Source organism: Mesorhizobium sp. M0571 (assembly GCF_040320985.1).
Classification (GTDB): Bacteria; Pseudomonadota; Alphaproteobacteria; order Rhizobiales; family Rhizobiaceae; genus Mesorhizobium.
Genome location: NZ_JAMYQT010000019.1, coordinates 1 through 113,946 on the forward strand (window position 1 = coordinate 1; position 113,946 = coordinate 113,946).

Here is a 113,946-nt window from a genome sequence, read left to right on the forward strand (position 1 = left end):
GTCTCCTATGCATGAGGCTCTGCGCCGGCCAGCCGGCTTAACCCTCGTACCGTTGCATATCGGATGACGGGCCGCCCTCAGGCCCAGCAATCATAGGGACTAGGTGGGAGATCTCTGTCACCGCTGCTTTGGGATTCTATTGTGGCTCATGCCTGGCTGGTGGGCTTGGCGTATTTTCCGAAAACAGCCGCTACATCGCGGTCACTGGCAAAGTCGCCGCGCTGGGCTTCCGCCAACCCGGCCTCTATCTCGGCGAGTTGCCATTCCTCACGGGCCACAAAGTCTTCGATGGCTCGCACAGCCACGTCGGAGCGCGAGCGGTGGAGCTTTTCGGCAAGCAGGGCGAGCCTGTCTGCGGTTTCTTCCGGAACCCGCACGGTAAAAGCGATCATGGTCATGCTTTAGTGTGGCTCAGCTGTGATTGTTGGTGAGCCAGGGTGGTTCGTCAAGTTACCCCCCGGGGAGCATCCATCGTCCTCTACGGATAAAGCCTCACCTTGTCCCAACCGCCCTCGGCGTTGCGCGAAAACACCACACGGTCGTGCAGCCGGAACGGACGGTCGTGCCAGAACTCGATGGTCTGCGGCACGATGCGGAAGCCCGACCAGTGTTTTGGCCGCGGGATGCCGCCGATCGCATGACGCGCCGTATATTCGGCGACCGCCTTTTCCAGCGCGAAGCGGCTCTCCAGCGGCCGTGACTGTTTGGAGGCCCAGGCGCCGATGCGGCTGCCGCGCGGACGCGTCGCGTAATAGGCGTCCGCTTCGGCGTCGGTGACGATCTCCACCGGGCCGCGCGCCCGCACCTGCCGGCGCAGCGATTTCCAGTGGAAGCACATCGCCGCTTTCATGCTGCCCAGAATCTCGCGGCCCTTGGCGCTCTCGAAATTCGTGTAGAAGACAAAGCCGCCCTCATCGAACCCCTTGAGCAGCACCATACGCACATTCGGCATGCCCTCGGCGTCGACCGTCGCCAGCGCCACGCTGTTGGGGTCGTTGATCTCGCTCTTCGTCGCGTCGTCGAGCCACGCCGCAAAAAGCCGGAACGGCTCCGCGGCCTCGGTAAAGTCACCGCTTATTAACCCAGTTTCGCTCATAGTTTTCCCAATTTGTCGCCGGCTGGGGAGATTGCCGATTGTCGCGTATCGCGCAAGCTTTTGACAGTGGGCAATGGAGCGTTATCGCTTCGGCCAGCGCCAAAGCAATGATCGTGATAGTCGTCCTGCCGCTTGCCGCCTGTGGCGGCGGCTTCAGCCTGGAGCAGGCGGAGGTCGACCGCTCGGTGCTGACCTCGAGCACGCCGGCCTCAGTCACGCCGCTCGATCAGGACCGCGCCTCCGACCAGGCCACGATCCGCAACGCCGTGTCCTCCGCCGACGTCGAGCAACTGGCCGGGCAGGCCGTTCCCTGGGCGAATGCCGACACCGGCTCACGCGGCTCCATTACCGAGCTCGCGGAATTCAGGGCTAACGGCGAGACATGCCGCCGCTTCACCGCGTCACGCGAAAGCTTCGACGGCGTCGCGCTGTTCAAGGGCGAAATATGCCTGGCCGGCGGCAGCATCTGGCGCTTGCAGGACTTCAAGGCGCTCTGATTTTCCGCCGGCAACATGGTGGTAAGCCACTGGAATTCCTTCCTATGCGAGCGCATATAGGAGGCGACTATGGACTCACTCCGTCTCCAGGGCAGGAAGCATGCGCGACCCCTATGAGGTGCTGGGCGTTGCCAAGAACGCATCGGCCAAGGACATAAAATCGGCGTACCGGAAGCTCGCCAAGAAGCATCATCCAGACCAGAATCCGGATGATCCCAAGGCGAAGGACCGTTTTGCCGCCGCCAACCAGGCGTACGAGATCGTCGGCGACGAGAAGAACCGGGCGGCTTTCGATCGCGGCGAGATCGACGCCGACGGCAAACCGCGTTTCCAGGGTTTCGAAGGCGCGGCCGGCGGTGCCGATCCTTTCGCCGGTTTCCGCCAGCAGCAAGGGCCGGCCGGCGCTCATTTCGAATTCCGCACGGGCCGTCCCGGCGGTGATCCGTTCGACGGCAACAGCGACATCTTCAGCCAGATCTTCGGCGATGCCTTCACCCAGCAGCGCGGCGCCGGCACGGGCGGCCGCCGTCAGGCCCCGACGGCCGCAGATCTCAACGTGACGCTGGACGTCACCATCGAGGAAGCCGCCACCGCCGAGAAGGTGACGGCGATGTTCCCTGACGGCCGCAAGATGGCGGTCAAGTTGCCGGCCTATATCGAGGACGGCCAGACCATCCGCCTGAAAGGCCAGGGTGAGCAAGGGCCGGGGCAGCCGGGCGATGCGCTGGTCAAGATCCGCTTTCGCCGGCACCCCCGCTACCGCGTCGAGGGCCGCGACCTGCATGTCGACCTGCCGGTGGAACTGGCCGATGCGGTGCATGGCGCCAAGGTGGCGGTCGAAACTCCGACCGGCAGGATTGCGGTCAATGTTCCCCCTTGGTCGAGTTCGGACAAGGTTCTGCGGCTGAAGGGCAGGGGCCTGCCGGAAAAAGCCGGCGGGCACGGCGACCTCTACGCACATGTGCGGCTGATGCTGCCGGAAGGCGGCGACGCCGAACTCGAGGCGCTGATGCGCCGTCGAAAGGGCTGACGGTCGAAAACGCTGGCGCTTGATACCGTGTGTGAAAAGCGGGCGTGAGTGGTTTCGTGCCGTCGATTATCGACAGGAAACGAGCAACCAGCGCCACTTACGGACGCTTCTGCGATGCACGGAACGTCTTGATTGGGCCAGGAGCGTTATCGCCGAACCACTACTCGGACGTCGCGTTTGGGCCGAAGCGGACTTGCGGCTTCGAGGCTCGGAATGTCAGAAGCGGACCTTGAGGCGCCCTGCGCACGTCGACGTGAACTGGACCCGTTGCGGACGTTCCTGAGCCGACTTCTTTTCCCGATAGACATTGGCCTAGAACAGCGTTCATGACCCATTGCTGACTGGCCTAGGCTTCCGGCGGGACGGCATACCTGCCTGCCTGGTCTCCGGAGCGATTAGGCAATCTTGTGAACCAAGTCTCGGTGGCGGCTCCGGGTTAGATGAGCTCTTATCACAATGGAAAGGGAACCTCGTGGATGGCCTGGGGAACTGATGGCTTCAAACCTAGGCGCACAGGAACATCATAGAGCCTGCCGCCGCCCAACCGGGGCTTGGTAGGACGAAGTCCAGGTACAAACACCCGTGCAACAGGCGATTCGGCGTTGTGCGTCAGGTTGACCGCAAAGATCTCAAGTTCCTGCTCGCGGCAGATGTCGAGGCAATAGTTCCAATCCAGTCGCAACTCGGCTGACGAGGCCTGAACTGCTGAATTGCCTGACAGGTGAGGACGGCGGTGAATGTTCTCGTCCATGTGCCACCGATAGAGGTGCAGCGCGCCGGGGGTGAAGGCCGCCGTGCCGGACATATCGGCGTTCCGTTTGAGCAGGGTAAGGTTCGCCTCACATTCTGCAAGTTCCCCCACCGCGCGCCGGGCCGCCTCCGACATGGATCGTCCGGCCGCGAATCCGAACGCAATCGCGCCACCCCCGACGTGATGAGAAATTGCAGCGACAATGGGGATGGGCAGGTCAAGCGTCAGGAGGAGAAGCCGCAATTCGCGGTACTGCGTCTGCAGCCAATCGGCGTATTGGGACGCCAGTCCATCCGACAGCGAAGTCAGGTCTATCCGAGGCAGAACCAGCCGATTGTACCACCATATGGCTGTTGCATCGCGCTCCACGACTTCGCAGAAGCCGCGCACGACCGCGTCCTCTATACTCGTTCCCCTCGCAAGACCATTGGAGTCCGCCGGGGGCAGACCTGATGACTCATCGTTGGGATACCCGAGAAAGCACAATCCCGCAGGCACCCAGGCCTCGCTCGTGCTGAAGCGCGGATCGCTCCGGATCCAGTCCAGCGGCTGCGACCTGCGCCAGCGGATCGGGACCGCGCGGCTATCATCGACGTTTTTGTTCCAATGCAGCCGCTCGCAATACTGCGCATCACTGAAAAGTGTGAGTGCAGGCGGCTCGATCACGCGCCCGCGCAATTCGCCGGCGCGGGCGCGTGAGAGTCGCTCATGAGGGATCATCTGGGCGAAATAGGTTTCATCGGCCTCATACCCGCAGGCGGTTGCCGCCTCCTGGGTGGTGTTGCCCCACCCTGACGCAAAACGAGAAGGTCTGGCCCCTCGTACGGGACCGACCGCGACCGTGATCGGGCATCCGAGCGTGGGATCGGTGATCACGATGGGGCCGTAAACCAGGCTTGACCCGCCGGCCCCTGCCTCGGACGCCTGCCGCTCCGGCATTATGGACCCTTCACCCAAGCACGGCCCTCACATGTTCAATCCTCTACACTATCGGCACCAATTGCTCATTCGCACGCTGACACGCACTGGAGTATGATGCAAACTCCTGCGAGACACTTTGATATCGTCAAGCCAACGTCGAACATAATACAACCCGCCGAGGGGAAGAATGAACGCGGGCGACAGCAATCTTCAGCGACGTCTGACGGCTATCTTGGCTGCTGACGTGGTCGGTTACTCGTCGCTGATGGCCCGGGACGAGGAGCGCACCTTTGCGCTCGTCAAGCATCTCATGCAGGACGACATAGAGCCTAGGATCACGCAGCACCGGGGACGGGTTGTGAGAACGACCGGAGACGGGATGCTCGCCGAGTTCCCAAGCGCTTTCGGAGCCGTGCGGTCAGCAGTGGAAGTCCAGGAACTGCTTGTCGGTCAGTCTTCGGGGAAGGCCAGCCAGGAAATTTTTCTCCGAATTGGGATCAACTTCGGTGATATCATTGTCGATACCGATGGCGATGTGTTTGGAGATACCGTCAACATAGCCGCGCGCCTGGAACAGTTCGCCAGCCCGGGCGGCATCTGCCTTTCCGGAAAGGTGCACGACGAAGTTCGCGACAAAATTCATCTTCCGTTTGAATATTGCGGCGAACAGCATCTCAAGAACATTCCGCGCCCGATTCCCGTATACTCGTTGTTCCACAAGCCCAAAGGGCTGCCACCTGCATCGACTGCACAGTTGGCTGGTCCGAGCAAGCCCTTCATCCTCGTTCGCCCGTTCAAGAGCGCGGGCGACGTCCAACCCTATTTCAGCGGCGGCTTCACCGAAGACATCGTCACGGAACTGACGCGCTTTACTCAGCTTACGGTTGCGTCCTATTACACGTCGACGCGGCTCAAGGATGTGGACCTGGTCGCGGATAACGGCGTGGATTTCGTCATCGAAGGCGGCATCCGCCGCATGGGCCAGCGAATGCGCATTACATGCGAGCTGGTCGACGCAACCTCGGGTGAGTGCTTGTGGGCCGAGCGCTACGACGGGGACGAGCAGGACATCTTCGATGTCCAGGACGAACTGATCGGAAAGATCGTCGGGACTGTTATCGGCCGTCTTACGGCCGCAGGCGCCGAGAAGGCGCGGCGTAAACCACCTGCCAATCTTGCGGCCTATGAGTGCGTGCTTCGGGGCAATGCCCTGCCCCTGGGCGACATCGCGGCCGAAATGGAGGCTCGACAGTGGTATCAGCGGGCGATCGAGCTCGATCCATCCTACGGGCGCGCGCACGCCAAGCTCGCCCACTATAAACAGCTTGAATGGTTTCGCGACATGGGGCCGTCGGATGCGGTGCTTGCCGAGGCTTATGACATCGCCAAAAAAGCGGTGGCGCTTTCCCCCAACGATCCAGTCTGCCTGAACATACTGGGCTGGGTGCTCCTCCACCGTCGTGATTTCGACGTCGCATCGCAGCTATACACACGCGCGCTCGAACTCAATCCGCACGATCCCGAGCAGGTCTCCTACCAAGGGACTTATCAAACATTTGCCGGCGAGCCCCAAAGTGCCTTGGACTGGTTCGAACGGGCGCGAGTGCTCGATCCGCTGTACGAGCCTTCATGGTATTGGCCGTTCCGCGGTCTTGCCCATTTCATTGCCCACCGTCCGGATAAGGCAGTCGTCGATCTGGGCCGCTCGTCCACCATGCCGACCTGGGTTAAGGTCTATCTGGCTGCAGCGAACGCCCTGCTTGGCCGAAACGAAGAGGCGAAGAGCTACACGTATCTGGTTCTGCGTGGCGCACCGGAGTTCTCCGGGCTGCGGTTCGCCACCAAGGAACCTTACAAGCTGGACGGAGACCGTAACACGCTGCTCAACGGCATGCGGGAAGCGGGATTGCCCGAGTAGGAACTGGCGACTATCTGCAGCCGAAGAGCACGGCCGTGGCGAGCTCGTCATGGTAGTGCCGGCCCTGGGCATATTTGTGATAGTTGTGGAGATAATCGATCAGATCGCCGCGGGTCAGGACCCCCCTCGGCACCTGGGGCACCACCACATTGATCAAGTTCGGTTCGTCCACGTGAACTTCGACAGACACTCCCGCTTCCACGATGTCTTCCAGCACCATCTTGAGATCACGCTTCAGGTCCGCATAGGCGGCAGCATCCGGGATCGCGTCGCCCCCGTCGAGAGGGTCATCCCCGTAGATTATGGGCTGCCCATTCAGATCTTCTATCGTCAGTGTCTGCGAATGTGGCGCTGTTCCGGCGGCGGTGGCCTGGACCCTGATGTCGCCGATAACACGGCCTGCTTCCGGGCGAAGTCTTATAGTATCACCGACGGCGAAAATCTGCCGATCAATGGTAATTGTTAGAGGATTTGTTGAATCCATGGACAGGATACGTGACGAGGCCGGCAAAAGCTTGAGCCAGGCCCCTACGATCGCTGCGCCGATCTCTTGGACTTGCCGACCTGGCTTCAATTCTGCCCTGGGCATCGCCGAGGCTCCCCTCCGAGGTCAATGCAAATAGCCTAAACGCATTTTGCATCTGTCGCAAGCAGTGCGCAGGCGGCATGCTCGCATCGACTCAATGTTTTCGTGGACAGAAAACCGTATTGGGAGCATTCTGATCCTCGCGGTATCAGTAACGACAGCCGGAGGATGCACGAATGATACTTGCTCAACTTCGTGTGCTGTTGATCGGCTGTCTCCTCGCCGCTGTCGGAACAGTGAGACCGGAAGCGTCAAGCCAGGAGGGCTTCACCGACAGCGGTAACATCGAAAAGACTTTCATCGTCGACATCGCCAGGGCGGAAGAGTTACGCAGGGATATCGGCGCGCTGAACAAGTTCATCGCAGGCAAGGGCAAGCTGGAAGCGGTGGATATGCCGGATATCGGTATCAGCATCGTGACGGGGACCTTTTCCGAGAGCGAGATCAAAGAGCTGCGCTCCAGGGGATATGAGGAGCCGGATCCTTTCGTGGTGAACCTGTTCGATGGGGCCACCTGCGAGGGGCCGGAACTCCTGGGCACCTCGCCGACTGCGGACATTGTCCCTCCCAGCGTCTGCAGGGTCGTCGGGTCACCACAGGCGGTGGCTTCAGGATCGCCCACCGTGTGGATCATCGACAGCGGAGTGGATTGGAGCGTTGTCACCGCGGGGCTCCTCAAGGTTCAGGAAGCCATCGATTGCACGAGCAGCCCATGCCAGACCGTGTCGAGCCTCGACGACACGGTAGGGCACGGGACGATGGTGGCAGCAGTTATCGGCGGAAAGCGTGTCCAGCAGGGCAACCAGTATGTAGGTCTGGTTGGTGTAAGCCCCGACGCCCCGCTCAAGATCGTAAAGGCCTTCAGTAAGCTGAAGACCGAAATTATCGGCCCGCCTCTTCTCGCCCTTCGCCATGTTCGGGACAACGCGGTCGCTGGGGATATTCTGAACGTGAGTTGGGGTGCATTATATCTGGAGAGCACCAGACGCGGAAGCACGCTGCAAGATCTTAAATTTCTCGACGCCCTTCTTTATCAGATCGCCGACCGCCAGGTGCGCGTTGTCGTAGCGGCGGGCAATCCCCGGGAAGACGAAGAGGGCCCTTGGGTACAGTCTTATTTCCCGGCCAATGCAGCGACTTATTTTTCGCCTGTGACGACAGGAAACAAGGTGGGAGCGATATACAGCGCGTCGGCTTCCAACAGCGAATATATTCAGGTGGCAACTCCTGGGAAATGCCAAGGCATCAGCAACGCCTGGTGCGACACGCTATGGCGCGGGGGGGCGTTCGGCGCGTCCTATTCCGAACCGGGCGTCAATGTCCTGTCACTGTGGAAGAGCCGAAAGAGCGGCAAGCTCCGGAGGAACATCTGTTCGGGCACATCTTTCGCAGCCCCGGCACTTGCCGGCCTTTTGGTTCGCAACGCGCAGCCGACGAACAAGGCTCTGATAACGGGAAGTCTTATCCCGAATACGGATCTGGTAGGGTATATGACCGCGGGTACGCCGGTGAACCCAAGTTCGGACGAGCCTAAATGCAACTGACCCGAAGAGCAGCGCTGCAAGGTTTGGCCTTGGCGTCCGCGTTCGGTAGCGTGCGTCTGGCCGGTGCCTCGCTTGTGGACGAAGATCCTCGCCTTCTGCTCGTCCACGTGCGCGGCGGACTCGATGCATTAGCTGCCGTGCCGCCCTACGGCGATCCGCATTTTGCCTCGGCGCGCGGGCCCCTCGTGCCTTTCCCGAACTCCGGCGTCGCCGAGATGCTCAAGCTCGACGGGTTCTTCGCACTTCATCCGGCGCTCGGGCCACTCCTGCCCTACTACTCGTGCGGCGAGTTGCTCATCGTGCCCGCGACCGCCATTCCGGATGCGGGCCGGTCCCACGCGGCCGCCCAGGCGGCGCTGTTCGACGGCGATATCGACGGCGGCAGCGCCGGATGGCTCGACCGGGCTTCGTCTGTACTGTCGCGCCGGCAGAAGGCGGTGTGGCAGGCCAGACCGGCCGATCGATCGATGGACATGCTGGCCGATCTTGCGCTGGCCAATCCTCGGCTCGACCTCGTCCGCCTCTGCGCCGAGGGCACTTGGCCGTCCGGCGGAAAGGGCAGCGAAAGCCTGCTGGAACAACATGCCGCATGCGACGCGGTTCGCTTCGGCGACGCGGCCAGGAGCGCGGCTCTTGCCCTGTCAGCTACCGGCGGACCGCGGATCGCGATGCTCGAGGTGGCCGGCTTCGACACGCATGTGGCGCAGGGAGCGGACTTCGGAAGGCTGGCGCGGAGTTTGAATGGGCTGGCGCGGGGTCTCATTGCATTTGCCCAAGCGTCCGGGCCTGCCTGGAACAGGACGGCGGTGCTGGTGGTCACGGAGTTCGGCCGTTCCGTAGTGCCCAACACCGACGGCGGCACTGATCACGGGGCCGCGAGTGTCACATTGTTAATGGGTGGCGCCGTTGCCGGCGGGCGAGTAGGCAATCGGTGGCCCGGTCTTGCTCGAGACCTGCTTCATGGCGGAACAGACTTGGCTGCTACGACGGACGTACGATCGATCATAAAGGGCGTGCTGACGGAACACCTGCGTCTTCCTGACCGAGCAGTGGCTAAAATTTTCCCAGGCGCTGCCGGGATACCGGCGGTGCGTGGACTGTTTATCAGGAGCCTGTCCAGGCGGAGGTTAGACCGCTTCGACGTGATCTCCAGCGCGGTTTAGCTTCTTATCCGCGTTTTCGTCGGCTACGGGACGCATCGGACTGCAATAGGCGACGCCTAATCTTAAGTGGCCGCTTCTAAGAAGCTTCCGGAATGACGGCTATTGTGAAGGGTTTCGAATGCCGGCGCCTATAATGTCCGGTTTAAGGCAATGGCCGAGCTAACTTGAATGGCCGAGATTAGGCGCAAAGCGGTCGCCCACGGCCCAAAGTATGGAAGTCGGCTTGGGGTCATGAGAGTGACTTCGGCCACTGGCCAAAGAACTTCCGCCAAAGGGTCATCTTCCCCCGTGCCACACCGATACCAGTGTCGGATTTTTCCACTGGCCACGACCGCAAGGTCAAAGCGCTACAGCGTCCTTTGCACGTCCAAAAGGACGCGCGGCTCTGTTGAGCAACCGCTTTGTCCCCCGAACTGTCCGCTTTGAACGCTTGAAGGGGCACTGTGGCTGTGCGATAGGCACTCCACAAAGCAGACAACCTTGCGGAGAGCGCTGACATGGCGGGTGGACGGGGCCTTATGGCCGGCAAGCGCGGCCTTATCCTTGGCATCGCCAACAATCGCTCGATTGCTTACGGCATCGCCAAGGCCTGTGTCGATCACGGCGCCGAGATCGCGCTGACCTATCAGGGCGAGGCGTTCAAGAAACGCGTCGAGCCGCTCGCGGCGGAACTGGGCGCGCATGTCGCGGGCCATTGCGACGTGACCGATCCGACCAGCCTCGATGCGGTGTTCGCCGACATCGCCAGCCATTGGGGCAAGCTCGATTTCCTGGTCCACGCCATCGCCTTTTCCGACAAGGACGAACTGACCGGCCGCTATGTAGAAACGACGCGCGACAATTTCCTGCGCACCATGGATATTTCGGTCTATTCCTTCACCACCATCGCCAAACGTGCCGAGGCGCTGATGACCGATGGTGGCTCGCTGCTGACGCTTACCTATTACGGCGCGGAAAAGGTGATGCCGCACTACAACGTCATGGGTGTCGCCAAGGCGGCACTCGAGGCCAGCGTGCGCTATCTGGCCGTCGATCTCGGCGCCAAGAAGATCCGCGTCAACGCCATCTCCGCCGGCCCGATCAAGACGCTTGCCGCATCCGGCATCGGCGATTTCCGCTATATCCTGAAGTGGAACGAATACAATTCGCCGTTGAAGCAGACGGTCACGCAGGAGGAGGTCGGCGATTCCGGCGTCTATTTCCTGTCCGACCTTTCGCGCGGCGTCACCGGCGAGATCCATCATGTCGATTCCGGCTATCATGTCGTCGGTATGAAGGCGGTCGACGCGCCGGATATTTCGACCGTCAAAGACTGACGCCACCGCCTGACCTCTTCCGGAAGACCTGATGTACCCGCTCGTCTATATCGTGCGCCACGGCCAGACGGCGTGGAACGCCGAGGCCCGGCTGCAGGGGCAGGCCGATACCGACCTCAACGAGCTTGGCCGCGAGCAGGCTAGCCGCAACGGGCGCAGGCTGGCCGAACTCATCGACAAGCCCGAAGATTTCGACTTTGTCGCCAGCCCGATGCGGCGCACGCGCGAGACGATGGAGCGCCTGCGCGCGGCGATGAAGCTCGATCCGCACGCCTATCGTACCGAGCCGCTGCTCGTGGAATTGAGCTTTGGCGACTGGCAGGGTTTCACCTTTGCCGAACTCGAGGCGAACAATCCCGGTTCGACCAGGCGCCGCCGGCTCGATAAATGGAATTTCCAGCCGCCCGGCGAGGGCGCCGAAAGCTATCAGATGCTGCTCGAACGGGTGAAGCCGTGGTTCGACGCGCTCGATCGCCAGACGGTCTGCGTGACCCATGGTGGCGTCATGCGCGTAATGTTCCGCTTGGTGCTGAGGATGTCCGAACAAGATGCGGTCAGCATGGACGTGCCGCAGGACCGCGTGCTCAGACTGGACGGCCGGCGCCTGGAGTGGCTTTGAGACCGGTGACGTATGTTGAGATCAGGTCAGGCCGGCATCAGCTGAATATCGACGCGCCCTATTCGGTCGATCCGGTGTCCGGCAGTTCCATGTCGGTGACGACGTTCTCGCCATTGGTCACGTCATAGGCGAGGACGATGTCCATGCCTGGCTTCAGCGCATCGAGGTCGGTTTCGGCGTTCAGCTTGTAGGACTTGCCGTCGTCCAGCGTCAGCGTCAGCGCATCCTTGTCGACCTTCTTGATCAGGCCTTCGGTCTGGCCGGCGAAGGCGGCGGTGGAAATCAACAGCGTGGCGGCAACAGCGCCAATCAGGATACGCATCATCGTCCTCTTTAATCATTGCCGGTACAGCGGCTCGGTCCAACGGAACGGAACTGAGCAGAAACCAATCGAATGTGTCAAAACTAAATCCGCCGGATCACAGTTTGACCACTGTGGAAAACGCCAATAGAAGGCAGGTTACAGCGCCGCGCGTCCTCCTGGACGCGCAAAGGACGCTGTAGCACTTTTGATTTTGTGCATGATCCTTTCCGAAAATCGCTCCGATTTTCGGGGTCATGCGCTGGGCCGGCTCCGACGCCGGCAGGGCTGGTTCCATGTCGCACAACACGTACGGCCATCTTTTCCGCGTCACCACCTGGGGGGAAAGCCACGGGCCGGCGCTGGGCTGCGTCGTCGACGGCTGTCCGCCCGGCATCCGCTTCAGCCGCGACGAGATCCAGGCCGAGCTCGACAAGCGCCGCCCCGGCCAGTCACGTTTTGTGACGCAACGTCGCGAACCGGATGAGGTCAAGGTCCTGTCCGGCTTCATCCTCGATGAGGACGGCGAGACGATGATCACCACCGGCACGCCGGTGTCGATGCTGATCGAGAATGTCGACCAGCGCTCGAAAGACTATGGCGACATCGCCCGCCAGTTCCGGCCGGGCCATGCCGACTACACTTACGAGGTCAAATACGGCCTGCGCGATTACCGCGGCGGCGGCCGCTCCTCGGCGCGTGAGACGGCGGCGCGGGTGGCCGCCGGGGCGCTTGCCCGCAAGGTCGTGCCAGGAATGGTGGTGCGCGGCGCGCTGGTCTCGATGGGCGAAAAATCGATCGATCGCGCCAATTGGAACTGGAATTTCGTCGGCGACGCCGAAAACCCGTTCTTCACTCCCGACCCGGCGTCGGTCGCCGTCTTCACCAAATATCTGGACGGCATCCGCAAGGCGGGCTCCTCGGTCGGTGCGGTCATCGAGATCGTCGCCGACGGCGTGCCGGCGGGGCTTGGTGCGCCGATCTATGCCAAGCTCGACCAGGACATCGCCTCGGGCCTGATGTCTATCAACGCCGTCAAGGGCGTCGAGATCGGCAACGGTTTCGAGGCCGCCCGCGTCACCGGCGAGGAGAATGCCGATGAGATGCGCATGGGCAATGACGGCAAGCCGGTCTTCCTGTCCAACAATGCCGGCGGCATCCTCGGCGGCATCTCGACCGGCCAGGCGATCGTCGCGCGTTTCGCGGTCAAGCCGACCTCGTCGATCCTGACGCCGCGAAAGTCGATCGACAAGGACGGCAACGACGTTGAGATCATGACCAAAGGCCGGCACGATCCATGCGTCGGCATCCGCGCCGTGCCGATCGGCGAGGCGATGGTTGCCTGCGCGATTGCCGATCATTATCTGCGTCATCGGGGACAGACAGGGAGGGAGTAGGGGAGTAGGGGAATATGTTACGCAGCTCTCGCGACAGCAATTTCGCTTTTCCCTACTCCCTTACTGCCTTACTGCCCTATTCCCCTACGAGTGAAACGAGCGCCTATGCCTTACGACCAGAAGAAGATCGTTGAAGCCCTGCGCGCCTTCGAGCGCGGCGAGATCGTCGTCGTCATGGACGATGACGGCCGCGAGAACGAGGGCGACCTGATCGTCGCCGCGGTCCATTGCACGCCGGAAAAAATGGCGTTCATCGTTCGCAACACGTCAGGTATCGTCTGCACGCCGATGCCGCGCGAGGAAGCAAAGCGGCTCAACCTGTCGCCGATGGTCGCCGACAATGATTCGGCCCACACCACCGCCTTCACCGTCAGTGTCGACTTCAAGCACGGCACCACGACCGGCATTTCGGCGGACGACCGCACGCTGACGGTGCGCAATCTCGCCAATGGCAATGTTGGCGCTTCCGATTTCGTCCGCCCCGGCCACATCTTTCCGCTGATCGCGCGTGAAGGCGGCGTGCTGATGCGTTCGGGCCATACCGAAGCCGCGGTCGACCTCTGCAAGCTCGCCGGCCTGCCGCCGGTCGGCGTCATTTCCGAGCTGGTCAATGATGACGGCACCGTCATGCGCGGCCCGCAGGTGCAAGCCTTCGCCGAAAGGAACGGCCTGAAGCAGATCTCGGTCGCCGACCTCATCGCCTACCGGCAACGCAAGGAAACGCTGGTCGAGCGCGTCGCCTGTTCCGATATCGAGACGCCCGGCGGCAAGGCACAGGTCTTCACCTACACGCTGCCCTGGGACTCCATGCATCATGTGGCGGTCGTCTTCGGCGATATCCGCGACGGCGTCGAGGTGCCGGTGCGCCTTCATTCCGAGGACGTGGTCAGTGACGTCTTCGGCACCAGCCACGGTCTGGACGCCATCATGAAGGCGATGGGCGAGCGCAAGCGCGGCGTTATCGTCTATCTGCGCGAAGGCTCGGTCGGCGTCGCCCATCAGGAGCGCAAGCGGCCGGCTGCCGGCGACCGCGAGGACCATGAAGAGGCGCGCCGCCGCGAAAACGAATGGCGCGAGATCGGCCTCGGCGCGCAAATCCTCAAGGATCTCGGCATTTCCTCGATCAATCTGATCGCCTCGCGCGAGCGCCATTATGTCGGCCTCGAAGGCTTTGGCATCCACATCGCCAAGACCGAGATTCTCTGAGACGGAGCTCCGGCACGCCGCGGTCTCTTGATGAACTGTGACCAGTCCTCAGCCCGATATCGCAGTCGCTCAACCAGTAAATTGAAGGCCGGCCAGTAAGGCGGCGTCAAAGCGCATGCCGAGACGCGCCTCGAGCCTGGCCGCAGCGCGCGTAACCGTGCTCCCCCGAATGGCCGCCCCGCGGCATTTATGAAATTTGTGCATAGGGGCATGCGGAATCAAACCCCTAATCGCGAGCGCTGCCCCACCTAGGTATTTCCGGGGACATCTTCGTCCCGATCGTGGCGACCAGCAAAAAAATGTTGCCGTCAAATCTCACGAGCAGGCCCTCCCGGGGCCTCTATCGATGTGCTCGCTCTGACAGAGAAGAGGATCGAAAGCGACATGACGACCTTCGGAGACTTCAATATCACCAGACGGAACCTGATGATCGCGGGAGCCGTGGCGGCGGCGAAGCCTGCGTTCGCTCAAGATGGGAAAACGCAATCGGCGGAGCCGTCGCCCGGCAATCTTCCGGTTGTTTCGCGAGTGTCGTTCACAGTGAACGGCGAGGCCCGCGAATTGGATCTCGATACGCGGACAACGCTGCTCGACGCATTGCGTGAACATCTGCACCTCACCGGAACCAAGAAAGGCTGCGATCACGGCCAGTGCGGCGCCTGCACGGTGATGGTCGACGGGCAACGGATCAACTCATGCCTGACGCTTGCCGTGATGCACGAAGGCGACAGCATCACCACCATCGAGGGGCTGGGCGCGCCCGGAAATTTACACGCCATGCAAGCCGCCTTCGTCAAGCATGACGGCTATCAGTGCGGCTATTGCACGCCCGGGCAGATCTGCTCGGCCGTGGCGGTATTGGCCGAGATCGAGGCCGGCATTCCGAGCCATGTGAGCGAGGATCTGACCGCGACACCGCAGACCACAGCCGTCGAGCTGCGCGAGCGGATGAGCGGCAACATCTGCCGTTGCGGTGCCTATTCCAACATCGTCGAGGCGATCACCGAAGTCGCGGGGAGGCCGGCATGAGATCCTTCACCTATGAGCGTGCGAGTTCTCCTGCGCAAGCAGCTGCCGCGGCGCGAGCCCAAGGCGCCAGGCTGATAGCCGGCGGCACCAACCTGCTCGATCTGATGAAGCTCGAAATCGAAACGCCGACGCACCTGATCGATGTCAACGGCCTGGCGCTCGACAACGTCGAGACGACGCCGGACGGCGGGCTGCGGATCGGTGCGCTGGTGCGCAACACCGATCTCGCCGCGAATGAGCGGGTGCGGCGCGACTATGGCCTGCTCTCTCGCGCGCTGCTCGCCGGCGCGTCGGGCCAGCTGCGCAACAAGGCGACAACCGCCGGCAACCTGCTGCAACGCACCCGCTGCCCTTATTTCTACGATACCAACCAGCCGTGCAACAAACGCCAGCCCGGCAGCGGCTGCGCCGCGATCGGCGGCTTCAGCCGCCAGCATGCGGTCGTCGGTACGAGCGACGCATGTATCGCCACTCATCCGAGCGACATGGCGGTGGCGATGCGGGCTCTCGATGCGGTGGTGAAAACAGTACAATCCGACGGCAAGGCGCGCAGCATCCCGATCGCCGAGTTCCACCGGCTGCCCGGTGACACACCGCAAATCGAGACGACGTTGCAGCCCGGCGAACTGATCACGTCGGTGACACTGCCCAAACCGGCCGGCGGCACGCACATCTATCGCAAGGTACGCGACCGCGCCTCCTATGCCTTCGCGCTGGTCTCCGTCGGCGCCATCGTGCAGCCCGACGGCACCGGACGTGTCGCTCTTGGCGGCGTGGCGCACAAGCCGTGGCGCGACGAGGCGGCGGAGGTCGAGATGCCACGCGGCGCCAAGGCCGTGACGGCGCAGCTGCTCGCCGATGCCAAGCCGACGCATGAGAATGCATTCAAGCTGCCGCTGGTCGAGCGCACGCTCGCCGCGGTGCTGGCGGAAGCAAGGAGCTGAGCCATGAGATTCGACACTCCCGCCACGACCAACCCGATCGACCAGCTCAAGGTCGTCGGCAAGTCTACCGACCGGATCGACGGTCCGCTCAAGACCACTGGCGCCGCGCCCTATGCTTATGAATGGCACGATACCGTACCCAACCAGGCCTATGGCTATGTGGTCGGCTCGGCCATCGCCAAGGGCCGTATCGCCTCGATCGATTTGACCAAAGCCAAGGCCGCGCCAGGTGTGCTGGCTATCGTCACGGCTGAAAATGCCGGCAAACTTGGCAAGGGTGACTGGAACACGGCCAAGCTGCTCGGCGGTCCCGATATCCAGCATTACCATCAGGCGATCGCGGTCGTCGTCGCCGAGACGTTCGAACAGGCGCGCGCCGCGGCGCAACTGGTCCGCGTCGACTATGTCCGAGCCCAGGGCGCCTTCGATCTCGCGAGCGCCAAGGGTTCCGCGGTCGTGCCGGATGAGGCCGCTCCTGATACCGCGGTCGGCGACTTCGCCGGCGCGTTCGCTGCGTCGCCAATCCGGCTTGATGCGACCTACACCACGCCTGATCAAGGGCACGCCATGATGGAGCCGCATGCCTCGATCGCCGTCTGGGACGCGGACAGGCTCACGCTGTGGACCTCGAACCAGATGATCGCCTGGAGCACGGGGGACATGGCGAAGACGCTGGGCATCCCCAAGGAGAATATCCGCCTTATCTCGCCGTTCATCGGCGGCGGCTTTGGCGGCAAGCTGTTCGTACGATCCGATGCGGTGCTTGCAGCCCTTGGTGCTCGTGCCGCTCGACGGCCGGTGAAGGTGGCGCTTGCGCGTCCCTTCATGTTCAACAACACCACGCACCGGCCGGCAACGATCCAGCGTATCCGCATCGGCGCGACCCGGGACGGCAAGATCACCGCGATCGGTCATGAAAGCTGGTCCGGCGACCTGCCCGGTGGTGGGCCCGAAAATGCAGTCCAGCAGACTCGCTTGCTCTATGCCGGGGCCAACCGCATGACCGCCACGCGGCTCGCTGTGCTCGATCTGCCCGAAGGCAATGCGATGCGTGCGCCAGGTGAAGCGCCGGGCTTGATGGCGCTGGAGATCGCGATGGACGAGATGGCGGAAAGACTAGACCTGGATCCGGTCGAATTCCGCATCCTCAACGACACCCAGGTCGATCCTGAGAACCCGGATCGCCGGTTCTCGCAGCGCCAGTTGGTCGAGTGCCTGCGTATCGGCGCCGAACGCTTCGGCTGGAAGGTGCGCGACACCCAGACCGGCCCGGTCCGCGAGGGGCGCTGGCTGATTGGTGCGGGTGTCGCCGCGGGTTTCCGCAACAACCTCTTGACGACGTCTGCCGCACGCGTCCGGCTCGATCATCGTGGCGTCGTCACGGTCGAGACCGACATGACCGACATCGGGACCGGCAGCTATACGATTATCGCCCAGACCGCGGCGGAGATGATGGGCGTGCCGCTCAACAAAGTAGTGGTGCGGCTTGGCGACTCGAGCTTCCCGGTCTCGTCCGGCTCGGGTGGGCAATGGGGCGCCAACAACTCAACAGCCGGCGTTTATGCCGCGTGCGTCAAGCTGCGCGAGGCGGTGGCGCAAAAGCTTGGCTTCAACTCCGCCGACGCAGTCTTTGAGGACAGCAATGTCCGCTTGGGCAATCGCAGCGTCTCGCTCGCCGAAGCAGCGGGCGAAGCAGGCCTCGTCGCCGAGGACGCGATAGAATATGGCAACCTCGCCAAACAGTACCAGCAATCGACCTTCGCTGCTCACTTCGTTGAAGTCGGTGTCGACGTCGCCACCGGAGAGATCCGCGTGAGGCGGATGCTCGCGGTCTGCGCGGCCGGCCGTATCCTCAATCCCAAATCGGCGCGCAGCCAAGTCATCGGCGCAATGACCATGGGCGTTGGCGCGGCGTTGATGGAGGAGCTTGCAATCGACAAGCGCCTTGGCTTTTTCGTCAACCACGATCTCGCCGGCTATGAGGTGCCGGTCCATGCCGACATCCCGCACCAGGAGGTGATCTTTCTTGACGAGACCGATTCGATCTCGTCGCCGATGAAGGCCAAGGGCGTCGGCGAACTCGGCCTCTGCGGGGTCGGCGCCGCCGTCGCCAATGCGATCTACAACGCCACCGGCGTGCGTGTGCGCGACTATCCCATCACACTCGACAAGCTGCTTATGGGCCTGCCTGCGATATGAGCGTTGCCGCCGGTTTCGCCCTGGCGATCCGAGCGGTCGCCCAGGAGCGCTCGTCTGCGAAATGACGAATCGGGATCAGGAATGGAGAATTTCCTCATGAAGAAACTCGCGGCTTCCATGGTAATCTCGTCGCTCGCCGCCTCGGCCGGCGATGCGCAGGAGCGTCCGGCGGGCCGGATCGCCCCGCCGGACGTCTATGTCGTGGCGCCCGGCCTCGGAGACTATACCGATGACCTGCTGTTCGGCGATGTCTGGCGGCGCGTCGAGCTCAAGCCTCGCGATCGCAGCATCGTCACCGTCTCGGCCCTGATTGCGTCGGGGCGCATCGCGCAGGTTGGCGGGCATGTCGGCCGCGCGCTCGACAATGGCGTGACCCCAGGCGAGATCGGCGAGATCATCACCCATCTCGCCTTCTACTCCGGCTGGCCGAATGCCATTTCGGCCGTCAGCGCGACAAAGCAGGTCTTTGATGCACGCGGTATCGAGCCGGTCGCGGCGGACACGGGCGGGCCGCTGGAACTGGATCAAGCTTCCGAGGCCGCAAGGGCGGCAAGCGTCGACACGTCGACCGGTCCGGTCGTTCCCGCGCTCGCGGAATATACCAATCGGGTACTGTTCGGAGACCTCTGGCGGCGGCCGCAGCTCTCCGCCCGCGACCGCAGCCTTGTCACCGTTGCCGGGCTGATCGCGACGGGCAAAGCCGAGCAGCTGCCCTTCCACCTAAATCGCGGCATGGACAACGGCCTGGCGCGAACCGAGGTCGCCGAAGTTGCGACGCATCTCGCCTATTACGCCGGCTGGCCCAACGCGATGTCGGCGGTGCCGGTCATGCGTACCGTCTTCGAGGCTCGCGAGGCCGCGGCGACCGGGGGAACCCGCGCCGGCGGGCTTTCTGTGCAGAACCACGAGCCGGGCGCCGCGGCTGCGGGATCGCCCGAAAACTTCACCGGCCTGGTGCGGATAGAGTCGCGGTTTCAGGCCGAGGTGCCGGCACGGATCGGCGGAGCTACTGTGAGCTTCGAGCCGGGTGCCCGCACCGCCTGGCACACGCATCCGCTTGGCCAGACGCTGATCGTCACCTCGGGCTTGGGGTGGGTGCAAAGCGAAGGCGGCCCCATCGAGGCGGTGGGGCCCGGCGACGTAGTGTGGATCCCGCCAAATGTCCGCCACTGGCATGGCGCCTCGAAGGGGGCTCCCATGACCCATGTGGCCGTAGCGGAGTCCGTTAACGGCAGTGCAGTCACCTGGATGGAGCAGGTGACGGACGAACAATATGCAAGCGGCCCCGAAGCGGCCGACTAATGCATGTTGCGCAAAAGTGTGCAGCGGTTTTGCGATAACGACATGCATAAAAACAACAGCCTAAAGCGCGTCGTATGAGGCCGGTCAAACGCGACGCGCTTTAGTGGCGCGGCTGATTTGCGGTTCCGCGTTCGAAAGAGGGACGTCCGGCCCTTCAAACCGGAGCCGGACGACGCAATCGAGGTTATTCCGCAGCCACCGCGGCTGCGTCGCATGCGGCCATGTCGGAGTCCGGCGCGGCAAGGCTGCGCTGGCCGGCGAGCACGATGACCAATGCGATTGTGCCCGACGCCACCGATACCCAGAACCCGTTCTGCGCGCCGAAAGCGTCCACCACCCAGCCGGCGGCGAAGGAGCCGAGCGCCATGCCGATGCCGATGCCGGTCATCACCCAAGTGACGCCCTCGGTCAGCATCGCCTCGGGCACGCGCCGCTCGATCAGGCCGAATGCGGTGATGAAGGTCGGCGAGATCGCCACGCCGCTGACGAAGACGGCCAGTGCCAGCAGCGGCACGGTGTCGGCAACGAGCAGCGGCAGTGTGGTGAGGGCGATGATGGCGATTGCGATGGCAAGCTGATTTTGCAGCGGCACCTTCAGATTCAAGCCGCCTATGATGATGCCGACGACGAACGATCCGAGCGCGTAGACGCCGATGACGAAGCTGGCGGCTCCCGGCTGGCCAAGCTCCTTGGTGATCGCCACCGTGCTCACCTCCGTGGTTGCGAAGGTCGCGCCGATGAAGATCAGGGCGAAGGTGAGGATCTGGACCGGCCGCAGGCGGATTGCCGAGCCGCCCGAACCATGTTCCACCGGTCGGGCTCGCGGCTCGGTCGAGCGCTGCAGGATGAACGCCGTCGAACCGAAGGCGAGGAACAATGTGCTGGCGAGCACTCCCGCTTCCGGGAACAGCGTGACACTCAGGCCGACCGACAGCGATGCTCCGGCGATGTAGACCAGCTCGTCCGCCGCCGACTCGAAGGCGAACGCAGTGTTCAGCTCGGGGCGGTTGCGGAAGATCTCCGTCCAGCGCGCGCGCACCATTGCCGGGATGCTGGGCATAACGGCAGCCAGCAGCGATGACACGAATAGTGTCCATATCGGCCAGTGCTGATTGGCCGCCACAATCAGGATCGCGAAAGCGAGCGTGGAAATCACGGTGGTCGGCACCACAATCCGCGTCTGGCCGAGGCGGTCCACCAGTCGCGATACCTGCGGCGCGACGAAAGCGTTGGCCAGTGCATATGTCGCGGAGACGGCGCCGGCCAGCCAGTACTCGCCATCGGTCTGCGACAGCATCGCGACGATCCCGATCGGAGCCATGGCCATCGGCAGCCGGGCAACGAAGCCGGCTGCGGCGAAGCCTTTGGCGCCGGGCGCGCGAAAGATCTGGGAATAGGGATTTTGCATGGTCTGGCTCCTCGACAACGGGCGGTTCGGCGATTACATACGTAACGTATGAGTCTGAATAGATCATACGCCGCGTATGTCAATGGGCATACGAAGCGTATGTTAATAGGGCCAAAGCATGCACAGACCACGCAAGGAGATGATTGCCGAAACCCGCGCAAAGCTGATCGGCGCGGCGCGCCAGGCCTTCGGCACGCTCGGCTATGCCGAAGCCTCGATGGATGATTTCACGGCATCGGCCGGGCTGACGCGCGGTGCGCTCTATCATCACTTCGGCGACAAGAAGGGCCTTCTCCAGGCGGTCATCGCCGAGATCGACGCGGAAATGTCGGCCCGGCTGAAGGTCGTTTCGGCCAAGGCGGACAACCTCTGGCAGGGCTTTGTCGACGAATGCACCGCCTATATCGAGATGGCGCTGGAGCCGGAGATCCAGCGTATTGTGCTTCGCGACGGGCCGGCGGTGCTCGGCGATCCATCGCAGTGGCCAAGCCAGAGCGCATGCATCCGCTCGATGACAGAGAGCCTGCAAAGACTGAGCGACGAGGGGACCATTCTTGCCGTCGATCCCGAAACCGCGGCAAGGCTGGTCAGCGGCGCCTCGCTGCATGCCGCGCAATGGATCGCAAATTCGGACGATCCCGAAGCGACGTCGAAGAAGGCAGTGAAGGCGTTCAAGGTTCTTCTGGAAGGGTTGCTCAATCGGACCGGCAGGCTGCATCAGCCCGATCAACAGTCGTCGATGCAGCCCGAGATTGACCAATTACCGGCCTGAGCTCATTCTTTTCGCCGATCTCTGGCGGCTCGCGCTAGGCCCAGCCGACCCCGGCTGCCTAAACCCTGTTGAACATCGCGTCACCAATGCGCGAAAACATGGCCAAATCGGCGAGGCGCGCCTATATCGGGGCATGGTCACCAGACTTTACACCCACCCGATTTTCCTCGAGCACATAACTCCGCCCGGTCACCCGGAGCGGCCGGACCGTCTGCGCGCCATAGAGCGTGTGCTTGACGATGAGGCTTTCTCGGCACTCGATCGCGTCCAAGCGCCGGAAGGCGACGAGGCAACCATCCTTTACGCACATCCGCCCGAATTCGTCGAACGTGTCCGCGCAGCGATACCGGACACCGGCATCGCCCGTATCGATGCCGACACCACCGCCAGCCCGAAGAGCTGGCAGGCGGCAGTGACCGCGATCGGCGCCGCCAACGCCGCTGTCGACGACGTCTTCACGGGCCGGGCAGACAATGTCTTCGTCGCCGCGCGACCGCCTGGTCATCATGCCGAAAAGACGACCTCCATGGGTTTTTGCCTGTTCAACACCGCGGCGATCGCGGCACGCTACGCGCAGAAGAACCATGGCGTCGATCGCGTTGCCGTCGTCGACTGGGATGTGCATCACGGCAACGGCACGCAGGACATTTTCTGGGACGATCCGTCGGTGCTCTATTGCTCGACGCACCAGATGCCGCTTTACCCCGGCACCGGAGCCGTGAGCGAAACCGGCGCCGGCAACATCGTCAACGCGCCGCTGGCGCCGCAGACCGGCAGCGACGGTTTCCGCGACGCCTTTCTGTCGCGCATCCTGCCGGCGCTCGATGATTTCGCACCCGACCTCATCATCATCTCCGCCGGTTTCGACGCCCACCACCGCGATCCGCTGGCCGAGATCAACCTGACCGAGGATGATTTCGACTGGGCGACCGGCCAGTTGCTCGAACGCGCCGGGCGCCATAGCGGCAACCGGCTCGTCAGCCTGCTCGAGGGCGGCTACGATCTGCAGGGATTGGCATTTTCAGTCGCCGCCCATGTCGGGCGGCTGATGAAGGGATAAGCTATGGCTGGTGAGACCAACGAAGACGTCAAGGCGATGAGCTTCGAGCAGGCACTCGACGCGCTGGAGAGGATCGTCGATGATCTGGAGCGCGGCGACGTGCCGCTCGACCAGTCGATCCGCATCTACGAGCGCGGCGAGGCGCTGAAGGCGCATTGCGACCGGCTGCTGAAGGCCGCCGAGGACAAGGTCGAAAAGATCAGGCTGTCGCGCGACGGCAAGCCGGTGGGGACAGAGCCGCTGGATGCGGATTGAGGCACGGCCTCGAACGACAATTTTGTTTACCGGCTTTTGGATATGACCATGATTGAGGATAAAACTCATCCCGTTTGAAACGGCTCCAGGACGAGAGGAGATTGCGAACGATGTGCAGAAACATCAAGACCCTGTTCAATTTCGATCCGCCGGCAACCAATGACGAGGTCCGCGATGCCGCACTTCAGTTTGTCCGCAAGCTGAGCGGAACGACGCGACCGTCGAAACAGAACCAGCATGCGTTCGACCATGCCGTCGAGGCCATTGCCGCATCGGCGCGCGAATTGCTCGACAGCCTCGAGACGACGCAGCATCGGCGCAATCGCGAAGAGGTGGCGGCCAAGGCGAAGGCCAAATCTGCACTTCGCTTCGCCTGAGGGGACCGTGTGAGCTTTTTTCCCGGAAACGATCCGCAGATGGGCGATGCCTTCGCCAGCGATCAGATCGAGCTGATGGTCATTCCGAACGCCAAGGACATTGGCGGTTTTCAGGTTCGCCGTGCCTTGCCGACCGCCAGGCGCCGGCTGGTCGGCCCCTTCATCTTCTTCGATCGCATGGGTCCGGCCGTTTTGCGGGCCGGCCAGGCGCTCGATGTCCGTCCGCATCCGCATATCGGCCTGTCGACGGTGACTTACCTGTTCGACGGCAAGATCAGGCACCGCGATTCGCTCGGCACCGAGGTGGTGATCCAGCCCGGCGACGTGAATTTGATGACCGCCGGCAGTGGCATCGTCCATTCGGAGCGGACACCGGAAGAATTGCGCGGCGCGCCAATGTCGGTCTCCGGCCTGCAAACCTGGCTGGCGCTGCCGGACGGCAAGGAGGAGGTCGCGCCGGTCTTCGAGAACACGGCGGCCTTGCGCCTGCCCGAAATCGATGCCGAGGGCGTCAGTGGGCGCGTCGTCATCGGTGCGTTTTCCGGGCTGCGCTCCCCGGTCGCCACCGCTTCGGACACGCTATATGCCGATCTCAGGCTGGCGCCGGGTGCCAGCGTGAAAATCCCGGCCGATGCCGAGGAGCGCGCCATCTACACGCTAGAAGGCGAGGTTTCGATCACCGGTGACCGCTTCCCGGCCGAGCGGCTGCTGGTCTTGCGGCCCGGTGACGAAATCGTTGTTTCATCGGAGGGCGGCGCCCATTTCATGCTGTTTGGCGGCGCCTCGCTCGGCTCGAAACGTTACATCTGGTGGAATTTCGTGTCGTCGTCAAAGGAACGCATCGAGCAGGCGAAAGAAGAATGGAAGACAGGCCGCTTCGATATCGTTCCTGGAGACGAGCAAGAGTTCATCCCGCTGCCCGAAAGCTGATGCGCGTTACCGCCACATTTACATTCGCCGACCAGCGGCATATTTCACGATGAACAGAAAATCTGACCAGGCCCGCAAACAGTGAACGCAAAGCCAGATACGCCGCTTCTCGACAAGGTCCGCGTCCCGGCCGATTTGCGCACGCTTGCCGAAGGCGACCTGCCGCAGCTGGCTTCCGAGCTTCGCGCCGAACTGATCGACGCCGTTTCCCACACCGGCGGGCATCTCGGCGCCGGCCTTGGCGTGGTCGAGTTGACGGTCGCGCTGCACTACGTCTTCAACACGCCGGACGACCGGCTGATCTGGGACGTCGGCCACCAGGCCTATCCGCACAAGATCCTGACCGGCCGCCGCGACCGCATCCGCACGCTGCGGCAGGAGGGCGGGCTGTCCGGCTTCACCCGCAGCGCCGAGAGCGAATACGATCCGTTCGGCGCCGCCCACTCCTCGACCTCGATTTCCGCCGGCCTCGGCATGGCAATGGCGCGTGACCTCACCGGCGGCCGCAACAACGTCATTGCCGTCATCGGCGACGGCGCCATGTCGGCCGGCATGGCTTATGAGGCGATGAACAATGCCGGCGCGCTCGATGCCCGGCTGATCGTCATCTTGAACGACAACGACATGTCGATCGCTCCGCCGACCGGCGCGATGAGCGCTTATCTGGCCCGTCTGGCGTCGGGCAAGACCTATCTGGGCTTGCGCGATTTCGGCAAGAAGCTGACTTCCTATCTCGGCGAGCGCGCCGATCGCGCCATCAAGCGAGCGGTCGAGCACGCGCGCGGCTACGTCACCGGCGGCACGTTGTTCGAGGAAATGGGTTTCTACCACATAGGCCCGATCGACGGTCACAACCTCGAGCACCTGATCCCGGTGCTGAAGAACGTCCGCGACAATGCCGACGGCCCGGTGCTGATCCACGTCGTGACCCAGAAGGGCAAGGGCTACGCCCCGGCCGAAGCGGCCGCCGACAAATATCACGGCGTCAACAAATTCGACGTCATTACCGGCGCCCAGGCCAAGGCGCCCGCCAATGCGCCGAGCTATACCAAGGTGTTTGCCGAAAGCCTGATCCAGGAGGCCCGAGAGGACGACCGCATCGTCGCCATCACCGCCGCCATGCCGAACGGCACCGGGCTGGATCTGTTTGGCGAAGTGTTCCCGACGAGGACCTTCGATGTCGGCATCGCCGAGCAGCATGCGGTGACCTTCGCCGCCGGCCTGGCCACCGAGGGCTTCAAACCTTTCGCCGCGATCTATTCGACCTTCCTGCAACGCGCCTACGACCAGGTCGTCCACGACGTGGCGATCCAGAAATTGCCGGTGCGTTTTCCGATCGACCGCGCCGGCTTCGTCGGCGCCGATGGCGCCACCCATTGCGGCGCCTTCGACACGACCTTCCTGGCGACGCTGCCCGGTTTCGTCGTTATGGCGGCGGCCGACGAGGCCGAACTGCGCCACATGGTGCGCACCGCTGCAAGCTACGATGACGGCCCGATAGCCTTCCGTTATCCGCGCGGCAACGGCGTTGGTGTCGAGATGCCGCAACGCGGCTCGGTACTGGAGATCGGCAGGGGCCGGATCGTCAGGGAAGGCACCAAGGTTGCGCTGCTTTCCTTCGGCACCAGGCTGCAGGATTGCCTGACCGCGGCCGAGGAGCTTGGCGCGGCCGGGCTTTCGACCACGGTCGCCGATGCCCGCTTCGCCAAGCCGCTTGACGAGGATCTGATCCGACGGCTGGCCCGTTCGCATGAGGTGCTGGTGACGGTGGAAGAGGGCGCTGTCGGTGGTTTCGCCAGCCACGTGCTGCAGTTCCTCGCTCATGAAGGGCTGCTGGAGAGCGGCCTCAAGGTGCGCCCGCTCGTGTTGCCCGACGCTTTCGTCGACCATGCCAAGCCGGAAAAGATGTATGCCGATGCCGGGCTCGACAGCGCTGGCATCGTGCGCACGGTGTTCGTGGCGCTGGGGCATATCGCGCAGGCCCAGCGCGCCTAGTTTTTTAGCCGCGTTTCAGCAACGCCAAGAGATTCCGCTTGGCTGCAAAATGGTAGCCTGAATCAAAATCTCAACTGCTTGAATCAAATTGCCGGCGAACAGTCGTAAGATGCTGTTTACGCTGCCGTTTGGCGATTTGCTTACCGTGTCTTTTGGCCGTTTTTCAACGCTGCCCTGCTAGGAAGGCAACCAGGCAGGGGAAACAAGACCAATGAGATCGCTTTTGGGTGGCATTGCGCTTACGGCCATCTTCGCCGCGTCGGCTACGGCCGAAACGCGCTACGACCGCAAACTCGAACAGGCGGTGATGGGCATCGTTGCCGGCAAGATCGGCGAAATCCGCGGCGGCTTCTCCTACAAGCAGGCGCCGCAATTCGTCGTCGTGCCCGACATTGTGCCCACGGCATCCGTTTCCGCCGAGCAACCAGGCACACAAGCGTCCAGCGACGGTAACGACGGTTTGGCGCCGGCCGTCGAGCGGCGGGTTTCGCGGACGATCTTCTAGAGCATGGTCCCGAAAGGCTCTAGAAGCTAGAACCACATATCCCGTACATAGCGGCCATCCCTCGGCAAATCATCGAATGTATCGAGACCGTCGAAATGGTCGATTGGGAGGTCGGCGACAGCCTCGGGCGGCGCAAGCCTCACATTGACGGCGATGCGGTAGCGACCGGCGGCATCGGGATGCAAACCGCGCCAGGCCAGGACGCAAGCGCACGTTGGACAGAAGAGAATCTCAAGCGAAGGATGAGCCCTTCCAACGCGCGTATAGGCGCTTACGGACCCCGCAAGGCGGATGCGTTCGTCAACATAGTCGTACGCCCAGAGCGTGCCATAGCGACGGCAAAGTGTACAATTGCAGGCTGTGATCGAACCGGGATCGCCCTCCAAGGTCCAGTGGGCTTCGCCGCAGTGGCAGGTTCCCGTCAGCATTTTTCCTCCTCGCGTTTCGACGGCAAAACGGCATCTCTTCCTTAGCATTGCGTCGGGCTTGGTGCGAGGTTCGACAAACAGCGGAGCGGCTTGATGCGTTCACCCGCTTTTCCAACTATGCCTTGTCTCATCGCCAATATCCTTGCCATCATCGTTGGCTTTCGCCATGAAGGCCGATGACTTCCCTTCCGCCAGCCAGCATACGCCAGCGGCTCGACGAATTGCTCGTCCAGCGCGGCCTGTTTGCCAGCCGCTCGCGTGCCCGCGACGCGGTCGAGCGCGGCACCGTCACGGTCGATGGCGTCGTCGCCCACAAGCCTGGCCAGACCGTTCTGCCTGAGTGCAACATCGTCGTTGACGATCCGGCACAAGGTTACGTGTCGCGCGCCGCACTGAAGCTGAAGGCTGGTCTCGACCATTTCGGCCTCGACCCCACCGGTAGCGAAGCGCTCGATGTCGGCGCCTCGACCGGCGGCTTCACGCAGATACTGCTCGAACGCGGCGCGGCGCATATCACGGCGATCGATGTGGGGCACGGCCAGATGCACCCCGACATTGCCGGCGATCCGCGCGTGACGGTAATTGAGGGCCTGAATGCGCGCGAACTGACCACTGCCGATCTCGGCGGCCGTGTGCCGGATTTCATCGTCTCGGATGTCAGCTTCATCTCGCTGAAACTGGCGCTGCCGCCGGCGCTTGCCTTGGCCAGGAATGGCGCAAAAGCAGTGTTTCTGGTCAAGCCGCAATTCGAGGCCGGCCGCGAGGCGATCGGCAAGGGCGGCCTGCTGAAGGACCCCTATGATGCGGCGCGCGTTGCCGGCCTGATGCAGGACTGGCTCGACACCATTCCCGGCTGGCGCTCGCTGGGACTTCATCTGTCGCCGATAGAGGGCGGCGATGGCAACCGCGAGTTCCTGCTCGGCGGCATCAAGGACGTCGCGACCAAGTACGCCAAGATAGGGCACGCCGGGATCCAGAAGCGATGAGCACTCGTTTCACGATCGCAAAATTGGGCTCTCAGGGCGACGGCATCGCCGAGACGGAAACCGGCGAGGTTTTCATTCCGTTCGCGCTGCCAGGAGAGACTGTCACCGCCGCGCGGGAAAAGGACCGCGCCACATTGATGTCGGTGCTGGAAGCTTCGCCGCTGCGGGTCGATCCACCCTGCCGCCATTTCGGCGAATGCGGCGGCTGCGCCGTCCAGCATCTCGAGACTGAAGCCTATCACCAATGGAAGCGCGAAAAGGTTGTGCACGCGCTGAAGAGCAAGGGCATCGCTTGCGATGTCGGCGCGCTGGTGGCGTGCGCGCCGCAGACGCGCCGCCGCGTCGTCTTCACCGCCCGGCGGAGCGAGGCGGGAATGCAGTTCGGCTTCGTTCGCGCGCTGTCGTCCGAAATCATCTCCATCGAGGAATGCCCGATCTCGCTGCCGCAGATCGTCGCTGCGCTCGAGCGTTTGAAGGCGCTTGCCGGACTGGTCTGCGCGACGACCAAATCGTTCCGCATGGCGGTCACGGTCACCGGTTCCGGCCTCGATGTGGCGGTTCACGAATCCGGCAAGCTCGGCGAGAACCAGCGCCGCGTCGCCTCGAACTTCGTCATCGCCGAGGGGTTGGCCAGGCTTTCGGTCGATGGCGAGATCATCATCGAGCCGAGAAAACCGGTGATGGTGTTTGGCGGCGTCGCTGTCGCAGTGCCGCCGGGCGCCTTCCTGCAGGCGACCGAGGCTGCCGAACAAACGATGGCCGACATTGTCGGCCAGCATCTCGCGCGCGCCAAAAAGGTTGCCGATCTCTTCGCCGGCTGCGGCAGCTTCGCGCTGCGCCTGGCTGCAAGATCGGAAGTCCAGGCGGTGGAAGGGGACGCGGCAGCACTTTCGGCGCTCGACCGGGCCTTCCGTTTCGCCGGCGGCCTAAAGCGGGTGACCAGCGAACGTCGCGACCTGTTCCGGCGACCACTGACATTCAAGGAGTTGAACGCGTTCGACGGCATTGTCTTCGACCCGCCTCGCGCCGGCGCCGAGGACCAGTCGAAGCAGATCGCTCGTTCCGACGTGCCGCTCGTTGCCGCGGTCTCCTGCAATCCGGTAACACTGGCGCGGGATCTTCGCGTCCTCCTCGATGGCGGCTACGTCGTGAAGAGCGTGACGCCGATCGACCAGTTCCTGTGGTCGCCGCATGTCGAGGCGGTGGCATTGCTGGAGAAGCCGAGGCGAAGACGCTAGATCACTCGCGCGTGTGACGACGCCGTGCTTCGACGAGCACGCCCTTTTCCATTTCCTTCAAGGTCTTCGGCTTGCCTCTGTTGGGCAGAGACCGAACACATCCTCTGGTCGCGTTAAGGGCAAGACTGGAACAGGCAGTGTGACTTGATCGTCGGTCGAACTGGTGACTTCTAGCTTGTCTCCGGCACCCATCACAGTTTCCTCTCCCGACATAACAAAGATGCTGATCGCGCCGAATTCAAGGCTGCATAGCCAGACGGCGCTAGCCTGCGCCTGAAAGGACGCGCTCGACGAAGGTGGGCACCACTTGTGTCGCCGGCCCTTCCATCCGCTCGTCGAAACGGGAGGCCCAGCCGGCGCATTTCAGATTGAGTTCGACTGTTACGGCTCCGGCCGCGCGTGCCTCCTCCACGAAACCTGCTGCCGGGTAGACACTCCCGCTGGTGCCGATGGCCACGAACAGGTCGCAGCGCGTCAGCGCCTCGCCGATCTCCTCCATGCGGTAAGGCATTTCGCCGAACCAGACCACGTCAGGCCTCAATTGACCTTTTGCGCCACACGCTGGACAGGCCGAATGGACAGCGATGTCGTCGGCCCAGGCGCTGCTTTGCCCGCAGCTCAGGCAAAGGGCATGGCCCAATTCTCCATGCATATGGATCAGCTTGCGCGAACCGGCGCGCTCATGCAGGTCGTCGATGTTCTGCGTGACGACGAGGACGTCGCCTGGGAGTTTCTGCTCGAGCTTGGCCAGCGCGGCGTGCGCCGCATTCGGCTCGACGCTGCCCATCTGCCGCCGGCGCATATTGTAGAAATCCTGCACCTTTACGGGGTCGCGCGCAAAACCTCGCGGCGTGGCCACGTCCTGCAGGTCGTATTTCGCCCAGACCCCGTCGGGATCCCGGAACGTGGCGACGCCCGATTCCGCCGAAATGCCGGCGCCTGTTAGGATCACGATTTTGGCTTTGGACATGGTCGAAGACACCGGCATCCGGAAACATCGTTTGGAAGGCGATGTTACCGGAACGCGCCAGCCACATCAAACCCTGGTGCCGCCGACCGTCATCTGGTTCATCCTGAGATGCGGCTGGCCGACGCCGACCGGCACACCCTGTCCGGCCTTGCCGCACATGCCGATGCCGGTGTCGAGCTTCATGTCGTTGCCGATCATCGCAACGCGATGCATGGCGTCCGGCCCGTTGCCGATCAGCATGGCGCCCTTGATCGGTTGCGTCACCTTGCCGTTCTCGATCATGTAGGCCTCGGTGCAGCCGAACACGAACTTGCCCGAAGTGATGTCGACCTGGCCGCCGCCGAACGACACGGCATAGATGCCGTTCTTGACCGAGGCAATGATTTCCTCCGGCTCCATGTCGCCTGCTGTCATGTAGGTGTTGGTCATGCGCGGCATCGGCTCGTGCGCGTAACCTTGGCGTCGCCCGTTGCCGGTGGCTTTCATGCCCATCAACCGCGCGTTCTGGCGATCCTGCATGTAGCCGACGAGCTTGCCATCGTCGATCAGCACGTTATGGGCCGAAGGCGTGCCCTCATCGTCGACGGTAAGCGAACCACGCCGCTCGGGCATGGTGCCGTCATCAACGACGGTGACGCCTTTCGCCGCCACCTGCTGGCCAAGCAGGCCGGCAAAGGCCGACGTCTTCTTGCGGTTGAAATCGCCTTCCAGCCCGTGGCCGACGGCCTCGTGCAGCATGACGCCCGGCCAGCCGCTCGACAGCACGATGTCGAAAGTGCCGGCAGGTGCGGGAACCGCTTCGAGATTGACCAGCGCTTGCCGCAGTGCCTCCTTGGCCGCGTGCTTCCAACTGTCCTCGACCAGGAATTCGCCAAAATCCTTGCGGCCGCCCATGCCGTAGGAGCCGCTCTCCTGGCGGTCACCGTTGCCGACCACCACCGACACGTTGATCCTGACCAGCGGGCGGATGTCGCGCACCATCTGGCCGTCGGCGCGCACGATCTCGACATGCTGCCACGAGGCGGCGAGCGATGCCGTCACCTGCCTGACGCGCGGATCCTCGGACCGCAGCCACGCGTCGATTTCCTGGAGCAGCTTGGCCTTGGTCTCGAAGGAAGGCGAGGGGATCGGATTTTCCTCGCCGTAGAGGTGTCGGTTGGTGCGGGCGGGCGCCGCGGCAAGCATGCCGGAATAGCCGCTCTTCACCGTCGAAACGGCATCGGCGGCGCGCAGCAGCGAGGCCTCGGAGAGATCGCTGGAATGGGCGTAGCCGCTGGCTTCGCCGGCGACGGCGCGCAGGCCGAAACCCTGGTCGGTGTTGAAATTCGCGGTCTTCAGCTTGCCATTGTCGAACATCAGCGCTTCGCTTTCGCTGTATTCGAGGAACAGTTCGCCGTCGTCGGCACCATTGATGGTCTCGGCGACGATCTGCTTGATGCGATCGTCGGAAATGTCGAATTGGCCGATCAGGCTGTTCATGGCGCAGGCCCTTCAATAATTGATTTTACGGCATGTAGGCGCCGGGGCGCCGTTCGGCAACTTCACGGTGGAACACTACGATCCTAAATCAAGCGGCGTGCCATCATGATTTCGTCGATCTCCCGGCCTCCATGAAGAAAGCCGGCGGGTATGCAGCCTATTTCGTGAAAACCTTCTCGTTGATAGAATCGTATGGCCGCTGGATTTTCAGCTTACAGCCAACTCGACCTGCCTTATGCCCGATGCTCGGGCGTGATCGAGCAGCAGATTGAGCATCCCGACGGCGTATCCGCCGCCACGCTCGCTGTCGCGCAAATAGACCATGACGACGGTCGCGCGGTGCGCCATCTTGCTGGCCTGCTGGCGCATCAGGCCCATTATGCCGACAGGTCCCCCGCCCCGAAAGCTGACGACGACCGGGTTGTTCATCAGCCGCCGCCATTCTTCGTCGGGAAGATTCTCCCATTCCGCTGCGCTGCTGGCGAAGGCTTCGGGCGCAGCGCGCAAAGCCTCCAGGCGAATTCGCTTGAATATCTCGAAGTCGTCCAGATCGAGCAGTTTCAACGTCAAACGTGCAGTCTCAAGGCAGGGCGGCGAAGCCGTCGGCGAAACCCTTGAGGTCGACGGGAATGCCGATGCCCTCTTCCGGCGTCTGGAAGACGATGAAGGTGGCGGACGTCCCGGTCTTCAGCGTATCGAGCAGCGGCTTTTCCAGGATGACCTCGGCATAGCAGCCGTCCTGGAAACAGCGCACGAAATAGGCGCGGCCGATATCCTTGCCGTCGACATTGAGGCCAAGGCCGTTGGGTAACAGCACGCCGAGCGGCGCCAGCACGCGCAGGATCTCGGCCTTGTTGTCGGCTGTACGCAGCACGACGACGGAAAGACCCATTTCCGGGCGGTCCTCGGCGACGACATTCTGCATCATCACGCATTGTTCGGACGTAGCGCCGGCCGGCGTATCGCAGATGATCGACCACGCTCCATGCGTCGACTTCACCGTGCCGCTTGGCTGCGCGGCATTGGCCAGGCCGACGCCGGACAAGGCTATTGCGGCGGCAACAAGGATGACCTTCGCCAAGGTTCTCGAAAGCCAAACGTTCATGACGGCTCCATTGCGAATCACGGCACTTTAAGCCGCGCTAAACCCAAGTAAAGGACGAGACCCCGGCGATCTGCCCCGACAAAGGCGACAATGCGCTTTTCCGTGCCAATTTCGCCCTAATTGCGACGGCTCCGCGCGCCGCGCGGCTCATTCTGCACGGATGCCGCTTCGGTGATTCGCGACGAGCGGCCACCGCACGAAGCCACCGCCGCGCTTGCGCGCAAAAATGCCGCACGAGTTCCGGCGCTCCTTTCTTGCGGAGGGAAATAGAGTATGGTTTGAACCACCCTTGAATTGTCCGGGATTCCCGTCCCGGCATTGTTCGACATTCTTGCGGTCCGATCGCGAGGAACTGGGAGATGACGAGGGCGATGAGAAAATTCCTGGCAACCGCCAAAATCATAGCTAGTGCCGCCGCCACGTTGTTTGCCGCTGCATCCGCTCATGCAGCCCAGCCCCAACCTTGGGAGATCAGTTTTCAGCCTCCGGCGACCGACATTATGAGGCAGATCGAGTGGTTCGGGAACTATTCGTTCGCGTTCATCATTGTGATCACCGCCTTGGTGCTTTTTCTGATCGCCTACTGCATTTTGAGGTTCCGGGCGAGCGTCAACCCGACCCCGTCGCGCACCAGCCACAACACGCTGATCGAGGTCATCTGGACTGTCGGTCCCGTCGTTATCCTGCTCTGTCTCGCCATTCCCTCGTTTCAGCTGCTGACCGCGCAATACACGCCGCCGGAAGAAGCCAAGCTGACCGTCAAGGCGACGGGCAATCAGTGGAACTGGGATTACGAATACCAGATCGATAACACGCTTTCCTTCAATTCCGCGATTCTTCAGGATGCCGATAGGGCTGCTGCCGGCAAGGAAGATCGCGCCGTCTATCCACGCTTGCTCGCCGTCGACAATGAGATGGTGGTGCCGGTCAACACCATGACCCGCGTGCTGGTGACGGCGACCGACGTCATTCACGCCTTTGCCATGCCGTCCTTCGGCATCAAGACCGACGCGGTTCCGGGCCGCATCAACGAGGTCTGGTTCAAGGCCGACAAGGAAGGCCTCTATTACGGCCAATGCTCGGAACTCTGCGGCAAGGATCATGCCTTCATGCCGATCGCCATTCGCGTCGTCTCCGATGCGCAATACAAGACCTGGCTGGCGGCAGCTAAGACCGACCTTCCTGGCGCCAACAAGGCGCTGATGGCCGCGGTCGATGCCACGAACAAGGTAGCGGCCGCCGGCAACTAATGCCGCGACCAGATAAAGATTCAGGGAACGGAGCCGACCATGGCAGACGCTGCAGCTCACGACGACCACGACCACAAGCCGTATCATGGCTGGGTCCGGTGGGTGTATTCGACCAACCACAAGGACATCGGTACGCTTTATCTGATCTTCGCGATCATGGCGGGCTGCATCGGTGGCGCCTTGTCGGTCGTCATGCGCATGGAATTGCAGGAGCCGGGCATCCAGATCTTCACCGGCCTCGCACAGATGGTCTACGGCATGAACGGTGACGCCGCCATCGACGGCGGCAAGAGCATGTACAATGCCTTCACCACGGCGCATGCCCTGATCATGATCTTCTTCATGGTGATGCCGGCGCTGATCGGCGGCTTTGCCAACTGGATGGTGCCGATCATGATCGGCGCACCGGACATGGCGTTCCCCCGCATGAACAACGTCTCGTTCTGGCTGCTGCCGCCGGCTTTCATCCTGCTGATTATCTCGGCCTTCGTCCCGAGTGCGCCTGGCGCCTATGGCGTCGGCGGCGGCTGGACGCTTTATCCGCCGCTGTCGACATCGGGCCAGCCCGGACCGGCCATGGACCTTGCGATCCTTTCAATCCACATCGCCGGCGCCTCCTCGATTCTTGGCGCCATCAACTTCATCACCACCATCTTCAACATGCGCGCGCCCGGCATGACCATGCACAAGATGCCGCTGTTCGCCTGGTCGGTGTTGATCACCGCCTTCCTGCTGCTGCTGTCGTTGCCGGTGTTGGCCGGCGGCATCACCATGCTTTTGACCGACCGCAATTTCGGCACCACCTTCTTCGCCCCGGACGGCGGCGGCGATCCGATCCTGTTCCAGCACCTGTTCTGGTTCTTCGGCCATCCAGAGGTCTATATCCTGATCCTGCCGGGCTTCGGCATCATCAGCCATATCATCTCGACCTTTTCGAGAAAGCCGGTGTTCGGCTATCTCGGCATGGCCTATGCGATGGTTGCCATCGGCGCGGTGGGCTTCATCGTCTGGGCCCACCACATGTACACAACGGGCCTGTCGCTCGACACCCAGCGCTATTTCGTCTTCGCCACCATGGTCATCGCGGTGCCGACAGGCGTGAAGATCTTCTCGTGGATCGCCACTATGTGGGGCGGGTCGATTTCGCTCAAGACCCCGATGTTGTGGGCAATCGGCTTCATCTTCCTGTTCACCGTTGGCGGCGTCACCGGCGTGCAATTGGCCAATGCCGGCCTCGACCGCCCGCTGCACGACACCTATTTCGTGGTCGCGCACTTCCACTACGTGCTGTCACTGGGCGCGGTCTTCGCCATCTTTGCCGGCTGGTACTACTGGTTCCCGAAGATGACCGGGTACATGTATTCGCCGGTGATCGCCAACACCCACTTCTGGGTCACTTTCGTCGGCGTCAACCTGGTCTTTTTCCCGCAGCACTTCCTCGGTCTCTCCGGTATGCCGCGTCGCTATATCGACTATCCGGATGCCTTCGCCGGCTGGAATATGGTGTCGTCCTACGGCTCGTACATCTCGGCTGTCGGCGTCGTCATCTTCCTCTTCGGCGTCTTTGAGGCGTTCCAGAAGAAGCGGGTCGCCGGCGCCAATCCTTGGGGCGAGGGTGCGACCACGCTGGAATGGCAGCTGCCTTCGCCGCCGCCGTTCCACCAGTGGGAACAGTTGCCGAAGATCAAGTAGGCGGTTGCCTCCTTAATACGGAACCGCCGGCCCGCCCGGTGGTTTTGGCCAACGGAATGATGGACTTTAAGTACGCATGGCCCTTGCCGAAGACAGACTGATTGACGAGCCGGGCTTCCGCATGTCGGAAGCGACGGCGGGCGATTTCTTCGCCCTGCTGAAGCCGCGCGTCATGTCGCTGGTGGTGTTCACTGCGTTTGTCGGCATGGTCGCCGCCCCGGTGACCATCAATCCGCTGCTGGCGGTGATCGCGATCCTGTCGATCGCCATCGGCGCGGGCGCCTCCGGTGCGCTCAACATGTGGTATGACGCAGACATCGATGCGGTGATGACGCGCACCGCCAGCCGTCCCGTGCCGGCCGGCCGCATCCGGCCAGGCGAGGCATTGAGTTTCGGGTTGGTGCTGTCGGTTCTGTCGGTGATGACGCTGGGCGTGCTGGTCAACTGGTTGGCAGCATCGCTTCTGGCCTTCACCATCTTTTTCTATGCCGTCATCTATACGATGTGGCTGAAGCGCTGGACGCCGCAGAACATCGTCATCGGTGGGGCTGCCGGTGCCATTCCGCCGGTCATCGGCTGGGCGGCGGTAACCGGATCGGTCAGTCTCGAAAGCCTTGTGTTGTTCCTGATCATCTTCCTGTGGACGCCACCGCATTTCTGGGCGCTCGCGCTCTTCAAGTCGGAGGACTATGCGAAGGCAGGCATTCCGATGATGCCGAATGTCGCTGGCCAGGCCTCGACCAGACGCCAGATCTTCGCCTATGCGCTGGTCCTCGCACCGGTTGGCGTGCTGCCTTGGGTTCTCGGCTTCACCACGCCGGCCTATGGCATCGTTGCGTTGCTCCTCGGCGCCGGCTTCGTCTGGTATGCGTGGAAGGTGCTGCAAATGGCCGATGACGATCGGGCGATGAAGCCGGCCAAGGCCTTGTTCGGCTATTCGCTGCTCTATCTCTTCGCCATCTTCGCCGCCTACCTTGGCGATTGCGTCGTCGCGCGCGCGCTGACCATCGGTGGAGCATGAGCATGGTCGAAAAGAAGCTTGAACTGGTCACGCTGACCGAACGTCAGCAGAAGGCCCGCCGCAATCGCTCGGCCGCAATCGGTTTCGCGCTGGCGGCGCTGGTCGTCATATTCTATGTCGCGACCATCGTGAAATTTGGTCACAGTCTCACCGGCTCGATGTGAGCTGAATATGACCAGGCAAACAGTCACCGATCCTGCGAAGAAGAATACGAACCGCGTTGTCGCCGGCGTCTGCATCGCCTTCTTCGGCGGCATGATCGGCATGGCCTACGCCGCGGTGCCGCTCTATGCGATGTTCTGCCAGGCGACAGGCTACGGCGGCACGGTCAAACGGGCGACCCAGCAATATGCCGATCGGGTGCTCGACCGCGACATCACCATCCGCTTCGATGCCAACACCGTCGGCGTTCCCTGGCAATTCCAGCCGGTCGCCCGCTCGATCACCATCAAGATCGGCGAAACCGCCGAGGCGCATTACAGCGCGACGAACAAATTCAGCCGGCCCATCACCGGACGCGCCACCTTCAACGTGCAGCCGGAACTGGCCGGGCCTTACTTCAACAAGGTCGAGTGTTTCTGCTTCACCGACACAACGCTGAAGCCGGGCGAGACGCTGGACATGCCGGTCGTGTTCTATGTCGATCCCGACATCGTCAACGCGCCGGAATTGAAGGATTTGAGGACGATTACCCTGTCCTACACGATGTTCCCGGTCGACAAGACCAAGCCGGTCGCATCATCGGTGCCGGCCGACGGCCGCCGCAACAAGATTTCAGATACCGAAGCAAGCCTCGGGGGTTGATATGGCAGACGCACACGCAAAACCACAGCATGACTATCATCTCGTCGACCCGAGCCCGTGGCCTTTTCTGGGCTCCGTCGGAGCGCTGGTGACCGCGATCGGCGGCGTCTGTTATATGCAGTATCTCAAGGGCGGCGATTTCCCGATTTTCGGCTTCAACATCGCCAATCCGTGGCTGTTCTTCATTGGCCTTTTGATCGTCATCTACACAATGTTCGCCTGGTGGTCTGACACCATCAAGGAGGCGCATGAGGGTCGCCACACCCGCGTCGTGTCGCTGCATCTGCGCTACGGCATGATCATGTTCATTGCCTCCGAGGTGATGTTCTTCGTCGCCTGGTTCTGGGCCTTCTTCGACGCCAGCCTGTTTCCGGGCGAGGTCCATCAATACGCCCGCACCGCCTTCACCGGCGGCGTCTGGCCGCCCAAGGGCATCGAAGTTCTCGACCCGTTCCACCTGCCGCTTTACAACACCGTCATCCTGCTTCTGTCGGGCACCACGGTGACCTGGGCGCATCACTCGCTCATCCACGGCGACCGCAAGGGGCTGATCAACGGCCTGGTGCTGACCGTCGGCCTCGGCATGCTGTTCACCATGGTGCAGGCCTACGAATACATGCACGCGCCGTTCGGCTTCAGGGATTCGATCTACGGCGCCACCTTCTTCATGGCGACCGGCTTCCATGGTTTCCACGTCATCATCGGCACTATCTTCTTGGCTGTCTGCCTGATCCGCGCCGTGAAGGGCGACTTCACGCCCAAGCAGCATTTCGGCTTCGAGGCGGCCGCCTGGTACTGGCACTTCGTCGACGTGGTGTGGCTGTTCCTGTTCGCCTCGATCTATGTCTGGGCCTCGAACGGCGCGATGATCGAACCGCACTGACAACTGCTTGAGGGTAATCGACAAGGCGGCTGCGGCGACGTGGCCGCCTTATCTTTTGCGGCTAACCGCAGTAAGATTGCATAAGCGTGATCCCGAACCGAAGGTCAGCGTAGCAAAAAGCGGACCGGTTTTCGGACGAGGTCATGCTTCAAGGAATTGCATGAGCGACGACAAGGCAATCTGGCCACCAATCGATCCGATCTCGGCCGGCCTGCATGGCCGCTGCCCCCGCTGTGGCGAGGGCAAGCTGTTCTCCGGGTTCCTCACGGTCGGCAATCGCTGCACCAATTGCGGCCTCGATTATTCCTTCGCCGATGCCGGTGACGGGCCGGCGGTGTTCGTTATCCTGATCATCGGCTTCATCGTCGTCGGCCTGGCGCTGTGGATGGAGGTGACGCTCAATCCGCCGCTCTGGCTGCACCTGTTGCTATGGATTCCGTTGACGCTGGTGCTTTGCCTGGCGGCGCTCAGGCTGATCAAGGGCGTGCTGCTGACGCTGCAATACCGCAACCAGGCGGCCGAGGGCCGGCTGGACCGCGGCGAATGAGCGAGGCCTTCGATTCGGTGGTCGGCCATTCGCGGCCGAAGCGCGCATTGGCGCTCGGCTTGGGTATCGTCCTGTTTTTGATCCTGCTGGCGCTCGGCACCTGGCAGGTTCAGCGCCTGCACTGGAAAGAGGGTCTTTTGCAGACGATCGACCAGCGCACGCATTCGGCGCCTGTGCCGCTGGCCGAAGTCGAAAAGCGGTTTGGCGCCACCGGCGACGTGGACTACACGCCGGTGACGGTGACCGGCGCTTTCCTGCATCGAGGCGAACGGCATTTCCTCGCTACCTGGGAAGGCCAGTCCGGCTTCGATGTCTTCACGCCGCTGCAGCTCGATGATGGCCGTTTCGTGCTGATCAACCGCGGCTTCGTGCCTTACGATTTTAAAGCCCCCGCCAAGCGGCCGCGGGGACAGGTGACGGGCAAAGTGACGGTGACTGGGCTCGCCCGCAACCCACTGCCGGCCAAGCCCTCGATGATGCTTCCCGACAATGATCCTGGGAAGAACATCTTCTACTGGAAGGATCGTGACGCGATGGCCTCGAGCGCCGGCCTGCCGGCCGGCGCCGGGTTGGTGCCGATCTTCATCGATGCGAACGCCACGTCCAACCCCGGCGGGCTGCCGGTCGGCGGCGTCACCGTCATCGACCTGCCGAACAGCCATCTGCAATATGCGATAACCTGGTACGGCCTTGCCGCGGCGCTTGCTGGCGTCCTCATCTCCTGGTTCCGCCGTCCGGCGAAAGACCAATGATCGCCGCCACTACCCTTGACAGGGCAGGGCAGCACACTTCATTTCGCGCCTTGAGTTCAGTCACGATCCGATCAACCGGCCCGCAATCATGCTTCAGACAAAGCCACCGCTGACCATCCGGCTCTGCCAGCCGCGCGGCTTTTGTGCCGGCGTCGACCGTGCCATTCAGATCGTCGTGCTGGCGCTGAAGAAATACGGCGCGCCGGTTTATGTCCGCCACGAGATCGTGCACAACCGCTACGTCGTCGAAGGGCTGCAAAGCCTCGGTGCGGTGTTCATCGAGGAGCTCTCCGAGATTCCGCCCGAGCATCGCCAGAGCCCAGTCGTCTTTTCGGCGCATGGCGTGCCGAAATCGGTGCCGGCCGACGCCCAGGCCCGCAACCTGTTCTATCTCGACGCGACTTGCCCACTGGTCTCAAAAGTTCACAAGCAGGCGATGCGCCATCAGCGGCTTGGCCGCCACGTGCTTTTGATCGGCCACGCAGGGCATCCGGAGGTGATCGGCACGATGGGCCAGTTGCCGGATGGTGCGGTCACGCTGATCGAGACGGAAGCCGACGCCGCAAGCTTCGTGCCCGCCGACCCGCAAGCGCTCGGCTTCGTTACCCAGACGACGCTGTCGGTCGAGGACACCGCCGGCATCATCCGCGCCCTGCAGCAACGTTTTCCCGAGTTGCATGCAGCGGCGGCGGAATCGATCTGCTACGCCACCACCAACCGCCAGGAGGCGGTCAAGGAGACCGCGGCCGGCGCCGATCTCTTCCTGGTCGTCGGCGCCCCCAACTCGTCCAATTCGCGGCGTCTTGTCGAAGTGGCCGAGCGCGCCGGCGCCTCGATGTCGCTTCTCGTGCAGCGCGCCTCGGAAATCCCGTGGACGGACATTGCCGGCATTTCGACGCTCGGACTGTCGGCCGGTGCGTCAGCTCCGGAGATCATCGTCGACGAGATCGTCGATGCCTTCCGGCAGCGCTTCGACGTAACCATCGAGCTGGCGGTGACGGCGACGGAAACGGAGGATTTTCCAGTGATGCGGGTGCTGCGCGATGTCGAACTGACGGCGGCCGACATGGCCTTCGTCAATGGGGCCGCGTAGGGACCATGGCCGTCTATACCGACGTCAATGAGGGCGAGCTCGGCGCCTTCCTCAAGAACTATCCGGTCGGCGATCTCTTGTCCTACAAGGGCATCGCCGAAGGCACCGAAAACTCGAATTTTTTACTGCACACCAGCAGCGGCTCCTACATCCTGACGCTTTACGAGAAGCGCGTCGACAAGGCTGACCTGCCGTTCTTTCTCGGCCTCATGGCCCACCTCGCAAGAAAGGGCATTTCGTGCCCGCTCCCGGTCACCGCGCATGATGGCGGTGTGATTGGAACGCTTGCCGGCCGGCCGGCGGTCATCATCACCTTTCTCGAAGGCCTGTCGCTGCGGCGGCCGACGGCCGCGCATTGCGCAGAGGTCGGCAAGGCGCTGGCGGCACTACATCTTGCCGGGGCGGACTTCCCGATGACCCGTCCGAACGCCCTTGCCATCGATGGCTGGCGCAAGCTATGGAACGCCGCCCGCGCGCGCGCCGACGAGGTCGAGCCGGGACTGGCCGCCGAGGTCGATGCCGATTTCGCCGACTTCGAGCGGAACTGGCCGAAGGGTCTGCCGCAAGGCATCATCCATGCCGATCTTTTCCCGGACAATGTCTTTTTCCTCGGCGAAAAATTGTCCGGGCTGATCGACTTCTATTTCGCCTGCAACGATCTCTACGCCTATGACGTCGCCACCTGCCTCAACGCCTGGTGTTTCGAGAAGGATTTTTCCTTCAATCTGACCAAGGGCACGGCGCTGCTTGCCGGCTACCAAAGCGTGCGGCCGTTGAGCAGCGACGAGAAGGCTGCGCTGCCGATGCTGGCGCGCGGCTCGGCGCTGCGCTTCATGCTGACCCGGCTCTATGACTGGCTGACGGTTCCGGACGGCGGGCTGGTGATGAAACGCGACCCGACCGAGTATATCCGCAGGATGCGATTCCATCGGGCGATCAGGTCTCCCTCGGAATATGGATTGGCATGAGCAAACACGTTGAGATTTTCACCGACGGTGCCTGTTCGGGCAATCCCGGCCCTGGCGGCTGGGGCGCGATCCTGCGCTTCAACGGCACCACCAAGGAGCTTTCCGGCGGCGAGGCGGAGACGACCAACAACCGCATGGAGCTGCTCGCTGCCATCTCGGCGCTGAATGCGTTGAAGGAACCCTGCACGGTCGACCTTCATACCGACAGCAAATACGTCATGGACGGCATTTCCAAGTGGATCCACGGTTGGAAGAAGAACGGCTGGAAGACCGCCGACAAGAAGCCGGTCAAGAACGGTGAACTCTGGCAGGCGCTGGACGAGGCCAACAAGCGTCACAAGGTGACCTGGAACTGGGTCAAGGGCCATGACGGCCATGTCGAGAACGAGCGCGCCGACCAACTCGCGCGTGAAGGCATGGCGCCGTTCAAGAAAGGTCCGGTCAAGCCTGCCGCGCCGCCAAAGCCAGCCGAGCAGGCAAAACAGCCGGCAGTCGCGAAGGCGCGGCGCTCGACCCAGAGCTATTGAGTTCCAGGATCTGGCTCGCTCTCAGGCAGGGAACCTCGATCGTGCCGGTTCTGTATTATGTCACCCATCCCCAAGTTCAGGTCGATGCCACCATTCCCGTGCCCGAATGGGGGCTGTCCGATATCGGACGAGCGAGAACGGTTGCAATGCTCGATCAGCCCTGGGTTGGGTCGATCCGGCGGATCGTGTCGTCGGCTGAACGCAAGGCGATGGAAACCGCCGAGATCGTCGCAAGGCATCTCCGCCTTGTGGTCGAGGTGAGGGAACGGATGCACGAGAACGACCGATCGGCAACGGGATTTTTACCGCCGCCGGAGTTCGAAGCGGTCGCGGACCAGTTCTTCGCCAATCCACACAAGAGCATTTGCGGATGGGAGCGGGCCATCGATGCCCAGCATCGCATCGTGAGCGAGATCGACGCCGTGCTCGGCACCGCCGACGCGGACGACATTGCTTTCGTGGGCCATGGCGGCGTCGGAACGCTCCTGCTGCTCTGCCTCAGCGGCCGGGAAATCAGCCGCCAGGCGGATCAGCCAGCGGGCGGCGGCAACTACTTCGCGTACGATATCGATGCACGCCGCGTTATCCACGGATGGCAGCCGATCGACGGGCCGGTACAGCCGTAGACGCTTAGCGGATCAGCAGCGCAGTGCCGAACAGTCCGAGCGCGAACACCGTGTGCGACACAAGATTGAGGGCGCGGATCTGCATCGGGTTGGGCCGCTTCGAAGCGGCCCAGCCGGCACCCATGCCGGGCGCCAGCAGAAACCAGCCGGCGCCGACGGTGACGATGCCGAGGACAAAGGCCGGCAGGAAGGTCGGCGCGGCGAGCCAGGCCGTTCCGGCCAGCACGACCAGTATGATGCCGTAGACGATGCCGACAGCATAATGAAAGGCCCAGCCAAGCGCTGATTCATGCGCATAGGGCGAGGCCTCGCCAATGTCGTCATGGAAGACCTTGCCTTCCCTGAGATGCCAGACCCAGCGGCCGACCAGCCCCCAGTTCGGCCGCGGCTGAGCAAACGCCCTGTTCAGGAAAATCGCCCAGACATCCATAAGCGCGGTTGCGCCGATACCGATCGCGACAGCGCGCCAAAAGATGTCAGACATAATCCAGGTCCCCAGAAGCAAGCAGTCCCGAAGGGCCGACGCATGGCCCTGAAAACCGGGTCGGCTTTCGGAAGGATCATGCGCCGATGCAAAGGCAGCATCCTTTCGACGCGCAGCGCTCGAAGGCGACCGCCGCCGTCCCTGGCCTATGCTGTCGCCAAGACGGAAAGCTGTCCGAGAATGTGAGCAGCGCCGGATTCGTCGACGCCGGGCTTTGTCTCGACATTGAGCGAGGTGACCTTGCCGTCATCGACGATCATCGAAAAACGCCTCGAGCGCAGCCCCATGCCGCCGCCGGAGAGGTCGGCGTCGAGACCGACCGATTTGGCGAAATCGCCATTGCCATCGGCAAGATAAAGGATTTTGCCTTCACCGCCGCTGAAGCGGGCCCAGGCCCCCATGACGTGAACATCGTTGACCGAGACGACGGCGATAGTATCGACGCCGCGCGCCAGGATAGCGTCGTAATTATCCAGGTAGCCCGGCAGATGATTGTTGCTGCAGGTCGGCGTGAAGGCGCCTGGAACGCCAAACAGCACGACCTTCTTTCCTAAGAATATCTCGCCCGTCGTGATCGGCTTTGCACCGTCGGCGGTCATTGTCTTGAACGTCGCATTGGGCAGTTTGTCGCCAACGGAGATCGTCATGATGGTCCTCGCTTGAGAATGGAAAGGGAGTGTCCTTGCGATAGCGAACTAAGGCGCGCCCGGCAACCGTCCAGACGTTGGCATCACGGAAAAGGCAGCAGGCCTTCGACCGCGCCAGCGGCACTTGTCAGTGTGTAGTGAAGGCCGCCATCGGTTGGCGTTGTCGACGGCCTGTCGAGGATCGGCACCGTAAAGATCAGCTTGCCATCCTTTTCGCTGCGCGCCGGGGCACCGAACATGTAGTCGCGTTCGCCGGCAACGAAGAAGTCGGCGGCCTCGGGAGTGCCCGGAAAGCTCGCTTCGACAATCAGCGTTTCGTGGTCGCCCGGCAGTACGTTTATGCCGAAATCGGGCGTTGCCGTGGCGGGCAGGGTTGCAAGGCCTGCCTTGACCAGTGCCGCATCCTCGGCGTTGTCGGGATCGGCGCCGGGATCGACGGTCAGCCTTGTCTGCACCGGGATGCAGATGGTTTCGCAAATGCCGAGGAAGATGTCCGCATCGATGACGGCCGGCTGGCCGGGCGCGGCAAGCGTGAACGTCACCGGCAACGAAACCGGGTGGTCGTAGCCGGCCCATTTGCCATAGCCGTCATCATGGCGCTGCGGCGGCGGAAACGAAAGCGTCGCGTCGGCAATGTTGGTGCTGGCCGAGACGTCTATCTGTGGTGGCACGCCCGCATCGCCCGGGTCGCGCCAATAGGTCTTCCAGCCGGGCTTCAGCGCAATGTCGAGGACGCCCTGGAGACGCCCGGCCTCGTCGGCTTTGCCGCTCGTCACCAGCCGCACCCTGCCGCCTTCGCTGTTGTACCAGGCCGACGAGGAGGCTGAGGCGGGGAGGCCGGTCGCCGATCCAATGGCCACGCTAAGCAGCAGGATTTTCAAGCTTTGCATGGCGATGATTTGATCGTCTGTTGATGGCCGCACAATGATTTCATGACGCCGCCGGCATCATATTTGCGTGACCTTCGGCTTATGAGCCTGATCAAATCGGGCGCCGCCCATCTTTTCGGCGCCCTGGAAACGCGTTACGCTGTGGTCATGGATTTGTTACGCCATAAAAAGACGGCCGCAGGACCCGGCTTTCTCGACGACCAGTTCCTGATTGCCATGCCCGGCATGAAGGACGACCGCTTCACGCGCTCCGTCATCTACATTTGCGCGCACAGCGACGAAGGCGCGATGGGGCTGATCATCAACCAGACGCAGCAAATGCTGTTTCCGGACCTGCTCGTGCAACTCGGCATCATGAACGAGCTGGAGGCAATTCGCCTGCCGGCGCCGGCGCGCGACTTCGTCGTGCGCAATGGCGGACCGGTGGATCGCAGCCGCGGCTTCGTCCTGCATTCGGGCGACTACCGGGTGGAATCCTCGCTCGCCGTGTCCGACGACGTCTGCCTGACCGCGACCGTCGACATATTGCGCGCCATCTCCTCCGGCCGCGGACCCCGGCGGGCTCTGATGGCGCTCGGCTATGCCGGCTGGGGTGCGGGCCAGCTTGAAAACGAGATCGTCGAGAATGGTTGGCTGACTTGCCCGGCAAGTGCCGAGCTTCTGTTCGACGCCGACATCGACCGCAAATACGACCGGATACTTGCCTCGATCGGCATCGATCTCGCGCATCTCAGCCTGGCTGCCGGTCACGCCTGAACCTCATCACGTCCCGAAACTTGTCACGCCTGAGTCAGCGGGTACTGTTCCTTCAGCGTCTTCAGCACCTGGTCGCCCGGCATCGGCGCGCCGAACATGAAGCTCTGCACGTATTCGCAGCCCATCTGCCGCAGCTCCAGCGCATCGCTCTCGTCCGAAATGCCTTCGGCGACAACCGAAAGGCCGAGCTCATGCGCCATGTTGACCATGGATTTGAGCAGCACCGCGCGTTTCGGCGTCGCGTCGTCGACGAAGCTCTTGTCGATCTTGATGGTGTCGAAGGGGAAGCGCGTCAGATAGGCCAGCGATGAATAGCCGGTGCCGAAATCGTCCAGCGACAGGCCGATGCCAAGCTGCTTCAGCTTGGTCAGCACATGAGCGGTCTGCTCGGGATTGTCCATCACCAGCGATTCGGTGAGTTCGAGCCGGAAGCAGCGCGGCTTCAGATTGGCCCGCGCGATCACCGAGCGGACGTCGCTGACCAGGTCGCGGCGGATGAGTTGACGGCTGGACAGATTGACCGAAACCGACAGCGGCGCATCGCCGATCTGCTTTTGCCACCCCGCCAGGTCTTCGGCAGCCTGTTGCATGGCAAACAGGCCAAGCTGCACGATCAGCCCGCAGTTTTCGGCGACCGGGATGAAATCCGCTGGCGGGATCATGCCGCGGCGCGGATGGTCCCAGCGCAGCAGCGCTTCGAATCCGGCAACGCTGCCGTCTTCCAGCCGCACGATGGGCTGGTAGGCGAGCGTGAATTCACGCCGTTCGATGGCGCGACGCAGATCGGACTCGAACTGCAGCCGGTCGGTGCCGACGGTGCGGAAGGCGGGCCGGAACGGCTCGATCCTGTCGCCACCGAAACGCTTGGCCTGATGCATGGCGAGCTCGGCGTCCTTGACCATGTCCTCGGCAGAAGTCTGCGCCGAGGTCCAGGTGATCAGCCCGATCGAGGCGGTCAGCACGATCTCGCGCTTGGCGAAGGTGATCGGGTTGTTGATCGCATGTTTGATGGCGTCGGCGACGGCCGCGATGCGGGCCGGGTCCTGGTCGGAAAGCAGCATCAGCGCGAACTGGTCGCCGGCAAAGCGCGACAATGAATCCTTCGGTTTGAGCAGCCGGTGCAGCCGGCGCGCAATGGTGAGCAGGATGGTATCGCCGGCCGAGATGCCGAGCCCGTCATTGACCTGCTTGAAGCGGTCGATGTCGATGACGAAGACGGTCGGACGGACCTTCTCTTCCGTCCGCGCGATCGAGATGATCGCCTCCAGCCGGTTCATGAACAGCTCGCGGTTCGGCAGGCCGGTCAGATTGTCGTGCACGGCGTCGTGCAGCAGCCGTTCCTCAGACTTTTTCTGCTCCGTCACGTCGACCATGGTGCCGACGCAGCGGATCACCTCGCCGTCCGATCCGATCACCGGCCGGGCGCGCAACGAAAACCAGTGATAGTGCCCGTCGGCGCCGCGCAGGCGGAAATTCTGCGACACCCGGCCGCGCCGGTGTTCGAGCACCACGTCGAGCGTCGTGCGAAACGTGTCGCGGTCGTCGGCATGCAGCACCGGCAGCCAGTTGCGGGCAGGGCCGCCGAGGCTGTTGGGCGCCAGCCCGAGCTGGATGCTGACGTCGGGACGAGTGACGACGCGGTCGCGCAGCACGTCCCAGTCCCACACAGTATCGCCCGATCCGGCAACCGCCAGCGCCTGCCGCTCGAGGTCGGAGAACAGGCCCTGATGCAGGGCGCCGCCGGCAAAAGCGTGTTGCATCACGGTGAAGCCGATCAGCAGAATGATGAGAATCAGCCCGCCGCCCAGCGCCGGCTGGGCGATATCGTTGTCGAGCATACCGGTGATCGCCATCCACGATCCACATAGCCACAGCAGCACCATCACCCAACTGGGCACCAGCATGATGGCGCGGTCGTAACCGCGTATACCGAGGAAGATGATCAGGCCGAGCCCGGTCAGCGCGGTGGCGGCGAAGGACAGCCTGGCAATGCCGGCGGCAACCGCCGGATCGACGATGGCGACGCCGGCGATCAGCACCAGCCCGAGAATCCAGACCAGTGCGCCGTAGCTGAAATGGCCGTGCCACCGGTTGAGGTTGAGATAGGCAAACAGGAACACCACGAAGGTCGCCGCAAGCGCTACCTCCGTTCCGGCGCGCCACATCTGCTCATTGCCCGGTGAGATTTCTATGATCTTGTTGAGAAAGCCGAAATCGACGCAGATATAGGCAAGCACCGCCCAGGCAAGGGCCGCCGTTGCCGGGAACATCGAGGTCCCCTTGACGACGAAAAGAATGGTCAGGAACAGCGCCAGCAGGCCGGCGATGCCGATGACGATGCCACGAAACAGCGTGTAGGAATTGACCGAGTCCTTGTAGGATTCAGGGTCCCACAGATAGACCTGCGGCAGCTTGGGCGAGGCCAGCTCGGCGATGAAGGTGATCACCGTTCCAGGGTTCAGCGTTACCCGGAACACGTCGGCGTCGGGGCTGGTCTGGCGGTCGAGCGCAAAGCCCTCGCTGGGCGTGATCGCGGCAATGCGGGTCGAGCCGAGATCCGGCCAGAACAGGCCGGAATTCACCAAGCGGAAATGTGGTGCGACAATCAGCCTGTCGAGCTGCTGGTCGGTGGTGTTGGCGAGCGCGAACACCGCCCAGTCGCCGGTCGAGCGCGCGTCATTGGCTTCGACCTCGATGCGCCGCACGATGCCGTCCGGCCCGGGTGCCGTCGAGACCTGGAAATTCTCGCCCTGATTGCGGTAGATTTCGACCGCGCCCGAAAGGTCGAGCGCCACGTCGTCGCGGGCAATCTTGATCGGTTCGACCGCAAAGGCCGAGGATGCCGCACAGAGCGTGACGATTGCCGCCAGCATAAAGGCAAGCAGCGACCCGTTGCGCAGAAAATTCGTCAAAATCAGCCCTTTGTTCCAACGCCCGGCGAATCGTCCGCGATCCGGGCGTATAGGTAATGGTCCTGCCAGATGCCGTTGATCCTGAGATAGGATCGTAGCAGTCCTTCGCGCCGGAATCCGGCTTTTTCAAGCACGCGGATCGACCGGGCGTTGTCGGGGATACAGGCAGCTTCGATCCGGTGCAACCGCAGCGTTTCGAAGGCGAAACGCGTTACCACCTTGACGGCGTCGGTCATCAGGCCGCGGCCGCTGAAGCGCTCGCCGATCCAGTAGCCGATATGGCCGCTTTGGGCGACGCCATGGCGGATATTGCCGAGGGTGATACCGCCGGCAAGCTTGCCGCTGCTTTTCTCGAAGATGAAGAACGCGATGGCCGTCCCCTGCGCGTAGTCCTCCCGGTAGCGGCCGATACGATGCCGCCACGCGGTGCGGTCGAGCTCGTCCGGCGTCCATCGCGGCTCCCACGGCTCAAGAAAAGCGCGGCTTTCGCCGCGCAGCACCGACCACTCGCGATAGTCGTTGGTCAGCGGCACGCGCAGCGTGACAAGGTCGCCCTTCAGTGCCGGCAGGTCGCGGCGAAAGAAGGGGAGCGCGAACACGAGGCTCGGGTAGGCTTAGACGGCGAGCTTGCGGGCAGTGGTCTGCGTGCCCGAAAGCGAATCGAGGATCGCCTCATAGGGCGCGAGCGTACCCACCGGCCCGACAGCTGTAAGCGTCGGCTTGGTCGAAAACAGCCGCGACGACAGGTCCGTCAGCCGCTCGACCGTCAACGCCGACAGCCGCTCCATCAGCTCTTCCTTGGCGATCGGCCTGCCGAACAGAAGCAACTGCCTGGCGATCTGCGAGGCGCGGCTTGCCGGGCTTTCGGCCGACATGATCAGCCCGGCGCGATATTGGGCACGCGCCCGGTCAAGCTCCTCCTGCAGGATGTTCTCACCGGCCTTCTGCAACTCGTCGATGATCACCGGCACCAGCTCGGCAATATCGCTTTGTCCGGTCGCCGCATGGACGCCGAAGATGCCGGTATCGGAGAACCCCCAGTGGAAGGCATAAACCGAATAGCACAGGCCGCGTTTTTCGCGGATTTCCTGAAAGAGCCGCGACGACATGCCGCCGCCGAGGATCATCGACAGGACCTGCGAGGCGTAGAAGTCGCGGACGTGATAGGCACGACCCTCGAAACCCAGCACGATCTGAGCGTCCATCAAGTCGCGGTCTTCGCGAAAATCGCCGCCGACATACTGCGCATATTGCGGGATGGTGCCGTCGGCCTTGCCGCGGAAGCCGCCGAGACGCTTTTCGACCTCGCGCACGAAATCGTCGTGCTTGATGTCGCCGGCCGCCACCATCACCATGTTCTCGGCGCCGTACTGCCGTTCGATGAAGTCGTGCAGCTGCTTCGAGGTGAAGGATTTGACGGTTTCCGGCGTGCCGAGAATCGAGCGGCCAATAGTCTGGTGGCGGAAGGCGGTCTCGGTAAAGTGATCGAAGACGACATCGTCGGGCGTATCGTGAGCGGCGCCGATTTCCTGCAGAATCACATGTTGCTCGCGCTCCAGCTCCTGCGGATCGAATTCGGATTCCTGCAGGATGTCGGAAAGGATATCGACCGCCAGCGGCACGTTGTCGCTCAGCACCCTCGCGTAATAGGAGGTCGTCTCGACACTGGTAGCGGCGTTGATCTCGCCGCCGACATCCTCGATCTCCGAGGCGATCTCGAAGGCGCTTCGCCGTTTGGTACCCTTGAAAGCCATGTGCTCGAGCAAGTGCGCCATTCCGTGCTCTTCGTCACGCTCGTTGCGTGCGCCCGACTTGACCCAGGCGCCAAGGGCAACGGATTCGAGGCTTGGAAGGGTTTCGGTGGCGACTGTCAGGCCGTTCGACAGACGGCTTACCTCAACACCCATATGGCAATTACTCCCTAACGCGCCGCCCGCGTGTGGCGGCCGACATAACCTTCCACCATTTTCAGGTCGGATGGAAGTACCGTGTATTTTTCCTCGGCCGTCATCAACCCGTCTAGCCATGCGGGCAGGGCAGGCGACACGCCGCTGGCTGCCTCGACGGCCGCCGGAAACTTTGCCGGGTGCGCAGTGCCCAGCACCACCATCGGCACCTCGCCGGCGGCCTTGCCGGCGGCCACATGCACGGCTGCGGCCGTATGCGGGTCGAGCAGATAGCCGCTCGCCGCAAGTGTGGCGCGGATTGTAGCAGCAACCTCGTCCATGGTGGCGCGGCCGGCGTCGAATTCGGAGCGGATCTTGCCGATTTCGCCGGCCTCGATAGTGAAGGCGCCGGACTGCTTGAGCCCGTCCATGTAGCGCCGCACGGTCGAGGCATCGCGGCCGGCCGCCTCGAACAGCAAGCGTTCAAAGTTCGAAGAGATCTGGATGTCCATCGATGGCGAGGTGGTCGAAAAGACCCCCTTCATGCGGTATTCGCCGGTCGCCAAGGTGCGTGCCAGAATGTCGTTGTCGTTGGTGGCTATGATCAGCCGCTCGATCGGCAGCCCCATCTTCTTGGCGGCGTAGCCGGCGAAGATGTCGCCGAAATTGCCGGTCGGCACGGTGAAGGAAACCGGCCTGTCGGGCGCGCCGAGCGACAGCGCGGACGAAAAATAATAGACGATCTGGGCCATGATGCGGGCCCAGTTGATCGAATTGACGCCGGACAGCGACACCCGGTCGCGAAAACCGTGGTCGTTGAACATGTCCTTCACCAGGCCCTGGCAGTCGTCGAAATTGCCTTCGATCGCCAATGCATGGACGTTTGCGGCGGTCGAGGTCGTCATCTGCCGCTGCTGCACCGGCGAGACGCGGCCGTGCGGGAAAAGTACGAAGATGTCGGTACGGTTGCGCCCGGCAAAGGCATCGATGGCGGCCCCACCGGTGTCGCCGGAGGTGGCGCCGACAATGGTGGCGTGCTGGTCGCGCTCGGCCAGCACATGGTCCATCAGCCGCGCGAGAAGCTGCATCGCCACGTCCTTGAAAGCGAGCGTCGGGCCGTGGAAGAGCTCGAGCACGAACCGGTTCGGCCCGGTCTGCACCAGCGGGCAGACGGCCTCATGGCGGAAGGTCGCATAGGCTTCGCGCACCAGCCGTTCGAACACCGGCGCCGCGATCTCGCCGCCGAGGAACGGCGACAGCACACGGATGGCCAGATCGGGATAGGCAAGGCCGCGCATGGCGCGGATCTCGGCTACGGAAAAATGCGGCCAGGCGCTCGGCAGATAAAGCCCGCCGTCGCGCGCCAGTCCGGCCAGAACCGCGCCGGAAAATCCAAGCGCGGGCGCTTCCCCGCGGGTACTCACATATTGCATCGTCACGTTTCCATTGCTGCCGGGAATCTTCGCCCGCCGCAGGGTGGTGGATTTCTGCGCTGGCTAAGTCGCATTTTTGCCGCGCGGTTGATATACGTCACCGGCTTTGCGAGAGGGAAGTGCAGTTCATGGCGTTTCATTCATTCAACGGTCGTTTTGTCGCGGGTCTGGCGCTCACCGGCTTTATGCTTGCCGCCGCGGGCTGCCAATCAGGCGACACTGGCATTCTCGGCTTCGGCAAGAAGGATACGACGCCACCACCGCCACCGGACCCCAAGGTGCTTTCCAGCCAATTGCAGGCCTATTGTCCGAAAGTGACGTTGCGTGACGGCACTGCCTTCTTCAACACCTATGCCAAAAGCGGTCCGAAGCCGAAGAAGAAAACCGACGTCGCCGCCCAGGATGCTCAAGCAACCCAGACGGCCCCGGACGCGGTAGGCGCCGACCAGCCGGACGATTCCGCCAAGATCATTTATCAGGCTTCGATCACCGATGTGACCCGCGACTGCAGCCGCGCCAACGGCTCCTTGTCGATGAAGATAGCCGTCGCCGGCAAGGTCGTGCCTGGCCCGATGTTCACCCCCGGCACCATCACCATGCCGATCCGTATCGCGGTGATGCACGGCACCGAAGTTCTCTATTCGCAGCTTCACTCCCATCAGGTTCAGGTCACCGATCCTTCGAGTGCCACGCAGTTCGTCTTCACCGATTCCAACGTCGTCGTTCCGGAGCCGACGGCGCAGGACTACCAGGCATATGCCGGTTATGACGAGGGCGCTCCGAAAGTAGCGACAAACAAGCCGAAGAAGAAGAAAACCGCCGCGACCAACTGAGCCGCTGCATTCGCGCCACGGCGGTTGGAGACGGCCTCTCAGGCGTCCGCCGACCATTCCGACAGCGCGGCGATCACGCTTTTCAGTTCCGCCCAGCGGCGGATGACCGTTTCGGCGCCGGCCTCGGTCAGCGCGTCGGCATGGCCGGGATAGCTGTGCGCCGCGCCGGTGAAGCCGATGACGCGCATTCCTGCCATTTTGGCGCCGGTGACGCCATGCACCGAATCCTCGATGACGAAGGTGTTGGCAGGATCGGCCTTGAGCTTTTCCGCGGCGAACCGAAACACGTCCGGCGCCGGCTTGGTTTTCCCGGTCGGGGTTTCCAGCGAGGAAAAAATCCGGCCGGCAAAGAACGGCAAAAGATGCACCTTCTCCAGCATGAATTCGATCCGCTCGGAACGCGAATTCGAGCAGACGCAGCGCGGCACTGTTACCGCGGCGACCGCCTCATGCGCCCCGTCGATGGCACGCACGTCGCTGCGCAGCCTGCGATCGACCAGCTGTTCCTCCTTGTCGATCAGCGAAGCCTGGAACGGGATACGGGACTTTTCCTCGACCCGCATCATGATGTCCTTGAAGGTCAGCCCGGCATAGACCTCGGAAATCTCCTCGGCCGATATCTCGTAGCCGGCCGAGGTCAAAAGCTCGGCATCGATGCGCGCGGCGATGATTTCGGAATCGACGAGCACGCCGTCGCAATCGAAGATGACAAGGTCTGGCTGAGGCATGGTGATCCGGGAAGCGGGATGAAGGGAATGCCGAGAGGCCTTTGGTCCAAACGGCTCAGGCGGCGCGGCATACACCAACAGGCCGGGCTTCGCAAATTCGGCGGCCTGCTTCACTGAATATTTACGCTGATCGGTAACCATAACGCGGAGTAAACAGTAACGCGTGCCTTGGGTGTCACAATGTCTGCCGTGCGTCTTCTCGACGAGCTTTCCGATGCTCCCCAGCAATCCGAGTGGCTGGATACGATCCTGAAGGGCGACTGCGTCGCCGCGCTCGAACGGCTGCCGGAAAAGTCGATCGACGTGATCTTTGCTGATCCGCCTTACAATCTGCAGCTCGATGGCGATCTGCATCGGCCCGACCAATCCAAGGTCGATGCCGTCGACGACCATTGGGACCAGTTCGACAGTTTTGAGGCCTACGACGCCTTCACTCGCGCCTGGCTGCTGGCGGCGCGCCGCGTGTTGAAGCCCAACGGCACGATCTGGGTCATCGGCTCCTACCACAATATTTTCAGGGTCGGCGCCAAAATGCAGGACCTGGGCTTCTGGATCCTCAACGACGTCGTCTGGCGCAAGACCAATCCAATGCCCAATTTCCGTGGCCGCCGTTTCCAGAACGCGCATGAGACGATGATCTGGGCATCGCGCGACCAGAAGGGCAAGGGTTACACATTCAACTACGAGGCGCTGAAGGCGTCGAACGACGACATTCAGATGCGCTCCGACTGGCTGTTTCCGATCTGCACCGGCGGCGAGCGCCTGAAGAACGACAATGGCGACAAATTGCATCCGACGCAGAAGCCGGAAGCGTTGCTTGCCCGTGTCATGACGGCCTCGACCAGGCCCGGCGACATTGTGCTCGACCCCTTCTTCGGTTCAGGCACTACCGGCGCGGTGGCCAAGCGGCTTGGCCGCCACTTCGTCGGCATCGAGCGTGAGCAGGCTTATATCGATGCCGCCATGGACAGGATCGATGCGGTCCGGCCGCTCGACGGCGCCAATCTGACGGTGCTGACCGGCAAGCGCGCCGAGCCGCGCGTCGCCTTCGTCACTCTTCTCGACAATGGCCTGGTGGCACCCGGCGCCACGCTCTACGACGCCAAGAAGCGCTGGGCGGCAAAGGTGCGCGCCGACGGCACTCTGGCGATCGGCGACAGTGCCGGGTCGATCCACAAGATCGGTGCGGAAGTCCAGGGGCTCGACGCCTGCAATGGCTGGACCTTCTGGCATTATGAGCGCAGCGGCGGCCTGACACCGATCGACGAGCTTCGCCGCATTGCGCGGCTGGGCATGGAGCGGGCAGGGGCCTGACGGCTTCTGAGTTGCGACAGATTCGTTAATGCGAAGTCTCAGCCAGTTACTGGAAGTGATTAAAATAACACTATGATCCCAAGACGCTCAAGGTCCGCCTTGAGCGTCTGGGCGTCGGTGAACAGCACAGCCTGCCAACCGGCCGCCTTGGCGCCGTCGACATTCTTCTGGCTGTCGTCGATGAACAGCGTGGCTGCCGGATCGAGGCCGAACGCGGCGACGTGGTGATCATAGATGGCGCGATCCGGCTTGATCTGGCGGATGTCGCCGGAAACGGTCACGCCGCGCGGCCGATTGAGGAAATCGAAACGCTCGCGGGCCTCGGCAAGCGTGTCCGCGGCGAAATTGGTCAGCATCGTCACGTCATGGCCGCTCTCGATCAGGCCGATCATGATGGCGACGCTGTCCTCATAGGCATGAGGCACCATCTCGTGCCAGTGCCGGCGGAAATTGCGGACGTTTTCGGCGTGCTCGGGATACTCCGCGATTGCCAGCGCTTCGGCCTCCTCCCAGCTGCGGCCGCGGTCCTGCTCGATATTCCAGTCATGCGTGCAGACATTGTCGAAGAACCATTTCCGTTCGTCGGGATCGGGGATCAAGCGGCTGAAAGGCAGGTTCGGATCGTAGTGGATCAGCACTTTGCCGATGTCGAAAACGATGTGGCGGATTTCAGTCATTCTTCTCTCTTTCAATGCGGCCGCTGCTTCTTCGTCGCGCCCGGTATCGCCGCTTCGATTACCTTTTTCATGACGGTCGGCAGCGCTTCCCCGGAAATTTCATGCGCCAGCGACCAGAAATGCCCTGCCGGGGCGGCGCTGTCGGTCTCCGCCTTGAACACGTCGAGTTCGAGCGCGAAGTGGGTGAAGACATGGCCAATGCGCCCGGCCCGCCGCCAGTCGCCGGGGAATGGGGCTGCCGCATCGGTGGTGGCGCCGTCGATCCGCGCGGTCCAGCTCGTCGTGGGCACTTCGGTCATGCCGCCGAGCAGGCCTTTATCCACGCGCTTGCGCAAAAGGATGGCGCCGTCGCCCCTGAAGGCAACGAAGGCGGCGCCGCGGCGCAAGGGTTTTTCGGCCTTGGGCAGGCGGACCGGAAAGCGTTCGGGGTCGCCTGAGGTGGTCGCGCTGCAATCCTGCCGTACCGGGCAAAGCATGCAGCGGGGCCGGCGCGGCGTGCAGATCGTCGCGCCCAGGTCCATCATCGCCTGGGCGAAGTCACCCGGCCTTGTCCGGGGAACCATGCGCTCGACATGGCCGCGTATCTCGCCCTTGGCCTCGCCCAGCGGCGTGGCGATAGAAAACAGCCGTGAGACGACCCGCTCGACATTGCCGTCGACGACGGCGGCGGGCCGGTCGAAAGCGATCGCCGCGACTGCCGCCGCCGTGTAGGCGCCGATCCCGGGCAGTTCCTTCAAGCCGGTCTCGCTGTCCGGAAAGCGACCGCCTTGCCGCGCGACGAGATCGGCACAGGCTTTAAGGTTGCGGGCGCGAGAATAATAGCCGAGCCCGGCCCAGGCCTTCATGATGTCTTCGGTCGGTGCCGCCGCCAGTGCTTCGACCGTCGGCCATTTCTGCACGAAAGCCCGGAAATAGGATTTTACCGCCTCGACCGTGGTTTGCTGAAGCATCACCTCGGAAAGCCAGACCAGATAGGGATCGGGCCGCGCGCCGCCTGCCAGCGCGCGCGGCGGAACGCGCCAGGGCAGGTCGCGGTGATGCGCGTCGTACCAGCCAAGCAGCCGGAACGCGATCTCGCCATCGCCTGCGGATACGGCCTTGCGGGTCTGGTCGTGCAGTGCCATTGATCGACGGTCGGCCCTAATCCACTGGTGCTGAAGCTGGTGACTGGAGAACGCACATGGCAGGGAAAAGGCCCTTCGGCAATCCCGTTCCGGTGAGCGATCTCGCAACCGAGATACTCGACCCGGTGCTGCGCAAGCGGGCCGGCATGTCGATCGGGCTGGTCCAGTCGTGGGAAGAGATTGCCGGGCCGCGGCTTGCCGGCCGCTCGCGCCCGGAAAAGATCCAGTGGCCGCGCCGCATGCATGAGGACGATCCGTTCGAGCCGGCGGTGCTGGTCATTGCCTGCGAGGGTGTGGCGGCACTGCATCTGCAGCACGAGACCGGCGAGATCATCAACCGGGTCAATGCGTTTCTCGGTTTCAATGCGATCGGCCGGATCAGGATCGTGCAGAAGCCGGTAATGACGGGCAAGGAAAAGCCGAAACCCAGTTTGCGGCCGCTGACCGTGGCCGAGAAGGCGAAGCTGTCAGGCACGGTCGGTTTGATCGAGGACGACGGGCTGCGCGCCTCGCTGGAGCGGCTTGGCGCCACCATTCTCGGCCAAAAGAAGCCGTGATCTCGCGCTATCGTGATGGCATGCTGGAATTTGGCGATTGGAATAGGGACGGCAATGCCTTAATTCGCGCCAACTCTCGCTTTTTGTAGCCTTTGCATTGCAAAATCTAACTATTGCCAGGTGATTCGTATGATCCGTTCCTTGTCCCGCAGAAACCTCTTGTCTTCGCTGGCCGCCATACCAGCGGTGGCTCTGCTTGCCGCATGCAGCGACTCGGGCGAGAAAGCCGAGGCGCAGGATGTGACGCCTGCGGCCCCCGCCGATTCGACGAAACCCGCCGACGCTGCGAAGCCGGCCGCTCCAGCCGCCGCCAAGGCGCCGGAAGCTCAGGGTACGGTGGACATGGCGGCCTTGTTGAAGCCGGGCGCGCTGCCCGACATGCAGCTCGGCAAGGACGATGCAAAGGTCACCATCGTCGAATATGCCTCGATGACCTGCCCGCACTGCGCGCATTTCGCCGAAACCACTTTTCCGGAGCTGAAGACGAAGTATATCGACACCGGCAAGGCCCGCTACATCCTGCGCGAATTTCCGTTCGATCCCAGCGCCGAAGCCGGTTTCATGCTGGCGCGCTGCTCCAAGGACAATTATTTCCCGATGGTCGACGTGCTGTTCAGGCAGCAGGCGAACTGGGTTGGTGTGAACAATACCAAGGACGCACTGCTGCAAATCGCCAAGCTTGCCGGTTTTACACAGGAGTCCTTCGAGGCCTGCTTGACGGACCAGAAACTTCTGGACGATGTGAGATCCGTCCAGAAGCGCGGCGCCGACGAATTCAAGGTCGATTCCACACCGACCTTTTTCATCAACGGAAAGACCTACAAAGGGGCGATGTCGATTGCGGAAATGTCGGCCATCATCGACCCTCTGCTCTGACGTTTCGGCGACGCCGAAGCAGCTGCGCTTCGGCGTGCGCGGCTTTTTGTTGTGCCGCGGGTTCTTGTCGCAAAGCCGCGGAAGACTTTTGCGGAACTTGGCTATGGGCCGGCGCGAATGAAGTTCTCGCGCCTTCGCCTCCTCGGCTTCAAATCCTTCGTCGAACCCGGCGAGTTCGTCATCGAACGCGGCCTGACCGGCATCGTTGGGCCGAACGGCTGCGGCAAGTCGAACCTGGTCGAGGCGCTGCGCTGGGTTATGGGCGAAAGCTCCTACAAGAACATGCGTGCGTCCGGTATGGACGACGTGATCTTTTCCGGTTCGGGAACGCGTGCGGCCCGCAACACCGCCGAAGTCACGCTGTTCCTCGACAATAGCGACCGCACCGCGCCGTCCGCTTTCAATGACGCCGATGAATTGCAGGTCTCGCGCCGCATCGAGCGCGAGGCCGGCTCGCTCTACCGCATCAACGGCAAAGAAGCCCGCGCCAAGGACGTGCAGCTGCTGTTCGCAGATCAGTCGACCGGTGCCCGCTCGCCCTCTATGGTCGGCCAGGGCCGCATCGGCGAGCTGATCCAGGCAAAGCCGCAGGCGCGCCGCGCGCTGCTGGAAGAGGCGGCTGGGATTTCCGGCCTGCATACGCGCCGCCACGAAGCCGAGCTGCGGCTGAAGGCGGCCGAACAGAACCTCGAACGGCTGGACGACGTCGTCGGCGAACTGGAAAGCCAGATCGAAAGCCTGAAACGCCAGGCCCGCCAGGCCTCGCGCTTCAAGAACCTGTCGGCCGATATCCGCAAGGCCGAAGCGACGCTGCTGCATCTGCGCTGGACGCTGGCCAAGACGCAGGAAGGCGAAGCGCGTTCGGCGCTGGCGATTGCCACCGCGCTGGTCGGCGACCGTGCCGCCGCCCAGATGGCTGCCGCCAGGGAACAAGGCATCAACGCCCACCGGCTGCCGGACCTGCGCGATGCGGAAGCCGCCGCCGCCGCCGCCTTCCAGCGTCTGTCGATCGCCAAGGCGCAGATCGAGGAAGAGGCAGGCCGCATCCGCGCCCGCCAGGCTGAGCTCGACCGCCGACTGCAACAGCTCGACGGCGACCTTGCCCGCGAGGAGCGCATGGTCCGCGACAATGCGGATATCCTCGAACGCCTCGCTGCCGAAGAAGCCGCGCTCAACGCCGAAAACGCCGGCGCTGCCGAGCGCGAGGCCAGCACCCGCGCGGCTTTCGAGCAGGCGGCATCGACGCTTGCCGTGAGCGAGGCCAGGCTCGCCGCGCTGACCGCCGAACGGGCGGAGGCTGCCGCCTCGCGCAACCAGATCGAACGGACGCTGCGCGACACCGCTGAGCGCCGCGACCGCTTTGCCCGCCAGCTTGCCGATGTCGACCGCGAACTGTCCGAGATCGTCTCCAGGGTCGCCGGCCTGCCCGATCCCGCCGAGAAGCGGCTTCTGGTCGAACAGGCGCTGGCGCTGCTCGAAGAGGCCGAGGCAGCCGCGATTGCCGCCGAACAGGCTGTCGCCGAGGCACGCGCGGGCGAAAGTGCGGCCCGCCCACCAGTTCAGGACGCAAAGGCCGAGCTGGCTCGGATCGAAACCGAGGCCCGCACGCTTGCCAAGATCCTGAACGCTGCGAGCGGCGACTTGTTTCCCTCGGTGCTGGAGCAGATCAGCGTCGAGCGTGGCTACGAGACGGCGCTGGGTGCCGCGCTTGGCGAAGATCTCGACGTGCCGCTCGACCGCAGCGCGCCGGTGCATTGGGGCCAGAGCGAAATCCAGCCCGGCGACGCCGCTTTGCCCGAAGGCATAAAGAGCCTCGCCAGCGTGGTGCGCGCGCCGGCGCAGCTGGCCCGCCGGCTGGCCCAGATCGGCATTGTCGAAGCCGCCGACGGAAGAAGGCTGCAGACGCTGCTTGCTCCCGGCCAACGATTGGTCAGCCGCGAAGGTGCGCTCTGGCGCTGGGATGGTTTCACCGCCAGCGCCGATGCGCCGACCGCCGCCGCGCAGCGGCTGGCGCAGAAAAACCGGCTGGCCGAACTCGACGCCGAAGCAGTCCATGCCACGCGCATCCTGCGCGAAGCCGAACAGGCTCTTGCCCAGGCCGAGCAGGCGCTTGCCCACGCGAGCGAGGCCGAACGCAACGCCCGACAGGCCGGGCGCGACGCCCAGCACGGGCTGGACGCTGCCCGCAATGTGCTGGCCGAGGCCGAAAAGGCCGGCGGCGAGCTGTCGAGCCGCCGTGCAGCACTTGACGAGGCGCGCGCCCGTATCGTCGACAGCCATGAGGAAACGGCGGCGGCGTTGGTCGACGCGGAAATGCTGCTGCAAGACGCTCCCGATCTCGGCGATCTGCAATTGCAGCTTGAGCAGTCGGCCGCTAACGTTGCCCGCGACCGCGCCGCCCTTGCCGATGCGCGCGCCGTCCATGAAGGCCTGAAGCGAGAGGCCGAGGCACGTGCGCGCCGCCTCGATGCCATCGGAGCGGAACGGCGCAACTGGGTGGAGCGCGCCGAAAACGCGTCGACACAGATCGCAGCGCTCGGCGAACGCAAGGCCGAGGCCGAGGCCGAGCGCGAAAGGCTGGCCGACGCACCCGACGAGATCGACGCCAAGCGGCGCGCCTTGCTGTCGCAGCTCGCCGAGGCCGAAAGCTTGCGCAAGGCGGCGGGCGACCGTTTGCAGGAAGCCGAGAACCGGCAGTCCGTGCTGGACAAGGCTGCGACATCAGCCATCCAGTCGCTGGCCGAGGCGCGGGAATCCCGCGTTCGCGCCGAAGAGCGGCTGACCGCCGCCGACGAGCGGCGGCTGGAGGTCGAGGCGCGCATCCAGGAAACGCTGAACACGCCGCCGCACCTGGTGATCCGCCACACCGGCCTCGAGGCCGACAGCCCGATGCCCGAAATGGCCGAGATCGAGCGTCAGCTCGACCGGCTGAAGATCGAGCGCGAACGGCTCGGCGCCGTCAATCTGCGCGCCGAGGAAGAGCAGAAGGAACTGTCGGATCGGCTGGAGACCATCGTTTCCGAGCGCGACGATATCATCGAGGCGATCCGCAAGCTGCGGCAGGCGATCCACAGCCTGAACCGTGAAGGCCGCGAGCGGCTGCTCGCCGCCTTCGAGGTGGTCAACGGCCATTTTCAACGGCTGTTTTCGCATTTGTTCGGCGGCGGCACCGCCGAGCTGCAACTGATCGAGTCCGACGATCCGCTCGAAGCAGGGCTCGAGATCCTGGCGCGTCCGCCCGGCAAGAAGCCGCAGACGATGACGCTGCTGTCCGGCGGTGAGCAGGCGTTGACGGCGATGTCGCTGATTTTCGCCGTGTTCCTGACCAACCCGGCGCCGATCTGCGTGCTTGACGAAGTCGACGCGCCGCTCGACGACCATAATGTCGAACGTTTCTGCAATTTGATGGACGAAATGGCCGCAACCACCGAAACGCGCTTCGTCATCATCACACACAACCCGATCACCATGGCGCGCATGGACCGGCTGTTCGGGGTGACCATGGCCGAGCAAGGCGTCAGCCAACTGGTCTCGGTCGACTTGCAGGCTGCTGAGGCCATGCGCGAGGCAAGCTGACGCTTCAGCTTAGTGGTGGTCTCCACCTCGGCTTTCGACTATAGCACGACGAAATGGGCTGGATCTGCCTCTCCAGACACCGGCCGGCTATGCGCGTGGAGAAGCCTGTTGCCTATACTTGTCACCGGAGCCGCGGGGTTCATCGGCAGTCACGTTTGCCACCATCTGCTGGACCGGGGAGAAGCGGTCGTCGGCGTCGACAACATGAACGACTATTACGACCTGGCGCTCAAAAAGGGGCGGCTTGCCCGTCTTCTGCCTCACAAGGATTTCTCGTTTCACCAGATCGACATTGCCGAACAGGGCGCGCTTGCGGCCGCTTTGGCCGGGCAAGGCATAGTCAGGATCATCCATCTCGCCGCGCAGGCGGGCGTGCGTCACTCACTCAACAATCCGCGGCTCTATATCCGCTCCAACGTCATGGGCCACCTCGAAGTGCTCGAATTCTGTCGCGCCGAACCGGCATTCGAGCATCTGGTCTATGCCTCGTCGAGTTCCGTCTACGGCGGCAACCGCAGCGTGCCGTTCAGCGAAGCCGATCAGGTCGACAAGCCCGTTTCGCTTTACGCCGCCACCAAGAAAACCGATGAACTGATGAGCCACACCTACGCCCATCTGTTCGGCATACCGCAGACCGGCTTGCGGTTTTTCACGGTCTACGGTCCTTGGGGCCGCCCCGATATGGCCTATTGGATGTTCACCCAGGCGATGCTCGAGGGCAAGCCGATCCGGGTCTTCAACAATGGCGAAATGTGGCGCGATTTCACCTACATAGACGATGTCGTGAAGGCAGTTGTCGCCGTGCTCGACAAGCCGCCGGCGGCTGACGTTCCGCCGAACAGGCTTTACAATGTCGGCAACAACCGGCCGGTGCGGCTGGGCGACTTCATCGACATTCTGGAAAGGCTGCTCGAGGTCAAGGCAATCCGGCAAAACGAGCCGATGCAGGCGAGCGACGTCGAGCAGACCTTTGCCGACATGACCGCGCTGGAGCGGGATTTCGGCTTCAGGCCGAGCGTTTCGATAGAGGACGGGCTGAAGAAGTTTGTCGATTGGTACCGACCGTACTCGAAGCAGTAATTTGCACTGCTTGCGGTGACGTCTCTATCTCGACGTGAACCGATGTCACTGGCTTCGGCCCAATCCGCAACTGATCCGGCGCGAAGCTATAAAGAACGTCGCCCATAGCGATCGTGCGACCGCAGCTCACCATCAAGCGTGACACCTAGAGTGGGGCACAAGTCGGTCCGCAAAAGCATCATATCGTCCTAACTTCCTGTTAACCACATGCTCGCTGAAAAATATCCGATTAACCTTTGAGGCGTTTATGAACGCTATGTTCCGTGGCTTGCTGTTCAGTATGAGCTGTGTGGATGTGTGGATTCGGGGGCTATTTCGGTTCGGTCCGGGATGCGGAAGCTTTGCTTGCGCGCATGACGTCCGCGATCGCCCATCGCGGACCGGATGAGCAAGGGAAATTCGTAGCGCGCGAGGCTGGGCTTGCGCATGCGCGGTTGTCGGTGATTGGGATTGGTGATGGCCAGCAGCCGATGTCCGACGAGACCGGCGATTTGACGATTGCGTTCAACGGCGAGATTTTCAACTACGTCGAACTGCGCCAAGGGCTGCTGGCCAAGGGCCGACGCTTCCGCACGTCGAGCGACACAGAGGTTCTCCTGCACCTGTATGACGAGATGGGCGAAGACTGCCTGTCGCTCCTGAACGGTGATTTCGCCTTCGCGATTTGGGATAATCGGCGTCGGCGGATGGTGCTTGCAAGAGACCGGATGGGTGTTCGGCCGCTGTTCTACACCAGCAAGGACGGGGTGCTCTATTTTGCGTCGGAGATAAAAGCCCTGCTGAAGGTACCCGGCGTCTCGGCCGAAATCGATCCGATCGCACTCGACCAGATCTTTACACTGTGGGCGCCGATCGCTCCACGCACGGCTTTCCGCAATATCCACGAGCTGGAGCCGGCAAGCGTGATGATCGCCACGCAAGGGCAAGTCACGGTCAAACCATACTGGCATCTGGACTATCCGCATCGGGATGCGCCATCGAAGATCACCAATGAGGATGACGCAGCCGAAGAACTGCAGGCCCTTTTGACCGACGCGGTGAGGCTTCGCATGCGCGCCGACGTGCCGGTCGGTTCTTACCTTTCGGGCGGGCTCGATTCATCTCTCGTTTCGGCACTCGCGGCCGGCATGACTCCTCTTAAGCTGCAGACATTTTCCGTGACGTTCGACAGCGCCGAGCATGACGAAAGCGCCTTCCAGACCGAAATGGCGTCGGCACTTGGCACGCAGCATCGAACCATCGCCTGCCGTGCCGGCGATATCGCCGGTGTGTTTCCCGAAGTCATCCGTTTTACCGAGCGGCCGATCATCCGCACCGCCCCGGCCCCCCTCTATCAATTGTCCGGCCTCGTTCGCCAGGCCGGTTTGAAAGTGGTGCTGACAGGCGAAGGCGCCGACGAGGTCTTTGCCGGCTATGATGTCTTCAAGGAAGCGCGGGTTCGCCGTTTCTGCGGGCGACAGCCGGCATCGCGCATCAGGCCACAGCTGTTCCGCAAGCTTTATCCCTATCTGCCGGGTCTGCAACAGCAGTCCGTGGAGTACCTGGCTGCGTTCTTCGGCACCGGTAACGCTGCCCTGGACGATCCGCTGTTCTCGCATCGGCCGCGCTTCAAGACCACCTCAGCGGCGAAGATGTTCTTTTCGGGTGACCTGCGTGCGACGTTGAAGGGCTATGACGCAGCCGAGGAACTGGCCAGCCGGTTGCCTGAGGCATTTTCCCGGTGGCACCCGCTGCATCAGGCACAATATCTCGAGTCCCGCTTTCTCCTGCCGGGCTACATCCTCTCTAGCCAGGGCGATCGGATGGCCATGGCGCACGGTATTGAAGGGCGTTTCCCCTTCCTCGATCATCGTTTGGTGGAGTTCGCCGGAAGACTTCCGCCGGAAATGAAGCTGAAGGGATTGGTGGAAAAACACATACTGCGCAAAGTTGCCAAGCACCTGCTTCCGACGGCCATCCGGGAGCGCACCAAACAGCCTTACCGGGCTCCGGAAGCCCGCTCCTTTGTTGGAGCCGGAGAACTGGACTACGTACGCCACTCGCTCAGCGAAGCGAGCATCGCCGCCGGCGGACTATTCAACGCCAAGGCGGTGGCGAACCTTCACGAGAAATGCCGCTTGCAGCCAGCGTCCGGATTCCGCGACAATGCGGCCTTCGTCGGCATTTTGTCGACGCAACTGTGGCAGAAGATTTTCACCGGCCAAAAGGTCGGTGCAGCACGAGCGGCCTGAGAAATCGAGGGAAGAAAACATCATGGTAACAATCAAGGACAAGGTCAAAACCTTTATCGTCGACAACTTCCTGTTCGGCGACACGTCCTACGAGCTTGCAGACACGGCATCACTGATCGAGAACGACATCATCGACTCGACGGCCGTGCTGGAACTCGTGGCTTTCATAGAGGACAATTTCGGCATAGCGATGGTCGATACCGACATCGTACCGGCCAATCTGGATTCGATTGACCGTATCTCCGCCTTCATCAAGGCGAAAGCAGAAGCGCTGGCAGCGTAGGCGCCATCGGCGAGGAGCGTCCGTGCGGATCGAACATCTTCTGGCTGCGAAGGCCGCTGCCCATCCAGCCAAAACGGCATTGGTCACCGAGCACAAAAGGCTGTGCTACGAAGAGCTAGACGATCTTTCGAGCCGCCTGGCCGCGGCCCTTTTCATGAATGGCGTCAGGCGCGACGACCGGGTCCTGATCTTCATGGACAATTGCTGGGAGGCTGCGGTTTCGATTTTCGCAGTTCTTAAAGCAGGCGCGACTTTCAGTCCGATCAACGCATCCACCAAGGCCGAAAAGCTGGCCTACATCATCGCCGATTGCGACGCAGCTGCGATCCTCACGCAAGCAAAACTGATGCCCGTGGTCGCCGAGGCGTGCGGATCGTCCGGCAAGACCGGCATCTTCGTGGCTTCCACCGTTGGTGCCGATAACCAATGCCCGGCAGGGGCCACATCCCTGGCGGATTGCTTGACGCTCCAAGCCAGGGAGATTGACCACCGCGGCATTGACGTCGATCTTGCGATGTTGATCTACACCTCGGGTTCGACCGGCCGGCCCAAGGGCGTGATGATGACGCACCGCAATTGCGATGCGGCGGCGGGCTCCATCGCCACCTATCTGCGCAACTCGCCAGACGACATCATCTTGAATGTTCTGCCCCTCGCTTTCGACTACGGTCTCTATCAGTTGCTGATGGCTGTCAGGCTCGGCGCCACGCTCGTGCTCGAGAAGTCCTTCGCTTTTCCCCAGGCGGTCTTTGAACGTATCCGCCAGGAAGGCGTCACCGGGCTTCCGCTCGTGCCCACGATGGCAGCGATGATCCTGCAGATGCGTGACCTGGCGCCGGGCTTCCTGCCCAGCCTTCGCTATATTTCCAACACGGCGGCTGCTTTGCCGCCGGCTCACATAGAACGCCTGCAGTTCCTTTTTCCCGGTGTCAGGCTCTATTCGATGTATGGCCTGACGGAATGCAAGCGCTGCACCTATCTGCCGCCCGAGGAGCTCGACCGTCGGCCGGGGTCGGTCGGAATAGCCATTCCAAACACCGAAGCCTTTGTCGTCGACGACCACGGGCAACGAGTGCCGCCGGGCGTAGCAGGTGAGTTGGTCATTCGCGGGCCGCACGTCATGCAGGGTTATTGGCGAAACGAAGCTGCGACGGAACAAGCCCTGCGACCAGGCCCGAACCCTTGGGAGAAGGTTCTCTACACCGGCGATCTGTTCAGGACCGATGAGGACGGCTTTCTTTATTTCGTCGGACGCAAGGACGACATCATAAAGTCGCGGGGAGAGAAGGTGGCGCCCAAGGAAGTGGAAGCCGTGCTTCACGCTCATCCGGGCATCGCGGAAGCAGTGGTTGTCGGTGTGCCGGATCCTGTGCTCGGGCATGCGATCGGCGCACTCATCGTACGGTCCGACCCGGCGCTTAGCGAAAAGGATGTCGTTCGTCACTGTGCACGTCACCTTGAGGACTTCATGATCCCCAAGGTCATCGAGTTCCGCCGCGAACTGCCGAAGACGGATACCGGCAAGGTCAGCCGTCGGCTTGCGGCAGAAACCATGGAGGCCGCGCAATGAATGTTCGCCCAACCGAGGACGCGCGGATCTTTCTGGCGCAGGCTCTGGCGATCGATTTGGCCGCCGAAACGGACCGTATCGTAACGGCCTTGCGCGAGCAGTTGCGCGGGCTTCGCAAGCGGGGCCTTGTGCTCGGTCTTTCGGGCGGGATCGATTCGAGCGTGTCGGTCGCGTTGGCCGCACGAGCCGTCGGCCCCCGGAATGTGCTTTGCCTGTTCATGCCGGAAAGCGATTCCGATCCCGAAAGTCTGCGGCTCGGCCGCCTCGTCGCCGACACTTTCGGTGTCGAGGCTATTACGGAAGATATCGGGGCGGCCTTGCGCGCAATGGGCTGCTACAAGCGTCGGGACGCCTTCATCCGCGAATTGGTCCCGGAATACGGGGAAGGCTGGGCCTCGAAGATCGTGATCGCGAACGCGCTCGAGGGCCAAGGCTATAATATCTCGTCGCTGGTGGTGCAGGATCCTGAAGGCAAGCAGACGAAACTGAGAATGCCGTTGCCTGTCTATCTCGGCGTCGTCGCCGCTACCAATATGAAGCAGCGCACCCGCAAGCAGATCGAATACTACCATGCCGATCGTCTGAACTTCGCCGTTCTTGGAACACCGAACCGGCTGGAATATGATCAGGGTTTCTTCGTGAAGAACGGTGACGGCGCCGCGGACGTCAAGCCGATCGCCCACCTCTATAAAACACAGGTTTATGCGCTGGCGGCCCATCTCGGTGTTCCGGAAGAAATCCGGAACCGGCCGCCGACCACCGATACCTACTCGCTGGCGCAGACGCAGGAGGAGTTCTACTTCTCGCTTCCTTATGACCGCATGGACCTTTGCCTTTGCGGTCTCAACAACGGCGTGGCGGCAGAAGCGGTGGGGCAGGCAGCGGGATTGGCCGCCTCCCAAGTGGAACGCGTCTGGGCCGATATCGTCGCCAAGCGCAAGGCGACGCGTTATCTGCACATGCGTCCGCAACTCGTCGAGGAAGTCGAAGAACTCGGTACCTGACCTGCTTCGAGACCGGCCACGTCCCAAAGCGCCTTAGGTGAAGCGGCTACCGATCAGCCGGCTCCACTGCTCGCCCGCAAGCCCGTTCAGGAAAACTTGCGAGTTCTTCATGGCGTCCAGAACCTCTGGATCACGTGAATGCACCACCGTGGAGGCAACGGTCAGGAAAGCGACGCGTCGTCCAAGCATCGCTTCCAGAAGTGCAGGTTGAATACGTCCGCGCAGGCCGCTGACGCCGCGCGCGGCGGCATGATCGATCAGGCAGTCTATCACGGAGCCCGCCTGGCCGGGGAGGGCGAGGATCTGCAGCACGCGACCGATTTTATACTTCCGTGCGTAATAGGCGAAAGCGCCGACATTGGTGCCGACTGGCGAAGTCACGCAAACGTAGACAAGCTCGCCCAGGTCCGGCTTCTGTGCCGCGTCGGTCAGGATGTGGTCGAGTTGGCCTTCCGTCCAGTCCGGCCGCAGGGCGAATTGAGTGGCAAACGGTTCGATGAGCTTGGCAAATGCGTGGCTGTCGACTTCGGAGGTCCGAAAGGCTCCGTGGCCTGCCCCGTCCACCGCCACGCCCGACCAGCGTCGTTCGCTGGACGTCATTCGCCTGCAATAAAATCGGTCGACGGCACGCGCCAGCGGATTGAGCACTCTGGCAAGCGCCATGCGATTGGCGGAAAGGCTGAGCATGAAGGCCGCCGGGCGCAATACGCGTACCCAGTCAAGGCTGTATTGCGGCAGGACCACGCCGCGCAGCCGGGTCCACAATTTCACGGAAATATCATTGGCGGTCTCGCTGAAGGAGATGTCCTGCGGACCGTCCAGGTAGGCTTTCAGCAAGCGTGCGCCGGCCATCGGGTCGCGCTCACGGTCCTCGACCATCAGCGAGCTACAGACAGCAGCGCGTAATTGTCGGCCGTTGAACGTCATCGGCAATACGTGAACGCCGACGAACCCGGAGACATGACCGGCATCGTTGACATGGACAAGCGACCGGAGATCGCCTCCGCAAGCGGGCGCGTCCAGATAGAACCGTCTCATGTATTCGACGAGAGAGGCCGGCGCTTCGGTCCGTTGTCTCAGCAGCACGCGTTGGAACATGTTCGCGACTGCCGGAAGGTCGGCGCCCTCCAAGGCGCGAATGAGGCTCAAGCCCGGCTCCCGGCACCGAAATCCAGCCCGCCGAGTTTCCGGGCGATGGCGACGCGAGGCGTCCCATCGGCCGTCGCGGCGAACGTCGGGTGTTCGTAGGATTTCGTTCTCGACAAAAGGGCAGCTACCTGGCGATCCTGGCCTTCCCCGAACTCGAACAACAGCCATCCGCCCGTCTTGAGGAAGGCTGCGGCCTCGCGGACCAGCCTTTGAAGGATCGAAATGCCATAAGGGCCTCCATCGAAAGCCTCGCGGGGTTCATTCTCCAGCAGGTGCACGCTTTCGCCCTCGACGCGGGATGACGAAATGTAGGGCGGATTGCACACGATCATGTCGACGGCATCTTCTAGATCGTCGCCCCCGAGCGCGGCAAACAGGTCGCCTTGCCGAATCGTAATCCTGTCTTGCAAGGCGAGACGTGCAACGTTGCGGCGGGCAAGCGCAACCGTGCTGTCGGTCAAGTCCGCTGCCCATGCCCGAACCCGCGGACAAGCGTTCGCGATCCCGATTGCCAGATTGCCACTACCGCAGCACATGTCGATCAGGATCGCTTCGCCTGCTCGTTCGCGAAGCATGGCTTCGGCCTCTCGGCCAAGCAGTTCCGTTTCCTCTCTCGGCACGAGTACATCGGGCGTGAGCTCCAGTTCGACCCCCATGAAGCGGTGCAACCTCGGCCAGTTGCGATCGCTCGGGTGACCGAGCGGAGAGGTGAAATGCTGCTGCAAGGTGGACCCTTTGCTGAACCGACGAAAACGGGCGTCATAGCTGCTAGCAGATTCAGGTAAACCGATATTAAAGTCCTTGCCTTGAATGATAGCGAACCGGGGTTTGTCGGCGCGGCTCAGCGGACATGGATTTGATCACGCATTCCACGCCGTCATTGCGGCTGCCCAAAGTTTCGCGTGGCGGCTCTTGACTAGGGGCGACGGCGTAATACGGTAAGGACAAATACCGGCTCTGGTCGCCGGACGGCAAGAATGCCTCGTATGCCTCGCCCTTTGCGGCGGCGGCTGCGGGGCATTGTCATTTGGGGCTTTGTTTGAAACCGCATATCGAGATCGGCATTCTCTACTCGCGGTCCGGCAACTACCGGCTGCTGTCCGAATCCTGCCGTGCGGGCGCGATAAACGCCATTGCCGACGTCAACACCGATCCCGCGATCCCGTTCGAATTCGTCCCGGTCGAGCGCGACCCGCAGGGCAACATCGATCGGTATGCAACCGGCTGCGCGGACATTCTCGCCAACAGCGGCGCGCGCCACATCATTGGCTGCATCACCTCGTGGAGCCGCAAGGAGGTCATTCCGATCCTGGAAAGGGCAGGCGGCACGCTCTGGTACGCCTGCCCCTACGAGGGCTTTGAAGCCAACGAGCATGTCGTCTACACGCACGCCTGCCCCAATCAGCATCTCGTCCCGCTGCTTGCCTATGTCGTGCCTCGTTTCGGCGCCGACGGCTTCCTGCTCGGTTCAAACTACATCTGGGGCTGGGAGACCAACCGCGTGGCGCGCGACCTGATTGCGGACGCCGGCGGCAAGGTGCTGGGGGAACGCTATCTGCCGCTCGGCGAGGTCGATGTTGCGAGGCTGATCGCAGAGATCCAAGCGACGAGACCTGATTTCGTTCTGAACAATCTCATCGGCTCTTCTTCCTATGCCTTCATCGCCGCTTATGCCGAGCTTGGCCGGCGCGATCCGCATTTCAGGCCGGAGCGTTGCCCGATCCTGTCCTGCAATCTCACGGAATGCGAATTGCCGGCGCTCAACGGGGCCGGCGATGGCCATCTTTCCGTTGGGCCCTATTTTCACGACATCTCGGTAGCGGATCGCGGAGCGGCTTTGGTGTCTTCCGTTATGCCTGCCTCATCCTTCGAGGCGGCTGCCTATGCCTCGGTGCGCACGCTCGCCGAGATACTCACCCGCAACTCCGATGCACAGTGGATGGACCTTCCCAAGGTCTTTGCCGGAACATCATTTCGAACGCCGCTGGGCGACATCGCTATCGATCCGCAAACCCAGCACGCTACCTTGCCGGTGCAGATCGGACGTATCGAAGGGACATCGTTCAAGACGGTCACGCTGACGAAGGGCGTGGCACCCGATCCCTACCTTTCCCGCTATGACCGGACGGAGACGTTCGGGCAGCCGCGCCTGCGGGTGGTGTCGTGAGCAAGATGCCGCGCATCCCGAATCTCGGAGGCGCCAAGGCTTTTGTCCTGCATCGTCCACATCCGATCGTGCAGGCGATCACGCGGCAATTGTCGGCCATCGGCCTTGAGACGATTGGCTTTTGGCCGGAACTGCCGGCCGAAGCTTTGGCGGCAGACTTCGTTTTCTTCGACGTCGATCTCGGCTTTGACGAGCAATTCCCTTGGAAGCCGGGCGAGGCACCGATGCCACTGATAGCGCTGATCGGCTCCGAGGCGCCGGGCCGCGTTGAATGGGCACTGTCGCACAAAGCTGATGCCCAGCTGCTGAAGCCGGTCGGCAATGCCGGCGTCTATAGCGCGCTTTTGATCGCAAGGCAGAGTTTCGAGGCGCGCAAGCTTCTGGCCAGCGAGATCGCCTCGCTTCGTCAGCGGGTCGCCGAGCGCCAGACCATCGTGCGCGCGGTGGAGGTCTTATCGAAGGGCGCCGAGGACGGTCGCGCCTATGCGCAGCTCCGCTCACTGGCGATGAGCTGGCAAATCAGCGTCGAGGAAGCCGCACGCCGGATCGTGGCAAGGACGCAAGAAGAAGGCGACGATGACCAATCCGATCGCGCCTGAGCTTTCCGCCACCCGGCGCATGCCGGCCAAGCCGCACGCTGGCCTCTGGCGACGTCTGCTAAAACGGCCTCTGGCGTTGCTCGGCCTGGTGATCATTGCCCTCGTCGTGGTCGGCGCCGTCCTTGCACCGTGGCTGACAGGCTACGATCCCAACGAGCAGATGTTCGACGGGCTCACCCTTGAAGGCGCGCCAATGCCGCCGGGCGCCCAATTCTGGCTGGGCACCGATCTGCTTGGCCGCGACCTCCTGACCCGTCTTCTCTTCGGCGCGCGCACCTCGCTGATCATCGGCATCGTCGCCAATGGCGTGGCGCTTCTGATTGGCACGCTGATCGGCATCACCGCCGGCTATTTCCGCGGCTGGATCGGCAGTGCGCTTATGCGCTTCACCGATTTGATGATGGCCTTCCCGGCGCTGCTGCTTGCCATCTGCCTGGCGGCAGTGCTCCAGCCGAGCCTGTGGATCGTCGCCATGGTGATCGCACTGGTGAACTGGGTACAGACCGCCCGGGTCATCTACACCGAGACAAGCTCGCTCTCCGAGCGCGAGTTCATCGACGCCGAGCGTACCATCGGGGCAAGCGCCCCACGCATCCTGTTTCGCCATATCCTGCCGCACCTGGTGCCGACGATCATCGTCTGGGGCACGCTCGGCATCTCGACCACGGTGCTTCTGGAAGCGACGCTCAGCTATCTCGGCATCGGCGTGCAGCCGCCGACCGCATCCTGGGGCAACATCATTTTCGAAAACCAGACGTACTTCCAGGCAGCGCCCTGGCTGGTCTTCTTTCCGGGTACGGCGATCCTGGCGCTGGCGCTGGCCTTCAACCTCGTCGGTGATGCGCTGCGCGACATCCTCGATCCGACGCAAAGGGGCCGGGCATGATCGCCTATCTCGGCCGCCGCGTTGTCCAGTCCGTGCTCATCTTGCTCGGCGTCTCTCTGATCACCTTTGCACTGCTCTATCTGCTGCCCGCCGATCCCGTCCGCCAGATCGCCGGCCGCAGCGCCACGCCCGAGACGGTCGAGAACATCCGCCGGCAGCTCGGCCTCGACCAGCCCTTTGTCGTCCAGTACTGGCACTACCTGACCAGGCTGCTCAGCGGTGATCTCGGGCGCTCCTACATCCAGCGTTCCGAGGTGACTGAGCTCATCATTTCACGGCTGCCGGCAAGCCTGCTACTGATGGTCGGTGCTATCGCTTGCGAGGTCGTGATCGGCCTGACGATGGGCCTCATCGCGGCCGTCAAGCGTGGCACCGCCACCGACCAGTCGCTGATGGTCGCCTCCTTCGTCGGCGTTTCGGCGCCGCAATTCGTCGTCGGTTTGCTGCTGCTTTATGTGTTCGCGGTGCGGCTCAGCTGGTTCCCGATCGGCGGCTACGGCACCTGGCGGCATCTGGTGCTGCCGTCACTGACCATGGGAATTCTCGGCGCCGGCTGGTACGCACGCATGATGCGCTCGTCGATGATCGACGTGCTGCGCCAGGATTACGTGCGCACCGCGCGTGCCAAGGGCCTTGCGCGCAGCGCCATCATCTTTCGCCACGCGCTGCCCAACGCCATCCTCCCGGTCATCGCCATGATCGGCATCGACATCGGCATCTTCATGGGCGGCATCGTGGTCGTCGAAAGCGTGTTCGGCTGGCCAGGTATCGGCCAGCTTGCCTGGCAGGCCATCCAGCGCATCGACATTCCGATCATCATGGGGGTCACCCTGGTTTCGGCCTTCGCCATCGTGCTCGGCAATCTCCTGGCCGACACCGTCGCACCGTTCATCGATCCACGCATCAAGCTCAGATGAAAACCAAGAAAACCAGAGAAAGGGAACATGACATGAGAAACTATTTGATATCGACCGTGACGGCATCGGCGCTTGCGCTGGTGCTGCTTGGCATGACAAGCGTGCGCGCCGAAGATGCCGTCGATCCGAATGCCAAGCAGGGCGGCGCGATCACCATCACCTACAAGGACGACGTCGCCACGCTCGATCCAGCCATCGGCTATGACTGGCAGAACTGGTCGATGATCAAGAGCCTGTTCGACGGGCTGATGGACTACGAGCCGGGCACCACCAACCTGCGGCCCGACCTCGCCGAGAGCTACGAGATTGCGCCCGACGGCAAGACCTTCACCTTCAAGCTGCGCCACGGAGTGAAGTTCCACAATGGCCGCGAGATGACGGCCGACGACGTGAAATATTCGCTCGACCGGGTCACCAATCCAAAGACCCAGAGCCCCGGCGCCGGCTTCTTCGGCTCGATCAAGGGCTATGACGATATCGCCGCCGGCAAGGCGGAAAGCCTGGCGGGCATCACCGTCGTCGATCCCTACACGATCAAGTTTGAACTGACCCGGCCCGACGCTACCTTCCTGCATGTCATGGCCATCAACTTCTCGCATGTCGTGCCGAAGGAGGAGGTCGAGAAATACGGCGCGGATTTTGGCAAGCATCCGGTCGGCACCGGCGCCTTCAAGCTCGCCGAATGGACGCTTGGCCAGCGTGTGGTCTTCGAGCGCAACCCGGATTACTGGCACAAGGGCCTGCCGCATCTCGACAAGATCACCTTCGAGATCGGCCAGGAGCCGATCGTGGCGCTGCTGCGCCTGCAAAAGGGCGAGATCGACGTTCCCGGCGACGGCATTCCGCCGGCCAAATTCCAGGAGGTGATGGCCGATCCCGAGCAGAAGGCCCGCGTCGTCGAGGGCGGCCAGCTGCACACCGGCTACATCACCATGAACACCACCATGGCGCCCTTCGACAATGTGAAGGTACGGCAAGCGGTCAACATGGCGATTAACAAGGAGCGCATCGTCCAGCTGATCAACAACCGCGCGGTGCCCGCGAACCAGCCGCTGCCACCGTCGATGCCCGGCTATGACAAGACGTTCAAGGGCTATCCCTATGACGTGGCACAGGCCAAGGCGCTGCTTGCCGAGGCCGGCCACCCCGACGGCTTCGACACGCAGCTGTTTGCCATGAATACCGACCCCAACCCGCGCATTGCCCAGGCGATCCAGCAGGATCTGGCGGCGGTCGGCATCAAGGCCAGCATCCAGGCGCTGGCCCAGGCCAACGTCATCGCCGCCGGCGGCGACAAAGCCGGTGCGCCGATGATCTGGTCCGGCGGCATGGCCTGGATCGCCGACTTCCCCGATCCGTCCAACTTCTACGGACCGATCCTCGGCTGCGCCGGTGCCGTTCCCGGCGGCTGGAATTGGTCGTGGTATTGCAACAAGGATCTCGACAGCAAGGCGGCGGAGGCCGACTCGGTCGTCGACCCGGCCAAGGCCGGCGAACGCGCCAAGATGTGGAGTGCGATCTACGGCAAGATCATGGACGACGCGCCCTGGGCGCCGGTGTTCAACGAGCAGCGTTTCACCATGAAATCCACCCGCATGGGCGGCGCTGACAACCTCTATGTCGACCCGGTCCATATCCCGATCAACTACGACAATGTGTATGTGACCGATGTGCAATAACTGCGACTACACCATCCACGGGCGCCACCATCATTTCGGCTGGGATAATTCCTTTGTCCCGGCCGAACGGGTGGCGCCCGGGTCGACGATCGAGTTCGAGTGCCTCGATTCGTCGGGCGGCCAGCTGACGATGGAGAGCACTGTCGACGACGTTGCTCTGCTCGACTTCGCCAAGGTGAATCCGGTTACTGGGCCGATCTATGTCGACGGGGCGGAGCCGGGCGATGCCCTGAAGATCACCATCGAGGCGTTCAAGCCGTCCGGCTTCGGCTGGACCGCGAACATCCCGGGGTTCGGTCTGTTGACGGATGACTTCACTCAGCCGGCGCTGAACCTCTGGAAGTACGACGCCGTCTCGCTCCAACCGGCGCTGTTCGGCAAGAGCGGCCGGGTGCCGCTCAAGCCCTTCGCCGGCACCATCGGCAACGCCCCGGCTGAGCCGGGCCTGCATTCGGTGATCCCGCCGCGCCGCATGGGCGGCAATCTGGACATTCGCGATCTCGCTGCCGGCACGGTTCTCTACCTTCCCGTGGAGGTTCCGGGAGCGTTGTTCTCGGTCGGCGACACACACGCCGCGCAGGGCGACGGCGAGGTCTGCGGCACGGCGATCGAGAGCCCGATGAACGCCGTGCTGACACTCGATCTGGTCAAGGATGCCCGGCTGCGAACCCCTCGTTTCACGACGCCGGGTCCGGTGTCGCGGCATCTCGACGCCAAGGGCTACGAGGTGACAACCGGCATCGGGCCGGATCTGATGGACGGCGCCAAGAGCGCCGTCTCCCAGATGGTCGACCTGCTCTCCGGCCGCTACGGCATGGATCCGGTAGACGCCTATATGCTCGTGTCGGTTTGCGGCGACCTGCGCATCAGTGAGATCGTCGACATGCCCAATTGGGTGGTTTCCTTCTACTTTCCCCGCTGCGTTTTCGAATGAAGGTGGCGGAGGACACCAAACCACCCGGGCAGACCGCCGCGGAGAGTGGCTCTGTCAGGCCGGTTCTCAGCGTCTCAGGTCTGACCGTCGCCGTGCGTGGCGATGAGGGCGATCGCGACGTCGTTTCCGGCCTGACATTCGGCCTGATGCGCGGCGAGACGCTTTGCATTGCTGGCGAGTCCGGTTCCGGCAAGTCGATGACGGCGCTGGCCATCATGGGCTTGCTGCCGCAGCCGGCGGCACGCATCAGATCAGGCTCCATCCAACTCGGCGATCAGGATCTCGCGGCGCTCAGTGAGAGCCGCATGCGCCGCATCCGAGGCGACCGCATTGCCATGATCTTTCAGGAGCCGATGACGTCGCTCAATCCGGTTCTTTCCGTCGGACGGCAGCTCACAGAAGCGATCGAGGCCCACACCTCGCTGTCGCGCTCCAACTCGCGGCTGAGGGCGCTCGAGGCGCTGAAGGCAGTGCGAATTCCGGATGCGGAACGGCGGCTCGAGCAATATCCGCACGAGCTCTCAGGCGGCATGCGGCAGCGCGTGATGATTGCCATGGCTTTGGCCCTGAACCCGGACGTGCTGATCGCCGATGAACCGACCACCGCTCTCGACGTCACGGTTCAGGGCGAGGTGCTGGAGCTGCTGCGGGACCTGCAGCGCGAGCACGGCACCAGCGTTATCCTAATTACGCACGACATGGGCGTCGTCGCCGAGATGGCGGACCGTGTCATTATCATGCGCGATGGCCGGATGGTCGAGCAGGGCAGAGCGGCCGACATTTTCACCCGCCCGCAAGCTGACTATACGCGCGAGCTTCTGGCGGCGGTGCCGCGCATCGGCGGCGAACGGACGGCCGAAGACCGACAAGATGCCGCTAAAATGCCGGCCGAGCTTGTAGATGTCAGCGATCTTCACGTCCGCTTCGACCTGCGCGGCGGCTTCTTCGGCCGCGTCGACCGCAGAGTGCACGCGGTCGAAGGCGTCAGCTTCTCGATCGCGCCACACGAAACCCTGTCGCTGGTCGGCGAATCCGGCTGCGGCAAGTCGACGACGGCCAAGGCGATCGCCGGGCTGGTACCCTACACCGGCAGCATTTCAATCGGCGGTCAGGACCTGTCGACGCTCAGTCGCAAGGAGCGCAAGGCTGTACGCCGCAATGTGCAGATGATCTTCCAGGATCCCTTCGCGTCCCTAGACCCACGCATGCGAGTGGGCGATCTCGTGGCCGAGCCTCTGCTGATCCACGGTATCGGCGACAAGGAGCAACGGCACGCCCAGATTGCCGCCCTGTTCGAACGTGTCGGCCTCTCCGCTGACCAGATGGAGCGCTATCCTCACGAATTCTCCGGCGGCCAGCGCCAGCGAATCTGCATTGCACGGGCGCTGGCGCTGCGACCAAAGCTGATCATTGCCGACGAAAGCGTCTCTGCTCTCGATGTGTCGGTGCAGGCGCGCGTGTTAAGATTGCTGAAGGAGCTGCAGCGCGAATTCGGCGTCGCATATCTCTTCATCTCACACGATATGGCAGTGGTGGAGAACATCTCCGATCGCGTGGCGGTGATGTATCTGGGGCAGATCGTCGAGATGGGCACCCGCGACCAGATCTTCTCCAATCCGAGGCATCCTTACACAAAGCGGCTGATCGAAGCCGTTCCGGTTCCCGATCGAGGCCAGCGCCGCGCCCGGTTCGCGCGTCTGGACAGCGAAATTCCAAGCGCTATCCGGCGTGTCGGCGAGGAGCCCTCGAAACTCAAGCTTGAAGACGTTGGCAACGGCCACCTCGTCGCCACCTGATCGAGCTTAGGCTGCGTTGTCCAGCCAATCCCGCGGAGGCTCGGGGACAGCAGCATGTGTGATGCTCGGGCGGTAGGATGTGATCGGCGATGGCGCCGCCGCGGCAGCGCCGTTCGGCAGCGATCAGTTCGGAAGATCGCCAGTTTACATCTAACATGTTAGTGTGCTAGCACTACGCGCACATTGATTTAAACGGAGATCGCGTTGGCTTCCCGCTTTGGTCTTTCGGTTGCTCTCACCACACCCTTCGACGCGTCGGGACAGATAGCTCTCCCGCCGATGATCGCGCACGCCCGGGCCTGCCTTGGCGCCGGCTGCAGCAGCGCGACGTTGTTCGGCACCACCGGGGAAGGCGCCTCGGTGGGCACGGACGAGCGGCGGGTCGTCACCGAAGCCATGCTGGCGGCCGGTATTCCGGCACATCAGCTCGTGGCCGGAGTGCTGGTCGATGCGGCCGAAGACGCCGCCGATCAGGCTCGGTACGCTTTGCAGCACGGCGTTCGCAACATTCTGCTCGCTCCGCCGAGCTACTTCAAGAATGTCGGCGAGGAAGGGCTGTTCGGATGGTTTTCCGCCGTCTTCGCCGCACTCGGTCCGCTGGCTCGTGACGTCCTCCTCTATAACATCCCTTCTGTCACCATGGTGCCGCTCCCGCTTGGGCTGATCGGCCGGCTGCGCGCCGCCTTTCCCGCTGCGGTGGCCGGGGTGAAGGATTCCGGCGGGGATTGGAGCTACAGTGAGGCGCTGCTTGAAGCGCACGGCGATCTGGTGATCCTGATCGGCGACGAACGGCATCTGGCGAGAAGCGTGCGCCACGGTGGACAGGGTGCGATTTCCGGCATGGCTAATTTTGTTACCGGCGAAATCCGTGCAATGGTCGAAGACGGCCGCGACGATCCCCGCGTCGAGGACTTCGTGCTTGAATTGCTCAAATATCCGGTCACGCCGGCGGTGAAGGTCATGGTGGCGCGCAAGACCGGCGACGAGCGCTGGCTGGCGGTCCGCCCGCCCCTGGAGGCGATCGGCCCGCAAGGACAGCGACAGCTTGCTGCTGCCTACGACAGGCTGTTTGCGACAGAGCCGGCCTGATCGACAAAGCCAGTTGACTGACAAAGGAAGCGAGCTGAATTGGAAGACGGCAGCGAACCGATCACTCTCCGGGAGAAAGCCTATGCCAGCTTCACGCGGCATTTGCTGGCCCGCGATCTGCGGCCGGGGCAGTTCGTGTCTCAGCGCGAACTGGTCGCTTTCACCGGGCTGCCGCTGGGCGCCATTCGCGAGATCGTCCCGCGTCTCGAGGCCGAGGGACTGCTGACCACCATCCCGCAGCGCGGCATGCAGATCGCGCATATCGACATCAATCTGATCCGCGAGGCTTTTCAGTTTCGGCTATTCATGGAACGCGAGGCAGTGGCGCTATTTACGGTCAGCGCTTCAGATGCCGAACTTGCCCGCATGCGGCGCGAACATGAGGAGATGCTGGCTCAAGCCCTGCTGCAAGCGCCGACATCGGAAATGGAAGCCAAGGCCCAGAACGTCGACTGGGCCATGCACGACACCTTCATCAATGCGCTGGGCAACGAGATTATCGCCAAGGCCTATCTGGTCAACTCGGTGAAAATCCGGCTGATCCACCAGGAGCGTTTCCGCATCGACGGTCGTGTGGTGCCGGTGATGCGCGAACATTTGGCAGTTATCGAAGCCATGGAGAGCCGCAAGCCGCAAAAAGCGGTTGAAGCGATCAGTGTGCATATCGACAATGCACGCCGGCTGGCGCTCCAGATCTGAGGAAGTGAAGGCCGCGCCGCGGTCGCGATGCAACGCACACGACAGCAACCCGGGAGGAAAAAATGTCGTCCAATCCGTTCAACCCAACCAGGAGGCAACTCCTTGCAGGAACCGCGGCGCTTACCGCTGCCGGGCTTGTGGGACTCCGCCCCAGCTTTGCCGCAGGCGTCGACTGGAAACGCTTTGCCGGGACGACGCTTGACGTCAATCTGGTGAAAAGTCCGCGCAGCGACACCATCCTGAAATATCTCGCCGAATTCGAGGAACTGACCGGCATCAAGGTCAATGCCGAGGCCACGCCCGAGCAGCAGCAGCGCCAGAAGACCGTAATCGAGTTGAGCTCGGGCAAGCCGAGCTTCGACGTCGTGCATCTGAGCTACCACGTGCAGAAGCGCCAGTTTGAAAAGGGTGGCTGGCTGGCCGACATCGCCGGCTATCTCGCAGACCCGTCGCTCACCGACCCGGGGCTGGTCGAAAGCGACTTCGCCGAGGCCGGCATGCTGTTTGCCAAGGACGGCCAGGGCGTGCTGCGCTCGCTACCCTTCTCGGTGGATTACTGGATCCTCTATTGGAACAAGGAGTTGTTTGAGGCCAAAGGCCTCAAATACCCCGAGACGTTCGAGCAACTGGTGGCCGCCGCCGAAGCGCTGACCGACCCGTCGACCAACACATACGGCTTCGTCGCCCGCGGGCTCAAGAACGCAAACACGCCGGTGTGGACGTCGTTGATGCTCGGCTACGACGTGACGCCGCTCGACGACAAGGGGAAGCTGCGCACCGAGGCTCCCGAGGCGATCGAGGCTGCTGCCCTCTATCAAAAATTGATGACCAAGTCCGCCCCTCCGGGCGTCACCGGGTTCAATTGGGCCGAAGCACAGTCGGCCTTCCTGCAAGGCAAGATCGGCATGTGGCTCGATGGCGTGGGTTTTGCCCCGCCGATGGAAAACCCGGAAAAATCGAGAGTGGTCGGCAAGGTCGGCTACGGCGTCATGCCCAAGGGTCCCAAGGCGCATGCCTCGGGCACCTTCGGCGACGGGATTGGCGTTACCGCCGCCAGCGAGAAGAAGGAGGCCGCCTATCTGTTCTGTCAGTGGGCCGTATCGCCAGCCATGGGCGCGCGGCTGTTGCAGGCCGGCGCTGGCGTTCCGTTCCGCAAATCCGTGCTGGAGGATCCCAAGGTGCGCGAAGGCGTCACCATGCCGGCAAGCTGGCTTGATGCCGTGATCGGCTCAGGCAATATCAGCCGGCTGGCGCTGCCGGTCATCATCCCCGTCACTGAATTCCGCGACATCTATGGCGTGGCGTTGACCAACATGATTGCCGCCGCCGATCCCGCCGCGGAGCTGAAGAAGGCCACCGAGCAGTTCCAGCCGGTTCTCGACAGGAGCGAGCAGGGCTGATGTCGGCCACCACCCCAGAACAAGCCGGGGTGACGATGCCGGTTATCGACGGGAGCCAGACGATCCGGCTGGCTCCCAATTACTGGCCTTTCGTTGTCCCGGCACTCGTCGTCGTCGGCGCCGTCATCGTCTTCCCCTGGGCTTTCACGCTGTGGATGAGCGTCAACCGCTGGACGCTCGGCCAGTCGCGGAGCTTTGCCGGGATGGAAAACTATCTCCGGTTGGCCAGCGATCCGCGGTTTTGGGAATCTCTGGTTCATACATTGACCTACACCTTCCTCTCGGTTGCAGCGCCGATGTTCCTGGGCACTCTGGCCGCCCTGATCTTCGATGCCAGGTTTCCGTTGCGCGGCCTGCTGCGCGGCGTCTTCGTCATGCCGATGATGGCAACACCCGTTGCCGTGGCATTGGTTTGGACAATGATGTTCCATCCCCAGCTTGGCGTGCTCAACTACCTGTTGTCACTGGTCGGCATCCCGGCTCAGGAATGGATCTTCAATGCCAACACGGTCATCCCGTCGCTGGTTGCGGTCGAGACCTGGCAGTGGACGCCGCTGGTCATGCTGATCGTGCTGGGTGGGCTGGCCTCGGTGCCGCGCGAGCCCTTCGAAAGCGCGGAGATCGACGGCGCCAATGCCTGGCAGCAATTCCGCTATCTCACTCTGCCGATGATCGCGCCGTTCCTGATGATCGCGGTCATCATCCGCACGATCGATGCGCTGAAGAGCTTCGATATCATCTACGCGATGACCCAGGGCGGGCCGGGCACGGCCTCGGAAACCATCAACATCTATCTCTACAACACCGCCTTTTCCTACTACGATATCGGCTACGGCTCGGCCATGGCCGTGGTGTTCTTCATTGTCATCGTGGCCCTGTCTTTTGTCCTCCTAATGCTGCGCCAACGCTCGCAGTGGATCGATACGGAGGGCAAATAGATGAGTTCGCGGCTGCTCAACCAGATCGGTCTGTTTTTCGCTGCCCTGGTTTTCGTCTCGCCGGCGATCCTGTTCTTCCTCTGGATGATCTCGTTGTCGCTGAAATTCGAGATCGACAACGGTGCCTATCCGCCGATCCTGATCCCCGAACGTTTCGCCTGGTCGAACTATGTGAAAGTGTTCGAGGAGAATAACTTCCTGCTCTATCTCTGGAATTCGGTTCTGGTGACCGGCACGGCCACGTTGTTAGCGCTGTTGATCGGCGTGCCGGCGGGCTATGGCATCGCACGGCTCAAGGCTGAACGGTCGGCGGTCGTCATCATGATAGCCCGCATGACGCCCGGGCTATCCTATCTCATCCCGCTGTTTCTGCTGTTCCAGTGGATCGGGATCCTCGGCACGCTGTGGCCGCAGATCATCATCCACCTGGTGGTGACGGTGCCGATCGTGGTCTGGGTGATGATCGGCTATTTCGAGACCACGCCGATGGAACTGGAAGAGGCGGCCAACATCGACGGCGCCAGCTCCTGGCAGGTGTTCCGGCTGGTCGCCCTGCCCATCGCCAAGCCGGGCATCGTCGTCGCCTTCATCCTGTCCGTCATTTTCTCATGGAACAATTTCGTCTTCGGCGTGGTGCTCGCCAGCCGAGAGACGCGCACACTGCCGGTCGCCGTCTACAACATGCTGTCCTACGAGCAGGTGAGCTGGGGGCCGCTCGCCGCGGCAGCGCTGGTGGTGACGCTGCCGGTGCTGATCCTGACCATGTTCGCGCAAAGGCAGATCGTGGCCGGGCTGACAGCCGGCGCCGTCAAGGCCGGCTGAGGGCGCGCCCGGACATTCTTTTCCAGGAAAGATCCAATGGCATCGGTAACGATCAACAACGTGCAGAAGGCCTTCGGGGCAACCAAGATCATTCACGACGTCAGCGTCGATATCGCCGACGGCGAGTTTGTCATCCTGGTCGGCCCGTCGGGATGCGGAAAGTCGACGCTCTTGCGTATGATTGCGGGACTTGAAACGATCTCCGGCGGAAAGATCGCCATCGGCGAGCGTATGGTCAACAATCTGCGGGCGCGAGATCGGAACATCGCCATGGTGTTCCAGAACTATGCGCTCTATCCGCATATGACGGTCGCCGACAACATGGGCTTTGCCCTGAAGATCAAGAAGGCCGATCCGGTCGACACCGCGGGCCGTGTCAGGAAGGCAGCCGGCATTCTCGGCCTGGAAAAGCTGCTTGACCGCTATCCGCGCCAGCTTTCCGGCGGCCAGCGCCAGCGCGTCGCGATGGGCCGCGCGATCGTACGCGACCCGCAGGTCTTCCTGTTCGACGAGCCGCTCTCCAATCTCGACGCCAAATTGCGCGTCCAGATGCGCGGCGAGATCAAGGCCCTGCACCAGCGGCTGGGTACCACGACGATCTATGTCACGCACGATCAGATCGAGGCCATGACCATGGCTGACAAGATCGTCGTGCTGCATGACGGCCTGGTCGAGCAGATCGGCGCGCCGCTGGACCTCTACGATCATCCGGCCAATCTCTTCGTTGCCGGTTTTGTCGGCTCGCCCGCCATGAACTTCATTGCCGGCCGCATCGAGGAGGGCGTTTTCCGCAGTGCCGGCGGGCTGATTCTGCCTCTGCCGGAAGGTGCCCACCCGGCGGATGCTGCAGGACGCGAACTCGTCTACGGCATTCGCCCGGAACATATCCGGGCAACCGGGCAGGGCATGCCGGGTACGGTCACGCTTCTCGAGGCGACCGGCTCGGAAATCTTCGCCAGGGTCGACTGCTCCGGTGAAGAAATCTCCTGCCTCTTCCGGGAGCGGCTTGCCCTCAAGCAAGGCGAAGGGGTGCGGATCGAGATCGACCGCGCATGTGCGCATCTGTTCGACGCAGAAACCGGTCGGCGCATCTGACTCGACGGTCCGGTGGATGTCGTGGTCAGCCTAGGTCGGCAACGCGAATTCACCGGCGAGTTCGATGGCGCGGCCTTCGCGGGCCGATCTCTGGGCGGCGAGGCCCATGACGACGGCCCACCAGCCGTCTTGCAAGGTCACCTCCACTTTGCCCTGTCCGCGTACCGCAGCGGTGAAGCGGGCGTGCTCGAAATAGGTCGAGCCGTTATGGTCGCCTGCCTCGAGCAGCCGGGGGTCGACGGGAATCTCCAGCAGGCGTGGTCCAGGCGGATTGCGAGGGCTAACGATCAACTGGGGCACTGGCGCGGGGCCAAGGTGGGTCGGCCAGAAGCGACCCGGTCCCGGCACCAGACATTCGATCTTTCCGTTGCTGCCGACAGCGCAAAGTTCCTCCTGGTAGCGGCTGCCCTCGGCGAACATGCACAGTTCTAGCATGGCGCGCGCGCCGCTCGCGAAGTCAACCAGCACGTAGCCATGGTCGAGAATATCCGGCCTCTCACCGCCATAGCTTTCGTCGAGATGGTTTACGGCCTGTCCCGCGCTCGCCATCACACGGACAGGGTCGGATTCGAGGATCAGCCGCATCAGATCGAAGAAGTGGCAGCACTTCTCGACGAACGTGCCGCCGGTGTTGCGGTTGAAGCGGTTCCAGTCGCCGATCTTGGCCAGAAAGGGGAAGCGGTGCTCGCGGACCGTCAGCATGCGGATGCCGCCGGTGGCGTGGCGCGCCTGCTCGATGAATTCGGCGACCGGGGGCATATAGCGGTATTCCATGGCCACCCAGACGAGCGGAAGCCGAGCTTTCAGCGCCGCGATCCACCCCTCGTCGGGGGCGTCGGTAAAGAGCGGCTTTTCCACCAGCACCGGCAGTGGTCGGAGTGCGGCGATCTCCTCCATCTGACTGAGGTGACGGTGGTTGGGGCTGGCAATTAAAACGCAGTCCACCTCGTCCATGGCCAGCAGTTCGGCGATCGATGCCGCCGATCGCGCCCCCGACGCCATCGCCAGCGACGCTGCCAACATGACGGGGTCCGGCTCGAAGATCGCGGCCACATGCGCGTCAGGCAACAGGGCAATGTTGCGGATGTGCTCCCGGCCCATCATGCCGCAGCCGATGATGCCGTAGCCGATCGATGATTTGGTCACCCGGCGTCTTCCTCCGGCCTATCTGAAACGCGTGACGTACCGCGCCGCGCCCGGATCGAACCAGCTGCGGGAATACTCTGCGCTGGCACCGTCGCCAGCCCAGGCGATACGTTCTATGAAACCCACAACCATCCCTGGCGGCGGCCTGAACTCGAGAGGAGCCCAGTCCGGCGCAGGCGCGAGGGCAACATGGTCTTCGGCACGAACGATCGAGAAGCCGAGCGCGAGCCGGTAGTGCAGATAGAGCGATTCCGACAGATCCTCGCGCTCGAGCCGCTCGGCGCGGCTGACGTCGAGCCAGATCTCCTCGACCGCGGCCGGCTCGCCGTCGAGCCGCCGCAGCCGGCGTATACGGTGGGCTTCGACTTCGCTGCCGAATTGCGGCAGGTCGGCGGGCTTGGGCAGCCGCTCGACCGACAGCACGTCGGCGCTTGGCAGGCCGCCACCGCCGATGCGCTCCAGGCGAAAGAAGGCATAGATCCCGAGCAAATCGCCGCGCGCCCGCACATAGTTGCCCGACCCCTGGATGCGGTCGAGAAGCCCCTTTTCGGTCAAATCTGCAAGCGCCCGCCTGAGCGTGCCGACGGCGATCCCCAGGCTCGCGGCCATCTCGCGCTCGGGCGGCAGCCGCGCCCCGTCGGCCAGCCGTCCGGCGGCGATTTCGCGGATCAGCATTTCGCTGGTCTGCAAGTGCACGGGCAAGGGGCCGCGCATCTGGCTCGATCGGTGGCCGGGATCGGCCCTTGTCAACTGCATCATGCGTCCCAATAGCATCCGGTTTTCGGGTCGGCGCCCAAAAATTGATACAGTATTGATCTACACCAAAACGAATGCTACGCAAGCGCCATTCGCAGCGCCGAACTTTCGTTGAAGAGTGGCCCGGACTTCTTTTTTGAAGAGTGGCAATGAGCATCGTCCCAATCACCTCGCCGGATCTCGACGCAGCCGAAGTTTCCTGGTTCGCCGCACTCTGCTCGGACGACTATCGTTTTCTCGGCGTGCCGGACGGGGCGTTGCGCTCGAGCTGGGCGCATTGCTCCGAGATCGTGAAGACGTCCGAGGAACTCGGCTTCCGCAACATCTTGTGCCCGTCGTCCTATCAGGTCGGCCAGGACACGCTGAGCTTCGTTGCCGGCTGCGCGCCGATCACGTCGAAGATCAATCTGCTCGCCGCTGTGCGCTGCGGCGAGATGCAGCCGATCATGCTGGCGCGCACGATCGCGACGCTGGACCACATGCTGGAAGGCCGGCTGACGGTGAACATCATTTCGTCGGACTTTCCGGGCGAGACGGCCGACAGCGCCTACCGATATCAGCGTTCCCGCGAGGTGGTGCAGATCCTGCGCCAGGCCTGGACCCGGGACAGCATCGATTTCGAGGGCGAGGTCTTTCGTTTCAAGGGGCTCTCGACGGCGCCGGCGAAGCCCTATCAGCAGAATGGCGGTCCACTGCTCTATTTCGGCGGTTATTCGCCCGATGCGCTCGAGCTTTGCGCCGAACAGTGCGACGTCTACCTGATGTGGCCGGAAACCAAGGAGGAGCTCGCCGGCCGCATGAAAGCCGTCCACGAACGTGCCAAGCGCCATGGGCGGACGCTCGACTACGGCCTGCGCGTCCACATGATCGTGCGCGATACCGAGGCCGAGGCAAAGGACTATGCCCGGGAGCTGGTGTCGAAGCTGGACGATGAGCAGGGCAGGGCGATCCGGGAGCGCGCGCTCGACGCCCGATCGCTCGGCGTATCGCACCAGGCCAAGAACCGCCAGATCGCCGATGCGCAAGGCTATGTCGAGCCGCATTTGTGGACGGGCGTCGGGCGGGCGCGCTCGGGCTGCGGCGCGGCGCTGGTGGGCTCGACCGATCAGGTTCTGTCGGAAATCGAGGCGTATATGAAGATGGGGATCCGCGCCTTCATCTTTTCCGGCTACCCGCATCTCGACGAGGCGCGTCATTTCGGCACCAAGGTGCTGCCCCAGCTCAAGACGTGCTCACTGCCGCACGCCTATGGCAGGGTGCCGGACCGGGTCCCGGCAACACCATTGGGAACGGAGGAGCGCCGCTGATGGAGCATGTCGTGTGCGATCCGCGCCTTTTGCGCAACGCCTTCGGGCGTTTCGCCACCGGTGTCACGGTCGTCACCACACGCACGGCCGACGGGCCGGTCGCGATCACTGCCAACAGCTTCTCATCCGTGTCGCTCGATCCGCCGCTGGTGCTCTGGTCGATCGGCCGCCACTCGCGCCGGTTCGAAGCCTTCGCCAATTCCGCGCACTACGCCATTCACGTGCTGGCGGAAGATCAAATCGATCTGTGCTGGCGCTTTTCGAAGTCGGGGACCGACTTTGCCGATCTTGACCTCTCGTGGAACGAGCACGGCGTGCCGCTGCTGCCACGGGCGTTGGCGCGGTTCGAATGCAGCGTCGCCGACCGCTTCCCGGCAGGCGATCATATGATCCTGCTTGGACATGTCCTTGAACTGGAGACGCAAGAGGGTTTGCCGTTGCTCTTTGCTGGCGGCAAGCCGCCGGCTCAAGAGGCGGGCTGATGACGGCCAGCGCCCCTCCGGGCTGGTGCCGTCGACTGGCGCACCACGAGATTGCAGGCGAGCTCGACGCGGCGCGGCGGCAACCCCGAATGGGCCATGTCATCGAGCAGCAGGCTAAGCGCCGCCGATCCGATCTCGCGCATGGGAATGTGCATCGCCGTCAGCGGCGGGTTGCAGAAGGCCGCCAGCGGCAGGTCGTCCATACCGACGACGGACACATCGCCAGGCACCGAATATCCGGCTTTCTGGACGCCGGCGATGGCACCAAAGGCCAGGCTGTCGCCGGCCGTCAGCACGGCGGTGAAATCAAGGCCGCGGGCCGCGATGCGCTCGGTCACGGCCTCGCTCGCAAGCTCGGGGAGCCAGTCCTGCACCTCGACCACGAGATCGTCGAAGCCGGCAATGCCGCCCGCGATCAGCGCGTCGCGCCAGCCTTCGTAGCGCCGCTCGATCGTGCGCCGGCCACGCCGCATCAGGAACAGGATGCGGCGGTGGCCGAGGCTGATCAGATGCTGCGCGGCAAGCATCGCGGCGGAGCGATTGCAGGGCGTCACGCTCGAATGGCGCATCGAGGGATCGTCGCCGTTGACGAGCACGATCGGCTTGGTAAAGCCGGCTGTCAGCGTCAGCACGTCATCGTCATCCAGCGTCAGAAAGAGGCAGCCGGCGACGCGGTCGTCGCGCTCGGACTCACGCAGAAGCGCGATTTCGTCTTCGGACGTCGCGACCGGCCGGGTCACCAGTTCGACGCCGAGCAACCGGGCGCGTTCGTTGAGCCCGTCGAGAACGTGATAGGTGAACTGATTGCGGGCGCTGTCGACCATTGCCACGCTGCTTGCGGCCAGGATGACCTTGCGGCCCGCAACCGAGGCGGGAATGGCGTAGTTCATCGACTTAGCCGTTTCGATGATCCTGGTGCGAAGCTCATCCCTCACGCCACCGACCCCGCTCAGCGCACGGGAGGCGGTGCTGACCGACACGCCGCAACGCGCCGCGATCTCTTCAAGTCGAATGCGGCGGCTGGGGCGGCCGCGCTTGCCTTGGATCGTCATCCGCTCCCGCATCTCCGACAAAGTCACCTAGGTTAATGCAAAAAATTTTCAGATTGCGCAAGAAAAATGCCTGTGAAACAGTTCTGTTGAAGCGGGAGAAACGGGAGGAGTGATGCCGCTGTCGGCCGAACGCCTGAATTCCGCGCTTGCCAGCCTCGTGGCCGGCATGACCGGCTTGCGCCATGACGGGCGGTTCCACGAGCCGAATCTCGACGGGACGGCGGGCGACTACGTCAGCTTCGACAGTTGGGAATGGCCGCAGGGCGTCGGGCTCTACGGGCTGGTCCGGCTGTGGGCGCTGACCGGTGATGATCGGCTGCTGCAGACGATCGAGGCCTGGTACGACCGACGCATCGCTGCCGGTCTCCCGGCGTTGAACGTCAACACCACCGCACCTCTGCTGGCGCTAAGCGAATTGTGGCGGCGCCGGCGCCAGCCGCGCTTTGAGCCGGTCTTGCGCGAATGGGCCGAGCGGGTGGTCACCGGCTTGCCGCGGACGCCCGAAGGCGGTTTCCAGCACGATGTTTCGGACCGGGTCAACGACGACGAATTGTGGGACGATACGCTGTTCATGGTGGCGCTGTTCCTCGCATCCTACGGCCAGGCTGCCGGCCAGCGTCGCTTCGTCGAGGAAGCGGAACGGCAATTCCTGGTCCACGCCCGTTATCTCGCCGATCCGGCATCCGGGCTGTGGTTTCACGGCTGGACGTTCGCGGGCCGGCACAATTTCGCCCGCGCCCTTTGGGCGAGAGGCAATGCCTGGATCACCGTGGGTATCCTCGATCTGGTGGAGTTCGCCGAAATTGCGCCTTCGGTTCGGGCCTATCTGCTCGGCGTGCTGGAGACGCAGATCAAGGCCCTGCTCGAGGTGCAGGCAGGTTCGGGCGCATGGCATACTCTGCTCGACGACCCGACTTCCTACGAAGAGATTTCTGCCACGGCCGGTTTCGGCTACGGCTTGATGAAGGCCGCGCGGCTCGGAATCGGTTCGACAGAGTGCCGTGCCGCCGGTCTCCGCGCCTTGGAAGCTGTGGTGGCCAACATCGATGACAAAGGTGTGGTGGCGAACGTGTCCTATGGCACACGCATGGGCCCCGACCTGCAGTTCTACCGCGACATACCGATCCATCCGACGGGCTACGGGCAGGCGTTGGCCATTCTATGCCTGACCGAAGGGGCGCGGCGTCTGCAGGCGAAGGTGGAGGCGGCATGATGCGGACGCTCTACGGCGCGTCGCCGGCCGACATTGCCGGCATGGACACGGACCGGCTGAGGGCCGAGTTCCTGGTCGACGGCCTGTTCCGGCCTGGCGCGATAGAATTCGTCTACACCCATGTCGACCGCATGATCGTCGGTGGCGCGCTGCCGCTGGCCAACCCGCTGACATTCGGTAACGGGGCCGAAGTCGGCACCCCGCTCTTCTTTGACGCGCGCGAGATGGGCATCGCCAATCTCGGCGGCAATGGCGCAGTCGCGGTGGACGGCAGGCGCTTTCCCGTGGCTAACCGCGACATCGTCTATGTCGGACGCGGAGCACGCGAGGTGATGCTGGAGAGCGACGATCCGGAGAGGCCGGCACATTTCTACATGAACTCGGTTCCGGCCGGCGCTGATATTGCGCATCGTCTCATCGTCAGCAGCGAAGCCAAGCCGCTTGTGCTCGGCGAGGAGGCTCGCGCGAACAGGCGCACGCTGCGCATGTACATCCATCCCGAAGTGGCCCCGTCCTGCCTCTTGCTGATGGGGATCACCGACCTCGCACCGGGCAGTGTGTGGAACACCATGCCGCCGCATCTGCACGAGCGGCGCATGGAAGCTTATTGCTACTTCGACCTCGCCAAGGCCGACCGTGTGGTCCATCTGATGGGCCGGCCGGACAATACGCGCCACCTGATGGTCGCCGACGGTGACGTCGTCCTGTCGCCTGCCTGGTCTATCCACATGGGCGCAGGAACCGGCCCCTATGCCTTCGTCTGGGGCATGACCGGCGAGAACCAAGCCTACACCGATGTCGATCCGGTTGCCGTGAAGGATTTGCGATGAGCGAGGCCTCGCAAAGCATTCAGACCGACTTTACGCTGCGCCGGCCGCTCATGGCGGGGCAGCCAATCGTCTACTGGCGACTGGGGTCTATCCCCGAGCAACGCTACGACGTGGCCGACCAGCCCATGCAAGGCGAGATGGATCCCTTCTTCTTCCTGACCAAGCACAAGAATTTCATTCCGCATGAATATCCATGCCGCACGCAGTTCGCGGCGGAACGCCGCGGCAAGCGACCTCAGGTCAGCGCCGAATTCGGCGCCGAGCGCGTCTGGCTGCCCTTCGCCTCGCCCCGCGTCGACCTGTCGGGCTTCTGGTTCCGGCCGACGGTGCTTGGAACCTGGGCCGAAACCACCATCGAGGCGGCCTCGACTGGCGAGGCGCTGGTGCGGCTGCGCACATGCGGCGGCGCCATGCTCTTTGCCAATGGCGAGGAAGCCGGCTGGATGGCGCCCTACGGCCGCAATCTGGAAAGTGCTGAGGATTTCAAGATCGCGCTGAAGGCCGGCCGCAACGACATTCGCATATGGTTCGACGACCTCGCCGAGCGCGATGCCCGCTATTATTTCCAGCTCGATTATCTGTCGGGTCCGGCTGCTTCGGTCGCACTGCCGGTCGAGGTGGCGGGCGGTGTCGCCAGCGCGATGGAGGCGGCTCTCGACGATATGCATTTCGAGCGGCCCGCCTATGACGGCGGCGAGGTGGCGCTGGTCACCGGAGTGGCCCTGCCGTGCGACGCGCAAATCGAGGTCGAGATCGAGGGCGATTTCATGTCGATCGAGGCGCCGGTGCGCTTCGCCTTCGATCTGCCGGCGGGCCAGACGCGCCTGCCGATCGCCGATACCGAGCAACTGCCGGCCGACTTTCGCCATTTCAAGGTGACGCTGACGGTCGCAGGCTATTCCGTATCGCGTGTCTTCGGCGTCGAGATCTGCCACGCGCGCCGTCAGGGCGAGGCACCGGAAACGCTTGCGGCGCGTATCGATGAAGCCCTGCGCGAGGTCGCCGGTCACGCCGAGGCTGACACAGTACGCGCGCTGGCGCGCCTGGCGATCGGGCAGGAGGGCGCCGAGACCGACGCCATGATCTCCGGCACGCTGCCGGCGATCGAGGATTGTCACGATTGCGCCGACTTCATCCTGGTGCCGCTGCTGTGGTGCCGCAAGGCCTATGGCGATCGGCTGGAAGTGAGCCTGCGCGCGCGCGTCGACAACGCCATTCTCGGCTATCGCTACTGGATGGACGAGCCCGGCAACGATGTGCAGTGGTACTTCTCCGAGAACCACGCGCTGCTCTTCCACACCGCCGCCTATATTGCCGGTGGCCTGTTGGCTGACGCACGCTTCGTGCGATCGGGCCGCCTTGGCCGCGAGCAGTCCGCAGTTGGAGCCGCGCGGGTGCGGGCCTGGCTCGACCATTTCGAGGCATGGGAGGTGGCCGAGTTCAACTCGGCGCCCTATTTCCCGATCGACCTCAAGGGCTTGTGTGCGCTCTACGCGCTGGCCCCGGACAAGGACATCGCCGAACGTGCCGGCAAAGCAATCATACGCCTGCTTGAAATCGTCGCCCGCTCGGCCCATCGCGGCATTCTCACCGGGGCGCAGGGCCGCTCTTATGAGCACACGCTACGCGCGGCGCGTTCCCTGGAGCTATCGGGCATCTGCCGCATGCTCTGGGGCAAGGGCAATTACGGCATGCGCTTTCACGCGCTGCCGCAGCTCGCACTCTGCCTGCGGGACCACGGCTTGAGCGTTCCGGACGGGTTGGCGGCAGTTGCTTCCCTCACCGACGATACGGCGTGGGAATGGACTTTCGCGCAGGGACAGGACCGCTTCGCGCGGCTCTACCATTACAAGACGCGTGACCATGCAATGGGCAGCGCCGCCGGCTATCGCTGGAACCACTGGGGTTATCAGGAGACAGTCATTCACGCCCGGCTGGGCAAGAATCCGGATGCGCAGATCTGGATCAACCACCCGGGCGAGGTGCTGCAGTCGGGGTATGGCAGGCCGTCTTACTGGGGCGGCTCAGGCACTTTGCCCCGGGTTCACCAATACCGCGACCTCGCCCTCGTCAGCTTCTCCTGCTCGGATGAACAGCCCGACTTCACGCACGCCTGGTTCCCGGCAAGTGCCTTCGATGCCGTGCAAGTGGATCGCGATCGGGCGTCTGGGCAATCCGGCGACGCCTTCGTCTTGCTGAAGACGGATGTGCCGCTCACGCGGGTCGAGGCGGGCCCGACGGCCGGCAATGAGTTGCGGGCGGCGGGACGTAGGACGACATGGATCGTTCGCCTCGGTGACCGGGATGCCAATCTGCCGGCGCTCGATGCTTGGGCTGCCGCTTTTGGGGGCCTGTCGGTGCGGTCCGGCCCTGACGGCGAGTTGATCGTCGAGGATCCGGAGTACGGCACGGTGCGCTTCCTCGCCGACGCAAGGATCGTGGCTGAGGGACGTACACTCGATCCGGCCAACTGGATCGTGCGCGGTGAGGCGAAGCGCATGAAACGCAAAGAGTAGGGAGGAATCGGCTGCGACCCTCAAGAGGAGAGGGCGTGGCAGCTTGAATCATCGGGCGCTGCCCCGGATAAAGGAGGAGACGAAGCATGAATAAGACCCGCACTTTGCTGGCCGCGTTATCGGTCAGCCTGCTCGCATCGACCAGCGCGTTTGCCGGCGACGTGCGCATCATGTGGTATTCGGACGGTGTCGAAGGCGATGTCATCCAGGACATTCTGAACCGTTTCATGAAGGACAATCCCGATATCCACGTCACGCTCGACAATGTCGCCTACAAGGTGATCCAGGAGCAGCTGCCCATCCAGCTCGAAGCTGGCCAGGGCCCGGACATCGCCCGCGTCACAAACATCAAGGAGCTCGCCCAGCACTGGCTCGATCTCAGGCCGTTGGTGGCCGACCCGAAATATTGGGAGGACAATTTCAGTGACACGCTGGACTGGATGCGCCCCGACGGCTCCAACGCCATCCCAGGGTTCATGACCCAGCTCACGCTCACCGGCGGCTTCGCCAACAAGACGCTGTTCGAACGGGCCGGCGTGCCGCTGCCCGGCGACAAGGCGACCTGGGACGACTGGGTCAACGCCGCCGCCGAGGTGGCGAAGAGTCAGCAGCTTCCGGCGGCCTTCGCGATCGACCGCTCCGGCCACCGCATTTCGGGTCCGAATGTCTCCTTCGGGGCGAACTACATCGGACCCGATGGCACGCCGGCGAAAGTGGACGACGGCACCAAGGCATTCGTCGGCAAGCTCGTCGACTGGACCTCCAAGGGTCTGATGCTGAAGGATACCTGGGTGTCGGCGGCAGGCTCGACCTACCGCGCGGCCGCCGACGACTTCATCAACGCCCAGATCCCGTTCTATTATTCGGGCAGCTGGCAGGTCGCCAATCTGTCGACCAAGATCGGCGACAGTTTCGACTGGGTGGCGACCGGCTCGCCCTGCGGCCCCGCAGGCTGTTCGGGCGTGAAAGGCGGCGCGGCGCTGGTCGCCATCAAATACACGAAGAACCCCAAGGACGTCGCCAAGGTCATGGATTATCTGGCCCGCGAAGACGTGGTGAAAGAGTTCAGCGAACGCACGCTGTTTCTGCCCGCGCACAAGGGCATCGTCGAGAAGGGCGGACTGAAATGGGATTCGGCCGACAAGAATGTCGGTCCGGCGCTCGACAAGTTCGTCAAGGCGGCGGGTGAAACCCTGCCGGCGGCCGATGCGCTGCCGCCGTGGAAGTGGGCCAACGCTTATTTCGCCGCGCTGGTGACGCGCGTCAGCCAGGTGATGGCCGGCGAACTCAGCCTCGACGATGCCTGGGGCAGGATCGACCAGGATATCGCCGACAAGGTTGCCGAGGCGAAGTGACCGCCGCCGCGACACTGGCATGGACTGGCGCCGCTCTGGCGGCGCCGGTCGTCTGGCTGGCGTCGATCGTCAACGTGCCGCTCAAGTTCTGGCAGCGCGCGACGGGCACCGGCGGCATGGCCGCCTTCTTCCTCGCCCCAAACATGGCGATCTTCGGCATTTTCGTGCTGGTGCCGCTGGTCATCAACTTCTTCTATTCGGCCACGTCAGGAACGGCCTACTTCCTGCAGGACCGAACCTATGTGGGGCTGGAGCAATATCGGCGCCTGCTCGATTGCGGCAGCTACCTGGATACTGCCACTTGCCACGAGGATCTCTTCTGGAAGGCCGTGCACAATACGGGCCTGTTCGTCGTCGTGCAGGTGGCGCTGATGACGGTCGTGTCGATGGCGACCGCGCTGATCCTCAACCGCGAGATCGTGGGGCGCAGTTTCTGGCGCGCGGTGTTCTTCTTTCCGGTGCTGCTGTCGCCCGTCGTCACCGGCCTGATCTGGCGCTGGATCCTGCAACGCCAGGGCCTGCTGAACCTGATCGTCCATGATCTGGGCGGCGAGCCGCACAACTGGCTGACCGACCGTTTCTGGGCTTTCACCGCCGCCGTCGGGGTTTCGGTCTGGGCACATATGGGCTTCTATACGCTCATCCTGCTTGCCGGATTGCAGGCGATCCCGCGCGACCTTTACGAGGCGGCCGAGATGGACGGCACGAAGCCGGCGCGGGTGTTCTGGCGCATCACGCTGCCGCTGCTGATGCCGAACCTGCTTGTCGTCATCGTGCTGGCGCTGATCCGCGCCGTGCAGATCTTCGACGAAGTCTATGTGCTGACGGGTGGAGGGCCAGGAACCTCGACCCTCTATATCACGCAGTACATCTATGAGATCGGCTTCGCCTCCCTGCTGCGCAATCCGGGGCTGGCTTCGGCGGCTTCGATCCTGATGGGGTTGGTGCTGGTCGTGCTCACCTTGCTTCAGCTGCAGGTCGGACGCCGGGGTGAGCGGAAAGAGGCGCGCGAATGAGCGGGGTCATGACATTCCTGACCCGCCGGCGCGGCGGTCGCGGCTGGCACTGGACGGATATCGTGAGCTGGTTGTGGCTGCTCGGCGGCGTTGTCATCATGTTCGGTCCGGCCGTCTGGCTGGTGGGTTCGTCGTTCAAGACACCGGCACAGCTCGCCGAGTTCCCGCCGACCATAATGCCTTATGTCAGCCAACAGGCGAGGGTCGAAGGCTACGACAAGCCGCTGACCCTCTACAGAGTGAAGCTGCCGGATGGTTCGACCAAGGTGCTGGCCGAGGTGCGCCGCATCGGCATCGTGGCGCAGATGGTGGACCCACAGGCGCCGAACGATATCGTGAAGGTCAACATCGCCGACCGGCAGCCGGTGCGCGAAATCGGCTTCGCGACGGAGAACTACACCGGGCCCTTCGTCCATTTCGACTTCCTGCGCTATCTGCGCAATTCGGTTTTTGTAACCGCTATGGCGACGCTGATCACGCTGCTCACCAATTCGATGGCCGCCTTCGCTTTGTCGAAATACAAGTTCCGCGGCCGCGATCTGACGATGCTTGTGATCGTCGGTACGCTGATGGTGCCGCTGTCGGTAATCCTGGTGCCGCTCTATTCGGTGGTGGGCGCCGTCGGGCTGCTCGATTCGCTCTGGGGCGTGATCTTGCCGACCGTAGCGACGCCGACCGGCGTCTTCCTGCTGCGCCAATACATGCTGACCATTCCGGATGAGCTGCTCGATGCGGCGCGCATGGACAACGCTTCCGAATGGCAGATCTACTGGCGCATCGTGTTGCCGCTTGCAGCACCGGCGCTCGCGGTGCTGGCGATCTTCTCGGTCGTCTGGCGCTGGAACGACTTTCTGTGGCCGCTGGTGGTGCTGTCGCGCAAGGAGCTCTACACACTCCAGGTCGGCCTCAATACCTATGCCGGCCAGCTCAACGTGCAGTGGCACTACATCCTGGCGATGACCGTGGTGACGATGATTCCCGTCGTCCTCGTCTTCGTCTTCCTGCAGCGTTACATCACTTCCGGCATTGCCGGCACCGGGCTGAAGTGAGGACGCCATGGGACGGATAACGCTGACCAACATCGATCGCGCTTTCGGCAAGATGAAGATCTTGCACGGCATCAATCTCGACGTCGGCGACGGCGAGATGTTGGTCCTCGTCGGCCCGTCGGGTTGCGGCAAGTCCACGCTGCTGCGGTTGATTGCCGGGCTCGATCGGCCGACCGATGGCAAGATCGAGATCGACGGGGTCGACGTCACCAATGTTTCGGCCGCGCAGCGCGGTCTGGCGATGGTGTTCCAGTCTTATGCGCTCTACCCGCACATGAGTGTGCGCCAGAACCTCGCCTTCGGGCTCGAAAACATCCGTATGCCGAAAGCCGAGATCGACGCGCGGATCACGGAGGCGACGCGCATGCTGGAAATTGCTCCCTATCTCGACCGCCGGCCCGGTCAATTGTCGGGCGGCCAGAAGCAGCGCGTGGCGATCGGCCGTGCGGTGGTGCGCAATCCGACCGCCTTTCTACTCGATGAACCGCTGTCCAACCTCGATGCCGAACTGCGAATCAGCATGCGCGCTGAACTGGCGGCCCTGCACAAGCGGCTGGCAACCACGATGATCTACGTCACCCATGACCAGATCGAAGCGATGACGCTGGCGGACCGCATCGTGGTAATGCGCTCGGGGCGGATCGAGCAGGTCGGCCGGCCGCTCGATCTCTACAACGCGCCGGCCAACCTGTTCGTCGCCGGCTTCATCGGCGCGCCGCGGATGAACCTGCTGCCGGTGAAGGTGCGTTCGGTAAACGCCGCCGAAGTGCATGTCGAAGGTCCGGGCGGGCTGTCGGCCTCGGTCGCGGCTGACGGGGTCGCGCTGAAACCGGGAGACGACGCGACGCTTGGCATCCGGCCACACGACATCGAACTTTCCGACGGCAGCAAGGGATCGGTGGAAGCGCGGGTAACGCTTGCCGAGGCGTTGGGACCGGAAACCGTTGTCCACGCCACCATCGCCGGCGACAGCAAGCTGATCGCCGTTCTCAAGCAGCAGGGCGTTGAAACGCAAGGCCCGCCGATCAGCCTCGCTCTGCCGCCGGAGCGCATGCATCTCTTCGATGCCGCCGGGCTGCGCGTCGCACCGCGTTAGCCGGTGGCATCGGCGCGACACTCCCAAGGGCCAGTTTTCCTGACGCTGCTGTCCACATTGACGTTGCGCTTGACTCGTCCATATTATCCATAATAAATCATACATATTGCCGTGAAAAAAGACGGCAAGTCGGGAGGACCAATGAAAATCACGGCCATCAAGGCGCGCGTCTGCAATGCGGAAATGCGCAACTGGGTCTTCGTTCGGGTCGAAACCGACGAGCCCGGACTGTTTGGCTGGGGTGAGGCAACACTGGAATGGAAGACCCGAGCCGTCGTTGGAGCGCTTCAGGACCTTGAGGCACTGCTCATCGGGCAAGATCCGCGCAACGTGGAGCAGTGCTACCAGATACTTACGCGCCACGGATTTTGGCGTCTTGGCGTCGAGGGAATGTCTGCCGTCAGCGGCATTGAGATCGCGCTCTGGGACATCCTGGGCAAATCATTGGGCGTCCCCGTCTGGCGCCTTCTGGGCGGCCAGGTCCGCGACTATCTGCGCACCTACACGCATCTTGGCCTCGGAGACATGAAAGCGGTCTATGAGACCGGATCCGCGGACGCGATCGTGGAACGCGGACGCATCGTGACGCAAGCAGGCTACGACGCGGTCAAGGTCGTCTGCATCCCTTATACCCACTACGTATCGCCTGCGAAGGCAGTCGATTCTGTTGCCAACATGGTTGGCTCACTTCGCGAGGCCATAGGTCCGGACATCGACATCATGGTCGATTTCCATGGACGCCCTGCGTCCGTTAACGCGGCGATGGACTACCTCAGGGCAATCGAGCCGGCCCGCATCATGTTCGCGGAAGAACCCGTGCCGCCCGAAGATGTTGCCGGACTGGCGCATATCACGGCGCGATCGGCTGTGCCGATCGCTTCCGGCGAGCGGCTGATCGGACGTCGCGAATTCACGCACTCGATCGCAGCCCGTGCCTTCAACATTGCCCAGCCTGATATCTGCCACACTGGTGGTCTGCTCGAGACAAAGAAGATCGCGGCTATGGCGGAAACCGCGGGTATCGGCCTTGCGCCGCACAACCCGCTCGGTCCGATCGCCGGTGTGGCTGCTCTTCACTTCGGCATATCGACGCCAAACGTCGTCATTCAGGAGGAGATGTCCGGTGCCGTCGCCTGGTACGACGACGTCGTTACCTGGCCAATTCAGCGTAAACCGGGCCGCTGGAACCTGCCCGAACTGCCGGGCCTTGGCGTCACCGTCAATGAAGACGTCATCGCGCGTCACCCCTTCAAGCAGGAAGTGCTGCATGCCCGCAACGCCGTCATGCCGGACGGCACCGTGGTCGACTGGTGAATGCAATGGCAGGCCGGCTGCAAGGAAAGATCGCAATCGTCACGGGAGCGGGCCAGGGCATCGGTGCCGCCACCGCCCGCGCCTTTGCGATGCATGGGGCAAAGACCGTTATTGCCGAACTGAATGCGGCAAGCGGGAAAGCGATCGCCGACGAATTGCGTGCCAAAGGCGCCGACGCCCTGTTCATCGAGACGGACGTCACAGACGCATCCGCGGTCGCCGACATGGTCGCCCGGACGATCACGACCTATGGCGGCGTCGACGTTCTCGTCAACAATGCCGGTGCCAACGTCTTCTACGAACCATTGCTGATGCCGGATGAGGAATGGGAGCGCTGTCTCAAGCTCGACCTCCAGGCCGCGTGGTTCTGCGCCAAGGCGGTTTTGCCGAACATGCTGGCGAACGGCTCGGGGTCTATCGTCAACATAGCAAGCTGTCACGCTTTCCAGATCATTCCCCATACCTTCCCGTATCCGGTCGCCAAGCATGCGCTTGTGGGTCTCACCCGCTCGCTCGCCATCGAATATGCCGCGCGCGGTATCCGGGTGAACGCGATAGCACCCGGCTATATCGAGACGCCGATCGCGGAAGCCTATTGGAACACATTCCCGAACCCCGCCGAGGAGAAGCGGCGAGCCTACGACCTCCATCCGCCCAAGCGCATTGGCCGGCCGGACGAGGTTGCAATGACGGCGGTTTTCCTCGCTTCGGACGAAGCGCCGTTCATAAATGCCGAGACGATCACCATCGATGGTGGGCGCTCGGTTCTCTACCACGACTAGCAACCACCATAGAGCTCTCAGGGAGGATCTTCATGAAAACCACAACAAAGGCTTTGGCGACATTTGCGATACTGGCTGCCGGACTGATGAGTGGCGCAGCAAGCGCGGAAGACATCAAGATCGGCTACATCAACAAGATGGGTGACCATCCATGGTTTGTCGCCGAAGTTGGCGGCGCCAAGAAAGCGGCTGAGGCGGCAGGGGCCGCGTTCGTGTCGCAGGACGTCCAGTTCGATGCCAATTTGACGATCACGACCTTTGATACGATGGTCGGCGATGGTGTGAAAGGCATCGCGATCGTCGTCCCAGACAAGGCACTGGGACCGGTCATCGCGGAAAAGGCAAAGGCCGCAAAAATTCCCTTGGTGGCGGTCGACGACGACATCTACTACCAGGATGGCACCAGGTCCCCTATGTCGGAATGAATGCGTACAACATCGGCGCGCGGGTGGGCGAAGAGCTTGCCAAGCTCTACAAGGCCGACGGCTGGGCGGGCAAAGAGGTGCGCATCGCCTCGATCGAGGACCGCAAGGCGGATACCTGCATGCAGCGCAACAAGGGCGCGGAAGAAGCGTTCCTGAAGGCGGTGCCCGATTTCAAGCCGGGGAATATCGTGCGCGTCCCCTACGACAACACTATGGTCAACGCCATCGACGTGATGACCACCACGTTGACGGCCAATCCCAGCGTCACGAACTGGATATTCTACTCATGCAACGATGATGGCGTGCTGGGTGGTGCGCGAGCACTGGAGAATGCCGGCTATACCGCAGACCAGGGCATGGGGATAGGCATCGACGGGAGCCGCGCCTGCGACGCCTTCGGATCAGGGAAGCCTTCGGCATTCCGTGGCACGATGTGGCTCAATTCGGCAAATCACGGCGCACTGGCGGTGAAGATCTTGTTGGCCTCCATCAAGGATGGAACGAAGCTACCCGTTCAGTCCTTCACCGACCCGGAATACATCACCGCCGACAATTTTGCGTCGGACTACAAAGCCAAGCTCTGCCACTGAACCGGCTATGCGTCATGCGCCGCAGGGCGCATGACGCTCTTTGGGCCGGCAGTTCGTCAGCGGGCACACGCCACCGACACGGGATCGATCCTCGGGAGTGAGCTTTGATGCAATCGGATTTCTTCTCGCTCGATAGGATATCGAAGCGCTTCGGCGTCGTGCAGGCGCTCGACAACGTCTCGATTGCTTTTCGGCCGGGGGAGGTGCTTGCCCTGGTTGGCGAGAATGGGGCTGGCAAATCGACGATGATGCGAATTCTCGAGGGCGTGTTCGCACCGGACACCGGCACCGTGCTGCACGGTTCCACGCCGATCGTTTTCGGCGAGCCGCGCGACAGCCACAGAGCCGGAATACGCGTCATCCATCAGGAGCCGGAGATCGTTCCGAACCTGACGGTGGCCGAGAACATTTTCGTTGGGGAACTGCCGCGGTTGGCAGGCGTCCTGCTCGACTGGCACAGGCTCGAGGAGCAGACCGACCGGGTGCTTGCGACCTTCGGCATGCAACAGGATATGCGGCCGCGGCAACTCTGCAGCACGCTCGGTCCGGCGCAACGTCAGATGATCGAAATCATGCGCGCCATACGTGCCGGCGGCCGGCTGATCGCATTCGACGAGCCGACCTCGTCACTGACCGACGACGAAGCGCGCCGTCTGTTTTCAGTAATACGCCGGCTGCGCGAAGAAGGCACTTCGATCGTCTACATCTCTCACAGGCTGAACGAGATCATCGACCTTGCGGATCGCATTGTCGTTTTGCGGGATGGCCGGCTGGTCGACGATTCCCCGGCGGCAGGTGCTAGCGAGCAAACCATAGCCAAGCTTATGGTCGGCCGCGACATTGCCGATCTGTTTACGCGCGAGACGTGGCAATCGGGAAAACTGTTGCTGGACGTGGCGGGCCTGACCACCGACCGCGTCACCGATGTGAGCCTCAAGATCCGCCGCGGCGAGGTGCTCGGCATCGCCGGCCTTATGGGGGCGGGGCGATCCGAATTGGCAAAGGCGATTGTCGGCTATGATCGGCGCCTCGGCGGAACCATAGCGATGAATGGCGTGCCCGTTGGCCCCAACAGTCCGCATGCAGCGATCGTGGCGGGCATCGGCTTCGCCCCCGAAGACCGCAAGCACGAAGCCCTGCTGCTGTTCCGAAGCATTCTTGACAATGCATCGCTTTGCGTGCCCGACAAGACGTCGACCTTCGGCTTCTTCAACCGGCGAAAGGCGCTGGAGATTGTCTCACCGCTCGCAGCAAAAATGTCGATCAAGGCGCCCAACCTCGACGAACAGGTTTCGAAGCTGTCGGGTGGAAATCAACAGAAGGTCGTTCTCGCGCGCTGGCTTGCCCGGCAGCCGATGCTTCTCATCCTCGATGAACCGACCCGCGGCATCGACATCGGCGCCAAGGCGGAAATCTATCGCCTGATCGATGAACTCGCCGCCAGCGGCATCGGCATAATCCTGATTTCCTCGGAAATGCCCGAACTGATCGGGCTAGCCGACAGGGTGCTCGTCATGGCTGGAGGCCGGATCACGGCCGAACTTTCCCGCCCCGACATCGACGAGACCACGATCCTGAAACACGCCATGCCGCAATCTGTACCATCGCTCGGAGGACAAATTCAGTGAACAGCCTTGAGCTTAGGACAGCAACAACACAAACCGACAAAAGGCGCGCTTCCTTGCGCATCGCAGAGCGCATCGGCATTCACAACATAAGCCTTCTTGTTGCTCTCGCCATTCTCGTGCTCATCTTCGGCACCCTGAGAGGCGATGTGTTCTTCTCCAGCCGAAACCTGCTGAACATTGGCCTGGGCATCACCATCCTGGGCGTTCTGGCGATGAGCCAGACCGTGGTCATTGTCGCGGGCGGACTTGATATCGCCGTCGGCGCAATTGTGGGTCTGACCACTGTATCGACGGCAATGGCCATCCAGTCGACGGGCTCGCCCGCAGCCGGTATTCTTGCCGGCCTGGTTCTGGGCGGTCTTGCCGGTCTCGTGAATGGCATCATCATCACCTATGGGCGGGTCAATGCAGTCATCGCGACACTCGGTACGATGGCGATTTTCCGCGGCATCGCATTCATCATGTCCGATGGGCAATCGATCGCGATTTTCAGCGACACTTTCCGCTTCATAGGGATCGGACGAATCCTCGGCCTGCCTCTGCTGATCTGGATTCTTTTCCTGACCGCGATCGTGTTCCATCTCTTCCTGGCGCGCTCGATCATTGGCCGCAACATCTATGCTCTGGGCGGCAATCCCGTTGTCGCACGCTTCTCTGGCATCAATATCAACCGCTACCGCGTCGGTATCTACATCATGAGTGGAGTGGCGGCCGGATTGGCCGGGATTCTGCTTGCTGCTCGTACCGGCTCGGGGCAGCCCGTTTCCGGATCCCAGGGCCTGGAGCTCGAGGCCATCACGGCGGCCGTGCTGGGTGGCTGCGCCTTGCAGGGCGGGAAGGGCACGATTGTCGGCGCGCTCCTCGGCGTCGCCATCATTGGCGTGCTCAACAACGGAATGATACTGACGTCCGTGCCAACCTTCTATCAGTTGCTTGCCAAGGGCTCGCTGCTGATACTTGCTGTGGTAATTGCCGAGTACCACTTGAACAGGACATGACGATGGACGCGGCGATCGCTTCGACTGGTCAAGCTAGGCAAGACCTTCCTGCCGGAGATGGCGCCACGTCATCGCTCAAGGATCGCATCGCACGCGATCTCGGACAACGCATCCTCGCCGGCTCCTACGCGCAGAACTCCGTACTTCCGACGGAAGCCGAACTTTGCGTCATCTACGGCGCGAGCCGCACGGCCCTTCGCGATGCTCTTCTCACGCTTTCGGCCAAAGGATTGATCGAAGCGCGCAAGCGGGCCGGGACGCGTGTGCGCGCATCGAGCGAATGGAACAGGTTGGATGCACAGGTTCTCGAATGGATGCGCGACATCGAGCCAGATCTCGATTTCGTCCGTGGACTGATCGAGGCGCGGCTCGTCATTGAACCCGCTGCGGCCCAACTTGCGGCCAAGATGGCGACGTCAGGCGATCTCGCGGTCATCGAAGCGGCGTATGAGGCCATGCGCATTGCTCCGGAGGACGATCTCGCTGCGTGTCTTGATGCCGATGTCAGATTTCATACCGCCATCCTTCGTGCCAGCCGCAACCCGGTATTCGCCAATCTCGGCAATATGCTCGCGGCGGCCCTCAGCTTCTCCTTCCGATTGACCACATCGGCCACCGCTAACTATCAGCAGACACTCAGCGCGCATGGCGACGTGCTGGAGGCAATTAGGATGCGCAGGGCCGACGACGCTCATGATCAGATGAAAGCGCTCATCGGGATCGCGTCGAATGACCTTCTTGCAGTGGCTCGCAAAGGCCGCCATCAACAGCCGATCGCCTCTGCCAGGGCCGATACCGTCTGAATTAGATGGTCCGGACGATCAAGATTCGAAGTGGAGAACTATCCGCTGAAATCGTCCCGTCGCTTGGGGCAGGTCTTGCGAGACTGGACTATGGGCGCGTGCCGCTCTTCAGGCCATGGCCAAACGGCGGGAGCAGCAACCCCTTCGACCTTGCCTGCAACCTGCTTTTGCCGTGGTCAAATCGCATCTCCGGCGGCGGGTTCTTATTCGACTCCAAATTCCACGAACTGCCTTCCAACGTCGCAGGCGAGCCATTTCCGATTCACGGCAATGGATTTTCGAGCGAGTGGGACGTCGACAGTCTGACGCAGGACAGAGCGAAGCTGTCGCTCATCAGCAACGGACCCGGCCCATATCGATATCGCGCCGAGGTGAGCTACGCGCTGGCCGGACAGGGGCTCGACCTGAAGTTTCGCATCGTCAATCAGGCGCCGGTCAGGCTGCCGTTCGGGCTTGGCATCCATCCGTGGTTCCCAAGAACAGCGTTGACCACGCTTCACGCCGCGGCCTCGCAGGTTTGCCTCGAACGGCCCAACCATCTCCCTGAAAAATTTGTCGATGTCAAAACCCGTCCCGACCGGGATTTCGGCGCCCCGGCCGCCTTGCCGAGCGGATGGATAAACAATGTGTTCGCTGGCTGGGACGGCGTCGCTACCATCTCTTGGCCAGAGCACAATTGCGGCCTCACGATCAAAGCGTCCTCGCCCTTAAATTTTTACCTGGTCTATTCGCCATCGGATGAGAGCGATTTCTTCTGTTTTGAACCGGTCAGTCATGCTGTCGATGCTCACAATCGTGGTTCGATCGACAAATGGAATGGACTGTCGGTGCTTGGGCCTGGCGAGAGCCTGGCGGCCCGTTGCAGCTTCGCCGTCAGTTAGGCGGACCTCTGCGGCGCCCTCGAGTTGGCGTATGTCGGTGTCGGCCAGCATGTCCGGGGAGAACGAAGCCGGCCTTTCGTCCAAACGGAGCTTGGGAAGAGGGACCTCAGCGACCGGGAACGCATGAGCCCGTTCGACGTTTGCCGGATGTCGCTGCGCAGTTCGTCTGCTTGACGGTCCGGTACGGGCCTACTCCGAATGTACCTGGCAGGATTGGATCAATGACAGATGTTGACCCAAAGGAATTCATGCTCGCAGGCATCGTCATGAAGCGACTGGTCTCCGGCGAACAGACGGGAGGCTTGTTGAGTCTCTTCGAAAACAGAAGCGACGGGCAGACGAAAACGCCAATCCATGTTCATGCGAATGACGACGAGACGGTCTACGTCATCGAAGGGCAGTTGACTGCAATTGTGGACGGTGTGGTCCGAACGCTCTCGCCCGGCGAGAGCATGTTTTTGAAGCGGGGCATCCCGCACCAGCTTATGAATCCCGGCAATCAGCTCGTTCGCTATATCCTGATAAACACGCCAAGTGTGTTCGAGCAGTTTCTCGCCGAAGGTGGCCATGAACTCGGCAAGGGAGAGGTGGTCGGGCCGCCGACGCCTGCCGATATCGAGCGACTCAAAGCGGCGGCGCCGAAGTTTGGGATTACGCTTCTGAGAGACTGGCCGGCAAGAGAGTAGATGACTTCGTGATAGCGGCTCGGATCGCCGCTAAAGCCGGCCCTTGCCCGAGGAACCGTTTTGGCTAGCCGTCGGCAATCCAATCCGAGAGGCTGCGGGCAAAACTTCGCGGCACGATGAGTTCACACGCGGTCTCGCCGGTGCGCAGGAAGACCACGGACACGTGATGGAAGGATGTCAGCACGGCGCGGCCCGGAGCGGCGGCCGGCGCGTGCCAGTCGACGGTAACGCAGCCGGACAGAAGCCTTGCGATGTCAGGGCCGGTCATTTTCAAACGAACGCGACCTTCGCCGAGGGGAACCGAGCAGCCGAGATCGGGGTCGACGGCAAGCGCAGGCGCTTGCGTGCCTTCGTCGAGAGCCAGCCAGAGGCGGCGAGGTGCAACGCGGATGATTAGAAGGCCTTTGTGACGAACCGTCTCTCCGACCGAGGCTGGAAGCTTCGTGCCGAGCGATGCCGAGACGCTCTTTTCGAATTGCGTCAGTGTCCCGTCCCAGCCCTCGACCTGGATGAGCGGGCAATCGGCCACGGACAGGCTGAAATCCCGCGAAGACATCGAGCTAGCCATGCAGCCGTTCTCCCTGCGGATCGAGGAACACCGGCGAGACGATGCGAGCGCGAACCGTTTCATCATCCTTCATCGGGTAGACCGCCACGACCTCGCTTCCTTCTGCCGCGACATCACCGGCAAGCAGGGCCAGCCCGACATAATGGCCGCGTTCGGGGCTGAAACTGACGGAGGTGACGCGACCGCGCCCATGGCCATAGGGTTTCTCATCCGGCAGGAACAGGATGGCGCCGCCGCGCAGGCGTTTTCCGTCCTCAATGCATTCCAGTCCGACCAGGCGCTGTCGGTTGGGAGCCTGGAGGGCAGGGCGCCGTCGCAGGACGTCGCCGACGAAGCCGCTGCGTTTGCCGGCCATGCGACCGAGGCCGAGATCGTCGAGCGTCGTGCGCCCATCGATCTCCGGTCCGGCGACATGGCCCTTTTCGACGCGTAGCGCGCCAAGCGCCTCGACGCCGTAAGGCTTCAGGTCGAACGCTCTGCCGGCTTCGAGCAGGCGGCTCCAGAGCTGTTCGCCGGCAGTTGCGCCGACATAGATTTCGTAGGCGCGCTCGCCGGAATAACTGAGACGCAGGATGCGGAGCGCACGGCCCTCCCATTCGCTTTCGAGTAGCCCCATGTGCGGAAGCGCCTCGTCGGAAACGTCGAGAGCGGGAAACGCTGCACTCAGGACTGCGCGGCTGTTAGGCCCGGCAACCGACATCGCCGCCCATTCATCGCTGACCGAGGTGACGGCCACGCGCAAATCCGGCCAGGCCGTGTCGAGCAGGAATTCGAGTCGCGACAGCACATCGGCGGCCTTGGCCGTCGAGGTGGTCATGAAGAACCGGTTTTCCGCCAGCCGCGTCGTGGTGCCGTCGTCGAAGACGATGCCGTCGTCGCGCAGCATGACGCCGTAGCGGGCGCGGCCGACGGGCAGTTTGGCAAAGCCGTTGGCGTAGATGCGATCGAGAAAAATCGCCGCATCCGGACCCTGGACGTCGATCTTGCCGAGGGTGGAGATGTCCATCAGGCCCGCGGCCTGACGCACATTCCGCATTTCGGCGACATAGGCGTCGTTCACGTCGCGCCCCGACTGCGGGTAGAAATAGGGCCGCATCCAGAGACCGACCTCGAGCATCTCGGCGCCGTTCGCCATGTGCCAGTCGTGCATCGGTGTGCGGCGGATCGGCTTGAAATGATGGCCGGTCGCGCGTCCGGCAAGCGCGCCGATTGCCACCGGCGTATAGGGCGGGCGAAAGGTCGTGACGCCGGTCTTGGGGATTGTTGCGCGGCGCAGGGTTGCCATCGCGGCAAGTGCGGCAAAATTGCTGGTCTTGCCCTGATCGGTGCCCATGCCGAGCGTGGTGTAGCGCTTCAGGTGCTCGACCGATTCATAGCCCTCACGATGGGCGAGCTCGATATCTTCGGTCGTCACGTCCATCTGGAAATCGACGAAGGCCTTTCCACGTCCAACGGAAGGGATTTCGCGAAGTGAAATCGTGGCGGTCTCGTCCAGGTCGAGTTTCGACGGAGCGGGCACCGATGCCGACTTGCCGCAGGACGATGCGGCCTCGGTACCGGCGCGATGACCGTCCTCGATGGCATCGCCAGTCGCATAGGTTCCCATCATCGCGCCGGCGCCGAACCGGCCGGCCGGAAACGAACCCGGCACGAAGCCGTCGATGTCGTCGCGGTAGGCGGGCTTGCTCCCCAGGTGCGAGGTGAGATGCACGGTTGGCGACCAGCCGCCGGACACGCAGACCAGGTCGCAGGCGGCCTCGGATTGGCCGTCCGGCCCGTTGAGCGTTACACGTCTGACAGCATGGCCGCCGTTAAGGTCGACGATGCGCGTTGCGGCCCGCACCACCACGCCGAGCCATGCGGCTTCTGCGGCAAGTGCTGCGGGCGGGACGGGGCGCAGATCGGCAACCGTCACCTCCGCGCCGGCTGCGGCATAGTCGAAGGCGGTGCGCCAGGCACCGTCATTGGTGGTGGCGACGATGATTTTCTTGCCCGGCAGGACGGCGAAGCGATTGAGATAGGTCCGGGCGGCCGAGGCAAGCATGACGCCGGGCCGATCATTGTTCGAGAACACCATCGGCCGCTCGATGGCGCCGGTGGCGAAAACGATCGAGCGGGCGCGCAGCATGGTGACCGTTTGCCGTGTCTCGCCATTCGGCTGCGGATCGGTTGGATCGCGCTGTTCGACCAGTCCAAGGACATTGCCGTCATAGCTGCCGAAAGCGGCCGTCCGCTTCATCAGCGCGGCGGTTTCGAAGCCCTCCAACTCGGCCTCGGCCTGCTTCAGCCATGAGGCCGCTGCGCTGTCGGACGGTTCCGCCAGAAGCTGGCCGCCAAGCAGGAAATCCTGCTCGATCAGCGCGACCCGCGCGCCGGCCGCGGCGGCTGCCCGCGCCGCCGACAATCCCGCCGGGCCGCCGCCGACGATGGCGACGTCGGCGAAGGCATGACGAACCTCGTAGCGGTCGGGATCAGCGTCGGTGCCGGCCCTGCCCAGGCCGGCCGCCTTGCGGATGAAATGTTCGTAGAACATCCAGGCGCGGCGCGTTGGGCCCATGAAGGTCTTGTAGTAGAAGCCGGCGGACAGAAACGGTGCCAACAGCCCGTTGACGCTTTGCACGTCGAAGGCAAGCGATGGCCAGCGGTTCTGACTCTCCACGACCATGCCGTCGGCGAGTTCCAGTGTGGTCGCCGGCAGGTTCGGCTCGCGCCTGCCGGCGCTCCCGAGCGTAACCAGCGCATTCGGCTCTTCGGGCCCGGCGGAAAAAATGCCGCGCGGGCGATGATATTTGAAGCTGCGCCCGACCAGCGTGACACCATTGGCGAGCAGCGCGGAGGCAAGCGTGTCGCCGCGATATCCAGCCAGCTTGCGGCCGTCGAAGGTAAACTCGACCGGCTGCTCGCGGTCGATACGGCCACCCATCGACAGCCGCTTGTGGTTCGAACTCATGCCGGGGATTTCCTGAGAGTTGATTTCCTGGCCCGCAATTTTCTGGCGAAGTCGACGGCTGCGATGGCATGGTTGCGGGTGTCGCGTTCGACCACCAGCCATTGCCGGCAACCGGTCACGTGCTGCCAGAATTCACGGTGCGGGCCGGCCGGGTTTGTCCTGATATAGACGTAGCGGTGCCAGGCCTCCGGATCGGGATCGTCATGGGCCGGACGCTTGACCGAGGCATCGCCGCCATAGCGGAACTCGTCATGGTCGCGCGGGCCGCAGCAGGGGCATTCGATGCGCAGCATTTTGTCCCGCCTCCTATTGCAGCCAGGCGGAAGGGCCGACACCGGCCTCATCGAGCGTGTGGCCGGTGCGGAAACGATCGAGCCCGTAGGCTGCGATCAAGGGATGCGGCTTGCCGGTGGCGATCGTGTGGGCGAAGCACCAGCCGGAAGCCGGCGTCGCCTTGAAGCCGCCATAGCACCAGCCGCCGTTGAGATAGAGACCCTCGATCGGCGTCGGGCAGATGATCGGGCTGGCATCGGGGGTCATGTCCATGACGCCGCCCCAATGGCGCAGCAGACGGACACGCGAAATGCATGGCATCAGCGCAATCGCTGCCTCCGCCACTTCGCGCACGACGCCGAGATTGCCGCGCTGGGCATAGGAATTGTAGCCGTCGAGATTGCCGCCGAAGACCAATCCGCCCTTGTCGGACTGGCTGACGTAGAAATGGTCGGCGCCATAGGCGACGACGTGATCTACCAGCGGCTTCAGCGGCTCGGTGACGAAAGCTTGCAGCACATGGCTTTCGATCGGCAGTTCCAGGCCGGCCTTGGTGCCGAGCACGGACGTATGGCCGGCAACAGCAAGGCCGATCTTGCCGGCGCCGATCCGGCCTTTCGTCGTTTCGACGCCGACGATCCTGTCGCCGTTGCGGACGAAGCCTGTCACCTCGCAGTTCTGGATGATGTCGACGCCATGGCCGTCGGCGGCGCGGGCATACCCCCACGCCACGGCGTCGTGGCGCGCCGTGCCGGCGCGGCCCTGGAAGATGGCGCCATGGATCGGGAAGCGGGCGGTATCGGAAAAATCGAGATAGGGCACCAGCCGGCGCACCTCTTCGCGGTCAAGGATATCGGCATCGATGCCGTTCAGCCGCATGACGTTGGCGCGGTGGCTGAAGCCGTCGAGCTGATCGGCCGAATGCGCCGTGACGAGCTGGCCGCGCTGCGAGAATATGACGTTGAAGTTCAGCGCCCGCGACATGTCCTCCCAGAGCTTCATCGAGAATTCGTAGAACTGGGTGTTGCCGTCGAGCAGGTAGTTGGACCGGATGACGGTGGTGTTGCGGCCGACATTGCCGCCGCCGACATAGCCCTTTTCGAGCACCGCGACGTTGCGGATGTCGTGGTTCTCCGCGAGGTAGAAGGCGGTGGCGAGGCCGTGTCCGCCGCCGCCGATGACGATCACGTCATAGGACGATTTTGGCTCCGCTGCCCGCCAGGCGCGCTGCCAATTCTTCTGGCCGGACAGCGCGTTGCGTAAAATCGAAAATGCCGAGTAGCGCGCCATGTGTGCAGGCCTATCGAACGATCGGGCCGGCCGGCGTGCGGGTAAGCACTTCGGCGCCCGCATCGGTCAACAGCACCGTGTTGGAGACGAAGTCATTGCCGCGACGAGTGCCCATCAGCCACGACAGGATGTGGAAGCTCATCCCGGTTTCGATCTCGAGGTCGGAATCGTGTCGCAAGCCGGTCACCGAATTGCCGCCGGTCCATGACGGCGGCTGGCCGACTCCGACAAGGTAACCGCAGTGATGGCGGCGATAGTGGGAAAGACCGGCCTCGTCGGCGACGGCCTGCCAGGCGGCGTAGACATCGCGCGCCTTGGCGCCCGGCCGCAGCGCCTCGACGACGGCGTTGAACGCCTTGGCGGTCACCTCCGCCATTGTGGCGTCTTCGTCGCTGATGTGGCCGATGCGAACGAGCCGGCCGAGCGGGGCGTGGTAGCGCGAGATGCACCCGGACAATTCAACGAAGACCGGCTCGCCCTTGCGATAGATCCCGTCGCCCCAGGTCGTGTGCTCTTCACCCAGGCGCGCGGCCGGGCGGATGAACGGTCCGAAGCCCGGCGCATGACCGCCGGCGCGGATCATTGCCGCAACACATTGGGCGGCAACCTCCTGTTCGGAAGCGCCATCCGAGATCGCGGCGATCGCGGCACCGGCGGCGGCGTCCGTCACCTTTGCGGCCCGCCGCATCAGCGCCTGTTCCTCGGCGCTCTTCACCCGCCGCATCTTGTCGATCAGACCGGAGACATCGCTCCACTTGGCATCGGCTTGCATCTGGAGTGCCACGGCAAGTCCATGGCTGAAGCCCGCCGTCCAGTATTCTAGGCCGATCCGCTTGCCGGACAGGCCGAGCTCTGCGAGCACCCGCGCGGCAAGATCGGCCGCCGTTTCGCTATCGGAGTGGCCACGGAATTCCGCTGCCTTCACCTGCTTCTCGATTGTCACCTTTTCCATCGAACGGGTGACCAGAACAGGTCTTCCCTGAAGCGGAACGATCAGCAGGTGAGGGGCAAAATACCCCCAGTGATCGAGCCCTGTGAGATAGAAGACGTTCTCCGGCGAGGCAAAGACCGCCGCGTCGAGTTCGCGCTCAACCAGTGCCGTACGGACCTTGGCAAGGCGGCCGGCGATTTCGGCTTCGGAAAACGGATTGCGGTCCATCGGTCGTCCTTGTGCTTGTTGCCGGCTTGGTGGCGGGCATGGTCTTTCAGCAGTCCGGTTTCCCGGCCGCCATGTCAGTCGATGACGATGAGTTCGCGCGCCACGTCGCAGAGGCGTTCGCCGCCGCGATCCGTGACGATGAAGGATTCCGAGATGGCGATGCCGAAATCGTCGAGCCAAACGCCGGCCATGAAATGGAAGCACATCCCGGACTGCATCTCGGTGGTGTCGCCGGGACGAAGGCTTGCGGTGCGTTCACCCCAATCGGGCGGGTAGGCGAGCCCGACCGGATAGCCGACGCGGCTTTCCTTCTTCAGCCCGTTCCTCCGCAAGACTGCCTGCCAGGCGGCTTCCACCTCTTCGGCCGTGTTGCTGGGGCGCGCCTTCTCGAGGCCAGCGTCGACGCCCTCGACGATCGCCTTGGCCATGTCGAGGATGGCTTGCGGCGGCTTGCCAAAATGTACCGTCCGGGTCAGCGCCGCATGATAGCGGCGGCGCACGCCGGCGATCTCCAGAATGGCGAGGCCGCTGTCCGGCAGCGGCGCGTCGGACCACGTCAGATGTGGCGTGCTGGTGCCCTCGCCAACGGGCATCAGCGGACAGATCGCGGCATAGTCGCCACCCGCTCCGGGCACGCCCATGATCTGTGCGTGATAGATTTCCGCAATGACATGGTTCTGAGGCACGCCAGGCCGCATTTTCCCGATGGCGCGGTTCATGGCATGCGTGCAGATCGCACCCGCCTCGCGGATCAGCACCAGCTCGGCTTCCGATTTGACCAGCCGCGCCCAGTTGACGAGATCGTGGTTGTTGGCGAAGTGCGCGTCGGGCAGCCCCTGGACGAGATGGGCGTGGCAGCGCGCGGTGTAATAGTGCGCGTCCATCTCGACGCCGATGCGGGCCTTTCCCCAGCCACGCGACCGGATCAGTTGGCCGAGCTCGTCATAAGGGTGTTCGACGGGCTGCTGCACCAGCCGCTCCGAGAACGGCACGATATTTTCGTCCGGCAGGCCAGTGGTTAGGCGTGCGCTCCTGGCGTCCTGCGCCCTGCCGAACCAGATCGGCCGATCCCCCTCCAGATGGACGAGCACGCACTGCGGAACGTAGAACGACCATCCGTCATAGCCGGTCAGCCAGCACATGTTGGCGGGATCCTGGCAGACGATGAGGTCGAAGCCGGCCTTTTGCATGCGTGTCTTCACGCCGGCCAGGCGCTGCCCATACTCCGCTTGCGTGAATGTCCCGAAACCGTTCGCGGTC

At 63.0% G+C, this 113,946-nt stretch carries 107 protein-coding genes and 1 pseudogene (1 of these 108 only partly in view); 76 read left to right on the forward strand and 32 right to left on the reverse strand.

Annotation, left to right across the window (positions count from 1 at the left end):
* Nucleotides 1-146: 146 nt before the first annotated feature.
* Nucleotides 147-392, reverse strand: a complete 246-nt coding sequence (locus NKI85_RS21780) for a CopG family ribbon-helix-helix protein (protein ID WP_352532478.1) — start codon at nt 390-392, stop codon at nt 147-149.
* Between the two features lie 86 nt (nt 393-478).
* The gene (gene pdxH / locus NKI85_RS21785; protein ID WP_352532463.1) at nt 479-1,096 is read right to left on the reverse strand and encodes a pyridoxamine 5'-phosphate oxidase; all 618 of its coding nucleotides are present in this window, start codon (nt 1,094-1,096) and stop codon (nt 479-481) included.
* A 38-nt stretch (nt 1,097-1,134) separates the two neighbouring features.
* Here pdxH and NKI85_RS21790 point away from each other — a divergent pair, with 38 nt between their 5' ends.
* Together NKI85_RS21790 and NKI85_RS21795 are read left to right on the forward strand one after the other, a co-directional pair.
* Nucleotides 1,135-1,593, forward strand: coding sequence for an RT0821/Lpp0805 family surface protein (locus NKI85_RS21790; RefSeq protein WP_352532465.1), 459 nt, complete (start codon nt 1,135-1,137; stop codon nt 1,591-1,593).
* Nucleotides 1,594-1,693: 100 nt separating this feature from the next.
* The gene (locus NKI85_RS21795; protein WP_352532467.1) at nt 1,694-2,623 is read left to right on the forward strand and encodes a DnaJ C-terminal domain-containing protein; all 930 of its coding nucleotides are present in this window, start codon (nt 1,694-1,696) and stop codon (nt 2,621-2,623) included.
* Nucleotides 2,624-3,074: 451 nt separating this feature from the next.
* Here the strand turns inward: NKI85_RS21795 and NKI85_RS21800 are convergent, their stop codons facing one another.
* The gene (locus NKI85_RS21800) at nt 3,075-4,313 is read right to left on the reverse strand and encodes a YcaO-like family protein (protein WP_352532469.1); all 1,239 of its coding nucleotides are present in this window, start codon (nt 4,311-4,313) and stop codon (nt 3,075-3,077) included.
* 169 nt (nt 4,314-4,482) lie between these two features.
* Between NKI85_RS21800 and NKI85_RS21805 the strand changes: the two genes are divergently transcribed.
* On the forward strand, nt 4,483-6,213 hold the full coding sequence (locus NKI85_RS21805) for an adenylate/guanylate cyclase domain-containing protein (protein WP_352532471.1): 1,731 nt from the start codon (nt 4,483-4,485) through the stop codon (nt 6,211-6,213).
* Nucleotides 6,214-6,223: 10 nt separating this feature from the next.
* On the opposite strand, the gene NKI85_RS21810 is transcribed toward NKI85_RS21805, so the two are convergent.
* Complete coding sequence (locus NKI85_RS21810; protein ID WP_352532472.1) at nt 6,224-6,802, reverse strand: hypothetical protein; 579 nt, start codon at nt 6,800-6,802, stop codon at nt 6,224-6,226.
* A gap of 173 nt (nt 6,803-6,975) precedes the next feature.
* Here NKI85_RS21810 and NKI85_RS21815 point away from each other — a divergent pair, with 173 nt between their 5' ends.
* The 4 genes from NKI85_RS21815 to NKI85_RS21830 all read left to right on the forward strand — a co-directional run bounded on the left by NKI85_RS21815 (nt 6,976) and on the right by NKI85_RS21830 (nt 11,441).
* Entirely contained in the window at nt 6,976-8,343 is a 1,368-nt protein-coding gene (locus tag NKI85_RS21815) for a S8 family serine peptidase (protein ID WP_352777870.1), read from the forward strand.
* Nucleotides 8,344-8,372: 29 nt separating this feature from the next.
* Nucleotides 8,373-9,506, forward strand: a complete 1,134-nt coding sequence (locus NKI85_RS21820) for a DUF1501 domain-containing protein (RefSeq protein ID WP_352532476.1) — start codon at nt 8,373-8,375, stop codon at nt 9,504-9,506.
* A 497-nt stretch (nt 9,507-10,003) separates the two neighbouring features.
* The gene (gene fabI / locus NKI85_RS21825; protein WP_352526954.1) at nt 10,004-10,822 is read left to right on the forward strand and encodes an enoyl-ACP reductase FabI; all 819 of its coding nucleotides are present in this window, start codon (nt 10,004-10,006) and stop codon (nt 10,820-10,822) included.
* A gap of 31 nt (nt 10,823-10,853) precedes the next feature.
* Nucleotides 10,854-11,441, forward strand: a complete 588-nt coding sequence (locus tag NKI85_RS21830; RefSeq protein WP_254818433.1) for a histidine phosphatase family protein — start codon at nt 10,854-10,856, stop codon at nt 11,439-11,441.
* A gap of 58 nt (nt 11,442-11,499) precedes the next feature.
* On the opposite strand, the gene NKI85_RS21835 is transcribed toward NKI85_RS21830, so the two are convergent.
* Nucleotides 11,500-11,763: a DUF1344 domain-containing protein gene (locus NKI85_RS21835; protein WP_023716902.1), complete on the reverse strand. Its 264-nt coding sequence runs from the start codon at nt 11,761-11,763 to the stop codon at nt 11,500-11,502.
* A 275-nt stretch (nt 11,764-12,038) separates the two neighbouring features.
* Between NKI85_RS21835 and aroC the strand changes: the two genes are divergently transcribed.
* From aroC to NKI85_RS21865, 6 genes are all read left to right on the forward strand, one after another.
* Nucleotides 12,039-13,139, forward strand: a complete 1,101-nt coding sequence (gene aroC, locus NKI85_RS21840; protein ID WP_352526955.1) for a chorismate synthase — start codon at nt 12,039-12,041, stop codon at nt 13,137-13,139.
* Between the two features lie 105 nt (nt 13,140-13,244).
* The gene (gene ribB, locus NKI85_RS21845) at nt 13,245-14,345 is read left to right on the forward strand and encodes a 3,4-dihydroxy-2-butanone-4-phosphate synthase (RefSeq protein WP_352526956.1); all 1,101 of its coding nucleotides are present in this window, start codon (nt 13,245-13,247) and stop codon (nt 14,343-14,345) included.
* A 372-nt stretch (nt 14,346-14,717) separates the two neighbouring features.
* Nucleotides 14,718-15,374 (forward strand): aldehyde dehydrogenase iron-sulfur subunit PaoA, encoded by a 657-nt coding sequence (gene paoA, locus NKI85_RS21850; protein ID WP_502896142.1) that lies wholly within the window; start codon nt 14,718-14,720, stop codon nt 15,372-15,374.
* Entirely contained in the window at nt 15,371-16,318 is a 948-nt protein-coding gene (locus NKI85_RS21855) for an FAD binding domain-containing protein (RefSeq protein ID WP_352526958.1), read from the forward strand. Before paoA ends, NKI85_RS21855 begins: the two co-directional genes overlap by 4 nt.
* 3 nt (nt 16,319-16,321) lie before the next feature.
* Nucleotides 16,322-18,517, forward strand: a complete 2,196-nt coding sequence (paoC, locus tag NKI85_RS21860) for an aldehyde oxidoreductase molybdenum-binding subunit PaoC (RefSeq protein ID WP_352777874.1) — start codon at nt 16,322-16,324, stop codon at nt 18,515-18,517.
* Nucleotides 18,518-18,613: 96 nt separating this feature from the next.
* The gene (locus NKI85_RS21865) at nt 18,614-19,819 is read left to right on the forward strand and encodes a (R)-mandelonitrile lyase (RefSeq protein ID WP_352526960.1); all 1,206 of its coding nucleotides are present in this window, start codon (nt 18,614-18,616) and stop codon (nt 19,817-19,819) included.
* A gap of 184 nt (nt 19,820-20,003) precedes the next feature.
* On the opposite strand, the gene NKI85_RS21870 is transcribed toward NKI85_RS21865, so the two are convergent.
* The gene (locus tag NKI85_RS21870) at nt 20,004-21,227 is read right to left on the reverse strand and encodes an MFS transporter (protein WP_352777876.1); all 1,224 of its coding nucleotides are present in this window, start codon (nt 21,225-21,227) and stop codon (nt 20,004-20,006) included.
* Nucleotides 21,228-21,345: 118 nt separating this feature from the next.
* On the opposite strand from NKI85_RS21870, the gene NKI85_RS21875 reads away from it, so the two are divergent.
* The 7 genes from NKI85_RS21875 (at nt 21,346) to NKI85_RS21905 (ending at nt 27,121) form a co-directional block, all read left to right on the forward strand.
* Complete coding sequence (locus tag NKI85_RS21875; protein WP_352526962.1) at nt 21,346-21,999, forward strand: TetR/AcrR family transcriptional regulator; 654 nt, start codon at nt 21,346-21,348, stop codon at nt 21,997-21,999.
* A 133-nt stretch (nt 22,000-22,132) separates the two neighbouring features.
* Entirely contained in the window at nt 22,133-23,059 is a 927-nt protein-coding gene (locus NKI85_RS21880) for a histone deacetylase family protein (protein WP_352526963.1), read from the forward strand.
* 3 nt (nt 23,060-23,062) lie between these two features.
* Nucleotides 23,063-23,314, forward strand: a complete 252-nt coding sequence (locus NKI85_RS21885; RefSeq protein WP_352526964.1) for an exodeoxyribonuclease VII small subunit — start codon at nt 23,063-23,065, stop codon at nt 23,312-23,314.
* Between the two features lie 110 nt (nt 23,315-23,424).
* The gene (locus NKI85_RS21890; RefSeq protein WP_352526965.1) at nt 23,425-23,691 is read left to right on the forward strand and encodes a DUF2277 domain-containing protein; all 267 of its coding nucleotides are present in this window, start codon (nt 23,425-23,427) and stop codon (nt 23,689-23,691) included.
* Between the two features lie 9 nt (nt 23,692-23,700).
* Complete coding sequence (locus tag NKI85_RS21895) at nt 23,701-24,621, forward strand: pirin family protein (protein ID WP_352526966.1); 921 nt, start codon at nt 23,701-23,703, stop codon at nt 24,619-24,621.
* Between the two features lie 81 nt (nt 24,622-24,702).
* The gene (gene dxs, locus NKI85_RS21900; RefSeq protein ID WP_352526967.1) at nt 24,703-26,616 is read left to right on the forward strand and encodes a 1-deoxy-D-xylulose-5-phosphate synthase; all 1,914 of its coding nucleotides are present in this window, start codon (nt 24,703-24,705) and stop codon (nt 26,614-26,616) included.
* Nucleotides 26,617-26,827: 211 nt separating this feature from the next.
* The gene (locus tag NKI85_RS21905; RefSeq protein ID WP_352526968.1) at nt 26,828-27,121 is read left to right on the forward strand and encodes a hypothetical protein; all 294 of its coding nucleotides are present in this window, start codon (nt 26,828-26,830) and stop codon (nt 27,119-27,121) included.
* A gap of 26 nt (nt 27,122-27,147) precedes the next feature.
* Here the strand turns inward: NKI85_RS21905 and NKI85_RS21910 are convergent, their stop codons facing one another.
* The gene (locus NKI85_RS21910; RefSeq protein WP_352526969.1) at nt 27,148-27,549 is read right to left on the reverse strand and encodes a GFA family protein; all 402 of its coding nucleotides are present in this window, start codon (nt 27,547-27,549) and stop codon (nt 27,148-27,150) included.
* Nucleotides 27,550-27,725: 176 nt separating this feature from the next.
* Between NKI85_RS21910 and NKI85_RS21915 the strand changes: the two genes are divergently transcribed.
* Both NKI85_RS21915 and NKI85_RS21920 read left to right on the forward strand, forming a co-directional pair.
* A complete protein-coding gene (locus NKI85_RS21915; protein WP_352526970.1) occupies nt 27,726-28,535 on the forward strand; it encodes a TlyA family RNA methyltransferase in 810 nt (269 codons plus the stop codon).
* The gene (locus tag NKI85_RS21920) at nt 28,532-29,773 is read left to right on the forward strand and encodes a class I SAM-dependent RNA methyltransferase (RefSeq protein WP_352777880.1); all 1,242 of its coding nucleotides are present in this window, start codon (nt 28,532-28,534) and stop codon (nt 29,771-29,773) included. The genes NKI85_RS21915 and NKI85_RS21920 overlap by 4 nt, the downstream gene beginning before the upstream one ends.
* Before the next feature lie 262 nt (nt 29,774-30,035).
* On the opposite strand, the gene NKI85_RS21930 is transcribed toward NKI85_RS21920, so the two are convergent.
* From NKI85_RS21930 to NKI85_RS21945, 4 genes and pseudogenes are all read right to left on the reverse strand, one after another.
* A complete protein-coding gene (locus tag NKI85_RS21930) occupies nt 30,036-30,743 on the reverse strand; it encodes an NAD-dependent deacylase (protein WP_352777882.1) in 708 nt (235 codons plus the stop codon).
* Between the two features lie 66 nt (nt 30,744-30,809).
* Entirely contained in the window at nt 30,810-32,222 is a 1,413-nt protein-coding gene (gene tldD, locus NKI85_RS21935) for a metalloprotease TldD (RefSeq protein ID WP_352777884.1), read from the reverse strand.
* 83 nt (nt 32,223-32,305) lie between these two features.
* Nucleotides 32,306-32,792: pseudogene (locus tag NKI85_RS21940) on the reverse strand (GNAT family N-acetyltransferase).
* A 10-nt stretch (nt 32,793-32,802) separates the two neighbouring features.
* The gene (locus NKI85_RS21945; RefSeq protein ID WP_352526974.1) at nt 32,803-33,327 is read right to left on the reverse strand and encodes an invasion associated locus B family protein; all 525 of its coding nucleotides are present in this window, start codon (nt 33,325-33,327) and stop codon (nt 32,803-32,805) included.
* A 371-nt stretch (nt 33,328-33,698) separates the two neighbouring features.
* Here NKI85_RS21945 and coxB point away from each other — a divergent pair, with 371 nt between their 5' ends.
* The 12 genes from coxB (at nt 33,699) to NKI85_RS22005 (ending at nt 43,490) form a co-directional block, all read left to right on the forward strand.
* Complete coding sequence (gene coxB / locus NKI85_RS21950; RefSeq protein ID WP_352777935.1) at nt 33,699-34,577, forward strand: cytochrome c oxidase subunit II; 879 nt, start codon at nt 33,699-33,701, stop codon at nt 34,575-34,577.
* Nucleotides 34,578-34,616: 39 nt separating this feature from the next.
* Nucleotides 34,617-36,269, forward strand: coding sequence for a cytochrome c oxidase subunit I (gene ctaD / locus NKI85_RS21955; protein WP_023716920.1), 1,653 nt, complete (start codon nt 34,617-34,619; stop codon nt 36,267-36,269).
* 76 nt (nt 36,270-36,345) lie between these two features.
* A complete protein-coding gene (locus NKI85_RS21960) occupies nt 36,346-37,290 on the forward strand; it encodes a heme o synthase (RefSeq protein WP_352777885.1) in 945 nt (314 codons plus the stop codon).
* Complete coding sequence (locus tag NKI85_RS21965; protein ID WP_502896141.1) at nt 37,287-37,454, forward strand: cytochrome c oxidase system small membrane protein; 168 nt, start codon at nt 37,287-37,289, stop codon at nt 37,452-37,454. The genes NKI85_RS21960 and NKI85_RS21965 overlap by 4 nt, the downstream gene beginning before the upstream one ends.
* A 7-nt stretch (nt 37,455-37,461) precedes the next feature.
* On the forward strand, nt 37,462-38,094 hold the full coding sequence (locus NKI85_RS21970) for a cytochrome c oxidase assembly protein (protein WP_352526976.1): 633 nt from the start codon (nt 37,462-37,464) through the stop codon (nt 38,092-38,094).
* A gap of 1 nt (nt 38,095) precedes the next feature.
* On the forward strand, nt 38,096-38,977 hold the full coding sequence (locus tag NKI85_RS21975) for a cytochrome c oxidase subunit 3 (RefSeq protein WP_352526977.1): 882 nt from the start codon (nt 38,096-38,098) through the stop codon (nt 38,975-38,977).
* A gap of 160 nt (nt 38,978-39,137) precedes the next feature.
* A complete protein-coding gene (locus NKI85_RS21980) occupies nt 39,138-39,524 on the forward strand; it encodes a DUF983 domain-containing protein (protein ID WP_352526978.1) in 387 nt (128 codons plus the stop codon).
* Complete coding sequence (locus NKI85_RS21985) at nt 39,521-40,276, forward strand: SURF1 family protein (protein WP_352526979.1); 756 nt, start codon at nt 39,521-39,523, stop codon at nt 40,274-40,276. The genes NKI85_RS21980 and NKI85_RS21985 overlap by 4 nt, the downstream gene beginning before the upstream one ends.
* A gap of 88 nt (nt 40,277-40,364) precedes the next feature.
* Nucleotides 40,365-41,369, forward strand: a complete 1,005-nt coding sequence (gene ispH, locus NKI85_RS21990; protein ID WP_352526980.1) for a 4-hydroxy-3-methylbut-2-enyl diphosphate reductase — start codon at nt 40,365-40,367, stop codon at nt 41,367-41,369.
* Nucleotides 41,370-41,374: 5 nt separating this feature from the next.
* Complete coding sequence (locus tag NKI85_RS21995; RefSeq protein ID WP_352526981.1) at nt 41,375-42,337, forward strand: homoserine kinase; 963 nt, start codon at nt 41,375-41,377, stop codon at nt 42,335-42,337.
* Nucleotides 42,334-42,864 (forward strand): ribonuclease HI, encoded by a 531-nt coding sequence (gene rnhA / locus NKI85_RS22000; RefSeq protein WP_352526982.1) that lies wholly within the window; start codon nt 42,334-42,336, stop codon nt 42,862-42,864. The genes NKI85_RS21995 and rnhA overlap by 4 nt, the downstream gene beginning before the upstream one ends.
* Nucleotides 42,865-42,905: 41 nt before the next feature.
* Nucleotides 42,906-43,490, forward strand: coding sequence for a histidine phosphatase family protein (locus NKI85_RS22005; protein ID WP_502896140.1), 585 nt, complete (start codon nt 42,906-42,908; stop codon nt 43,488-43,490).
* A 4-nt stretch (nt 43,491-43,494) separates the two neighbouring features.
* On the opposite strand, the gene NKI85_RS22010 is transcribed toward NKI85_RS22005, so the two are convergent.
* The 3 genes from NKI85_RS22010 to NKI85_RS22020 all read right to left on the reverse strand — a co-directional run bounded on the left by NKI85_RS22010 (nt 43,495) and on the right by NKI85_RS22020 (nt 45,511).
* Nucleotides 43,495-43,974: a DUF2938 domain-containing protein gene (locus NKI85_RS22010; RefSeq protein ID WP_352526983.1), complete on the reverse strand. Its 480-nt coding sequence runs from the start codon at nt 43,972-43,974 to the stop codon at nt 43,495-43,497.
* Nucleotides 43,975-44,120: 146 nt separating this feature from the next.
* Entirely contained in the window at nt 44,121-44,621 is a 501-nt protein-coding gene (locus NKI85_RS22015; RefSeq protein ID WP_352526984.1) for a peroxiredoxin, read from the reverse strand.
* 83 nt (nt 44,622-44,704) lie between these two features.
* Complete coding sequence (locus NKI85_RS22020) at nt 44,705-45,511, reverse strand: protein-disulfide reductase DsbD domain-containing protein (protein WP_352777889.1); 807 nt, start codon at nt 45,509-45,511, stop codon at nt 44,705-44,707.
* Nucleotides 45,512-45,658: 147 nt separating this feature from the next.
* On the opposite strand from NKI85_RS22020, the gene NKI85_RS22025 reads away from it, so the two are divergent.
* A complete protein-coding gene (locus NKI85_RS22025) occupies nt 45,659-46,267 on the forward strand; it encodes a YqgE/AlgH family protein (RefSeq protein ID WP_352527066.1) in 609 nt (202 codons plus the stop codon).
* A 23-nt stretch (nt 46,268-46,290) separates the two neighbouring features.
* Here NKI85_RS22025 and NKI85_RS22030 read toward each other — a convergent pair whose 3' ends face one another.
* Genes NKI85_RS22030 through thrC form a run of 4 tightly spaced genes read right to left on the reverse strand, consistent with a single transcriptional unit; the run spans nt 46,291 to nt 52,498 of the window.
* Nucleotides 46,291-49,179, reverse strand: coding sequence for an EAL domain-containing protein (locus NKI85_RS22030; protein WP_352526986.1), 2,889 nt, complete (start codon nt 49,177-49,179; stop codon nt 46,291-46,293).
* A 2-nt stretch (nt 49,180-49,181) separates the two neighbouring features.
* Nucleotides 49,182-49,778 (reverse strand): GNAT family N-acetyltransferase, encoded by a 597-nt coding sequence (locus NKI85_RS22035; protein WP_352526987.1) that lies wholly within the window; start codon nt 49,776-49,778, stop codon nt 49,182-49,184.
* 15 nt (nt 49,779-49,793) lie between these two features.
* Complete coding sequence (locus NKI85_RS22040) at nt 49,794-51,086, reverse strand: M16 family metallopeptidase (protein WP_352526988.1); 1,293 nt, start codon at nt 51,084-51,086, stop codon at nt 49,794-49,796.
* A 14-nt stretch (nt 51,087-51,100) separates the two neighbouring features.
* The gene (thrC, locus tag NKI85_RS22045; RefSeq protein WP_352526989.1) at nt 51,101-52,498 is read right to left on the reverse strand and encodes a threonine synthase; all 1,398 of its coding nucleotides are present in this window, start codon (nt 52,496-52,498) and stop codon (nt 51,101-51,103) included.
* 128 nt (nt 52,499-52,626) lie between these two features.
* Between thrC and NKI85_RS22050 the strand changes: the two genes are divergently transcribed.
* A complete protein-coding gene (locus NKI85_RS22050) occupies nt 52,627-53,331 on the forward strand; it encodes a hypothetical protein (RefSeq protein ID WP_352526990.1) in 705 nt (234 codons plus the stop codon).
* 38 nt (nt 53,332-53,369) lie between these two features.
* On the opposite strand, the gene NKI85_RS22055 is transcribed toward NKI85_RS22050, so the two are convergent.
* A complete protein-coding gene (locus tag NKI85_RS22055) occupies nt 53,370-54,059 on the reverse strand; it encodes an HAD family hydrolase (RefSeq protein ID WP_352526991.1) in 690 nt (229 codons plus the stop codon).
* Between the two features lie 180 nt (nt 54,060-54,239).
* Here NKI85_RS22055 and NKI85_RS22060 point away from each other — a divergent pair, with 180 nt between their 5' ends.
* Nucleotides 54,240-55,373 (forward strand): site-specific DNA-methyltransferase, encoded by a 1,134-nt coding sequence (locus NKI85_RS22060; protein ID WP_352526992.1) that lies wholly within the window; start codon nt 54,240-54,242, stop codon nt 55,371-55,373.
* Nucleotides 55,374-55,432: 59 nt separating this feature from the next.
* Here NKI85_RS22060 and NKI85_RS22065 read toward each other — a convergent pair whose 3' ends face one another.
* Together NKI85_RS22065 and mutY are read right to left on the reverse strand one after the other, a co-directional pair.
* The gene (locus NKI85_RS22065) at nt 55,433-56,050 is read right to left on the reverse strand and encodes an HAD family hydrolase (protein ID WP_352526993.1); all 618 of its coding nucleotides are present in this window, start codon (nt 56,048-56,050) and stop codon (nt 55,433-55,435) included.
* Between the two features lie 11 nt (nt 56,051-56,061).
* Nucleotides 56,062-57,174: an A/G-specific adenine glycosylase gene (gene mutY, locus NKI85_RS22070; protein ID WP_352526994.1), complete on the reverse strand. Its 1,113-nt coding sequence runs from the start codon at nt 57,172-57,174 to the stop codon at nt 56,062-56,064.
* A 56-nt stretch (nt 57,175-57,230) separates the two neighbouring features.
* Between mutY and NKI85_RS22075 the strand changes: the two genes are divergently transcribed.
* The 8 genes from NKI85_RS22075 to nadE all read left to right on the forward strand — a co-directional run bounded on the left by NKI85_RS22075 (nt 57,231) and on the right by nadE (nt 68,351).
* On the forward strand, nt 57,231-57,731 hold the full coding sequence (locus NKI85_RS22075; RefSeq protein WP_352526995.1) for a DUF721 domain-containing protein: 501 nt from the start codon (nt 57,231-57,233) through the stop codon (nt 57,729-57,731).
* A gap of 129 nt (nt 57,732-57,860) precedes the next feature.
* Complete coding sequence (locus tag NKI85_RS22080) at nt 57,861-58,607, forward strand: DsbA family protein (protein WP_352526996.1); 747 nt, start codon at nt 57,861-57,863, stop codon at nt 58,605-58,607.
* A 117-nt stretch (nt 58,608-58,724) separates the two neighbouring features.
* Nucleotides 58,725-62,183 carry a chromosome segregation protein SMC gene (smc, locus tag NKI85_RS22085; protein ID WP_352526997.1) on the forward strand — a complete coding sequence of 1,153 codons (3,459 nt, stop codon included), beginning with the start codon at nt 58,725-58,727 and terminating at the stop codon, nt 62,181-62,183.
* A gap of 108 nt (nt 62,184-62,291) precedes the next feature.
* A complete protein-coding gene (locus tag NKI85_RS22090) occupies nt 62,292-63,263 on the forward strand; it encodes an NAD-dependent epimerase/dehydratase family protein (protein WP_352526998.1) in 972 nt (323 codons plus the stop codon).
* 293 nt (nt 63,264-63,556) lie between these two features.
* The gene (gene asnB / locus NKI85_RS22095; RefSeq protein ID WP_352526999.1) at nt 63,557-65,494 is read left to right on the forward strand and encodes an asparagine synthase (glutamine-hydrolyzing); all 1,938 of its coding nucleotides are present in this window, start codon (nt 63,557-63,559) and stop codon (nt 65,492-65,494) included.
* 19 nt (nt 65,495-65,513) lie between these two features.
* Nucleotides 65,514-65,777 carry an acyl carrier protein gene (locus tag NKI85_RS22100; protein WP_352527067.1) on the forward strand — a complete coding sequence of 88 codons (264 nt, stop codon included), beginning with the start codon at nt 65,514-65,516 and terminating at the stop codon, nt 65,775-65,777.
* A gap of 22 nt (nt 65,778-65,799) precedes the next feature.
* Nucleotides 65,800-67,347 carry a class I adenylate-forming enzyme family protein gene (locus NKI85_RS22105; protein ID WP_352527000.1) on the forward strand — a complete coding sequence of 516 codons (1,548 nt, stop codon included), beginning with the start codon at nt 65,800-65,802 and terminating at the stop codon, nt 67,345-67,347.
* Nucleotides 67,344-68,351, forward strand: coding sequence for an NAD(+) synthase (nadE, locus tag NKI85_RS22110; protein WP_352527001.1), 1,008 nt, complete (start codon nt 67,344-67,346; stop codon nt 68,349-68,351). Before NKI85_RS22105 ends, nadE begins: the two co-directional genes overlap by 4 nt.
* A 33-nt stretch (nt 68,352-68,384) precedes the next feature.
* Here nadE and NKI85_RS22115 read toward each other — a convergent pair whose 3' ends face one another.
* Complete coding sequence (locus NKI85_RS22115; RefSeq protein ID WP_352527002.1) at nt 68,385-69,500, reverse strand: hypothetical protein; 1,116 nt, start codon at nt 69,498-69,500, stop codon at nt 68,385-68,387.
* Nucleotides 69,497-70,156 (reverse strand): N5-glutamine methyltransferase family protein, encoded by a 660-nt coding sequence (locus tag NKI85_RS22120; protein ID WP_352527068.1) that lies wholly within the window; start codon nt 70,154-70,156, stop codon nt 69,497-69,499. Before NKI85_RS22120 ends, NKI85_RS22115 begins: the two co-directional genes overlap by 4 nt.
* Nucleotides 70,157-70,539: 383 nt before the next feature.
* On the opposite strand from NKI85_RS22120, the gene NKI85_RS22125 reads away from it, so the two are divergent.
* From NKI85_RS22125 to NKI85_RS22185, 13 genes are all read left to right on the forward strand, one after another.
* A complete protein-coding gene (locus NKI85_RS22125; protein ID WP_352527003.1) occupies nt 70,540-71,667 on the forward strand; it encodes a transporter substrate-binding protein in 1,128 nt (375 codons plus the stop codon).
* Nucleotides 71,664-72,266, forward strand: a complete 603-nt coding sequence (locus tag NKI85_RS22130; RefSeq protein WP_352527004.1) for an ANTAR domain-containing response regulator — start codon at nt 71,664-71,666, stop codon at nt 72,264-72,266. Before NKI85_RS22125 ends, NKI85_RS22130 begins: the two co-directional genes overlap by 4 nt.
* Before the next feature lie 19 nt (nt 72,267-72,285).
* On the forward strand, nt 72,286-73,152 hold the full coding sequence (locus tag NKI85_RS22135) for an ABC transporter permease (RefSeq protein WP_352527069.1): 867 nt from the start codon (nt 72,286-72,288) through the stop codon (nt 73,150-73,152).
* Nucleotides 73,149-74,069: an ABC transporter permease gene (locus tag NKI85_RS22140; RefSeq protein WP_352527005.1), complete on the forward strand. Its 921-nt coding sequence runs from the start codon at nt 73,149-73,151 to the stop codon at nt 74,067-74,069. The genes NKI85_RS22135 and NKI85_RS22140 overlap by 4 nt, the downstream gene beginning before the upstream one ends.
* 32 nt (nt 74,070-74,101) lie before the next feature.
* Complete coding sequence (locus tag NKI85_RS22145; RefSeq protein WP_352527006.1) at nt 74,102-75,748, forward strand: ABC transporter substrate-binding protein; 1,647 nt, start codon at nt 74,102-74,104, stop codon at nt 75,746-75,748.
* Nucleotides 75,738-76,682: an acetamidase/formamidase family protein gene (locus NKI85_RS22150; RefSeq protein WP_352527007.1), complete on the forward strand. Its 945-nt coding sequence runs from the start codon at nt 75,738-75,740 to the stop codon at nt 76,680-76,682. Before NKI85_RS22145 ends, NKI85_RS22150 begins: the two co-directional genes overlap by 11 nt.
* A complete protein-coding gene (locus NKI85_RS22155) occupies nt 76,679-78,478 on the forward strand; it encodes an ABC transporter ATP-binding protein (protein WP_352527008.1) in 1,800 nt (599 codons plus the stop codon). The genes NKI85_RS22150 and NKI85_RS22155 overlap by 4 nt, the downstream gene beginning before the upstream one ends.
* Before the next feature lie 204 nt (nt 78,479-78,682).
* Nucleotides 78,683-79,567, forward strand: a complete 885-nt coding sequence (locus NKI85_RS22160) for a dihydrodipicolinate synthase family protein (protein ID WP_352777899.1) — start codon at nt 78,683-78,685, stop codon at nt 79,565-79,567.
* Nucleotides 79,568-79,606: 39 nt separating this feature from the next.
* Nucleotides 79,607-80,266, forward strand: coding sequence for a GntR family transcriptional regulator (locus NKI85_RS22165; protein ID WP_352527010.1), 660 nt, complete (start codon nt 79,607-79,609; stop codon nt 80,264-80,266).
* A 62-nt stretch (nt 80,267-80,328) separates the two neighbouring features.
* A complete protein-coding gene (locus NKI85_RS22170) occupies nt 80,329-81,666 on the forward strand; it encodes an extracellular solute-binding protein (RefSeq protein WP_352527011.1) in 1,338 nt (445 codons plus the stop codon).
* A gap of 35 nt (nt 81,667-81,701) precedes the next feature.
* Nucleotides 81,702-82,604, forward strand: coding sequence for a carbohydrate ABC transporter permease (locus NKI85_RS22175; RefSeq protein ID WP_502896139.1), 903 nt, complete (start codon nt 81,702-81,704; stop codon nt 82,602-82,604).
* Nucleotides 82,605-83,426 (forward strand): carbohydrate ABC transporter permease, encoded by an 822-nt coding sequence (locus tag NKI85_RS22180; RefSeq protein WP_352777901.1) that lies wholly within the window; start codon nt 82,605-82,607, stop codon nt 83,424-83,426. It begins immediately after the preceding gene.
* Nucleotides 83,427-83,462: 36 nt separating this feature from the next.
* Nucleotides 83,463-84,521: an ABC transporter ATP-binding protein gene (locus tag NKI85_RS22185; RefSeq protein WP_352527013.1), complete on the forward strand. Its 1,059-nt coding sequence runs from the start codon at nt 83,463-83,465 to the stop codon at nt 84,519-84,521.
* Between the two features lie 30 nt (nt 84,522-84,551).
* Here NKI85_RS22185 and NKI85_RS22190 read toward each other — a convergent pair whose 3' ends face one another.
* Complete coding sequence (locus NKI85_RS22190) at nt 84,552-85,625, reverse strand: Gfo/Idh/MocA family protein (protein ID WP_352527070.1); 1,074 nt, start codon at nt 85,623-85,625, stop codon at nt 84,552-84,554.
* 60 nt (nt 85,626-85,685) lie between these two features.
* Complete coding sequence (locus NKI85_RS22195; RefSeq protein ID WP_352527014.1) at nt 85,686-86,342, reverse strand: GntR family transcriptional regulator; 657 nt, start codon at nt 86,340-86,342, stop codon at nt 85,686-85,688.
* Nucleotides 86,343-86,572: 230 nt separating this feature from the next.
* Here NKI85_RS22195 and NKI85_RS22200 point away from each other — a divergent pair, with 230 nt between their 5' ends.
* Both NKI85_RS22200 and NKI85_RS22205 read left to right on the forward strand, forming a co-directional pair.
* Nucleotides 86,573-87,730, forward strand: coding sequence for an LLM class flavin-dependent oxidoreductase (locus NKI85_RS22200; protein WP_352527015.1), 1,158 nt, complete (start codon nt 86,573-86,575; stop codon nt 87,728-87,730).
* On the forward strand, nt 87,730-88,212 hold the full coding sequence (locus NKI85_RS22205; protein WP_352527016.1) for a flavin reductase family protein: 483 nt from the start codon (nt 87,730-87,732) through the stop codon (nt 88,210-88,212). Before NKI85_RS22200 ends, NKI85_RS22205 begins: the two co-directional genes overlap by 1 nt.
* Here the strand turns inward: NKI85_RS22205 and NKI85_RS22210 are convergent.
* Nucleotides 88,197-89,264 (reverse strand): LacI family DNA-binding transcriptional regulator, encoded by a 1,068-nt coding sequence (locus NKI85_RS22210; protein WP_352527017.1) that lies wholly within the window; start codon nt 89,262-89,264, stop codon nt 88,197-88,199. The genes NKI85_RS22205 and NKI85_RS22210 overlap by 16 nt on opposite strands.
* 112 nt (nt 89,265-89,376) lie before the next feature.
* On the opposite strand from NKI85_RS22210, the gene bglB reads away from it, so the two are divergent.
* From bglB to NKI85_RS22290, 16 genes are all read left to right on the forward strand, one after another.
* The gene (gene bglB / locus NKI85_RS22215; protein WP_352527018.1) at nt 89,377-90,477 is read left to right on the forward strand and encodes a beta-galactosidase BglB; all 1,101 of its coding nucleotides are present in this window, start codon (nt 89,377-89,379) and stop codon (nt 90,475-90,477) included.
* The gene (gene kduI / locus NKI85_RS22220) at nt 90,474-91,307 is read left to right on the forward strand and encodes a 5-dehydro-4-deoxy-D-glucuronate isomerase (RefSeq protein ID WP_352527019.1); all 834 of its coding nucleotides are present in this window, start codon (nt 90,474-90,476) and stop codon (nt 91,305-91,307) included. Before bglB ends, kduI begins: the two co-directional genes overlap by 4 nt.
* The gene (locus NKI85_RS22225; protein WP_502896136.1) at nt 91,304-93,823 is read left to right on the forward strand and encodes a hypothetical protein; all 2,520 of its coding nucleotides are present in this window, start codon (nt 91,304-91,306) and stop codon (nt 93,821-93,823) included. The genes kduI and NKI85_RS22225 overlap by 4 nt, the downstream gene beginning before the upstream one ends.
* Before the next feature lie 86 nt (nt 93,824-93,909).
* Complete coding sequence (locus NKI85_RS22230; protein WP_352777906.1) at nt 93,910-95,178, forward strand: ABC transporter substrate-binding protein; 1,269 nt, start codon at nt 93,910-93,912, stop codon at nt 95,176-95,178.
* Entirely contained in the window at nt 95,175-96,194 is a 1,020-nt protein-coding gene (locus NKI85_RS22235) for a carbohydrate ABC transporter permease (RefSeq protein ID WP_502896135.1), read from the forward strand. The genes NKI85_RS22230 and NKI85_RS22235 overlap by 4 nt, the downstream gene beginning before the upstream one ends.
* Nucleotides 96,191-97,243 (forward strand): carbohydrate ABC transporter permease, encoded by a 1,053-nt coding sequence (locus NKI85_RS22240; RefSeq protein ID WP_352527021.1) that lies wholly within the window; start codon nt 96,191-96,193, stop codon nt 97,241-97,243. Before NKI85_RS22235 ends, NKI85_RS22240 begins: the two co-directional genes overlap by 4 nt.
* Nucleotides 97,244-97,250: 7 nt before the next feature.
* The gene (locus NKI85_RS22245) at nt 97,251-98,339 is read left to right on the forward strand and encodes an ABC transporter ATP-binding protein (protein ID WP_352527022.1); all 1,089 of its coding nucleotides are present in this window, start codon (nt 97,251-97,253) and stop codon (nt 98,337-98,339) included.
* A gap of 141 nt (nt 98,340-98,480) precedes the next feature.
* Nucleotides 98,481-99,653, forward strand: coding sequence for a galactonate dehydratase (dgoD, locus tag NKI85_RS22250; RefSeq protein ID WP_352527023.1), 1,173 nt, complete (start codon nt 98,481-98,483; stop codon nt 99,651-99,653).
* A 5-nt stretch (nt 99,654-99,658) separates the two neighbouring features.
* A complete protein-coding gene (locus NKI85_RS22255; RefSeq protein ID WP_352527024.1) occupies nt 99,659-100,435 on the forward strand; it encodes an SDR family oxidoreductase in 777 nt (258 codons plus the stop codon).
* 32 nt (nt 100,436-100,467) lie between these two features.
* Nucleotides 100,468-100,860, forward strand: a complete 393-nt coding sequence (locus NKI85_RS22260; RefSeq protein WP_352527025.1) for a substrate-binding domain-containing protein — start codon at nt 100,468-100,470, stop codon at nt 100,858-100,860.
* Nucleotides 100,857-101,450, forward strand: coding sequence for a substrate-binding domain-containing protein (locus tag NKI85_RS22265; protein WP_352777908.1), 594 nt, complete (start codon nt 100,857-100,859; stop codon nt 101,448-101,450). The genes NKI85_RS22260 and NKI85_RS22265 overlap by 4 nt, the downstream gene beginning before the upstream one ends.
* A gap of 107 nt (nt 101,451-101,557) precedes the next feature.
* A complete protein-coding gene (locus NKI85_RS22270) occupies nt 101,558-103,078 on the forward strand; it encodes a sugar ABC transporter ATP-binding protein (RefSeq protein WP_352527027.1) in 1,521 nt (506 codons plus the stop codon).
* On the forward strand, nt 103,075-104,076 hold the full coding sequence (locus NKI85_RS22275; RefSeq protein WP_352527028.1) for an ABC transporter permease: 1,002 nt from the start codon (nt 103,075-103,077) through the stop codon (nt 104,074-104,076). The genes NKI85_RS22270 and NKI85_RS22275 overlap by 4 nt, the downstream gene beginning before the upstream one ends.
* A 2-nt stretch (nt 104,077-104,078) precedes the next feature.
* Nucleotides 104,079-104,879 (forward strand): FadR/GntR family transcriptional regulator, encoded by an 801-nt coding sequence (locus NKI85_RS22280; RefSeq protein WP_352527029.1) that lies wholly within the window; start codon nt 104,079-104,081, stop codon nt 104,877-104,879.
* 5 nt (nt 104,880-104,884) lie between these two features.
* Entirely contained in the window at nt 104,885-105,760 is an 876-nt protein-coding gene (locus tag NKI85_RS22285) for an aldose 1-epimerase (RefSeq protein ID WP_352777911.1), read from the forward strand.
* Nucleotides 105,761-105,981: 221 nt separating this feature from the next.
* On the forward strand, nt 105,982-106,446 hold the full coding sequence (locus NKI85_RS22290) for a cupin domain-containing protein (protein ID WP_352527031.1): 465 nt from the start codon (nt 105,982-105,984) through the stop codon (nt 106,444-106,446).
* A gap of 64 nt (nt 106,447-106,510) precedes the next feature.
* Here NKI85_RS22290 and NKI85_RS22295 read toward each other — a convergent pair whose 3' ends face one another.
* From NKI85_RS22295 to NKI85_RS22320, 6 genes are all read right to left on the reverse strand, one after another.
* On the reverse strand, nt 106,511-107,014 hold the full coding sequence (locus NKI85_RS22295; protein WP_352527032.1) for a sarcosine oxidase subunit gamma family protein: 504 nt from the start codon (nt 107,012-107,014) through the stop codon (nt 106,511-106,513).
* On the reverse strand, nt 107,007-109,964 hold the full coding sequence (locus tag NKI85_RS22300; protein ID WP_352527033.1) for a sarcosine oxidase subunit alpha family protein: 2,958 nt from the start codon (nt 109,962-109,964) through the stop codon (nt 107,007-107,009). The genes NKI85_RS22295 and NKI85_RS22300 overlap by 8 nt, the downstream gene beginning before the upstream one ends.
* Complete coding sequence (locus NKI85_RS22305) at nt 109,961-110,257, reverse strand: sarcosine oxidase subunit delta (protein ID WP_502896134.1); 297 nt, start codon at nt 110,255-110,257, stop codon at nt 109,961-109,963. The genes NKI85_RS22300 and NKI85_RS22305 overlap by 4 nt, the downstream gene beginning before the upstream one ends.
* Nucleotides 110,258-110,270: 13 nt before the next feature.
* Entirely contained in the window at nt 110,271-111,527 is a 1,257-nt protein-coding gene (locus NKI85_RS22310; RefSeq protein WP_352777914.1) for a sarcosine oxidase subunit beta family protein, read from the reverse strand.
* A gap of 10 nt (nt 111,528-111,537) precedes the next feature.
* Nucleotides 111,538-112,686: a M24 family metallopeptidase gene (locus NKI85_RS22315; protein WP_352527035.1), complete on the reverse strand. Its 1,149-nt coding sequence runs from the start codon at nt 112,684-112,686 to the stop codon at nt 111,538-111,540.
* A 74-nt stretch (nt 112,687-112,760) separates the two neighbouring features.
* Nucleotides 112,761-113,946 carry the 3' portion of a M24 family metallopeptidase gene (locus NKI85_RS22320; RefSeq protein ID WP_502900683.1) on the reverse strand. Its footprint extends 11 nt past the window's final position, so only the last 1,186 of its 1,197 coding nucleotides appear in the window; its start codon lies beyond the right edge, outside the window — the gene reads right to left on this strand; it ends in the stop codon at nt 112,761-112,763.

Bases quoted from the DNA above. Each gene is read 5' to 3' on its own strand.
- NKI85_RS21780 (WP_352532478.1), bottom strand. From the start codon at position 392: ATGATCGCTTTTACCGTGCGGGTTCCGGAAGAAACCGCAGACAGGCTC.
- pdxH (WP_352532463.1), bottom strand. From the start codon at position 1,096: ATGAGCGAAACTGGGTTAATAAGCGGTGACTTTACCGAGGCCGCGGAG.
- NKI85_RS21795 (WP_352532467.1), top strand. From the start codon at position 1,694: ATGCGCGACCCCTATGAGGTGCTGGGCGTTGCCAAGAACGCATCGGCC.
- NKI85_RS21800 (WP_352532469.1), bottom strand. From the start codon at position 4,313: ATGCCGGAGCGGCAGGCGTCCGAGGCAGGGGCCGGCGGGTCAAGCCTG.
- NKI85_RS21805 (WP_352532471.1), top strand. From the start codon at position 4,483: ATGAACGCGGGCGACAGCAATCTTCAGCGACGTCTGACGGCTATCTTG.
- NKI85_RS21810 (WP_352532472.1), bottom strand. From the start codon at position 6,802: ATGCCCAGGGCAGAATTGAAGCCAGGTCGGCAAGTCCAAGAGATCGGC.
- NKI85_RS21815 (WP_352777870.1), top strand. From the start codon at position 6,976: ATGATACTTGCTCAACTTCGTGTGCTGTTGATCGGCTGTCTCCTCGCC.
- fabI (WP_352526954.1), top strand. From the start codon at position 10,004: ATGGCGGGTGGACGGGGCCTTATGGCCGGCAAGCGCGGCCTTATCCTT.
- NKI85_RS21830 (WP_254818433.1), top strand. From the start codon at position 10,854: ATGTACCCGCTCGTCTATATCGTGCGCCACGGCCAGACGGCGTGGAAC.
- NKI85_RS21835 (WP_023716902.1), bottom strand. From the start codon at position 11,763: ATGCGTATCCTGATTGGCGCTGTTGCCGCCACGCTGTTGATTTCCACC.
- aroC (WP_352526955.1), top strand. From the start codon at position 12,039: ATGTCGCACAACACGTACGGCCATCTTTTCCGCGTCACCACCTGGGGG.
- ribB (WP_352526956.1), top strand. From the start codon at position 13,245: ATGCCTTACGACCAGAAGAAGATCGTTGAAGCCCTGCGCGCCTTCGAG.
- NKI85_RS21855 (WP_352526958.1), top strand. From the start codon at position 15,371: ATGAGATCCTTCACCTATGAGCGTGCGAGTTCTCCTGCGCAAGCAGCT.
- paoC (WP_352777874.1), top strand. From the start codon at position 16,322: ATGAGATTCGACACTCCCGCCACGACCAACCCGATCGACCAGCTCAAG.
- NKI85_RS21865 (WP_352526960.1), top strand. From the start codon at position 18,614: ATGAAGAAACTCGCGGCTTCCATGGTAATCTCGTCGCTCGCCGCCTCG.
- NKI85_RS21870 (WP_352777876.1), bottom strand. From the start codon at position 21,227: ATGCAAAATCCCTATTCCCAGATCTTTCGCGCGCCCGGCGCCAAAGGC.
- NKI85_RS21875 (WP_352526962.1), top strand. From the start codon at position 21,346: ATGCACAGACCACGCAAGGAGATGATTGCCGAAACCCGCGCAAAGCTG.
- NKI85_RS21880 (WP_352526963.1), top strand. From the start codon at position 22,133: ATGGTCACCAGACTTTACACCCACCCGATTTTCCTCGAGCACATAACT.
- NKI85_RS21885 (WP_352526964.1), top strand. From the start codon at position 23,063: ATGGCTGGTGAGACCAACGAAGACGTCAAGGCGATGAGCTTCGAGCAG.
- NKI85_RS21890 (WP_352526965.1), top strand. From the start codon at position 23,425: ATGTGCAGAAACATCAAGACCCTGTTCAATTTCGATCCGCCGGCAACC.
- NKI85_RS21905 (WP_352526968.1), top strand. From the start codon at position 26,828: ATGAGATCGCTTTTGGGTGGCATTGCGCTTACGGCCATCTTCGCCGCG.
- NKI85_RS21910 (WP_352526969.1), bottom strand. From the start codon at position 27,549: ATGCTGACGGGAACCTGCCACTGCGGCGAAGCCCACTGGACCTTGGAG.
- NKI85_RS21915 (WP_352526970.1), top strand. From the start codon at position 27,726: ATGACTTCCCTTCCGCCAGCCAGCATACGCCAGCGGCTCGACGAATTG.
- NKI85_RS21920 (WP_352777880.1), top strand. From the start codon at position 28,532: ATGAGCACTCGTTTCACGATCGCAAAATTGGGCTCTCAGGGCGACGGC.
- NKI85_RS21930 (WP_352777882.1), bottom strand. From the start codon at position 30,743: ATGTCCAAAGCCAAAATCGTGATCCTAACAGGCGCCGGCATTTCGGCG.
- tldD (WP_352777884.1), bottom strand. From the start codon at position 32,222: ATGAACAGCCTGATCGGCCAATTCGACATTTCCGACGATCGCATCAAG.
- NKI85_RS21945 (WP_352526974.1), bottom strand. From the start codon at position 33,327: ATGAACGTTTGGCTTTCGAGAACCTTGGCGAAGGTCATCCTTGTTGCC.
- coxB (WP_352777935.1), top strand. From the start codon at position 33,699: ATGAGAAAATTCCTGGCAACCGCCAAAATCATAGCTAGTGCCGCCGCC.
- ctaD (WP_023716920.1), top strand. From the start codon at position 34,617: ATGGCAGACGCTGCAGCTCACGACGACCACGACCACAAGCCGTATCAT.
- NKI85_RS21960 (WP_352777885.1), top strand. From the start codon at position 36,346: ATGGCCCTTGCCGAAGACAGACTGATTGACGAGCCGGGCTTCCGCATG.
- NKI85_RS21965 (WP_502896141.1), top strand. From the start codon at position 37,287: ATGAGCATGGTCGAAAAGAAGCTTGAACTGGTCACGCTGACCGAACGT.
- NKI85_RS21970 (WP_352526976.1), top strand. From the start codon at position 37,462: ATGACCAGGCAAACAGTCACCGATCCTGCGAAGAAGAATACGAACCGC.
- NKI85_RS21975 (WP_352526977.1), top strand. From the start codon at position 38,096: ATGGCAGACGCACACGCAAAACCACAGCATGACTATCATCTCGTCGAC.
- NKI85_RS21980 (WP_352526978.1), top strand. From the start codon at position 39,138: ATGAGCGACGACAAGGCAATCTGGCCACCAATCGATCCGATCTCGGCC.
- NKI85_RS21985 (WP_352526979.1), top strand. From the start codon at position 39,521: ATGAGCGAGGCCTTCGATTCGGTGGTCGGCCATTCGCGGCCGAAGCGC.
- ispH (WP_352526980.1), top strand. From the start codon at position 40,365: ATGCTTCAGACAAAGCCACCGCTGACCATCCGGCTCTGCCAGCCGCGC.
- NKI85_RS21995 (WP_352526981.1), top strand. From the start codon at position 41,375: ATGGCCGTCTATACCGACGTCAATGAGGGCGAGCTCGGCGCCTTCCTC.
- rnhA (WP_352526982.1), top strand. From the start codon at position 42,334: ATGAGCAAACACGTTGAGATTTTCACCGACGGTGCCTGTTCGGGCAAT.
- NKI85_RS22010 (WP_352526983.1), bottom strand. From the start codon at position 43,974: ATGTCTGACATCTTTTGGCGCGCTGTCGCGATCGGTATCGGCGCAACC.
- NKI85_RS22015 (WP_352526984.1), bottom strand. From the start codon at position 44,621: ATGACGATCTCCGTTGGCGACAAACTGCCCAATGCGACGTTCAAGACA.
- NKI85_RS22020 (WP_352777889.1), bottom strand. From the start codon at position 45,511: ATGCAAAGCTTGAAAATCCTGCTGCTTAGCGTGGCCATTGGATCGGCG.
- NKI85_RS22025 (WP_352527066.1), top strand. From the start codon at position 45,659: ATGGATTTGTTACGCCATAAAAAGACGGCCGCAGGACCCGGCTTTCTC.
- NKI85_RS22040 (WP_352526988.1), bottom strand. From the start codon at position 51,086: ATGGGTGTTGAGGTAAGCCGTCTGTCGAACGGCCTGACAGTCGCCACC.
- thrC (WP_352526989.1), bottom strand. From the start codon at position 52,498: ATGCAATATGTGAGTACCCGCGGGGAAGCGCCCGCGCTTGGATTTTCC.
- NKI85_RS22050 (WP_352526990.1), top strand. From the start codon at position 52,627: ATGGCGTTTCATTCATTCAACGGTCGTTTTGTCGCGGGTCTGGCGCTC.
- NKI85_RS22055 (WP_352526991.1), bottom strand. From the start codon at position 54,059: ATGCCTCAGCCAGACCTTGTCATCTTCGATTGCGACGGCGTGCTCGTC.
- NKI85_RS22060 (WP_352526992.1), top strand. From the start codon at position 54,240: ATGTCTGCCGTGCGTCTTCTCGACGAGCTTTCCGATGCTCCCCAGCAA.
- NKI85_RS22065 (WP_352526993.1), bottom strand. From the start codon at position 56,050: ATGACTGAAATCCGCCACATCGTTTTCGACATCGGCAAAGTGCTGATC.
- mutY (WP_352526994.1), bottom strand. From the start codon at position 57,174: ATGGCACTGCACGACCAGACCCGCAAGGCCGTATCCGCAGGCGATGGC.
- NKI85_RS22075 (WP_352526995.1), top strand. From the start codon at position 57,231: ATGGCAGGGAAAAGGCCCTTCGGCAATCCCGTTCCGGTGAGCGATCTC.
- NKI85_RS22080 (WP_352526996.1), top strand. From the start codon at position 57,861: ATGATCCGTTCCTTGTCCCGCAGAAACCTCTTGTCTTCGCTGGCCGCC.
- smc (WP_352526997.1), top strand. From the start codon at position 58,725: ATGAAGTTCTCGCGCCTTCGCCTCCTCGGCTTCAAATCCTTCGTCGAA.
- asnB (WP_352526999.1), top strand. From the start codon at position 63,557: ATGTGTGGATTCGGGGGCTATTTCGGTTCGGTCCGGGATGCGGAAGCT.
- nadE (WP_352527001.1), top strand. From the start codon at position 67,344: ATGAATGTTCGCCCAACCGAGGACGCGCGGATCTTTCTGGCGCAGGCT.
- NKI85_RS22120 (WP_352527068.1), bottom strand. From the start codon at position 70,156: ATGGGGGTCGAACTGGAGCTCACGCCCGATGTACTCGTGCCGAGAGAG.
- NKI85_RS22135 (WP_352527069.1), top strand. From the start codon at position 72,286: ATGCCGGCCAAGCCGCACGCTGGCCTCTGGCGACGTCTGCTAAAACGG.
- NKI85_RS22140 (WP_352527005.1), top strand. From the start codon at position 73,149: ATGATCGCCTATCTCGGCCGCCGCGTTGTCCAGTCCGTGCTCATCTTG.
- NKI85_RS22145 (WP_352527006.1), top strand. From the start codon at position 74,102: ATGAGAAACTATTTGATATCGACCGTGACGGCATCGGCGCTTGCGCTG.
- NKI85_RS22150 (WP_352527007.1), top strand. From the start codon at position 75,738: ATGTGCAATAACTGCGACTACACCATCCACGGGCGCCACCATCATTTC.
- NKI85_RS22155 (WP_352527008.1), top strand. From the start codon at position 76,679: ATGAAGGTGGCGGAGGACACCAAACCACCCGGGCAGACCGCCGCGGAG.
- NKI85_RS22170 (WP_352527011.1), top strand. From the start codon at position 80,329: ATGTCGTCCAATCCGTTCAACCCAACCAGGAGGCAACTCCTTGCAGGA.
- NKI85_RS22175 (WP_502896139.1), top strand. From the start codon at position 81,702: ATGCCGGTTATCGACGGGAGCCAGACGATCCGGCTGGCTCCCAATTAC.
- NKI85_RS22180 (WP_352777901.1), top strand. From the start codon at position 82,605: ATGAGTTCGCGGCTGCTCAACCAGATCGGTCTGTTTTTCGCTGCCCTG.
- NKI85_RS22185 (WP_352527013.1), top strand. From the start codon at position 83,463: ATGGCATCGGTAACGATCAACAACGTGCAGAAGGCCTTCGGGGCAACC.
- NKI85_RS22190 (WP_352527070.1), bottom strand. From the start codon at position 85,625: ATGATGGGCCGGGAGCACATCCGCAACATTGCCCTGTTGCCTGACGCG.
- NKI85_RS22195 (WP_352527014.1), bottom strand. From the start codon at position 86,342: ATGCTGATCCGCGAAATCGCCGCCGGACGGCTGGCCGACGGGGCGCGG.
- NKI85_RS22200 (WP_352527015.1), top strand. From the start codon at position 86,573: ATGAGCATCGTCCCAATCACCTCGCCGGATCTCGACGCAGCCGAAGTT.
- NKI85_RS22205 (WP_352527016.1), top strand. From the start codon at position 87,730: ATGGAGCATGTCGTGTGCGATCCGCGCCTTTTGCGCAACGCCTTCGGG.
- NKI85_RS22210 (WP_352527017.1), bottom strand. From the start codon at position 89,264: ATGACGATCCAAGGCAAGCGCGGCCGCCCCAGCCGCCGCATTCGACTT.
- bglB (WP_352527018.1), top strand. From the start codon at position 89,377: ATGCCGCTGTCGGCCGAACGCCTGAATTCCGCGCTTGCCAGCCTCGTG.
- kduI (WP_352527019.1), top strand. From the start codon at position 90,474: ATGATGCGGACGCTCTACGGCGCGTCGCCGGCCGACATTGCCGGCATG.
- NKI85_RS22225 (WP_502896136.1), top strand. From the start codon at position 91,304: ATGAGCGAGGCCTCGCAAAGCATTCAGACCGACTTTACGCTGCGCCGG.
- NKI85_RS22230 (WP_352777906.1), top strand. From the start codon at position 93,910: ATGAATAAGACCCGCACTTTGCTGGCCGCGTTATCGGTCAGCCTGCTC.
- NKI85_RS22240 (WP_352527021.1), top strand. From the start codon at position 96,191: ATGAGCGGGGTCATGACATTCCTGACCCGCCGGCGCGGCGGTCGCGGC.
- NKI85_RS22245 (WP_352527022.1), top strand. From the start codon at position 97,251: ATGGGACGGATAACGCTGACCAACATCGATCGCGCTTTCGGCAAGATG.
- dgoD (WP_352527023.1), top strand. From the start codon at position 98,481: ATGAAAATCACGGCCATCAAGGCGCGCGTCTGCAATGCGGAAATGCGC.
- NKI85_RS22255 (WP_352527024.1), top strand. From the start codon at position 99,659: ATGGCAGGCCGGCTGCAAGGAAAGATCGCAATCGTCACGGGAGCGGGC.
- NKI85_RS22260 (WP_352527025.1), top strand. From the start codon at position 100,468: ATGAAAACCACAACAAAGGCTTTGGCGACATTTGCGATACTGGCTGCC.
- NKI85_RS22265 (WP_352777908.1), top strand. From the start codon at position 100,857: ATGAATGCGTACAACATCGGCGCGCGGGTGGGCGAAGAGCTTGCCAAG.
- NKI85_RS22270 (WP_352527027.1), top strand. From the start codon at position 101,558: ATGCAATCGGATTTCTTCTCGCTCGATAGGATATCGAAGCGCTTCGGC.
- NKI85_RS22280 (WP_352527029.1), top strand. From the start codon at position 104,079: ATGGACGCGGCGATCGCTTCGACTGGTCAAGCTAGGCAAGACCTTCCT.
- NKI85_RS22285 (WP_352777911.1), top strand. From the start codon at position 104,885: ATGGTCCGGACGATCAAGATTCGAAGTGGAGAACTATCCGCTGAAATC.
- NKI85_RS22290 (WP_352527031.1), top strand. From the start codon at position 105,982: ATGACAGATGTTGACCCAAAGGAATTCATGCTCGCAGGCATCGTCATG.
- NKI85_RS22295 (WP_352527032.1), bottom strand. From the start codon at position 107,014: ATGGCTAGCTCGATGTCTTCGCGGGATTTCAGCCTGTCCGTGGCCGAT.
- NKI85_RS22300 (WP_352527033.1), bottom strand. From the start codon at position 109,964: ATGAGTTCGAACCACAAGCGGCTGTCGATGGGTGGCCGTATCGACCGC.
- NKI85_RS22305 (WP_502896134.1), bottom strand. From the start codon at position 110,257: ATGCTGCGCATCGAATGCCCCTGCTGCGGCCCGCGCGACCATGACGAG.
- NKI85_RS22310 (WP_352777914.1), bottom strand. From the start codon at position 111,527: ATGGCGCGCTACTCGGCATTTTCGATTTTACGCAACGCGCTGTCCGGC.
- NKI85_RS22315 (WP_352527035.1), bottom strand. From the start codon at position 112,686: ATGGACCGCAATCCGTTTTCCGAAGCCGAAATCGCCGGCCGCCTTGCC.